Here is a 112,744-nt window from a genome sequence, read left to right as displayed (position 1 = left end):
GGCGCGCCGCCAGCGGCACGGCCGCGGCGGTGCCGAGGACCAGGATCGCCGCCGTCGGCCCATGTCCGGAACCGCGGAGCAGGACCGGGAGAGTGAACAGTCCGAACGACCCGACGGCCAGAGCGATGTCGAGCAGATCGGGCGATGGCAGATCGGTCCGGCCCAGTCGCATGTGGATCACGCTAGCGAAACGTATCGACGAAGGCGTCATGCGCGAGAATGACCGTGCCGCCTCCGAGGGAGGCCCCGGATCATGCCGGAGAGCGACGCCCGGGCCGGTCGGTGTGGCGCAATGTTCCAGTCATGACAAACCACCGGCTGCAGTTGTCCCGTCCCGCCGTTTTCACCGCGACCGTTTCCGTGATAGCCGGACTGGCCAGCGGAGTCGCGAGGTACCTCCACCGATCCGACACGCTCGAACCACAGATCGCGGGCACTGAGGCGTGGCTGCCGCATCTCGGCGTCCTCGTGGTCGTGACCGTCTGGTTCGCGGTGGCATCCCGCCGTAGCCCGCTCGGCTGGAAAGTGATCTTCGTGCCGCTCGGACGTCCGATGGCAGCACGGATCGGAGCCACATTCCGGTCCGGGGCCGGCGTTCCGGCTTTGCTGCGCTGCCTGGCCGTCGCCTTCCTCGTACTGCTGGAGGTGTACATGGCCTGGCGCATCGGACTGCAGGTCTTCGCCGGGCTGGACCCGAACTTCACCCGCAACGCCTGGGGCGGCCCGTCGTACCCCGGCGCGATGTTCTGCCACTACCTCGACGGTGCCCTGCTGTACCCGATCTGCCACGTCCTGCTCCGGCGAGTCACTGTCCCCGCCACCCGGGAAGAAGGCGTCGCCGCGTGATCGGACGAGGTGAACCCGGGCCACCTACCGAATGCCGATTCGGATAGAGCGGAATTCGGCAATGCAATACGCCGACGGCTTGTCCTCCGTCGACTGATGCGCGACAGCCGTCCACCAACTGTTCTGCGACGCCATGCCGATCGCGCCCTGGCCGTGCGCGACGCGGCGGCGGGAGTTGCCTGGGGAGTACCAGGGTGCTCCGGCCCCTTTCCGCCTGGCGGACGGTCGGTGGCGCGTGGGACGCTCCCGTCATGCGCATCGCCGAGCACATTGCCGCGCTGGACGAGGAAGGCGTCCGACTGGCAGAGGCGGCGGACCGGGCGGGCCTGGACGCACCCGTGCCCACCTGCCCCGGCTGGCAGGTCCGTGATCTGCTGCGCCATGTCAGCGGTGTCCATCGCTGGGCCACGGGTCACGTGATCACGGGACGCCGTCAGCCTTACTCCACTCGCGAGGAGGCGGAGTTCTTCGCCGCAGTCGAGGACGACGAGCTGCTGGACTGGTTTCGCGAGGGCCACCGCGCACTCGTGGACACGCTGGCAGCGGCGGACGAGAGCGTTGAATGTTGGGCGTTTCTGCCCGCGCCCTCGCCGCTGGCGTTCTGGGCACGTCGCCAGGCTCACGAGACCGCAGTACACCGCGCCGATGCCGAGTCGGCTGTCTCCACGGTTCCCTCCTGGGACCCCGCCTTCGCCGCTGACGGCGTCGACGAACTGCTCAGCGGCTTCTTCGGCCGGCCCGGTGGGCGTCTGGTGGCCGATCCACCCCTCAGCATGGCCCTGGCGCCCACTGACATCGACGCCGGATGGACCTTCTACATCGAGCCGGCCGGGCGCCGCCTGGTCGCCGCTGAGATGCCGGCCCAGCTGACCATCGTGGGACCCGCATCCGAGCTCTACCTCCTGCTGTGGAACCGGAACGGGACTGAACGCCTCGAACTACGCGGGGACGCGGCCGTCCTGGACCTCTGGCGGGCACGGGCCACGATCACCTGGCAATGACGCCGTCATCCCGGCGAGGTCAGCCCGTTGCCGCCCACCGTGGTTCCCATCCGCTCGTCGACAGGCCCGGATGGGCGAGACAGGCGGTTCGGAAAGCTGGATGCGACCGGCTTTCGTTCGACCTCTGCATTACAGACGCAGTGGGTTCAGCCAAACCATCGGGCAGGTAGGAGCCGCCTCGACGTCAATACGAGAGCTGTGAGCCACTCCGCCATCGCTCCAACTTCCCGGCCATGGCCCAGATGCTGCCCGGCCTGCTGCTGGAGGCAGCCGCAGTCGGTGGCCTGCGCTCGCCCAGGTGGCGCGGCCTGCCTGCGACACGTCTGGTACCGCCGCCTGGCGTTGGGCGCGGGCGCGGGTGGCGGTGACGGCGGCCGAGGACGTGGAGCAGGCGGCGTGGCTGAGGGCGACCCGCTTCGCGTACGCGCAGAGCTCCGGACGGGGCCGAGGGGGAGTTCCTGGCGGGTAAGCGGCAGGCGGCGCGGTACTTCTACCGGTGTGAGCTGCCGAAGATGGGGGCGCAGTTGGTGCGCCACACAGACAACTCTGTCGCCGTGTCGTGCCGGGCCCGGTGACAATGCTTGCCGGACGGTGATACGACGAGGGTCGAAGGGCGTTGCTGAAGTGGGTCGACGGTTGGGCGGACACGAATGGCCGGTGATGGTCAGTACCGTTCACCTCGGGCGCGGTCGGTACCGGGTCATGCGGCCGGCAAAGCCGCCGGGGTTCGCCGGTCTGTACGAGGGCCGTCTTGGAGCCCAGTTCTGCCTCGACAAGGAAACAGCGATGCTGCTCGCGCTGGCGTGGGGGCTGGCTGCCCGGTCGCCGCACACGATCGTCTATCTTCCCCTACGTCGCGCGACAGTTCCTGACCATCACGGTTGGGGGCGCCCGCTCGACCTGGTGTTGCTGCATCACCGCCTCGCGTTCCCGCCGTCGCGGTGGAAGCAGGTCCGTTCCCGGTTGGGGACGGGTCGGCCACACACCGTCGTCCTACCTGGCGAGGCGTGGCCGGCGCGGTCGACCGATGATCACCGGCGAGTCCGGTATCAAGAGTTCCGCGATCATCTGCGGTGGGACATCGCCGCCGACACGTTGGTGCTCACCGGCAGCCGCGAAGCGTTCGAGTTGGAAGCCGACCAGGTCCGTGCCCTGGCCGAGGAGTGCCCCGCCCATCGCGCTCGCATGCCAGGCACGCACTGTTGCGCCGAGATCGGCATGGGCAGAACCCGCCGCCACCCCGACCGACGCCGGCCGTACGCCGAACTTCATGCCGAATACGCGCAGTGACGTTACTGGATACTGCTTCGATGATCAGGTTCCGGTTCGAGCTGTACCCACTCGACGAGGTGTCGCCGTGGGGCAGGGGCCACCCGGGGCTCCACTGGTTCGGGCTCACCGAGGGCTGGTACTGGCTCGAAGCAGGCGGGCAGAAGCTGCTGCGCGGCGCCCGGGAGGTTCATCCGCATCCCTACGTCGAGTATTACCTGGCCCGGCTCTGGGAAGACGTCATTGCCCTTACACCCGAGGTGCTGGAGCCGGTGCCCGACGATCTGCAGTCGTTCATCGCCTCCCACCCCGAGCAGTGGACGTGTGACCCTCTCGAGTTCGTGGCCGAACCGGATGAGGGACAGACCGACGACGGGAACGCGGACGTGCCCGACCATCCAGTCGTCACGGCCGCGATCTGGCACGGCGAGCATCGCCTGGATTTCGGTTACCTGCGCAATCCTCCCGAGCTCCGATTCTGGCGTACCATCCGTGGCGATCGCGACGAGATCACCATGGATTGGCGGCACGAGGACGACGGCGAGATCGGTTTCACCGCCGACCCCGCAGTCCGACGCAGCGTCCCGACCACCGCTTACCTTGAGGCCGTGCACATCCTCAACCGCGAGCTGATGGACGCCATGGGGCAGCGGGTCGAGGAGCTGGAACGCCGTGGCGGGCTACCTGGCGTGGACCTTGACGTCGTCCATCTGCGGCGGGAACACGAAGACCGGCGGCACTGGTTTGCCAAGAACCTCGATCGCTCCCCGAAGACCGACTGGAACGTTGTCCGCCAAGGTGCCCGCCTGCTGCTCGGCGACGTTCAACGGGCCGACGCCCCGGCGGGCTAGGCATTCCTTCGAGCACCCGACCGGGACATCATCCGCTTATCGGCTAGATGCGGATATCCGATCATGGGAGGTTGGTGGCGTCGTTCCTGCCTCGCTCGAGGTCTTCGGGGGGTACGCGGGACATCAGTAGGTGGACCTAGACTGCGGCTCGTGACGACACCCCCCACTGCGGTCGAGGTGGCCTTCGCGCTGTTGCGGGAGGGCCGTATGGGTGATGCCGAGAACCTCATGACGCGCGAGCTGCAGGCCGTTACTGACAAACACGGTCACGGCAGCCCGGAATGGGCCTCGGCCCAGTGCGACCTCGGCAATGTGCTGCTCAACGCCGATCAGCTCGACCGCGCGATCGAGTGCTACCGGCGTGCCGTCTCCGCGACGCCGCGGGATCACGAGTCCCGCAAGGAGCAGTTGACCTGCCGACTCAATCTGGGCTTGGCGCTGCGCATGGCCGGACGGTTCGACGAGGCCGAGACGGAGTTGCGCCTGGGGGTGCAGGAGCGGCTCGCCTTCTACGGCCGCGAGCACGCCGGGTACGCGTTCGGTCTTGAGCCACTGGCAGACCTGCTGCGGCAGCGTGGCGACGTCGCAGGTGCCCGGCAGGTCGTCGAGGAGGCGGTGGCCAACCTGTGGCGTAACGGGCACGAGCGGGTGGCCTCCGCGTTGGCGCTGCGAGCAGCGATTGTGCACGCCGGTGGCACCGGCGAGCCGCTCTTCGTGGGCCTGGACCAGCTGCCGGACCAGGTCGTCGAGGAGATCGGACGAGTCGTCATTCAGATGCTGGACCACGACGACCCGGCAACCAGGCCCCTGCTCACCTCCCTGGTCGCCGCGTTGGAGGAGCGGCTCGGCATCGACCACCAGGCGACGCTCAATGCCTTGTCCGCACTGGCGAACCTCGGCCGTGATCTCGGTGACCAGGTGGGGCGGGTCGACGCGATCGAGCGCGTGCTCGCTTCGTACGACCGGCAGGGCCGGCAGGAGGAGGCGCTGATGGCGGCGCTCGGCTTGGCTGTGGCGCAGGGCGAAGTCGGCGACGCCCAGGCGGCGCTGGGCACGTACGCGTCGTCGTACGCGAGGGCGGAGCGCATCGGTCGTCCGGAGCTGCGGAGTCAGGTGCTGCGCAACTGGGGTCTGGCGCTGAAGGAGGCCGGCCAGGTGGACCTGGCGGAGCAACGGCTGATCGAGGCAGTGAACCAGGCGCGCCGCGGCGCCGACCATGAGATGGTCGGGCGGGCCTGCATCGCCCTCGGACTGTTCCTTCAGCATGAGGCACGGCTGTCGGAGGCCCGCACGGTCCTGGAGGAGGGCCTGACCGTCATGGATCCCGTACACCCGGACGCGATCATCGGCCGCAGCCACCTCGGTGCGGTTCTGGATGGCCGCACCTGCGGATGCGGCGACATGGCGGGCACGATCGCCGACGCGTTCCGTGGGTTCGTCATCACCAGGCTCCCTGCGGACCTGCTCGACCGCCTCGACGTGGCGATCGTCGACGGCGACTTCAAAATCGACGTGGCACTGCGGCGAGAACCCACCGAGTCCGAACTCGAACGGCTCAACGACGTCTTCCAGACCGCCCACGCGGAGTTCCGCCGCCGGATCAGCGAGCCCCGCTACGCCGGTTGACCGCACGACAGCCGCCGCAGGACCAGGCCGTGCCGGTCGAGGTCCGGACGGGATGCGAGGCTGGACGCGTGGCTTCCCGATCGATGTACGCGTGGACGGCCCTCGGCTGCCCGTCGGCCACCCGGTAGGCACCGTGGACGCGTCGGTGTGTCTGACGACCGGCGAGAGTGCGGTGGAGTGTCACGGAACCGTGCTCACCCTGCGGCAGGCCCATGACAGCCTCGCCCAGGTGGAGATCGTCGCCCGGCTCCTCGGCTCGTACGCTCCGGACGCTCGCCGGCCCCTGACATGGCGCGACGCATGAGCCTGGTGGCAGCGTTCGTACCGATCTGGATCCTCACCGCGGTGGGTTACGCGGCCTGCCGCTGGGGCCTGCTGGGCGAGGCGGCGACGTCGGTGCTCGGCCGGTTCGTGTTCCAGCTCGCGATGCCGGCCGCCCTGTTCCTGGCCCTGGCCCGGATGCCGCTGTCCGGGTTCGCCGGCCGCTCGCTGCTCGCCTTCGGGGTGAGCACCGTCGCGGTCGTCGGGTTCGGGTGGGCCGGCGCGAGCCGGCTGTTCGGTCGCGAGCCCGGGGAACGGCCGATCTGGGGCATGGCCGCCGGGTACGTGAACTCGGCGAACCTCGGCATCCCGATCGCCACGCAGGTTCTCGGCGACGTGTCGTTCCTGGCGGTGGTGGTGCTGCTGCAGGTGCTGGTGGTGGCGCCCGTGATCGTGGTCGCCCTGGACCGGCGCAGCGACCCGGCCGGGCGGGTGCGGGTTCGCCGGGTCGCCTCCCTGCCCGTACGCAATCCGGTGATCCTGGCGTCGCTGCTCGGTGTCGCGTGCTCCGCGGCCGGCCTGCGTCTGCCGTCGGCGGCCGACGCGTCGCTGACGCTGCTTGCGGGCGCCGCGGCGCCCGCCGCCCTGGTCGCGCTCGGCGCGTCGCTGCACCCCACGGCGCCGTCGCGGGCCGAACCGACCGGGCCCGCCGAGCTGGCCGCGATCAGCGCGCTGAAGCTGGTCGCACAACCGGTCATCGCGTACGCGGCCGGGCTGGCCCTGAATCTGTCCGCGCCGCAGTTGCTCGCCGTGGTGGTGTGCGCGGGCCTGCCGACGGCGCAGAACACGTTCATCTTCGCCCAGGAGTACGGCGTCGGTGAGGCGGTGGCCAACCGGGCGGTGGTGGTGACCACGACGCTGTCGCTGGCCACCCTGGCCGCAGCGGCGGCGCTCCTCGGGTAGCCCGGCCATACAGTTCTGCCATGTCCGACGGCCCGTGCCACCGCCCCGATCGACACCTGTCAGCACCTGTCACTCTCGGATCTCCATTTCCGTCACCAGGCCGTTGTCGAGGCGGTAGACGTGCGTGACGGTGTGATCGGCGAGCTTCGCTCCCGCTTTGTCATGGACCACTTGGTGAACGGTGACGGCGATGCGGCCGTCGGCCTCGGTGCGGAACGCGGTCGGTGTGACGGTCGGATCGAGCTGGTCCCACTGCCGGCGCCAGTAGGCACCCACCTGGTCCCGGCCGTGAATGACGCCTCCCTCCCAGCCGTTGGGCCACGACACGTCCGGCGTCATGGCGGCCAGCAGCGTGGGGATTTCGCGCCGGTTGAAGGCCGCGTAGAGGTTCGTGAGCAGGGCCTGGGGAGTGAGGCGTCTCGGCGAATCCATCGAGTCAGCATGGCCCGTGGGCACGACCGCATGAAGTCCTCTTTGCGCTCAGCAGAACGCGCGATCCTCGCCGGAGGCGGACGGTAGGGAGCCGGATCGTCCGAGCGCGCCCGGCAGCTCGACGGATGGAAGCGGGTCGGTGACTGCGCCGACACGGGTGAGCGGCGGGTGCAGTGTTCCTGGTCGGATGACGGCGATCAGGTCAGGGCGAGGTGCGCCCCGGTCACGGTCGTCGCCGGTACGTCTCGGTCGGCGCGGTCGCCTCGGCGGCCTGCCGGCGCAGCGTCTCGATCCACGGGTACGACCCCGGGCTGTCGAGCAGGTGGTCCCAGATCACGCCGAGGGCGAAGGCGTCCCGGCCCCGTACCCCCTCGTGCCGCAGCGTGAAGCCGTCCGGGCCGGAGGTCAGCCGGACCGTACTCGGCTCATCGTCCGGCAGGGTGACGAGCGGATCAGGGAACACCGGCTCGTCGGCCGTGGTCCACGTCCATCGCAGAGTCTCGTCGTCGGCCCGGTCCAGCCGGATCGCCAGGTCACCGGCCGGTAGCACCACCGCCGGGATCTCGACTGGCGTGGGCCGGTGACGGACCACCGTCACCCGGTCCAGGTCGGCGTCGTCATCGTCATCGTCATCGTCCGGCTCGTACGGCGGCGGCAGCATCGCCGCCCGGCCGGACGGACGCGGCACCAGGGACAGCAGGGCCCACTCGGCGGCCGTCGCCGGCTTCTGCTCCCAAACGCGACCACCCGGGCCGGCCAGCACGGTGCGCCGGCGCGACTCCTCGGTCACCGCCCAGATGTGCAGCTCGTGCCGCTCGGGCGGGTCGTCGTCGGTGCGTACCGTCTCGTGCAACCGGTCGCGGGCGTGCACCCGCACACGGATCAGCCCGCGCGGGACGGCGACGTCGGTGAGCGCGTTCGGAGGCCCGCCCATCAGGCCGACGAGCGACAGCAGGCCACTGGGACTCCAGATGGTCGCCTCACTGATGGCGTCCCACCCGCCCTCGACCTCCGCCGGCGGGCCGGGCAGGACCCGCACACGTGCCTCGATCCGGCCCGTGTGGGTGCCGCAGAAACCGGTGAACTGGTACGGCCCGCCGAGGTGCAGAAGACTGTCACCGACCGTGTAGATCGGCATGCCGGTTTCCCCCGGCACTGTCGACACGTCGTACTGGCAGTAGCTGACGGCGATCCGCGTCCAGTCGGACACCGGGCCCTCACCGCGCTGCCCTCCACTGCCCGCATCGGCCATCGCCGGATCGTAGCGCCGTCCTGACCGCACGGTGGGGGCGCCCGGACGGCGGTCCCCACCCGTCGCGGACGATGGCCGGCCCGGCGGGGCGTCGGCCGTGACGGCGCGGCGTCCGCGATGCTGTGGGCGTGAGGTACGTGTCCAGAGTGCCGCGACCGCCGCTGGACGGGCTGATCGACGACCTCTACTACCTGGCGGGTACGCCCCCGTACCCCCGGCTGACGCTGCCGCCGATGCCCGCGGCGCTGCTCATCGTCAACCTCGGGGCGCCGTTCCGCATCCGCGGCGGCACCGACATCGAGACCACCGAGTACGCCGACGGCTGCGTGATCACCACTCCCACCCGCGCCTTCGAGTTCGGCTATCCGTGCCCGACCCGCTCGGTTGGCGTACACGTCAAGCCGTGGGGTCTGGCGCCGTTCCTGCCGATGCCCGCGGCCGAGCTGCGCGACCGGCCGGTGACGCTGGAGCAGGTCTGGGGCCGGCCCGCCGTTGCTGAGCTGCGCGACCGGCTGGCCACGGCGGACGGGCCGCACGAGATGCTGACGCTGCTGGAGGAGGAGCTGACGCGACGGCTGTCCGAGACCACCGGCCTGGGCCTCGTCCGGCATGCGAGCGGCGTCATCGCGGCGACCAGCGGCGCGGTGCCGATCGGCGACCTGAGAACGGCGGCCGGTGTCAGCAGCACCCACCTGGCGCAGCGGTTCAAGGAACTCGTCGGCGTCACACCGAAGCGGCTGGCCCGCACCTACCGCTTCGCCGCCGCCGTGTTCGCGATCGACCCCGCCCGGCCCGTCGACTGGGGCGAGCTGGCAAGCGGCGCGGGCTACTTCGACCAGGCCCACTTCGGCCACGAGTTCCGCGCGTTCACCGGGCTCACACCGACCCGGTACATCGAGGTGCGGCGGCGGTTCCTGCGCGAACACCCCGGCCACGCGATCGACGGCTGGTCGCTGCCGGCCGATTGATTTCCTACAAGAACCGCGGCTCACGGCCCGCTAGCGTGGGGGCACCCGAGGCAGAGGAGAGCCGGCGTGGGCACTGTGGTCCTGTACAGCTCGGTGTCGGTGGACGGCTTCGTCGCGGACGAGAACGACCAGCCCGGCCCGCTGTTCGACTGGTTGACAAGCGGTGACGTCCCGCTGGACGACAGCGGCGCGCTGAAGGTGTCACAGACGTCCCACGACTACGTCCGGCCGTACTGGGACCGGATCGGGGTGACTGTCGTCGGCCGGCACGTCTTCGACCTGACCGACGGCTGGGACGGGACGCCGCCGAGCGGGATCGACCACGTGGTCGTCGTGACCCACCGGCCCGCGCCCGACGGCTGGGACCCTGCGGCGCCGTTCCACTTCGTCGACGGCGTCGAGTCAGCCGTGGCAAGGGCGCAGGAACTCGCGGGGGACCGCATCGTCGAGGTCGCCGCCGGTGACGTCGGAGGCCAGGCGCTCGCCGCGGGCCTGGTCGACGAGGTACGCATGGACGTCGTACCCGTGGTGTTCGGCTCCGGCAAGCGCTACTTCGGGTCGGTGGACGCGCAGCACCTGCTGGAGGATCCGGACGTGGTGATTCAGGGCGATCGGGTGCTGCACCTGCGCTACCGGGTGCGCCGCTGACCGATCCGGGATGATGTCGCCGTGGACTTCCCGCCGCCGCGACTCCGCCCCGCTCGTCTCACCGCGGCCCGAGCCCGGTGCGACCGTCGATCAGCTCGCGGACGACGTCCAGGTGGCCGGCGTGCCGGGCGGTCTCCTCGATGACGTGCAGAACGATCCGCCGCAGGTCGGTGGTCTGCGACGCCAGCGTCTCGTCCAGGTGCCGGCCGGCGGGTGCCGCCGTCAACGGGGCCGCGGCGATGATCCCGTCGGAGACGTCGCACTGGTCGCGGTAGAAGCCGAAGACCTGGGACGGCGATCGAGTCGTGCGCAGTGGTGTGTTCTCGTCCGGCCAGGGCAACGGCTCCACCGAACCACGAAAGACCTCCTGGAACCAGTGGCGCTCCGCATGCCCGAGATGCTCCACCAGCCCGAGCGGCGACCAGCCGGAGGGCAGGACCGGCTTGCGCAGCGAGGCCAGGTCCAGATCGGCCAGGATGGCTCGGACACTGGCACGCTGATACTCGAGGAACTCACACAGCGCGGCCTTCTCCATATCGACCTTTGTCACGCCGGCAGGCTAGCGGCCGGCACCGACAGTTTCGCGGCCCCTTGCAGATGGCGGACAAGGCGCGTACCGATGTTCCCCGGGTGAGGCGCACCGTCAGGTCGTCCGTCCATTGCACCCGACGAGGGCCCTCGCCCCGATCTTGATCCACAAGCGAGATGCTTCTCGACGTCCGGCCGTACGCGGTTGACACGTCCAGGTCGGGAGGGGCAAGGTTGTGGTCGGCCACGCGCACCGCGTGGGCACTCTGCATGAGGGAATGACGCCTGTGATCCGGGTAGGCCGAGCGGCCGCCTGAGTGTCGGCCACGCGACGGATGACCGCCGCGTGCCTGCGACACGGCGGGGCGGCCCGACGTTTCTTCCGCCCGTCGCAGCTTCTCTCATGCATCGAGGTTCCCGTTGAGCATGGATGCCCGCATCCAACAATCAGTCGTCGTCAACCTGTCGCGCCGGCCCGCGCCGGTCGAGGTGGGGCCGTTCGTGATCGGGCTGGACCCGACAACGGCCAGCCCGTACGTCAACTACGCGACGCCGCGTCCCGGCGCCGCCGTCACCGCGGCCGACGTCGCCGCCCTGGTCGCGGCGTTCCACGCCGCCGACCGCAAACCCCGCCTGGAGTACGTCACCAGCTGCGCCCCCGATCTGGAGGCGCTGCTGACCGCCGCCGGCTTCACCGTGGAGGCCCGGCACACCTACCTGGTCTGCGTGCCGGACACGCTGGCGTCCCCACCCGTGCCGGACCACCTGAGGCTGTGCGAACCGAGTGCCGACTCCCAGCGCGCCGCGCTGATCAGCGTGCAGAACGAGGCGTTCGGCGACGATCCGGTCGCCTCCGAGGCCGACGTGGCTCGCCTGCGGCGTCAGCAGGACGCCGGCGGCGTGGTCGTCACGGCCGTCACCGAGGACGGTGACTGCGCGGGCGGCGGCGGTGCGGCGGCGCCCGTCGGCGCGGTCAGCGAGGTGGCCGGCATCGCCGTCCGCGCGTCCTACCGCCGCCGGGGACTGGCGTCCGCCATCACCGCCGACGTCACCCGGCGGCTGTTCGGCGCCGGTGCGGAGGTCGCCTGGCTGGAGGCCGGTGGCGGGGATTCGTGGCGGGTCTACGAGCGCGTCGGCTACCGGCCCGGCGGGCAACGGCTCTACACAGCGGTGAACTGAGCCCCGGCGAGGCGGCCCGGGCTGAGGTTCGACAACCGAGGCCCGGGCCGCGCGCTCCGGGTACACCTGGGCGGTGATCCTCATTCAGCGGGTCCGCGTCCGGTGGACCGCCGCCGCCCGCGGTTCGCCGGCGGCGATCGCCCGCCCCGGCCGCTTCCGGACGCCGAGCTGGTCGTCCACGACGTGCTCGCCGACCAGGAGGTCGGCTACGAACACCGGGAAGGGGTACGCGCCGGAGGCGTCGCGCTGGCCCGCGAGGTCGGACTGTGGCTCGGGCACGACCGGGCGTCGGGCGCCTTTCGGGTACGGCGAGCCGGACCGCGACGTCGACCACCGTGTCCGGCTGTACGGGGGAGTACGCGCGCGGCGATGAGTGAGAAGCCTCCTGACCGCGCGGGGCGCCGCTAGCTGTCGAACCAGACGACGAGCCGTACGTCGTCGTCGCCGTACCGCTCGGCAAGCTCGCGCATGCGGTCGAGCAGCGCGCGTAGCTGCGGGTCGGCGCGCAGCACATCACCGTGGGTCAGGCGCTCCACCCGCCACATCCGGTCGCCCGCCCGCCATTCGGTTCCCTCCGGGTAGCTGCTGCCCCGGTGGTCCGCGTGCTCGCCGGCCACCTCGCGCCAGGCTCGTCCGTGGTGTCCGGCCTTGCCCACGAAGCGCGGCCCCTGGCTCGTCAGCTCGTACTCATGGATCCGGTCGTCCACACGGGGCGCCTGCGCGCTCCAGTCGACGGATGCCAACTGCGCCCACGTCGCCCAGGTGTGGTCGGTTTCGCCGTCCGCGAGGAGAGCGCGCAGGTCGGTGCCGGCGTCGTCCGGCACGCCACGGCCGGGCGCGACCGGCTCGAAGCCGGCGTAGTTGCGCACACCGAACAGCAGCCCGAAGGCGTCGTAATGGCGAGGTAGCGCATCCAGGCCGACGTCGGCCAGCCTCCAGGGCGAACCCGGACCGTGCGGCCGGATCTCCACCCCACCGGCGATGTCGGTACCCACGTCACCCACCTTGCAGCCGAGATGGTGCCCGCCACCGGACCATTCGGAACGACGGCGCGGTGTCACGAACGCGGCGTCCGATCCCCGCCGGACATGCGACCCATTGTCGACCAGGCTCTCCACCATGAACAACGCACTTGACGGCAAGGTAGCTCTCGTCACCGGTGGTGGCCGTGGCATCGGCGCGGCGGACGGATCGTCAACATCGGCAGCAACACGGCCGAGCGGGCGGTCTTCCCGGGCTTCTCGCTCTACGCGATGAGCAAGACCGCCCTGATCGGCCTGACCAAGGCGCTCGGGCGCGAACTCGGCGGTCGAGCGATCACGGTGAACCTGGTGAACCCCGGTGCCACGGACACCGAGCTGAACCCGGCCGACGGCCCGAACGCGGACACGATCAACGGGTTCACCGCCCTCTGCCACTTCGCGCAGCCGGTCGACGTGGCCGCCGCCGTGGCGTTCCTGGCCGGCCCGGACGGGCGTTACGTCACCGGCGCGACGGTGAACGTCGACGGCGGATTCACCATCTGACCATCGTGACGGCCCCGAAGGACGTCGACGGCCTGCCACCGGACGGCGGCGCGGCGGCTAGGCTGTGCCGGTGCAGAAGGCGGTGTGCCGGGGTGACCGTCGTGGCTGATGCGGACGATGTCCGTCGGGTGGCGCTGTCGCTGCCGCACGTGGTCGAGATCGACAGTGACGGCTTCGACTTCCGGGTCGCCGGCAAGGGGTTCGTCTGGTCGTATCCCGAGCGCACGTCCGGTAGGCCGCGGCGCATCCGCACCGACATCGCCGTGCTGTACGTGGGCGACGAGGCGGAGAAGCAGGCCCTGCTCCTCGGCGAGCCCGACCTGTTCTTCACCACCCCCGCGTATGACGGGCTACCCCTGGTCATGCTGCGGCTGGCGCACGTCGGCGTCGAGCGCCTGACGGAACTGGTCACCGACGCGTGGCGGATGCGTGCCCCCGACTTGTCGACCGGTGACCCCGACGAGGGCGCCGGCGCGTGACGCCGGCCGTTACGACGACGAACCACCGCCGGCCGCCCGCTGTCCGTCGAGGATCTGCTCCCGGAGGATGTCCGCGTGCCCGCAGTGCTGGGCGAGTTCGCGCAGGACGTGGAGGTACACCCAGCGCAGCGGAAGCGGGCCCCGCCGGTGCCCGGTGAGGACGTCGTCCAGGCCCCGCGTGGAGGTCGCCCGGCGTGACGCGTCGCGGGCGTCGCGGTATGCCCGCCGGACGCCGGCGATCGTGTCGCCGTCGTCGAGGAGGAACGAGTCCTCCGACCGCTCCGGGATGCCGATCTCGGCTCGCGACCGGCCCGTGACGGCCTCGTCGAACCAGACCTTCTCGACGAAGGCCGCGTGCTTCACCAGACCCAGCAGCGTGGTCCGGGAGGACACCAGCGATCGGCGCGCCTGTTCCTCGGTCAGTCCGTCCAGGCAGCGGTCGAGCGCGTCGCGCTGCTCGTCGAGGAACGCCTCGAACTGGGCCTGCGCCGGCTGTGCGACGACCTCGGCGGAGAAGGTGGGCGGGAAGGACGGCATGGACGAAGCATCCCAGATCGACGCCCGCCGCCCGGCGGACAATCGCCGGACCGGTGTCGCGGGTGTCCACGTGCGGCCGGATGAGCGCGGGTGTCTTAGGCGGGTCGCTGACGTGCCGCGACGATCTCGGCATGGTGGGCGACCGCCCAGTCGGCCAGCGCGGAGAGCGGCTCCAGCAGGCTGACCCCGAGTGGCGTCAGCCGGTACTCGACGCTCGGCGGCACCGTCGGAAACACCTCACGTTCGACCAGGCCGTCGCTTTCCAGCGCGCGCAGTGTCCGGGTGAGCATGCGTGGGCTGATGCCCTCCACGGCGCGGTGCAACTCGTTGAACCGGTGCGGATGCCGGCCGAGCAGGGTGATCAGCAACAGCGTCCACTTGTCGCTCACCCGCCGCAGCAGGTCGGTGACCGGGCAGCGATCGTAATCGCCGGCCGGAACCGGCATCGGCAGTCGATAATCGCGCAGCGAGGCACTCACATCAATGTTACCTGTGGACATGAAAGTGCCTTCTTTCGCCTCCGCCGGCCTGCTGCCCAGGATGAGGCAGGCCGATGAGCAAACGATAGAGGGGGCGACGTGGGCGTCGTGGTGGTCAGTGGCGGGACGAACGGGATGGGGCGTGCGTTCGCCCTGGGGCGGGCCGAACGTGGCGACCGCGTCCTGGTGCTCGGCCGCAGCCGTGAACGTGGCGGAGCGATGGCCGGCGGCCTGATCGCCTTCCTTCCCGTCGATCTGTCCAGCACGGCCGAGACGCGGCAGGTCATCGAGCACATCCTCGGCGAGTACCAGGTCGTGGACGCGTTGGCGTTGTTCGCCAATGCTGTGGCGCCCCGTCGCATCGAGACGGTGGAGGGACTGGAGCGCACGTTCGCGCTCTACTACGTCAGTCGCTACCTGCTCAGTTTCGGTCTGCGTCCGGCCCTGGACCGGGCGACCGCGCCGGTGATCGTGAACGTCGCCGGTGTCGGCGTCACGAAAGGCGCGGTGCGCTGGACGGATCCACAGATGACGGCGGGCTACTCGGCCGTCGCCGCGCAGTTGCAGGCCGGGCGGGCCAACGATCTGCTCGGCGTGGGCTTCGCCCAGCGGTCCGGCAGCCGGGCCCGATACGTGCTCTACCATCCCGGGTTCACCAGGAGCGGTGACCGTAGCGCGCTCCCGTTCGTGGTACGGGGGCTGCTCGCGGTGGCGGCGGCGGTCGCCGCCCGGTCCGTCGCGGACGCGGTGGCGCCGATTCACCAGTTCCTGGACGCGCCGCCGACCGCGCCGGTGACCGCCGTCGACCGGGGGAAGCGACTTCCGCCCGGTTTCCCGACCCTCGACCCCCATGACGCCGAGCGGTTGATGGACCTCACGGAGAGGCTGCTGCGGTGAGGTGCCGCGCCGACGCTACGGCCGGAAGTAGTCGGACATCATGCCGCTGACCCACTCCGGCTGCCTGACGTCGGCGGGGACGAACTCCTTCAGCACCGGCTTCAGGTCGATCACGGGCGTGCCCGACACCGCGTCGAGCCCCACCACCGTCAGTTCCCGGCCGTCGACGGACTCGATCCGGCAGCACGTCACGCCGATCCGGTTCGGCCGGCGCGGCCCACGACCGGCGAACACGCCCATCGGCGGCAGGTCGGCCCGGCCCCGGTAGGGGCGGGGCTCGCGGTGGTCGCCGCCGTCCGGGAAACCGTCGAAGACGAACAGCACCTCCACATGGGAGAACCCGTCCAGGCCCTGTAGACACGCCTCGCCGAAGCGCTCGTCGACGACGACGGTGCTGCGGACCGCACCCCAGTTGTCGCTGTGCTGGATGTCCGTCCGGTCGTTGCGGACCGTACCGATGGGGGTGATCTCGAAACTGGGCATGCCCGGAGAGTAGTTCCGCGTGGCTCGCCTCGGGGCCCACGAGCCGGACCGCCGCCGCTAGGCTCGTGATCATGGACATTCTCCGATACGCCGCGTTCACCGCCGACCCCGCCGGTGGCAACCCGGCCGGTGTCGTGCTGGACGCCACCGGAGCGGGCGACGCGGAGATGCAGCAGGTGGCGGCCGAGGTCGGCTACTCCGAGACGGCGTTCCTCGTGCCCGCCGGCGGGGGCGGGCGGTTCACCGTCCGCTACTTCAGCCCCAAGGCGGAGGTGCCGTTCTGCGGACACGCCACGATCGCGTCGGCGGTCGCGTACGCGCAGCGGCACGGCCCCGGTGTGCTCCACCTGGACACCCGCGCCGGGCTGGTCGAGGTCGCCACGAGCGTGCAGGCCGACGGCGCCACCACCGCCACGCTGACGAGCGTCGCGCCGCGTACCGTACCCCTTGCCGCGGACGACCTGGCGGCGCTGCTCGCCGCGTTGCGCTGGTCGCCGGACGATCTCGACGCGACGCTGCCGCCGCGTGTCGCGTACGCCGGGGCCTGGCATCCGATCGTGGCCGGCGCGACCCGGCAGCGCCTGGCGGACCTGGACTACGACATGGCGGCGTTGAGCGCGCTGATGGCCGAACGGGACTGGACGACGATCGACCTCGTGCACCGCGAGTCCCCGCTGGTGTTCCACGCGCGCAACCCGTTCCCGCCCGGCGGCGTGGTCGAGGACGCCGCGACCGGCGCGGCGGCGGCCGCGTTCGGCGGTTACCTGCGCGAGCTGGGCCTGGTGCGGCCGCCCGCGACGGTGACCGTGCGGCAGGGCGAGGACATGGGCCGCCCGAGCCTGCTCACCGTCGGCATCCCCGCCGGGGACGGCGCCGGGATCGCGGTGACCGGCACCGCCGTGCCCATCCCGGAGGACGCCGGATGAGGCCGGACCACGACGACGGCTTCGCCGAGCAGCTTCGGCAGGGGGCACACAGCGTCGCATCCGGGGCGGCTCATTCGTAGTACGGGTGAGAGGCGGCCGCACCGGGCCGCCCGGACAAGGGAGTCATGGCATGCCGCGGTACCTGATCTCGTTCAACGACGGCGCGATGGACCACATCCCCGCCGAGGAGATCCCCCAGGTGGGCAAGGAGACGCACGCCGTCGTCCAGGAGGCCGTGAACGCCGGTGTGTTCGTGTACGGCACCGGGCTCGAACGCCAGCAGGCGACCATCGTGGGTACGGACGGTGCGGTCACCGACGGACCGTTTCCCGAGACCAAGGAGGTCATCGGTGGGTTCGTGATCGTGGACGTGGCCTCCCATGAGGACGCGCTGAAGTGGGCCGCCAAGTTCGCCGCATCGTGCCGCTGCGCGCAGGAGGTCCGCGAGATCATGCCCGACCCCGAGACGGAGGCGATTCTCCGCGCGGCCGGTAAGTGACAGGTCCGAAGCCGACGCGATGACGGGGTGGGCGTGGCACCCGGACGGAGGCCACGCCCACCATGATCGATAGCCTCGTGCGGTGAAACGTGAACTCGCCGCACTCTCCCTGCTGTTCGTCGTCTCCGCGTGCGCGCCCGCGGACCCCGCGCCGTCGTCGTCCGCCACCTCGTCGTCGTCCGCCGCGGCGTCCTCGGCCGCTCCTCAGGCCGGCTCGACCGCGCCCGCGGACAAGGTCGCGGCCGGTGCGTGCAACATGGTGGCCCGGGTGGTCGAGCAGCAGGACGTCCGTTTCACCTCGAACTCGCCGATCGCCATGCGTGCCCGCAAGGCGGCCGACCCGGGCGTCCGGGACGCCGGCGAACGACTGGCGGTGGCGGCGAAGGAATCCGGGGACATGTTCGTCCGTAACGACCCGAACGCGGACACCGGCCCGGTCGACGCGCGCATGGCCGAGGCGCAGCGCGGGCTCCTCACCGCGTGCACGGAGCTGTTCGGCCCGCAGCCGTGGCCGTTCGCCCCGTCGCCGACACCGTCCTCCTGAGCGGGGCGGCGCGCGGCGCTCCTGTGGTGGTCCAGCCTCATGCCTGGCCGGCGGCCTGAGCGATGGCGAGCGTGTGCTGGTACTCGCGCCAGTGGGCCAGCTTACCGTCCCGGGTCCGCAACACCCCGATGAATGGCGCGGATCCGGTCGCCCCGGTCACCGTGTGCGTGCCGACGAGTTCGTACTCGACCACGATCACCTCGGGATCCGCCGTCTCGTGTACGACCACGCCGCGGCAGTCGTCGAACCGCACCGGGAACACCGCCCGGCCCGCCCGCGTGTAGTCGAGAACGGGTTGCTTCCCCTCGGTGCGCGTCGGCTGGCCGGGCGCGGCGAAGGGCGTCTCGACCACCACGTCGTCGGCCAGCGAATCCGCGTCGAAGGCGGGCAGACCGGCCAGCCATCTGGCGCGCATGCTCTCGAAGATCTCCTGTGGTGTCATGCCGGCCTCCGAGATAATGAGTCGTCACTCGACTTGTGTTCGTGAGAATAATGAGTGGAGGCTCATTTTGGTAGAGGGTCCGCCGCTGCGCGCCGACGCGCAACGCAACAGGGCACGCATCCTGGACGCCGCCGAGGCGGTCTTCGCCGAGTTCGGCACCCGTACCTCCACCGAGCAGGTGGCCCGCAGGGCGGGCGTTGCCATCGGCACGGTATTCCGTCATTTCCCCACCAAGGAGGACCTGCTCGTCGCGCTCATGAAGCGACTGCTCGCACAGCTCGCCGACGAGGCGGGACGACACGACCTCTTCGGGTTCTTCAGATACACGGTGGCGCAGGCCGCCGCTAAGAAGACCGTAGTCGAACTGCTTGCCGGATCCGGGGTGGACATCCGGCTTCCGGACGCCGTGGGTCACCTGGAGGAGGCGGTGGGCAGGCTGCTGGAACAGGCCCAGGCCGCCGGAACCGTCGCCGGCTCGGTACGGCTACCCGAAGTGATGGCGCTGCTCACCGGCATGTGCCAGGGCGCACTGCACGGGGGCTGGGACGAGCATCTGCAAGCCCGGACGCTGGCTGTCGTCTTCGCCGGCTTCGAGCGCGGCTGACGGTCCGGCGTGGACACGCCGCGGTGAACCGCGATAAACCGGTTGGTCCGCCCCGGCGAGCGCTGCTAGCTTGCCGGTGGCCGTGCCGGAGAACGAGGGAGGTGGTACCCGTGACCGCAGTATCGACATGGGTGCTCCCCTCGGGGGTCACGGCCGGGCGATAGGTCGTCCGGGAGCGCCGTCGCACTCCCGAGAGGCACGACCATGCGCTTCACCTCCGAACAACGCCTCGCCGGCGACGTCCGCGAACGCGAGTTCACCCTCGGCGGGATCCCCGGCCTCCTGTGGACACCAGCGTCCGCGTCCGCGCCGGTCCCGCTGATCCTGCTCGGCCACCCCGGCGGACTGCGCCGGATGTATCCCCGCCTGCTTGCTCGGGCGGAGGGCTGCGTCGCGCAGGGCTTCGCGGCCGCCACCGTCGAACTGCCCGGCAGCGGCGACCGGCCCGCGTCCGCCGCCGCCGAGCAGGCCCGCGCCGACCTGCGCCGGGCACTCGCGGCGGGGGAGCCGGTCGCCGGCGAGGTCGTCGACCGGCTCGTCCTGCCGCTCGTGGAGAAGGCGGTCCCGGAGTGGCGGGCCACCCTCGACGCCCTGCTCGCGCTGCCCGGGATCGGCGGCCCGGTCGGCTACGCCGGCGGCGTGATCTCGATCGGCGTACGGCTGGCGCTCGTCGAACCCCGCATCGTGGCGGCGCTCCTGTTCGCCGGGAGCTTCGTGCCGCGCGCCATCGTCGAGGAGGCCCGGCGGGTCACCATCCCGCTGCACGTCCTGCTCCAGTGGGACGACGAGGGCAACGACCGGCAGATGGCACTGGACCTGTTCGACGCCTTCGGCTCGGCGGAGAAGACGCTGCACGCCAACATGGGCGGCCACACCGGCGTGCCGTGGTTCGAGGGGGAGCCCGCGAACCGGTTCTTCGCCCGGCACCTGAGGTAGGGCAGGGACGTCGGTTGTTCGCCTACCAGCTCGCGGTCCAGCTGTACCAGGGACCACCGAGGTGCGTGAAGCGCGGAGCTTCGAAGTCCTCGTTCGCGAGGTCCGCGGTGGGGCCCTGCGGCAGGTAGGCGAACCCGGCGTCGTCCAGCATGTACCCGTTGCTCTCGTAGAGCACCACTCCGCCGGGCACCGTGTAGGCCGAGGTGATGATGTAGGCGCCGATCCGGTGCGGCACCCGCACCGTCGACCACTCGGTGTCCTGCGGGCTCGTCGCGGGCAGCGTGGCGACCACCCGGTCGAACGCACCACGGCTCACCGCCCAGCGGGCCTGGAACGGCGCTCCGGCGACGACCAGCGCCGCCGTGAGCACGACGATCACCGGGGCGACCAGGAACCGCCAGGACCAGCGGCGGCGCTCCACCACGAAGAAGCCCACCAGGACGGCCCAGCTCAGACCGGCCACGGCGAACAGGAAGACCACGCCGAGCATCACGAAGAAGACGAAGCCGGGGACACTGACGGCCCAGAGCAGACAGACCCCGGTGATCGCCACCCCGATGTGCAGGGTCCGCCAGGCGTTCGGTGTCCAGCGGTCGGCCGGCGGGCCGCCGCGCGCGCCGGTCATGCGGATCCGTCCACCGGCGACGCCCAGATGGGGCGCCTGATCAGGCAGAACGGGTGATCGGCCGGGTCGGCGTACACGTGGTCGCCCGGCAACCGCCGCGCGCCCAGCGCGAGCACCGCCTCACCCGCCGCGTCCTGGTCGTCGACCATCACGTCGAGGTGCATCTGCTGCGGCACCGCCGGATCCGGCCACGTCGACGGCGTCAGCCCGGGGGCGCGCTGGAACGCCAGCCCGGACGCCGCCGTGCTCGCCGACACCACGGTGAAGTCGTCGTCCGCGTACGTGATCGGGTCGCCGAGGACCGCGCTCCAGAACCGGGCCTCGACCATCGGATCCGGGCAGTCGACGATCAGATGGTGGAGCCTGCCGACCGGCATCGCGATCACCCCGTTTCCGACCGGTGCTGCGGACGTCAGCTCAGCCGCAGATCGTGCTCGGCGAGGGCGGCCTCGATGACGCCCAGCGCCTTCGGCCCCATGCCGTGCAGCCGCGCCAGCTCCGCGCGCGGCACCCCGGCGAGCTGGCGCAGCGTGGTGTAGCCGGCGGCGGTCAGCGCCCGCGTGGCCGGTGCGCCGATCTTCGGCAGGCGATCCAGGGGCGAGGTCATCGCCCGATGCTAGACCGCCACCGGTACGGCTCGCCTGCCGTACCTCGGCGTCAGGGACGGAATGGGGGAAAGACCCGACGGACATATCGGGGCGTTTCCGTATAGGACTCGGGTGGGACACCGCTGAAGAATCGACGAGCATCCAGACACCGGGAGGTGCCGTGTTCCGACGTACCATGGCCGTCGCTCTGGCCGCGTTCACCGTCCTGGCGGGACTGCCCGGCGCGGCGCGCGCCGGCCTTCCGTCGCAGCGCCTCGCCTGGGGCGAGTGCGCCGACGACCTGCCGGACGTCCCGCCGGATCCGCGCGTGCGGTGCGCCCGGCTCCGGCTGCCGGTGGACTGGGCCCGGCCGAACGGCCCGACGTTCGAGCTCGCCGTGGCACGCCGGTCCGCGCGCCTGCCGGAGCAGCGGGTGGGCACGCTGGTGTTCGGGCCGGGCGGCCCCGGCGACTCGGGGGTGGAACGCATCCGCCGGGGCGACCGGTTCAGCGGCGAGTTGCTGGACCGGTTCGACCTGGTCAGCTTCGACCCGCGCACCGTGGCCCGTACCGCCGCGCCCGTCTGTACCGCGGATCCGGCGTTGCGCAGGCCGCCCGTCCCACTTGCCGGTCAGGCGGACTTCGACGCCGCGGTGGCCTACAACCAGGCCTTGTGGAGCAGGTGTCGCCCGACCAGCCCGGTGTTCGACCGCGCCGACACGCTCAGCACCGTCCGTGACCTCGAGGCGTTGCGGCGTGCGCTGGGGGAGCGGCGGCTGTCCTTCCACGGCAGCTCGTACGGCACGCTGCTGGGCCAGCAGTACGCCGAGCGGTACCCCCGCCGCGTGCGGGCGGTGGTGCTGGAGGGCGTGTTCGACCACAGCCTCGACGTGCGGTCCTTCGTGCGGACCCAGGCCGCCACGTTGCAGGACTCGTTCGACGAGTTCGTGTCCTGGTGCGACAGCTCGGCGGACTGTGTGCTCCACGGACGGGACGTGCGATCGGTGTGGGCGCGGACGCTGGCCCGCGCGGACCGTGGGGAATATGCCCCCCGTACCGCCTTCGACGTCACCGCCGTGGCACTCGGCACGCTCGCCGGCCCGCGCTGGCCGCAACTCGCCGCGGTCGTGCGGGACATGGACGCCGGTACGCCGCCACCGGCTGTGAATCTCTCGATCTCGGTCGCGGCGTTCTGCGCGGACTGGCCCGCCGAGGTGCGCGACTACGCCGAGTACGCCGGCCTGGTCCGGGAAGCCAGGGCGGCCGCCCCGGACGTCCGGTACGGCGCCGGTCTGCTGGCCGTGCAGACCTGCCTGGGCTGGCCGTCCCCGGTCCGTAATCCGCCGCACGAGCTGAACGTGCACACCCGCACGCCGCTGTTGCTGCTCAACTCCCGGCACGATCCCCGTACCGGCTACGCCTGGGCGGTGAACGTCGCCCGGCAACTCGGCCGGCACGGGCGTCTGGTCACCTACGAGGGCTGGGGCCACGGCACCTACCAGCGCAACGACTGCACGACTGCCGTGGTGGACAGGTACCTCGTCGATCTGACGGTGCCCGCCCCCGGCACGCGATGCCCGGCGAGCTGACCCGGCGCCGCTAGACCGCCGGTCCCGGCGCCCCGGCGAGCGTACGGCCGGCCGGGCGCCGGTGCGGCAGCGCCGCCAGTCCCAGCGCGACGATCAGCAGGACCGCGCCGAGCAGGAACGGCAGCGACAGGGCGGGCTGGCCGAGCCACTCCCACGGCACGTGCCAGCGCGGATGCGGCTCGCTCAGGTGGTGCGTGAGCATCATCGGAGCGCCGAGCAGGACCGGCGCGGCCCAGAACACCATCGCGACGCCGTAGAGGACCTTCGCCGGGCCCTGCACCAGCGGGCGTCGTCCCTCGGTGCGGCGGCTGGCCCAGCCGAACAGCACCCAGCCGCCCAGCGTGCCCAGCGCGAAGCCGAGCAGACCGGCGGGATACGCGGCGCCGGGGGTGGCGCGGCTGAGGGTGACGTTCGTCGAGCCGTCGGCGGTGAGCTCCACGGCGAGGATGTGGTCGCCGCGTTCGGCGTACACGGTGATGTCGGAGGGGATGGACGCGGGGTCGCACTGCGGACTGCCGGGGACGCAGTCGTAAGCGTTGGCGTAGAGCGGCTCGTGGTGTTCCCACCCGGCGGCGTCCAAGCGCTGCCGCAGGTCGGTGAGGCCGCCGGCCGGGGTCTGGTCGAACGACGCGGTCAGCTCGGCCAGCGCGTACTCGCCGCCGTCACCGAGGAGCAGCTCGGACAGGAGGCCCTCGTTCAGCGGGTGGCCGTAGATGAGGAACACGGCGGGCGGGTCGTCCTGGTCGATGTGGCTGGCCTGCCGGTCCGGGTAGAGCTGCCCGACCACGGCGGCCAGGTCCCGGTGGTCGAGCGGGCGGGAGCCGAGCCACGCGAGCCAGGTGCCGAACGACGCGGCGAACAAACCGCAGACCACCGCGAAGACCGCCGCCCAGGCCACCACGGTACGGCTCGCCGGCCGCCCCAGCCGGGCACGCAGACCATGACGTACGAGATTCGCCGCGACCCGGGTACGCCGATGGGTCGCGCCGACGTCCCGTACCGTCTCCAGGATCTCGGCCCCGCGCGCCCGGCGGTAGTCGCGGGGGTAGGCCAGCAGCAGCCAGCGATGCATGGATGTCTCCCTCGGGAGCCGCGACGGTGGGGTCAGGCGGTGCGGGGCCGTAGGGCGCGCAGCCGGGACTCGGCGGCGGACGCGAGCTGTCGCAGCCGCTCGGTCTGGCGTGCCAGCTCGGCCCGGCCGTCGGCGCGCAGCCGGTAGTAGCGGCGCAGCCGGCCGTCGACGACCTCTTCGTGACTGAGTTCGGCGAGGCCCTGCGCGACGAGGCGGTCCAGGGCGGCGTAGAGGGTGCCCGGCAGCAGGTTGACACGACCGCCGGACAGGCCGTTGACCTCCTGGATGATCCCGTAGCCGTGGCGCGGCTCGTCGGCCAGCGCGGTCAGGATCAGGAAGGTCGCCTCGCGCATCTCACTCACCGAGGCAACATATACAGCCGATCAATACATGGTCAACGGTCGCCGAGAAGGTGCCGCTCGGCCATGAAGGCACGCAACGTCCCGGCGTCCTCGGCGGACATCAGCCACCGGGGGATCACCGTGGCCGGCATGCGTCCCACGTACACGATCCAGAAATCAGGGGTCTCGGTGACCCGCGTGACGCCGTCCCAGGCGATGCCGCCGGACTCCGAACCGCTGCGCATCATGATGTTGCGGTCGTCGATGTCGTAGCCGCCCTCGACGGCGTACCCGCCGGAGCGGCGCCGGGCCCGCCACCGCACCCACGGCGCGTACAGCATCGACAGCACGCCGGCCACGATCAACGCGGTCCACAGCGACGCGAACCGCGCCGACGCCTGGGAGGCGATCCAGCCGATCACCCCGATCGCGGCGAGGACCGCGCCGATGTAGCCGAACCGGCGCAGCCGGGCGGCGGCGAGCGCGGCGGCCACGCGGGCCGGATAGGCGGGATCGGCCGGTACGGCGAAACGGATCTGCACGCCCGAACGATAGTGCCCCGCCCGCCTGTCCCGGGTCGGACCCGCACCGCCCGCCGCTCAGATCCGGCGCAGCACGAACGTCACGAAGCCCAGCATGTTCCGGTACCCCCGCAGCCACTGGTCACGGTGCTCGCGGGCGGCCGTCAGCGCCCCGGCGGCGTCCGGGTGACCGGGGTTGTCCAGCGCCCACTCGGTGAGCGAGCCGGTCCACGACCACTCGTAGTCGTCCCACTCGGCGGTGTCGCTGACGTGCGCGTACACCGGGGCCCAGCCCGCCTGCTCGGCGGCGTCGACCAGACCGGCGAGGTCGGCGTGGTCGTCCGGTTTCGCCCCCAGCGCCGCCAGCGCCCCCGGCGACGGCGGCACCTGCCAGAACCCCTCGCCGACCATCAGGATGCCGTCGGCCTTCACGTGCCGGCCGGCCAGCCTCAGCGTCTCGCCGAAGCCGCCGAGTGCGTGCGTCGACCCGACGCACAGCACCAGGTCGTAGTCGCCGTCCGGCACGTACGCGCGGGCGTCGCGCTCGTGCAGGGTGAGCCGGTCGGCGAGGCCGCGTTCGGCGGCGGCCTCGGCGGCGCGTTCGAGCGCGTACGGGCTGAGGTCCACGCCGTCGGCGTGCCCGTCCGGGTAATGCGCGAGAGCCTGCAACGCCCAGGCGGCCTCACCGCAGCCGAGATCGAGGATCCGGGCCGCCGGCCGCCGGCCCGCTCGGCGCAGCAGCCGGTTGAGGCTGAGGCCGGAGATCGGGGCCGCGATCGGGTGGTGCGAGTGCGCGATGCTGCTCAGGCGTTGACGGTCCATCGCCGCAGTCAACACGAGGACGGCGGGCCCGCGCACGCGGGTGGCCGCGCCGGTCAGTGCCGGCAGACGATCGTGGCGTCATCGGTGGCGACGCCCCCGCGTGCCTCGGCCTCGCGGACCCGGCGGATGACGTCCGCCGGGCCGTCGGTCTCCAGCAGGCGCAGCAGCCCTGCCCAGTCGGAGAGCCCGAACGTGTCCACGAGCCGGCTCGCGCCGTTGCTGAGCAGCGCCGCAGTGCCCACCTCGCCGGCCCGGCACGCGCCGGTGACCGCCTCGGCAACCACCGCCGGGTCGTCCTTCGCGACCCAGAAGCCACCAGGGCTGTTGCGGCGGGAGCGCAGTTCCATCAGCAGCCGCCGGTACTCGTCGCCGCCCTCCGGCACGTCCCTCAGCCGCTCCTCGAAGGACCGGGCGATCACCACCTCACGCGGATCGTGGGCGACGAGCGGCTCACCGTCCGCACGGCCGACGACAGCCACCGCGTCGCCGAGGACCAGGTGCTCGACGCTGTCGCCGGAGAACCGCAGCATCGCCACCGCCGCGAACGGGCTGATCGGATGGGCGACGTCGCACGTGTCGCGGTGCGCGTCGGTGACCCGCTCGATGCCCTCGGCCAGCACGTCGCGCAGGCTCCGCCCCTGCGCCAGCGCGCCGAGCAACGCGCCGCCGAGCCGGGTCGCGTACCAGGCGATGCCGTGATGGCAGACCTCGGCCGCGCCGGCGATGCCGCCGGCACCGTCGACCAGGACCAGGCCGGACGGTACGGCGCCCGCGAAGTCCTCATTGGTACGGCCGGGATGCCCCGCGTCGGTCGCCATCGCTACCCGCATCGGCCCATCATGCCGGGGCCGGCCGGAACGCGATGTCCCGCGCGGCTTGATCTGAAGCCTGGTTGAGGTCCTAGCGTCGTGCTCACCCGACCACCGCCGGAGGTAGAGCACCATGACGACACCGCACCTGTCCGACGCCGAACTCGCGGGCCAGCCGGCCGCCTACTGGACCGGCGTCGCGTACGAGTCGCTCATCGCCTTCACCCGGGCCCAGCAGGCCGCGCACGGCTTCACCCAGCCCCAGTTCTGGCTCCTGCGCAACCTGTCCCCGAACGACCTCCTGCCCGGTGGCGGCGGCCTGACCGTGCCCGAGCTGCGGCACGCGATGCGCTCGTACCTGCGGGCCGAGGACGACCTGGACGCCGAGGCGGAGGTGCTGCGCGAACGCGGCTGGCTGACCCGCGACGCGGACGGCCGGCTACGGATCACCGAGGCGGGGGAGGCCGCCCGGCTCCGCCTCAAGCAGCACGCGCCCGCGATCCGGGCCCGCATCCACGACGGCGTCGACGACGCCGACTACGTCACCACTCTCAAGGTGCTCCGGCAGATGATCCGGAACACCGGAGGCACCGGGTAGCGCACGGACCCGGCTCAGGGCGCCCGAAGCGTCCGGATCGCCAGGCGGGCTCCCTGGTGGAGCAGCACGCCGACGCCGGTGTTCGCGACGGCGAGCCCGGCCGCGCCGAGCAGCCCCGCGCCGACGTCCGCCACGCCGGTCGCGACCAGCAGGACCGGCCAGCCCAGCGCGGCGGCGACCAGCGACGACCGCCACCAGCGCCCGAGGAGAAGCCCGAACAGGATCAGCACCGGGATCATCGCGGGCGACCTCCTGCCGTCGGCTGGTTCGAGCGTACGCCCGGCTCACCCCGCCGGTCGCCGGGCGCGGGTCGTCGGGGCTGCCGGAATCGGCCGTACGGGCGCGGCCGGGCCGCCAGGATGAGGTGATGCGCGCCAGTCAGAAGATCCGCCACCGGCACGCCGACGTCGACGGCCTGGCGGTGTTCTTCCGCGAGGCCGGACGCCCCGGTGACCCGGCGGTGCTGCTGCTGCACGGCTTCCCCAGCTCGTCGCACACGTTCCGCGAGGTCATGCCCACCCTCGCCGAGGTCGCGTACGTGCTTGCGCCCGACCTGCCGGGCTTCGGCATGTCCTCGTCGCCCACCGTCGACGAGTACGACTACACGTTCGAGAACCTGTCGTGGACCGTCGAGCGGCTCCTCGCCCTGCTCCGCGTGGACCGCTACTTCGTCTACCTGCACGACTTCGGCGCGCCGGTCGGCTACCACCTGGCCACCCGTGCCCCGGAACGGGTCCGCGGCCTCATCGTGCAGAACGGCAACGCGCACGCCGACGGGCTCGGCGCGCAGTGGGACACCGCGCGGGCGTACTGGGCCGACCTCGGCGAGGCCACCCGCGCCGCGCTGCCGGACTGGCTGACCTTCGACGGCACCCGGGACCAGTACCTCGCCGGACTGCCCGAGCACCTACGCCCGTTGCAGGCACCCGAGGCGTGGCACCTGGACTGGGAGCGGATGACCCGGCCCGGCAACGTCGAGGCGCAGTTCGCGCTGTTCACCGACTACGCCACCCACGTCGCCCGGTTCGGCGAGATCGCCGCGTACCACAGCGCGCACCAGCCGCCGGCGCTCGTGCTGTGGGGCCGGCACGACGCCTACTTCGACGTGGCCGAGGTGCTCGCTTACCACCGTGCGCTGGACCGGATGGACGCACACCTCCTCGACGGCGGCCACCTGCTGCTGGAGACCCACGCGGCCGAGTGCGCCGCACTCATGCGCGCGTTCGTCCGGGACCACGCGTGAGCCGGGAGGCCGCCGACCTGGGGCCGCGGCTGAAACACGAGCTGTATCACCGGCTGCGGCCGATGACCGGCCGTGACCCCGGCGAGAAGGGCCGGTCCACCACGCCGCTGGAGCTGCTGTACGACCTGACGTACGTCGTCGCGTTCGGGGCCGCCGCCGACCAGCTCGCCCACGGCATCGGCGACGGGTACGTGGGAGCGGCGCTCGGCGCCTACGCGTTCGCGATCTTCGCGGTGACGTGGGCGTGGATCAACTTCACCTGGTTCTCCTCGGCGTACGACAACGACGACGCGTTGTTCCGCGGCGCGACGCTCGTCCAGATGCTCGGCGTCGTCATCCTGATCTTCGGGCTGCCGGTGAGCCTCGACGCCACCGCCGAGGGCGGCAGCCCGAACAACCTGCTGCTGGTCGTCGGCTACGTCGTCATGCGCGTACCCATCATCGGGCTGTGGCTGCGCGCCGCCCGCCAGGACCCGGCGCACCGCCGGATCACAGTCGCGTACGCGGTCACCATCGCCGTCGCGCAGGTCGGGTGGCTGCTGTCCGCGATCCTCCCGCTGCCGGTCGGCGTCGTCGTCGCCGCGCTCGTGCTGCTGGCCCTGGCCGAGATGGTCCTGCCGGTGGTGACGGAACGACGGCTCGGCAGCCCGCCGTGGAACGCCGGTCACCTGGCCGAAAGGTTCAGCCTCCTGACGCTGATCACGCTCGGGGAGGTGGTCGCCGCCACGACCGCCGCCGTCGGGGCGCTGATCCGGGAACAGGGATGGAGCGTCGCCGCTGTCGTGATCATCGCGTCCGGGCTCGTCCTCGCGGCCACGCTCTGGTGGGCGTACTTCCTCGTGCCCTCCCGGCCCGTCCTGCAACGGTGGCCGGCTCGCGCGTTCGCGTGGCGGTACGCGCACCTGCCCGTCTTCGGCGCCATCGCCGCGGTGGGCGCCGGACTGCGCGTCGCCACCAGCGCGGTCGAGGAGGAGAAACTCTCCGTTGTTCAGGTGGCGCTCTCGCTCGCCGTGCCGATGGCCGTGCTGCTCGTCATGATCTTCGTGACGTGGAGCGTGCTCCTGCACTCCTACGACCTGACGCACGTGCCGCTGCTGGTGGCGTCGCTCGTGCCGCTTGGGGCCGCCGTCGCCGTCCCGTCCGTGCTGGGCGCCACCGGGCCGGTCCATCCGGACGACCGGACCAGCCTGACCGCGCTCGTCGTCGCCATCGCCCTGGTCGCGCTGTCAGGGATCGTCGAGGTGGTCGGGCACGAGACCGTCGGCTACCGGCACACGATGCGGGCGCTCGACCGGAGCTGACGTCATGGAGCGGCCGGCGGCTTCGCCTTCTGCGGATGGAACGTCTCGTGGCGGGCCAGCATGGCGACGAACTCGCCGATCTTGCGCGCCCGGGTCTCCGCACGTTTGACCGCGTTGAGCCGGTGGATGAGCGCGAACCGGTTGGCGCTGGTCAGGACGTCGAACATGGCCTGGGCGGCGGGCTCGGTCGCGATGGCGGCGAGCAGGTCGGCGGGCACCTCGGCCTCCGACGGCGGCGCGTAGGCCGCCGCCCACCGGCCGTCCGCCTTCGCCGCCTCCACCGCGGCCCGGCCCGCGGGCGTCATCCGCCCCTCCGACTCCAGCCGGGCCACGTGCGCGACGTTGCGCTGCGACCAGGAGCTGCGCGCCCGGCGCGGGGTGTACCGGATCCAGGAACTCTCGTGGTCGCGCTTGCGGCCCTGCCCGTCGATCCAGCCGAAGCACAGTGCCTCGTCGACCGCCTGCTGCCAGGTCAGTGTGGTGATCGTGCCGCCCTTGCGGCCCAGCGCCAGCCAGACACCCGGCGACGTGTCGTGGTTGGCGGACAGCCACTCGCGCAGCGCGTCCGCGTCGGGCACGATCAGCTCGTCCAGCTCCTCGCTCGCCATGGCCGGAAGGCTATGCCAGGGGTACGACGCTACGGCCGGGCCCGCGGGTCGGCCGCCCGCTGGTCGCGGTCGGGCGACGGGTCGGCCGCCCGTCGCAGCCGCCGTCCGGCCACCAGCATCGCCACGCCTGCGCCGGCGAGCCCCGCGCCGATCAGCCCGCCCACGATCCCCGCCGCCGGATCGCTTTCCCGGAACGCGTACACCACGGTCGAGGTGAGGATCGGCGTACCGAGCGCGACCGCCATCCACCCGCCGAGGATGTCCTCCTTGCCGGCGAAGGCGTTCGTGGTGATGAGGAAGAGCAGCACCATGGCAGCGGCGAGGCTGATGAGGATCAGCGCCGAGAGGATCAGCGCGGGATCGCGGGGGAGCAGCCCGGCGGCCGCGGCGAGCACGTAGATGATCGCCGCCGCGATGAGGTTCGCGAGGACGTTCGTCATCACGTTCGCCACGAACCTTCGCAGGCCGCCGCGCCCGGTGTCGTCGCCGCTGATGGCGTCCCCCGATCGCCGTCGATGCCGTCAACGGGAGGTTAGGGCGACCGGGCGGCCGGCACAACGCCCGGCGCCGGTCGGTGTCGTCACGACGTCCGCGAATCGTGCGACCGGCGGGCGGCCAGCAACTCGTCCAGGTGCCGCTCGCTCCACGACCGGGCCGCCGCGACGAGCGTCAGCAGGCTGCGGCCAAGCGGCGTCAGCGCGTACTCCACACGCGGCGGGTTCTCGTCGTAGGCCGTGCGTGTGACCAGCCCGTCGCGTTCCATCGCCCGCAACGTCTCGGCCAGCACCTTCGGCGTGATCGTGCGCAGCGGCACCCGCAGCTCGGTGAACCGGCGCGGCCCGTGCTCCAGGCACAGCACCACCATCGCGGTCCACTTGTCGCCGATCTGCAACGGCACCATCCGCGACGGACAGGCGGGGTGGAACATGTCCGGATCGAGCGGCGTCACCGCCCGAGCGTAACGCCGGTACCGTTGCGGTAACCGGCACCCCGCGGCCTAGCGTCGCGCCATGACCAGCATCGTCGTCTTCGGCGCCGGCGGCCGGGCCGGCCGCGCGATCACCGCCGAGGCCCACCGCCGCGGCCACCACGTCACCGCCGTCGTCCGTGACCCCGCGCGCCATCCCGGCCTCACCTCCGCGGTACGCGGCGACGTCACCGACCCGGAGGCCGTCACCTCGATCGGGTACGGGCACGACGCCGTCGTCCACGCGGTCAGCCCGGCCTCCGGGCCGGAGGCGCTCGCCGCGGCCGGCCCCGACCCGGAGTTCTTCGTCCGGGCGGCAGACGCGCTGCTGCACGGCCTGGCTCGCGCAGGCGTACCGCGGCTCGTGGCGATCGGCCTGTTCGCCACACTGAGCGACGCGCACGGCCGACCCCTCCACGACGACCCGGCCGTCCTGCCCGCCGAGCTGCGGCCGTTCGCGCTCAGCCACGCCGCCGGCCTGGACCGGCTCCGCGCGGCGGACACCACTGTCGACTGGCTGGTGCTCACCCCGCCCGCCGCGCTGGACGTGGACGGTCCCCGCACCGGCCGGTACCGCCTCGGCGGCGAGCAGGCCCCGGTGCTCGCGTACCTGTCGTACGCCGATCTGGCGGTCGCGGTGGTCGACGAGATCGAGTCACCGCGCCACCACCGCACCCGGCTCTCGGTCTTCGGGGACGGGAAGGTCTAGCCGCCCGCCGCGTTGTGCCGGGCGACCAGGGCCGGCAGCTCGTCCAGCGAACCGATTCGGAACAGGCACCGCTCGGCCACGTCCGGCATGTCGAGGATGTGACCCCACGGTCCGCGCCGGATCAGGCACGCCGTCATGCCGGCGGCCATCGCCGGGGCGGCGTCGTTGTCCGGCCGGTCGCCGACGTACAGGATCGCCGACGCGTCGCCGCCGCCCTCGCGAACCACCCGGGCGAAGAACTCCGGCGCCGGCTTCGCCACGCCCCAGGCCGCCGACGTGCCGATCACGTCCACCGCCAGGTCCAGCGCCCGCAGCGTCGCCTCGGCGTGCTTCGGTTGGTTGCCGGCAAGGCCGACGCGCAGGCCCTGCTCCCGCAGGGCGGCCAGGCAGGCCCGCGCGTCCGGGTACAGGTCCTCCGCGCCGAACGACTCCGGGTCACCTGCCGCGACCCGGCGCGCGAGTTCGGCGGTGAGGTCGAAGTCCGGCCGGAACGCCCGGAACACCTCCTGGTAGTCCAGCCCTCTGGCGATCACCGCGCCGAAGACCGCGGAGAACGTGTGCCTCGGTACGCCCAGCCAGTCCGCCCAGGTCGCGAACTCGCGCGTCTCGTCGAGGATCGTCCCGCCCACGTCGAAGAAGACCGCCCGGATCATCAGCGGATCGTACTGTCGTTGATCAGCCAGTGGGGGGCCGCCCGGGTGGCGCAGACTGCCCGCATGAATCCCGCCTTCCTCCCCGAACCGCCGCAGAGCCCGGCGGCGAAAGCCGCGTACGAGGACGATCTCGCCTCCGACGGCTACGTCAACAACCTCACCCGCGTCTGGTGCTGGCGGCCCGACGTGCTGATGTCCTTCCAGAACACCCGCACCGAGCTGTTGTCCGAGTCCACGCTGTCCGCGCGTGAGGTGGCGGTGCTGGTCGCCGCCACGGCCGCCGCGCGGGGCGACTCGTACTGCTGGCTGGCCTGGGGCGCGCGGCTGGCCGGGATGAGCGACGAGGAGACCGCCGCCGCGGTGCTGCGCGGCGACGAGGCGGACCTGTCGGAGCGGGAGACGGCGCTTGCGGACTGGTCCCGCCGGGTCGTGACGGACCCGAACGCCACCATCGAGGCCGACACGCGACGCCTGCGCGAGGCCGGCCTGAGCGACCGGGAGATCTTCGAGGCGACCACTCTGATCGCGTTCCGGCTGGCCTTCTCCACGGTGAACGACGCGCTCGGCGCGCGACCGGACGCGCAACTGGCGGAGAAGGCGCCACGGCTCGTCCGGGAGGCGGTCACGTTCGGCCGCCCGGTCTGAACGAGCGGGGCCGCTTCCGTACGGCCACGGCATGTCGTACCGGTGTGGGAGGGTCCGGGCATGACGACGTTCGTGCTCATCCACGGCGGCGGGGGCAGCGCGTGGGACTGGCATCTGCTGGTTCCCGAGCTGGCCGCCCGCGGTCACGACGCGGTGGTGCCGGAGCTGCCGATCGGTGACCGGTCGGCGGGGTTCGCCGAGTTCCGCCAGGCGGTGATCGACGCCGCCGGCGACCGCGACGACCTCGTGGTGGTCGGGCACTCGTACGGCGCGTTCACCGCCCCGCTGGTCGCCGACCGGCTGCCGGTGCGCCTGCTGGTCCTGCTCACGCCGATGATCCCGCGGCCGGGCGAGAAGCCGGGGGACTGGTGGGGCGACACCGGCTACCGCGAGCCGGAAGGGCTCAGCGAGGAGCAGCAGTTCTACAACGGAGTGCCGGCCGAGATCGTCGCCGAGGCGCCCGCGCACGGCCGGGAGCAGGTGAGCGCGGAGTGGGACGAGCCGTGGCCGCTGGCCACCTGGCCGGCCGTGCCGACGACGGTGCTGATCGGCCGCGACGACCGGTTCTTCCCCGCCGACTTCCAGCGCCGGGTGGCCGCCGACCGGCTCGGCGTGGTGCCGGACGAGATCGACGGCGGTCACGCGGTGGCGCTCAGCCGCCCGGGCCCGCTCGCCGACCGGCTGACCGCCTACCTGGCGTCCTGACCGTCGGCCGCCGGGTTCAGGAGACGGCGGCGGCCGGGCGCCGGCTTCAGACGACCGCGGCGGCCGGGCGCGCGGGTTCGGGGTCGCGCGTGTGCCGGCGCGTCGGCAGCAGCAGCGGCGTGGCGAGCAGCAGCACCCCGGACACGGTGATCGCGGCGAGCGGGCCGACGACTGTGGCGAGGACGCCCCACCCGGCCATCAGCGCGGCCTGGGTGAGCCGGCCGGTGACACTCCACGCGGTCAGGACCTGCGCGGTGTGCGCCTGCGGGGTGCGGCGCAGGCGCTCGGTCGCGTAGATCGGGTTGAACACGCCCATGCACGTGATGAGCACCGACTCGACGGCGATCACGGTCAGCAGCCCGGTGGTCCCCGGATGGGTGAACGCGAGGCCGAGCGGGACGATCGACCGCAGCCAGCCGGACGCCGTCATGACCCGCTGCCGCCCGTACCGCCGCACCAGGCGCGGGCTCAGCCGTGCGCCGAGCACGCCGCCGAGCGCGGAGACCCCGAAGACCAGCCCGTACTGCCACGCAGCCACCTGGTACTCACCCAGCAGGAGCACGGCGAGCAGCGGCGCGGTCGCCATGATCAGGCCGCCGACCAGCACCGAGTTGAGGAACAGCCGCCACAGCACCGGGTCGCGGCGCACGAACCGCCAGCCGGTGCCCAGGTCGGCGACGCGTGAGGCGCCCGCCGGGTCGCGGGGCGCGGCCGTGTCGGCGGCCCGGATCCGCCGGACCGCGAGTGCCGAGAGCAGGTGGCTCACCGCGTCGGCGGTGATGGTGACGACCGGGCCGAGCAGCCCGACGAGCGCACCGCCGAGCGGCGGCCCGGCCGCCGTCGCAGCCCAGCTCGTCGCCTCGAGCCGTCCGTTCGCCGCCAGCAGCCGATCACCCCGGACCAGGCTCTTCAGGTACGCCCCGGACGCGGCGGTGAACGTGATGCCGGCCGTCCCGCAGACCACCGCGACGACGAGCAACTGGCCGTACGACAACATCCCGAGCGCGTACGCGGCCGGCACGCTCGCCAGCGCCGCGAACCGGACCAGATCCGTCGCGATCATCACCGGCAGCTTCCGCCGGTAGGCCACCCACGGCCCGAGCGGGACCGCCAGCACCGCCGCCACCGCCGGCCCCGCCGCCTCCAGGAGCGACACGGCGAACGCCGACGAGTCCAGCACCCGCACCGCGATCAGCGGGAACGCGCCGAACGCCAGCCAGGTGCCGTACGTGCTCACCGCGTACGCCGACCACAGCCACCCGAAATCCGAACCCAGCCTCCGCACGCCCCGCCCCCGTCACCGATGCCCCGCGCATCAGACCGGCCGCTTGGACGCCGGAGCAAACAACCGCCGCCCGGCGCGTCACAACCATCGGCTGGACCCGCCTACTGTGGGCCGGTGGACAGCGAGGCGGTGCGGTCGTTCGTGCGGGCTGCCGAACTCGGGCAGTTCCGGCACGCCGCCGACGAACTGGGCGTCACCCAGCAGGCCGTGTCGAAGCGGATCGCCGCGCTGGAGCGGGAGCTGGGGGTGCGCCTGTTCACCCGTATATCGCGAGGGGTCGAGCTGACACACGACGGCCGGGCGTTCCTCCCGCACGCCCGGGGCGTCGTCGCCGGCGCGGACCGCGCGGTCGCCGCGGTCCGGCCCGGCGCTCGGGCGCCGCGCATCGACGTGCTCGGCCTGCGCAGCGCGCAGGCCGTCCTGTTGCACGACTACTGGCGCGCCCACCCGGGCGTCGACCTCGACGTGGTGACGCTGCGGGTCGACGACCCCCGGCAGGTCGCCGCCGCGGTCCGGGCCGGCGACGTCGACGCCGCGTTCCGCACCGTCACCGACCCGGCCGCGCTGCCGCCCGAGGTACGGATGGTCCGCGCCTTCGACTCGCCGCTGCAACTGCTCGCCGGTCCCCGGCACCCGCTCGCGTCCGCGCCCACGCTCACGCCGTCCGAGCTGCGCGGACACCGGCTGCGGGTGCCGGGCATCGTGCCCGGAAGCGAGTGGGGCGAGTTCTACGGGCAACTCGCCGACGCCTTCGACCTGTGGGTGGACGCGACCGGGCCGAACTTCGGCACCGAGGTGCTCCTCGACGAGCTCGCGGACTCCGCGGACGTGGCGACGCTCGTCGGCGCCCGGGACCGCTACCTCTGGCCCGCCGGCCACGACCTGCGCCGCATCCCGATCACGGATCCGGTGCTCGCGTACCCGATCAACCTCATGCTGCCCCGGACCGGTCCGCACCCGGGGCTGCGGCCGGTCATCCGCCACTTCGCGGGCCTGCCGCCGCTGCCCGGGCCGGTCTGGCGGCCCGCCTGGCCCGGGTGATCAGGGCTGCGAGGTTCGCCGCGCCAGGTGGACCGTGACGCCGGCGGTGACCTCGACCGTGCCGGGCAGCACGTCCCGGACGCGGCGGAACACCTGCTCACGGACATGCGGCGGCAGTTCGAGATAGGCCGAGACGGTCGACAGGAGACCGACGTAGTCGTCGGCACTCATCGTGATCCGCCGCGCGATCTCCGACTGGCGTACGTCGGTGAACCACTCGGACGCGCGCAGCTCCGTGCCGGGCCACTGCATGCCGGCCTCCGGCGGCGTCCCGTCCGGCGACGGGATCTCGTCGTCGGCGAGGAACTCGGACCGGGCCGCGGCCACCGCGTCGCGCACCGCCGGGTCGGCCGGCCGCAGCGGCCCGCCGAACGACGCGAACACCCCACCGGGCGCGAGCAGCCCGGCGATCCGCTCCCACCGCCGGTCCGGGTCGGTCCAGTGCAGCGCCGCCGCCGCGTACACCAGGTCGTGGCGCTCGCCGGCGCGCAACTGCTCGAACGCGGCCTGCCGGACCCGCACGTCGGCCGGGACGTGCCGGCGCAGTTCGGCGAGCATCGCGGAATCCGGGTCGGTGGCGGTGACCGCGATGCCGCGCCGCGCGAACAGCCGGGTGGCCTTGCCGGTCCCGGCGCCGATCTCCAGTGCGGTCCGGACCGGCCGGTCCGCGTACGCCAGCACCAGGTCGGCCAGCTCCTCGGGGTAGCCGGGCCGGAACCGTTCGTACGCCAGCGCTGCCGCCCCGAAGCTCAACGCGCGACCCGGCATGCCGAGCATCCTCCCACGATCGGTCCTTCGTCCGCGGCTATCGTGCACGGTGTGGGCGAACCCGGCTGGCTGGACGACACCCGCACCTCCTACGACACGGTGGCGTCCAGTTACGCCGACCTGCTGCGCGACGCCCTGGCGAACGAGCCGTTCCAGCGCGGCATCCTCGCGCTCTTCGCCGAACTGGTCCGGGCGCGAGGGAGCGGGCCGGTCGCGGACATCGGCTGCGGACCGGGCCGGATCACCCGGCATCTCCACGATCTGGGCTTGAGCGCGTTCGGCATCGACCTGTCACCGGCGATGATCGACCTGGCGCGGCGCGACCACCCGGGCCTCCGCTTCGAGGTGGGTTCGATGACCCGCCTCGACCTCACCGACGGGTGCCTGACCGGTTTGCTCGCCTGGTTCTCGCTGATCCACGTCCCGGACGGTGAGATGCCCGCCGTCCTCGCCGGATTCCACCGGGTGCTGCGGCCCGGCGGCGTCGTGCTGCTCGGATTCCACGCCGGTGACGGCAGCCGGCTCAAGACACAGGGGTACGGCGGGCACCCGATGCGCGTCCACGTGCACCGCCGTCCACCGGGGCGGGTCGCGGCCTGGCTGACCGACGCCGGCTTCACCGTCGAGGCCGAGATGACGCATCGCCCCGCCCCGGACGTCGAAGGCGGCTTCGTCTTCGCCCACCGGTGAGATCAGGCCCTCGCCCTACGCTTCCGGATCCCCGGTCACGTGCGCGGCGACGGCGTCGGCCACCTGCTCGGGCGGGACGGTGGCGTCGATCAGGTGGGCGTCGGTCACCGACGCGAACGTGTCCAGCGCCCGGGCGACGTGGTCGTGCCGCCAGCCGCGCGCGCCGGCCTCGATCTGGTCGGCGTCGATGCGGGCACGCAGCCGGTCCTCGGGCAGCGTGAGCACGACCTCGCGGACGTCGATGCCGCAGGCGCGGATGCCGCCGAGGATCTCCGCCCGGTACGCCGGAAGGAGAAGGCTCATCGGCACGATCCAGACGCCCGCGTGGTGCCGGTCCAGCCCGGTGACCGTCTGCACGACGAGGTGACGCCACAGGGGCAGGTCCTGGAAGTCGCCGGTCGGCGGGGTGACGAACGCGGTGAGCATCGTGCCGAGGAACTCCGGGTCGAACAGCCGCGCGTCCGGAAGCGACTCCGTGAGCAGCCGCGCGGTGGTCGTCTTGCCGACACCGAACGCGCCGTTGATCCAGACAATCATGACGGTGATCGTGCCAGTGGGCGGCTAGCCTGGCGCGGTGGGATTCGACGTCGGCGCGGACGCGTACGGCCGTTTCATGGGCCGATTCGCCGAGCCACTGGCGGTGCGCTTCGCCGGCGCCGCGGGTGTCACGCGAGGGCAGCGGGCGCTTGATGTCGGCTGCGGCACCGGCGCGCTGACCGCGGAGCTGGTGGCACGGCTGGGGCCGGAGGCGGTATCGGCTGTCGACCCGTCGGCGCCGTTCGTCGAGGCGGCCCGGGTACGCCTGCCCGGGGTCGAGATCCGGCGGGCGTCGGCCGAGCTGTTGCCGTTCGCCGATGGCGGCTTCGACGTCACCCTCGCCCAGCTCGTCGTGCACTTCATGACGGACCCGGTTGCCGGCCTGCGGGAGATGGCCCGCGTGACCCGTTCCGGGGGTGTGGTGGCGGCCTGCGTGTGGGACCACGCCGGTGGGCGTGGACCGCTGACCGTGTTCTGGCAGGCGGTCCGGTCGCTCGACCCGGACGCGTACGACGAGTCGGGGCTCGCCGGGGCGCGGGAGGGCGACCTCGCTGACCTGTTCGCCGCGGCCGGCCTGCGGGACGTGCGGTCGTCGCTGCTAACCGTCCGGACGAGTTTCGCGAGCTTCGAGCAGTGGTGGGAGCCGTACACGCTCGGGGTGGGCCCGGCCGGGGACCACGTCCAGCGGCTCGACGCGGCGGGCCGCGCGGCGTTGCGCGACAGGTGCGCGTCACTGCTCGGCGACCGGTGGCCGGTGGAGGTCCCGGCCTCGGCCTGGACGGCGATCGGCCGGACGCGGTAGGCGGTCAGTCGGCGAAGTCGACGCCGGCGAGCGGCACGCCCCGGTACGCGGCGAGGCGCTCGGCCTCCGCGACGACCGCGTCGCGGGTGCTGCCGGTGAGCTTTCGCCACGGCTGGACCGCGACGGTGAACGACCGGCCGGACTTGCGGGGCCGCCACGTGCCGGCCAGCTCACCGTCGGCCAGCACGGCGCCGGGGCGGCCCAGCACCGGCCACAGTTCCTTCGCGCGGGCCGCGTCGGGCACGAGCGTCGCCCGGTCCTTCGCCTGGAGGAACAGGTCGAACGGGCCGAGCAGGCGGGTCGCCTTGGCGTCCGCCGACGCCAGCGCCGCCTCGTCGGCGGCCAGGATCCAGCGCGTCTCGCCGTCGACGCTCACCTCGACCGCGTCGTGCGGCCAGCGGGCCTTGACCTCCTTGACCGGGGCGTCGAGGTAGTCGGCGACATGCTTGGGCGTGGCCGGGCCGAGCAGCCGCAGGTAGGCGCGGATGAGCTCGAACCGGTCGCCGGGCGCGGCGGCCGGACGGAAGCCGCGGATGCGTTCCAGGATCGGCGGTGACGTGTCGAGTCGCAGCTCCAGCCCGGCGCGTACGGCGGCGAGCCGGAACGGCATCTCGTAGAGGTGGATCGCGTCGCACGGCCGGCAGTGCCGCAGGTAGGGCTCGGGCATCACCTCGGCGAGCCGCCCGGAGACCTCGCCCTTGACCGTCGGCGTGCGGACGATCTCCCGCATCCGCGCGGCCACCTCGTCGAGCGCGGCGACGATGCCGATGCCCGCGGCCTTCAACGGCTTCGCCGCGTCGTAGATGCGCTTGCCCGCGTCGGCGTCGGAGAACGGCTCGACCGCGGCGGCCACCGCGCCCACGTCGGCGCGGCGGTAGAGGTGCGGGGCGCCGCGAACCGTCCAGAGCAGGGCCACGTCGTCGCCGGTCAGCGGGGTGACATCGACCCCGCGCGTCGCCAGTGCCCAGCGGCCGCCGTCGGGGCCGGTGTCCTGCACGCCGATGTCGAGCACCGCGGTGTCGGCGAGCGAGCCCTCGGCCCGGTCGAGCTGCTGGGCGCGGACGCGGAAGGCCAGCACCTGACGCCTGTCGGTCATCGACACAGCGTAGGCGGCGGCACCGACACTTCCGCGACAGCGCGGCCCGTTCGCCACGGCGCGGTCAGCCGTCGGTGGAACGCTGTGGGTGTCTCCGGCCCCGTTTGACACCCATGGCGTTCCACTCGCCGTCCGCGGGCCGTGGGGGACTGCGTCAGCGGGCGGCGAGCAGCCGTTCGCGGACCTCGCGGCGCAGGATCTTTCCGATCTGGGAGTACGGCAGTTCGTCGACCACAACGACCCGGCGGGGCACCTTGTAGCCGGCCAGGTGGGTGCGGCACGAGGTCCGGATCGTCTCCGGGGTGACGGCCACCGCCGGGTCGACAACCACCGCGGCGACGACCTCCTCGCCGTCGTCGGTGGGCATGCCCACGGCGGCGGCCTCGCGTACGCCGGGGACGCGGCGCAGCGCCTCCTCCACCTCGGACGGGTAGACGTTGAAGCCGCCGGTGATGATCAGCTCCTTGATCCGGTCGACCACCGTCACGAAGCCGTCGGCGTCCATGGTGACGATGTCTCCGGTACGCATCCAGCCGCCCGGCAGCAGCACCTTGGCCGTCTCCTCGGGCCGGTGCCAGTAGCCGGAGAACACCTGCGGCCCGCGGACCAGCAGCTCACCGGCCTCGCCCGGGGCGCGGTCCCGGGACGGGTCCTCCGGGTCGACGATGCGCACGTCGGTGGAGGGGAACGGCACGCCCACGGTGCCCGGCCGGCGGCTCGGCGCGACCGGGTTGCCCACGGTGATCGGGGAGGTCTCGGTCATCCCGTACCCCTCGACCAGCAGGCCGCCGGTCACCTGCTCCCACAGCTCCACGGTGGCCGGTGGCAGCGACATCGCGCCGGAGATCGCGTACCGGATGGAGGTGAGGTCGACGCCGCGCTCGCGGGCGACGGTGGCCAGCTTCGCGTAGACCGGCGGTACCGCGGGCAGGAACGTCGGCGGGCGGCGGCGGACCGCGTCGAGCACCTGGTCGGCGTCGAAACGGGGGAACAGCACCAGTGTGGCCCCGATGCTGACGGCGAAGGTCAGGCAGAGCGTCAGCCCGTAGGCGTGGAACAGCGGCAGCACCGCGTACACCGTCTCCGCGCCGTCGCGCAGGCCCGGCACCCAGGCCCGGCCCTGCGCGGCGTTGGCGCGCAGGTTGCGGTGGGTCAGCACCGCGCCCTTCGGCTCGCCGGTGGTGCCACCTGTGTACTGGAGCAGCGCCACGTCCCCGGCCTCGGGCGCGGGATGCCCGGCGGGCAGCGGCCCGGCGGCGGCGACCAGCTCCGACCAGGGCAGCGCGCCGGGCGCGGGGGCGGTCATCGCGGCCCGCGCGGCGCGGACCTTCGGCAGCGGCACCCGCAGCGCCCACCGCTTGAGCCGCGGCAGCGCCGCGGTCAGGTCGACCGACACCACGGTACGCACGGCGCCGCGTCCCGCCACCAGCGGCGCGACCTTGTCCCACACGATCGCGACCGTCGCGCCGTGGTCGGTGAGCTGGCGGTCCAGTTCGTCGGCGGTGTAGAGCGGGTTGTGCTCGACGACCACCGCGCCGAGGCGCAGCACGGCGTAGAACGCGACCACGTGCTGCGGGCAGTTCGGCAGCACCAGCGCCACCCGGTCGCCCGGGCCGACGCCGAGCCGGCGCAGCGCCTCGGCGGCGCGGGCCACCTGGTCGGCCAGCTCGGTGAACGTGGTGGTGGCGCCGTAGAAGTCGAGCGCGACCCGGGGCCCGAACCGTCCGGCCGCCTCGGTGAGCAGGTCGACGAGCGAGCCGTCCGGCTCGGCGATCTCGGCCGGGACCCCGGGTGCGTAGCTGCGGGTCCAGGGTCGCTGAGCGGTCGCGTCCATCGCCGTTACTCCTCGTCGCGCGGATGACGACCCCAGCCTAACGTGACCGGGCGGTAACCTACGCTGACGTAGGTTGCCGGGTAGGTCACACCCGCGCAGGTCAGCGACGGCGGGTCGAATGCTGGTGCACCACCCGCCGGCCCTTCACGATCCCGAAGACGATGACCGCGGCGAGCGCGATCACGCCGATGACGACGAGCCAGCGGACCGCCTCCAGCAGCAGCCCGAGCAGGATGAGCACACCGGCGACCACGCCGACCACCCAGAGCAACGCGCGCATGTCCCAGCCTCCCGTCGTACGGTGGGCAGTGCGCTTTCCCGCTGCTCGTGCGGCCATGCGCCGCCCGGTGGATCAGTGCCGGGCCACGTACACGGTGTTCGCCGCCTCCCGGCCCTGCAACGGGTTCGGGAACCGGACGACGTGCGCCACCGAGGTCGGGAACACCTCGGTGAGCGTGCGCTGGAACGCCGGATCCGGTGGGTCGTTCGACCACAGCGCGAAGACGCCCTCCGGGTGCAGCAGCGCGGCCAGCCGCCGCAGCCCGTCGACCGTGTAGAACGGGGCGTGGCTGGGGTGCAGCACCTGGCGGGGGGAGTGGTCCACGTCCAGCAGCACCGCGTGGAAGCGGCGGCCGGGCTCGTCCGGGTCGAGACCGTCGCCGGCCACAGCGGCGAAGAAGTCCGCCCGGACGAACCGGGTACGCGGATCGGTGGCCAGGCCGGCGGCGAACGGCAGCAGATCCCGCCGGTGCCAGTCGATCACGTCCTCGATCGCCTCGACCACCACCAGTGAGCGCACCCGGGGATCCTCCAGCGCGGTACGCGCGGTGTAGCCGAGGCCGAGCCCGCCGACCACCACGTCCAGCGCGTCACCGGTGAGCGGGGCCAGTCCGAGCCGGGCCAGTTCGATCTCCGCGACCGGGAAGGCGCTGGACATGAGGTACTCGTCGTCGAGCTTCACCTCGTACACCTCGGAGTCCAGTGCCGGGTCACGGCGCCGCCGCAGGCTGATCTCGCCGATCGGCGTCTCCCGCCAGGCCAGTTCCTCGAAACGCGCGCCCACCCGGTGTCCTCTCCGCTGATCCGTCCCCGGATGCTACCGGCCGGTCCCGGCCCGGCCCGGCGGAACGGCGGCGGACGGCGGTCAGTCGGCGGGGCGGGTGGCGACCACTACGGTGTCCAGCGCGTCGACGGTCCCGCCGTCGGTGGCCGGGACCGGCCGGCGGGTCGTTTCGGCCCGCTGCACGCGCAGCCCGGCCAGCCCGTCGACCACCGACTCCGGCGTGAGCAGCACGTCCGGGTCCTGCGGGCCGCCGATGCCACCGGCGAGGTTGGCCAGGTCGTGGCCCACCACCACGAGCGTGCCGCCGGGGCGCAGCGCGGACTTCGCCGCGGCGAGCACCCCGGCGAACTCCGGCGCAGGCAGGTGCAGGTAGCTGATCAGCACCAGGTCGTAGCTGTTCGGCACCGGCCGGTACGCGGTCACGTCCGCGACCCGCCAGTCGACCGTGACGCCCCGCGCGGCGGCCAGCTCCCGCCCCCGGTCGACGGCCACCGCGGAGAAGTCCACCGCGTTGACCCGCCAGCCCTGACCGGCCAGCCAGACCGCGTTGCGGCCCTCGCCGGCGGCGATGTCCAGCGCTGACCCGGGAGTCAGCCCGGTGACCGACTCGACCACGAAACGGTTGGGCTCAGCGCTCCACACCAGTCCGGGCGTGTCGGCGTACCGGCTGTCCCAGGCGCTGCTGTCCACTGTGTTCCCTCCTCCGGCGGCCCCACACCGCCATGGTGACCGTACCGGCCACGGCAAGCGCTCCCACGGTGAGTCCCCACACCGGCGGCAACTGCTGCGCGAGCACGAACACGCCCATCACCACGACGAACCAGCCGAACACCCGGCGCAGCAGGTCGGCCGGGATCCGGCCGGTGAGCCGGCCACCGAGCAGGCTGCCGACGACGGCGGCGGCGGTGACCCCGGCGGCCAGACCCCAGTGGATCTGCACGCTGGACAGGTAGCCGGCCAGGCCGGCGAACGACTTCATCGCGATGACGACCAGCGAGGTGCCGACCGCTACCGGCATCGGCAACCCGCCCAGCAGGGCCAGGGCCGGTACGACCAGGAAGCCGCCGCCGGCGCCGACCAGGCCGGTGACCAGGCCGACGACCACACCGTCCCCGACCACCCGCAGCATCGGCAGCTCGTGCGGCACCGGGCGGCCCTCGGCGGACCGGCGGCCCCGGATCATCGCGACCGCGGTGGCGAGCATCATCAGCGCGAACGCGGTCAGCAGGACGCTGGCCGGGACGAACTCGGCCAGCCGGCCGCCCGCGTACGCGCCGGTCATCCCGGCCACACCGAAGATGAGCCCGGTACGCCAGCGGACCCGGTTCGCCCTGGCGTGCGGCAGCACGGCGACGGCGCTGGTCACGCCGACGACGAGCAGCGAGGTGGCGATTGCCTCCTTGGCGGGCAGATCGGCGACGTAGACCAGTAGCGGCACGGCGAGGATCGACCCGCCGCCGCCGAGCAGGCCCAACGTCACGCCGATCAGCACCGCGCCGGCCAGCGTCAGGACGAGAGTCGTCACTTGCGGCTCCCGTCCCGCAACTGCCCGACGATCGTGTCCAGGTCGCAGCTCGCGCCGCGGTTGTACGGCAGCTTGCTCAGCAGCATGCCCATGGCGCAGGTGTTGGTGAGCGCGGCGAACGTGAGGCCCGCGCCGATGAACGCGGCGACCCACTTCAGGCCGGGGACGAACACCGAACCGACGATCGCGGCGAGCACGATCGAGCCGGCGACGAGGCGTACCTGGCGCTCCAGGTCCCAGCGCGGCCGGCCCTGGTTGACCGGGGCGTTCGTGGCCTGCCAGGCCAGCATGCCGCCGTCGAGCACCTTCACGTTGGGCAGGCCGACGGTGCCGAGCGCCTGACCGGCCTGGCCGGCCCGGACGCCGGAGCGGCAGATCAGCACCACGTCCTCGTCCAGGTGGCTGCGCAGCTCCGCGCGGTGCTCCCGGAGCAGGTCCAGCGGCACGTTGTACGCGCCGGGGATGTGCGCCGCCTCGAACTCACCGGGCGTGCGCACGTCGAGCATCCGGGGCGTACGGCCGGCGGCGATCAGCTCGCGCAGGGTCGCCGCGTCGATGGTGGTGGGGGTGGTCGTGGTCATGCTTCGGTCTCCTTCAGCGGGTGTTCTCGGGCAGGGGCGGGCGCCGGCCGGCGTAGGGACACGCCGGCCGGGCGCTCGGAGAGAGGTCAGGCGGTGGGCGCCATGCGTACGCCGGCCGCCTCGGCCCGGCCGTACGAGTCGTCGATCAGCACCACGTCACGGCCGGCGTTGGCGAGCAGGGACGCGGCGGCGGTGGCCCGGTAGCCGGAGCCGCAGTGCACCCAGACGGTCCCGGCGGGGATGTCGGCGAGCCGCTTCGGCACGTCCGGCAGCGGCACGTGCACCGCACCGTCGATGTGTCCGGCCTTCCACTCGTTCGTCATCCGCACGTCGAGGACGACCTGCGGCGCGGGCAGCCCGGCCGGGGTCTTCCCGGCCTGCGCGGCGGCGAGCGCGGCGAAGTCGGCCACCGCCGTCTCCCGCAGCTGCGACGGGTCCGTGGTCCACTGCTCGGGCTCGCCGGTGGCCTGGGCGGCCGGGCGGTCGATGCCGATGCGGACCAGTTCCCGCTGGGCGTCGGCGACCTGCTCCGGGGTCTGCGCCAGGAACGTGATCGGCACGCCCCAGTCGATCAGCCAGCCGAGCCACGTCGACATCGGCCCGTCCAGGCCGAGGCTGACGGTGCCGGCCAGGTGCGAGGCCGCGTACGCCTTGCGGTGGCGCAGGTCGACCACCCACTCGCCGGCGGCGATACGACGGCGCAGCTCGTCGGCGTCGGCGCGGGCCACCGGCGTGAGGTCGACCGGGGCGGGACCGGCGGCGTTGGCGACGCCCATGTGGGCGTAGTACGCCGGGTAGGCGTCCAGCCCGGCCAGCGTCTCGGTGACGAACTGGTCGGCGGCCAGCCGCAGCACCGGGTTGGCCTCCTTCTCCCGGCCGATCGTCGACTCGGGCGCGTCGGCCTGGCTGGCCGAGCAGAAGCTGCCGAAGCCGTGCGTGGGCCAGACCTGGGCGCCGTCGGGCAGCAGGTCGGCCAGCTTGCGCGCGGAGGCGTACTGGTGGTGCGCCAGCTCGTGCGCGTACTGCTGGCCGAGCAGGTCGGTGCGGCCGGTGGTGCCGAACAGCAGCGAGCCGCCGGTGAACACGCCGGCCGCCGTCCAGCCGCCGTCGGTGGCCTCGTCGAGTGCGTACGACAGGTGGTGGAACGTGTGACCAGGGGTGCCGATCACCCGCAGCCGCATGGTGTCCGACACCGGCACGGTGTCGCCGTCGGCGGCCGGGGTCCGGTCGAACTCGACCGTGTCGGCGGCGGCCACCAGGTACTGCGCGCCGGTGATCCGGGCCAGCTCCAGGCCGCCGGAGACGTAGTCGTTGTGGATGTGCGTCTCGACCACGTGGGTGATGCGTACGCCCTTGGCGCCGGCCAGGTACAGGACGCGGTCGATGTCGCGCTGCGGGTCGACCACGATCGCCACCCGGCCGTCGGAGGCGAGGTAGCTGCGGTCGCCGAGCGAGGAGGTCGCGATGACGGACACGTCGAGAGTCATGCCGTTTCCTCTCATTGCCTATATACCCCGGGGGGTATGCATGGGACAGTCTGCGGCCTGGGTCAACCAGGCAGGTGTTTACCCGCCCGCGTCGTGGTCACACGGCGCGGGCGGGGCTCAGCCGGTCAGGCGGACGCCGTCAGGCAGGGGGCCGTCAGGCCAGGGACAGGAAGAGCTTCTCCAGCTCCTCCTCGGTCATCTCCGGCTCCTCGCCCGCCTGGCGGGCGGCGTCGCAGTAGCGCATGCCGGAGGCGATGATCTTGAAACCGGCCCGGTCGATGGCCTTGGAGACCGCGGCGAGCTGGGTCAGCGCGGCGCGGCAGTCCTCGCCGTTCTCCATCATCTCGATGACGGCGTTGAGCTGCCCCCGGGCCCGCTTGAGCCGGGTCAGCGCCTCGCCTGTCATCTCCGGTCGAAGATTCACGTCATACCTCCTGCGCTCGAAGATACCCCAGGGGGTACCCGTGCCGCCACCCGTCAGGCGGTCTTGGCCCGGACCTCGTCCATGTCGAGGTCACGCACGGCCCGGATCAGCTCCTCCAGCCCGGCCGTCGGCAGGGCGCCCGGCTGGGCGAACACCAGCACGCCGTCCCGGAACGCCATCAGTGTCGGGATCGACCGGATCTGGGCGGCGGCCGCCAGGGCCGGCTCGGCCTCGGTGTCGACCTTGCCGAAGACGATGTCCGGGTGCTGCTCGCTGGACTTCTCGTAGACCGGCGCGAACGCCCGGCAGGGGCCGCACCAGCCGGCCCAGAAGTCGACCAGGACGATGCCGTCCCGGTTGACCGTCCCTGCGAAGTCAGTGGTGGTCAACGCCACGCTGGCCATCAGTACCTCCGTCGGTTCGGGTTCCGCCATGTCTAACACACCCCCGGGGGTATCCATTCCGGGGGTGGTGGCCGGCTTGATCCACTCCACCTCGGGGAGGTGGACGGGTCTGGGCCGGTGTGATGCGGCCACCTCGGCGTACTGGCGGGGCGAACCGACGACGGAGGGCCCGTGAGGGACACGCAGGGTCGCCGGGGCATCGACGGAGCGCTTATCCTGTGCGCCGACCATCCCGGCGGGAAGGGACACGATGGCGTCGCGGCAGGACCAGCTGCACTCGTACCAGTTCACCGTCCAGCGGGCGGTCGCCGCGCTCGTCATGCGGGAGACGGACCCGCCGCAGTCCCCGTTCCGCCGGCTGGCCGGCGCCGGTCTGGCCAGCGTCCTGGTCGCGGCGATCGCGCTCGGCGGCGTCGCCCTCTACGGCCTGTTCACCGGCGGCGGTGACTCGTGGCGCGAGACGGGCGCGGTGATCGTGGAGAAGGAGTCGGGCGCGCGATTCGTCTACCGCGACGAGAAGCTGCACCCGGTGTCGAACTACGCCTCCGCGCTGCTGATCATCGGGGCGGAGCGGCCGAAGACGGTGCTGGTCAGCCGCCGCGCCATCGAGGGGGTGCCGCGCGGTCTGCCGCTCGGCATCGCCGACGCGCCGGACTCGCTGCCCGCGCCGAACCGGCTCGTCCGCGACGCGTGGACGCTCTGCTCCGTGGAGGGGGACGAGCCCGGGCGCGACGAGGCCCGGTCGGTGCTGCTGATCGGGCGGCAGGCCACCGGCGGCCGGGTGCTCGGCGACCAGGGGCTGCTGGCCCGGCACCCGGACGGCGGCCTGCACCTGCTCTGGCACGACCGGCGCTACCTGCTGCGCGACACCGACCGGGTGCTCGCCGCGCTCGCCGCCACCCGGGAACGGGCGGTGCCGGTGGCGGCGGCGCTGCTCAACACGCTGCCGGCCGGCGCCGACCTGGCCCCGCCGCCCGTCGGCGACCTCGGCGAGCCGTCCGAGCGGGTCACCGGCGCCACAGTGGGTGACGTCTACCTGGTGCGCAACTCCGGCGGCGGACGGCAGTACGCGGTCGCGCAGCGCGCCGGGCTGGCCGGCATCACCGAGTTGCAGGCGGCGCTGCTGCTGGCCCGCACCGGCCAGCGGGAGCCGGAGCCGATCACGCTCGGCCGGTTCGCCGCGCTGCCGAAACTGCCCGGTCTGGTGCCCGGCGGGGCGAGCGCGCCACCCGCCGTACCGCCCCGGCTGGCCGCCGCCGAGAGCGGTGCGATCTGCGCGCGGGCCGGGGACGACGCCGGCGTTCGCGAGATCCGTCTCGGAGTCACCGCGCCGGACCTCGCCGCCGCCACCCGGACACAGGGCGGGCGGGCCGGGCTCGCCGACGAGGTGGTGGTGGAGCCGGGACGCGGCGCGCTGGTGGAGGCGGTGTCCGCGCCGGGCGCCACCGGCGGCGCGGTCTGCGTGATCACCGACCTCGGACGACGGTATGCGCTGACCGGCGCGGACGTGCCGGGCTCGCTCGGCTATGCCGGGGTGCGCCCGGCGCGGCTGCCGGCGGCCCTGGTGGACCTCCTGCCGGCTGGCAGCCCGCTCGACCCGGAGGCCGCCCGCGCCGTCGCCGCGCCCGCCTGAGCGCCGGGCGCGATCCGCCGGGGAGGACGAGCAGCGGTCAGCCGGCGGGGCGGCGCAGCACGCTCACCGCGAAGTCGGCGTCGTCGCGCCACGGCCGCAGGTCCCAGGTGGCGAAGCGGTGCTCGGGGCGCAGCCCGGCGGCGACCGCGTCGGCGTCCAGGTCGGCCACCGGGTAGCCGCGGTCGGTGGCGAAGCCGACCACGACCAGGCCGTCCGGGCGTACGTGCGCGGCGACGCGGGCCAGCACGTCGCGTTCGGTGCCGGGGGCGACGAAGACCATCACGTTGCCGGCCAGCACGGCGGCGTCGAACGGCTCGGCCTCGCCCTGGGCGGCCAGGTCCAGCTCGGCCAGGTCGGCGACCAGGAAGCGGGGGCCGGGGTGGTCGGCGCGGGCCGCCTCGACCAGCGTCGGGTCGGCGTCCACGCCCACGGCGTCGTGCCCGCGCGCGGCGAGCGCGGCGGCGACCCGGCCGGTGCCGCACCCGGCGTCCAGGACGCGCGCGCCGGGCGGCACGAGCGCGTCGAGCAGCCGCGCCTCACCGGACAGGTCGGCGCCCTCGGCGGCGAGCTGGCGGAACCGGTCCACGTACCACTGCGAGTGGCCGGGTTTCGTGTCGGTCACCCAGCGGGTCGGCTTGCCCATGAGGCCACCGTAGCTGATCTTGTGGCGGCGGGTCAGGCGAGCGCCAGGAACGTGCCGGCGGCGAGCGGCCCGCCGAGCGCGACGCCGGCCAGCACCTGCGGCCAGGTGTGGTCGCCCAGCCGTACCCGGGACCAGCCGACGGCCGCGACGAGCACCCAGCCGAGGTTCGCGCCCGGGCCGGCCAGCGGCACCAGCACGGCGACGGTGGCGGCGGCGACCGCCGCGTGGATGCTCAGCTTCCACCAGTGGTTCACCAGCGCGCAGGCCGCGCCGACCACGAAGACCACCACGATCACGGCGAACAGTTCGGCCGGCGCGCGCACCGCCGCCAGCAGCAGCAACCCGGCCGCGACCGAGGCCAGCCCGATCGACAGCGGCCGGGCCCGCTGGGCGCGGTCGCCGACGTGCCGGTCGGTGAGGCGCCCCCGGCGGACGCCGTGCACGAGCACACCGATCGGGATGACGGCGCAGAACGTGAGCGCGATGCCGCCCCAGAGCAGGAACTGGCCCGCCGAGCGGCTGACCCGGGCGGCGGCGATCAGCGGCAGCGCCGTGACCAGGACGGTCGGGGCGAGCGCCTCGGTGAGCAGCCGGGCCGCCCGCGCGCCGGCCCGGCGCTCCCGTGATGCTCGCACCCGATCATCCTGGCACGGACGCTCAGCCCTTCTCGGCCCCGCTGGTGAGTCCCTCGGTGAGCAGGCGTTCCCCGGCGAAGAACAGCACCACGATCGGCAGCGTGAGGATGACCGAGCCGGCCATCAGCACGGTCTTGGGCACCTCGACGCCGTCGGCGAGCAGCGACAGGCCCAGCGACACGGTCCACCGGTCCGGCCGGTCGACCAGGAACAGCAGCGCGAACAAATACTCGTTCCAGGCGATCATGAAGTCGTACAGCGCGACGGCCATCACCGACGGGGCCGCGAGGGGCAGGCTGACCCGGCGGATGATGCCGAGCCGGCCGGCGCCGTCGATCGCCGCGGACTCCTCCAGGCTGATCGGGATCGTCTCGAAGTAGTTCTTCAGCATGTAGACCGACACCGGCAGCGTCTGCGAGATGTAGACGAGCACCAGGCCGGTCAGCGACCCGCGCAGCCCGGCCCGGGTGAAGACCACGAACAGCGGGATCGCGATGACGATGGACGGGAACAGGTAGACCGCCAGGAACAGCGCGCTGACCTGCCGGCGGCCGAAGAACCGCAGGCGGGACACCGCGTACGCCCCGGGGATGGCGATCACCAGGGTGAGCGCGGTGGCTGCCAGCGCCACCAGGCCGCTGTTGCGGATGAACGTGAGGAAGCCCTGGCCGCCGTCGGAGACGGACTTCAGCACCTCGGCGTACGTGGCGACGGTCAGCTCGCCGAACGGTACCCAGAGCGAGCCGGGTTCGAGCAGCAGGCGTTCGATCGGACGTACCGACAGCACCAGCATGTACCAGAACGGCAGCAGCGTGACCACCAGGAACCCGGCGATCACCAGCCGCCGCAGCCAGCGCAGGCTGACCGTCTCGATCCGGTCCCGGTCCATCACGCCTCCCGTCGCGCGCCGAAGAAGCGCAGGTAGATCGCCACGAACACGAGCAGCACGACGGCCAGGACGACCGCCTGGGCGGCGGCCGCGCCGATGTCGGTACGGGCGGTGAGGAACTGGTAGACCCGCACGCTCACCACCTCGGTGCCTGCGGCGCCGCCGGTGAGCAGGTAGACGTCGTCGAACTTGTTGAACGTCATGATGAACCGCAGCACGCCGATCAGCGCGATCACCGGCATGAGCTGCGGCAGCAGGATGTGCCGGAACCGCTGCGTGGGTGTCGCCCCGTCGACCCGGGCGGCCTCCTCCAGCTCACCGGGCACCGCCTGGAGCCGGGCCAGCAGGAACAGGAACGCGAACGGGAAGTAGCGCCACGCCTCGAACGCGATCACCGTCCACAGCGCGGTGGACTCCTGGGACAGGAACGGCACCGGGGAGTCCCAGCCGAGGAAGCGCCGCCCCCAGTCGTTGACGATGCCGAGCTGCGGGTCGAGCATCACCTGCCAGACGAACGTCATGGCGACCACCGGCGCCACGTACGGCAGCAGCATCGACGCGCGTACCAGCGTGCGGCCGCGGAACGGCCCGCGTACGGCCAGCGCCGCCGCGAGCCCCACCACGATCGAGCCGGCGGTGCCGCCGACGCTGTAGAGCACAGTGGTCCAGAGCGTGTCGGCGAACCCGGGCGTGTGCAGCACCCGGTCGATGTTGTCCAGGGTCAGCTCGCCGAACAGGCCGGTCTTGCGCAGGGTCGCCAGGCGTACCCGCTGGAAGGCCAGCACCACCGTCCAGACGATGGGTATGCCGATCACCGCGACCACGACGAGCAGGGTCGGGGTGACCAGCGCGAGCCCGGCGCGGGCTTCGCGGCGGCGCAGCGTCAGCGGGCGTCGGCCGGGTCGGCGGGGTCGCTCCGGCGCGGGGGAGCGGCCGGCCTCCGGCGCGGTGGTGGTCAATTGACGCCCTTGGCTATCGCCTCGACGTCCTTGCGGGCGCGTTCGGCGGCGGCGCGGGCGTCGGACTTGCCGCCGACGACGTCGGCGAGCGCCTTGGGTACGGGCAGCTCACCGAGGATGGCGCCGACGAGCTTGCCCTGGTTCTCGGTCAGGCCCCAGCGCTGGAAGGTGTCGGGGCTGCGCCGCAGGGTGGCGAGCACGTCCTCGCCGTAGACCTCGGACAGCGGCTTCTTGGTGTCCACGCCGGCCGGGCTGGTGTTCCAGGCGGTCCGGAACTTCTGCTTGTCCTCTCGCGTGCCGGTGCGCACCGGGAAGCGGCCCTCGGGGGACATGCCGAACCAGCGCGGGTAGCCGTCGGAGAGCATGTACTCCACGAACGACTTCGCCGGGTCGGCCGCGCCGTCGAGCACGGCCCAGGAGCTGACCTCGCCGTACTGGGCCGGTTCGGTGCCGTTCGGGCCCTTGATCGCGGTGACGAACCCGCTGTTCTTCGCGAGCCAGGCCGGGTCGGACTGGCACTGCGGGCAGGTCGGCCGGGCGTCGGCGCGCAGCCCGGCCAGCTCGTCGAGGATGAAGGGCGACCAGATCAGCATGGCCGCCTTGCCGGCGAAGTAGGTGGCCCGGGTGGTGTCGACGTCCTGGGCGCCCTTGACCGAGTTGTTGCGCATCAGGTCGCCGTAGAAGCGGAACGCCTCGACGCACTCGGGGGAGTCGAGCGTGACAGTGCCGGAGTCGTCGGTGAGCCGGCAGTTGTTCGCCAGCGCCAGGTGCTCGAACGTCTGCTGGGTGAACACGTCGCCGGGGGAGGTGGCCGCGGTGATACCGGCGACGCCGCCGGTGTTCAGCTTCGCCGCCGCGGCGGCGATCTTCTCGTACGTGTCGGGCGCCGGCAGGCCGGCGGCGGCGAACAGGTCCTTGCGGTAGACGAGTAGCTGGCCCCACCCGTCGCTCGGTACGGCGAGCTGTGCGCCGCCGTCGCTGGTGAGTTCCAGCGCGCGGGGCGTGAACGTGTCCCGGCCGAGCCGGTCGACGACGGCGGCGTTGGCGTCAGCGTCGAGGAGTTCGTTCGCGGACAGCGTGCGCACCCCGGCCAGCGAGACCGAGCCGACCACGTCGGGCAGGTCGCCGGCGGCGGCGCTGGAGGCGATCAGGGACGGGAACTGGTCCTCGTTGACGGTGACCAGGTTGACCTTGACGCCGGTCTTGGCGGTGTAGTCGGCGATGATCGTCTTGGTGGCGGCGACGCGGTCCGCCACGTCTTCCAGGCTCCAGACGGTGATCTGCGAACTGTCGGATTTCTGCCCGTCGTCGCTGCATGCGGCCATGCCGGTCCCGGCCAGTGCCAGGATCAGGCTGATTGCGAGCCGCCGCGTGGAGGGTGATGACATCGGTGGCACTCCTCTCGAAAGAGTACGGCCTGCCGCTAATACCCATCGATTCATCAATCGAATCACATATGCCCATTTTTTGGGTTAGAATCGGGGTCGGCACTTCCCTCGGAGCGACGCCATGAGCAACTGGGTTGTCTCTCTGGCCGGGCCCCGGCACGTACGCCTGGAGCCCTGCCCCACGGACCGGCTCGGTCCGGGCCAGGTCCGCGTCCGCACCCGCTACTCGGGCATCTCCGCCGGCACCGAGCTGACGCTCTACCGGGGCAGCAACCCGCGACTGCGCAAGGACTGGGACGCCGGCTCCCGCATGTTCGTGCCCCGCCAGGCCGCGCCCGCGTACCCGGTGGTGGGTTTCGGTTACGAGGAGGTCGGCGAGATCGTCGAGGTCGCGCCCGACGTGGCCGGGCGGCGGCCCGGCCAGCTCGTCTGGGGCATCTGGGGGCACCGCGCCGACGCCGTGCTCCCCGCGACGGCCGCGCATCCGCTGCCACCGGGCCTCGACCCGCTCGCCGCCGTGTTCGCCCGGCCCGGCGCCATCGCGCTGACCGCGGTGCTCGCCGGTGACCTGCATCTGGGCGACTGGGTGGGCGTGTTCGGGCAGGGTGTGATCGGGCTGCTCGGCACGCGTCTGGCCGCGCTCTCCGGCGCCCGGGTGGTCGCCGTCGACCGGATGCCGGGCCGGCTCGCGCACGCCGTGCGGCTCGGCGCGCGCCGGGTGGTCGACGCCGCCGCCGACTCGCCCGCCGCCGCGCTGCGGGCCGCCACCGACGGCCGGGGCGCCGACGTCTGCCTGGAGCTGTCCGGGTCGTACCCGGCGCTGCACGAAGCGATCCGCGCCACCGCGCACGCCGGGCGCGTCGTCGCGGCCGGCTTCTACCAGGGGTACGCCCACGGGCTGGAACTCGGCGAGGAGTTCCACCACAACCGGATCCAGCTCGTGGCCGCCCAGGTCTCCGGGCCCGATCCGGTACCCGGCACGGCCGGCCGGTGGTCCGGGACGCGGATCGCACACACCTTCATGGACCTGGTGGCCGAGGGCAGCGTCGACCCGCTGCCGCTGGTGAGCCACGTCGTCGACGCGGGCGCGGTGGCCGACGCCCTGGCGTTGCTCGACCGCGGTGACGGTGACGTCCTCCAAGTGGTGCTGAGGTTCTGATGGACATTCCGCTTGCCTGCCAGGAGCAGCTGCTTCCCGGCACCGACCTGACCCGGAAGTACGCCCTCGCCGTCTCCCTCGGCTACCAGGGCATCGAGCTGCGCGGGCGGGGCGACCTCGCGCTGGCCCGGCGGCTGCCGGAGCTGCGCCGCGCCCGCGCCGCCGGCGTGGTCGTGCCGACCGTCTGCGTCGAGATGGACCACTTCATCGGCGACTTCGACCCGGGCCGCTCCCGCGACGCGGTGGACAACCTGCGCTCCCAGCTCTCGGTGATCGCCGAGCTGGGCGGCGTCGGTGCGATGACCCCTGCCGCGTGGGGCATGTTCTCCCGCCGGCTGCCCCCGTTCGACCCGCCACGCTCGGCCGACGACGACCGGCGGGTCCTCGTCGACGCCCTGGGCGAGCTGGCCGCGCACGCCCGCGCCGAGGGGGTCACTGTGTTCCTGGAACCGCTCAACCGGTACGAGGACCACATGGTCAACCGGCTCGACCAGGCGGTCGAGCTGTGCCGCGCGGTCGGGTCACCGGCGCTGCGGGTCGCCGCCGACACGTACCACATGAACATCGAGGAGGACGACCCGCACGCCGCGCTGCGCGCCGCCGCGCCGTACCTCGGGCACGTCCAGGTCAGCGACTCCAACCGGCACCAGCCCGGCGCCGGGCACCTGGACTGGGGCGCGCTGCTGGCCACGCTCGACGCGATCGGCTACACCGGCTGGCTGGCGCTGGAGTGCCGGCTGCGCGGCGAGCCGGTCGCCGCGCTGCGCCAGGCCGCCACCGCGCTGGCCCAGGCCCGTCCCCGGCGGGCCGCCGCATGACGCTGACCACCGGGGTACGCGCCGACGCCGACCGCCACGCCCGGCTGCGCCGCCTCGCGCTGGCCACCCTGGACGCCAACTGGGAACACGACCACACCGTCCCCTCCCGCACGCTCTACCCGCACCAGTGGAGCTGGGACTCGGCGTTCATCGCGATCGGCCTGGCCCACGTCCGCCCGGACCGGGCCTGGCGGGAACTGCGCACGCTGTTCGCCGCGCAGTGGGTCGACGGGCGGGTGCCGCACATCGTGTTCAACCCGGCCTCGCGCGCCGGGCCGTACTTCCCCGGGCCGCAGTTCTGGGACTCGGCCCGCGCCGACGGCTCGCCGGCCCGGGCCACCTCCGGGATCGTCCAGCCGCCGGTGCACGCTCCGGCCGCCTGGCTGGTGCACCGCCGCGCGCCCGGCGAGGCGTCGGTGGCCGCGCTGCGGCGGCTCTACCCGAGGCTGGTCGCGCAGCAGCGCTACCTGACCGGTCGGCGCGACGCCGGGGGCGGCGGGCTGGCGTCGATCGTGCACCCGTGGGAGTCCGGGCTGGACAACAGCCCGGCCTGGGACGCGCCGCTCGCAGGGGTGCCCGCCGACGAGGCGGTGATGCGCGCGTACCGCCGGCACGACACCGCGCACGCCGACGCGGCGCAGCGCCCCACCGACCTGGACTACGCGCGCTACGTCGCGCTGGTGGAGAGCTACCGGGCCGGCCGCTACCGGGACGAGGGACTGCTCGGCCGGCACCCGTTCCTGGTGGAGTGCCCGCTGGTCAACGCCGCGCTCGGCGTCTCCGAGTACGCCCTCGCGCGCATCGCCGCGGTGATCGGCGCCGACCCGGGACCGCACCGCGACCGGGGTGCCCGGATCACCGAGGCGCTCGTCACCCGCCTCTGGGATCCGGTCGCCGGCACGTTCCGTCCCCGCGACGTGCGCGCGGACCGGCTCGTGCCGGCCCGGACCGTGCTCGGGCTGATGCCGCTGGCGCTGCCCGAACTGCCCGCCGCGCAGGTGTCGGCGCTGCTGGCCGAGGCGTGCTCGCCGCGCTTCGGGCTGGCCGCCCGGATGGACCGGCCGCTGCCCACGTACGACCGCACCGCGCAAGACTTCGAGCCGCTGCGCTACTGGCGCGGCCCGAGCTGGATCAACACCGGCTGGCTGCTCTGGCAGGGACTGCGTACCCACCGCCGGGCCGACCTGGCCGCCGGGCTGCGCGAGTCGCTGCTCGACCTGGTCGACCGGGCCGGCTGCCACGAGTACTTCCACCCGGACACCGGCGCCGGTCTCGGCTCACCGGCGTTCAGCTGGACCGCCGCGCTGGTGCTGGACGCGCTCGCCCAGGAGTGACGGCGGTGGGCGCCGGGTACGCCGGCGCCCACCGGGCCGTCCAGGGCTCAGGCGATGCCGGCCGGGGTGCCGCCGCCGATGCGCAGCGCCGCCATCGGCGAATCGTCGATCGCGTAGCCGAGCGCGTCGACCACCTCGACCACGCCGCTGACCTGCCGGGCCAGCCGCACCGCGAGCTGCGCGGTGGACCGGCGCTCCACCTGGCCGGTGAGCGTCACCACGCCCCGGTCCACTGTCACGTCCACCACGCCGTCGCGGACGCCGAGGCTGCGCCACAGCACCTCCTCGACCACGTCCCGCCGGATGCCGGCGTCCGGGCGCAGGTGCACCTTGAGCAGGTCACCGCGGGTGACGATGCCGACCAGCCGGCCGAGGTCGTTCACCACCGGCAGCCGCTTCACGCCGCGCGCGTCCATCAGCCGGGCCGCCTCCACGATCGTGGCGTCCGGGGTGATCGTGACCGGGGGAGCGGTCATCAGGTCGGCGGCGAGCGTCGCGCCGGCCTTCGCCCGCGCCTCGCGGCGGTGCCGGTCCGGCAGGATCCGCCGCTCCCGGGGCCGGCCCAGGAACTCCACCTTGTACATCAGGTCCGCCTCGGACACCACGCCCAGCACCCGGCGGGTCTCGTCCACCACCGGCGCCGCCGTGACGTGCCGTTCGGTCAGCACGTCGACGATCTCCCGGTACTCCGTGCCCTCCCGTACCGACGCCACGTCCCTGGTCATCACGTCCTGCACCTGCCACGTACGCATGGCGAACCTCCCTGTTGTCCGCCTCCGACGCTAGGCGGCGGCGACGGGCCGGAGCAGGGGCGCAAAGACCAGGTCAGGGGGCCGGAGGTCCCGAATCACCCAGCCGCGACGGGCTCCGCGACCTCGTCGAGGGGCGGCTCGGCGGTCAGCAGGGCGGCCGGCACCGGCTCGATCTCCACCCGGCAGTCGTGGAACGTGGGTGCCTCGCCCAGGTCGGTGTCCCGGACGCCGGTGACCGCGTTGACAGTGGACCGCCCCGGGCTGCGCCGCGCCCAGTACGCCTTGTACGTGAACGCCAGCCCGGGCCGGGCCGCCTCGTCCACCGCCACCGCGGCGAGGAACGCGCCCCTGTCGTTGTGCACGCGCACCGCGTCGCCGTCGGCGAGCCCGCGCGCCGCCGCGTCGGCCGGGTGCAGGTGCACCCGGGGCGGCCCGGCGCGGCGGGTGTGCCACGGCAGCGACGCGAACGTGGAGTTCATCAAATAGCGGTTGGCCGGGGTGAGCAGCGTCAGCGGGAACCGGCGGGCCAGCTCCGGGTCGGCCGCCTCGGCCGGTGGCGTGTACCCGGGCAGCGGGTCCACCCCGAGCGCGGTCAGCGCCGGGTCGTGCAGCCGGGCCCGCCCGTCCGCTGTGGGGAAACCACCATCGGCGTACGGCGCGGAGCCCACCGGCACGCCGGTGAGCCGGGCGTACGTGCGCTCGCGCAGTTCCTCGTACGTGATCGGGGCGCCGGCCAGCAACTGCCGGGCCAGGTCCTCGTCGCTGTCCCGGAACGCCGGATGGTCGATCCCGAGCGCGGCGGCGATCCGCCGGAAGATCTCGGTGTTCGGCAGCGCCTCACCCGGCGCGCGGGTGACCGGCAGGTTCAGCGTCGTGTAGTGGTGCCCGTAGGACGTCTGGAGGTCCAGGTGCTCGGGCTGCATGGTGGCCGGGAGCACCACGTCGGCGTAGTCGCAGGTGTCGGTCCAGCGCTGCTCCAGCACCACTGTGAACAGGTCGGCGCGGCCGAGCCCGGTCAGCAGCCGGGCCTGGTCCGGGGCGGTCGCCGCCGGGTTGGCGTCGAACACCACGAGCGAGGTGACGGGCGGGTCGGCCTCCCCGGTGAGCACGGCGGCCAGCCGGCTCATGTTCAGCGACCGGGCCGGCGGGGCGGGCATGCCGGCCGGCCGGATCACCGGGCCGTTGTCGACCCGGTGGTGACCGCTGGTGGTCACCAGCGCCCCGCCGCCGGGGTACCGGAAGTCGCCGGTGACCAGCGGCAACGCGCAGATGGCCCGGATCGCCTGCCCGGCGCCGTGGTGGCGTTGCAGGCCCAGCCCGACCCGTACCGCCGTCGGCCGGGTGGTGGCGATCCGGTCGCCGAGGCGGTGGATCGTCCCGGCGGGCAGGCCGCACGCGGCGGCGGCGCGTTCCACCGGCCAGTCGTCGAGCCGGGCGCGCAGTTCCGGCCAGCCGGTGGTGTGCGCGGCCAGCCACTCCTCGTCGGCCGCCCCGGCGTCGCGGACGTGCCGCATCAGCCCGAGCGCGAGCGCCGCGTCGGTGCCGGGTAGCGGCGCGACGTGCTCGTCGCTGCGGGCCGCCGTCTCGGTGCGCAGCGGGTCGATCGTCACCACGTACGCGCCGCGCTCGCGGGCCTGCTGCACGAACGGCCACAGGTGCAGGTTGGTGACGAGCGGGTTGGCGCCCCAGAGGACGATCAGGTTCGCCTCGACGATCGACTCCGGTTCGAAGCCGACCGAGGCGCCGTAGAGCGAGCGCAGCGCCGCCCGTGCCGCCGCCGTGCAGATGGTGGTGTCCAGCCGGGACGCGCCCAGGTGGGCGAAGAGCCGTGGCCCCATGGTCCAGCCCTGGATCAGGCCCATCGTGCCGGCGAAGTAGTAGGGCAGCACCGACTCCGGGCCGTGGAGTTCGATGCTCGTCCGCAGCCCGGCGGCCACCCGGTCGACTGCTTCGTCCCAGCTCGCCGGCCGGTACGCGACCCGGCCGGCGCCCTTCGGGCCGGTGCGGACCCAGGGCGTGGTGAGCCGGTCCGGCCCGTTCACCGCGTCCAGGTAGCGGTTCACCTTGCCGCAGAGCGCGCCCCTGGTGAAGGGGTGGTCGCGGTCGCCGCGCAGCGCGACCGCCCGGCCGTCGTCGACGGTGAGCTGCCAGACGCAGGTGTCCGGGCAGTCCAGCGGGCAGGCGCCGGGGTGGGTGACGGGTGCCATGGCGCGGATGTTACCCCCCGGTTCGTGACGTGGCGGCCGTTCGTCGTGGCCGGGGGCGTTTGGCCGGGGCGGGGGCGGGTACCCGCCGGGGCCGAGCGGGGTGGGCGTGGTGCCCGCCGGCGGCGAGGGGAGGGGTGGGATGCGGTTCCCCCTGTTCGTCGAGGCGGTGGCGCGGCGGGCGGAGTTGCCCGCCGACGAGGCTGCGACGGTCTCCCGTGCCGTGTTGCAGACCCTCGCCGACCGGATCACCGCGGACGAGGCGACGGACCTGGCCGCGCAGCTGCCGGACGACGTGGGCGGCTATCTGGAGCCCGCCGGCACCGCCACCACGGGTGGCGCTGTCGACTTCCTGTACCGCGTGGCCGAACGCGCGGCGGTGGACCCGGCGGTCGCGGAGGTGGGTGCCGTCGCGGTGCTCGCCACCCTGCGTGACACGGTGACGGTGGGGGAGTTCCACGACCTCGTCGCGCAGCTCCCGAAGGGCTTCGACGCCATGGTGGACCCCATCCCGCGACCGCCGTACGATGTCTGAGCAGGCTCCCCGCGACCCGGGTTGAGCTGCGGCACCGAGGCCGTCTGCGGCGAAGATTCCACGGCCTGGAAGTATTTTCACCGTAAAATAACTTGTTGCCGGTCACCTACGCTGTAAATCGTCTACGCGCTAGAGGGATGATCGGACGAATTCCTCCGTCCGAGGTTCCAAGGTGCCGTCCCCTCTTCGGCTCAAGCCTCATCGCCGCTCTTCCGGCGCAGGAATCGAGCCATATTCTGCTTCCAATGTGAAGTCCTGGGGGGGATCAATGATCACATTCGTCGATTGCTGCCTGCCTGCCCTCTGTGGAGCGCGACCCGCATCCTGACATGGCAGAGACGATGATCATCAATCGTTTCGGCGCGATCACGGCGGTACACGGCGGACGTCCGGCACTTCTCGGTGAGACCCACGAGGTCACCTACACCGAGCTGGCCGGGGCGGCCGGCGGGCACGCTGCCGTGTTCGCCGCCGCAGGCCTGCGCGCCGGAGACCGGATCGCGCTGCTCACCGCACACGGTGCACCGACCGTGGCGGCGATGCTCGGCGCCCTCGCGACCGGATGCGCGTACGTGCCGCTGGATCCGGGCTTCCCGGTCGCCCGGCTGCGCCACATGGTCGACGCCGCCGGCGTCACCGCAGTGGCCTGCGCCGCCGAGCACCGCGACCTGGCATCCACACTGGCCGGCGAGCGGCCGGTCGTCCCGCTGGACGAGGTGCCGCCGGCGCCGCTGCACCCGGTCGCGGCCGACCCGGACGCGCTCGCGTACGTGCTGTTCACCTCCGGCTCCACCGGCGTGCCCAAGGCGGTCGGGCAGACCCACCGCAACCTGGCCCACGTCGTCGACAACCAGATCGCCGCGCTCGGTGTCGGGCCCGACGACCGGCTCAGCCTGCTCGCGTCGTTCAGCTTCGACGCCGCCATCCCCGACCTCTACCCGGCGCTGCTCACCGGCGCCGCCGTGGTCCCGGTCGACCTGCGCCGTCAGGGGCTCGCGTACGCCGTCGAGCAGCTCGACCGGCACCGCGCCACGGTGCTGCACTGCACGCCCACCGTCTACCGCTTCCTGCTCGACACGCTCGGCGCGCGCCGGCTGCCCACCGTGCGGGCGGTGCTGCTCGGCGGCGAGCAGGCCACCTGGGCCGACGCGGCCCGCGGCCGGGACCGGTTCGCCCCCGAGTGCGTGCTCGTGAACGGCTACGGCGCGACCGAGATGACGTTCGCCGCCCGGCACGTGCAGCCGCTGTCCGAGGTGGACCCGGATGCCCGCGGGCCGCTGCCGGTCGGCGTCGCGTTCCCCGGCTACCGGCTGGACCTCACCCCGGACACCGGCGAGATCGTGGTCCGCAGCCGCCACCTCGCCCCCGGCTACCTCAACCAGGACAGCGACCGGTTCGGCGTCGACGCCGACGGGCTGCGGTCGTACCGCACCGGTGACCTGGGCCGGCTGCTGCCCGGCGGGGAACTGGTCTGCCTCGGCCGGCTCGACCGGCAGGTCAAGGTGCGCGGCCACCGGGTCGAGCTGACCGAGATCGAAGCCGTGCTGTCCGCCCAGCCCGGCGTCGCGGGCGTCCGCGCCATCGTGCGCGACGGCGAACTGCTCGCGTACGCCCGGCCGGCCGGTGCCCGCCCGGACCCGGTGGCGCTGCGCGCGGCGCTGACCGCCATGCTGCCCGACTACGCCGTGCCCCGAGCGGTGGTGGTGGTCGACGAGTTCCCTCTCACCGTCACCGGCAAGGTCGACGAGCGGGCGCTGCCCGACCCGGTGACCGAGGTGCCGGCCGAGGAGGCACCGGCCACCGACACCGAACGCGCCGTGCACGACATCTGGTGCGCCGTGCTCGGCCGCGACGCGGTCGCCCGCACCGCCAGCTTCTTCGACGTCGGCGGGCAGTCGCTGCTGCTGGGCCAGGTGCAGCAGCGCCTCGCCGAGCGGTTCGGCGTACGCCTGCCGATGCTGCGCCTGTTCGACCACCCGACCGTCGCCGCTCAGGCGGCGCTGCTGGACGCCCCGCCCGAGGCGGTCCGCGCCCCGGTGCTGCCCGCGCCCGCCGCGCCGGTGCGCGCCGCCCGCGAGTACACCGGCGACGAGATCGCCGTGGTCGGCGTCGCCGGGCGGTTCCCCGGCGCGCCCGACGTGGCGACGTTCTGGTGGAACCTGTGCACCGGCGTCGACTCGGTGCACGACCACACCGACGAGGAGCTGGCCGCGCTCGGCGTCGGCCCCGGCCTGCGCGCCGACCCCCGGCACGTCCGCGCCGCCGGCCGGCTCGACGGGGTGGCCGACTTCGACGCCGAGTTCTTCGGCTTCGCCGCCGACGAGGCCGCCCGTACCGACCCGCAGCACCGGCTGTTCCTGGAGACCGCCTGGGAGGCACTGGAGGACGCCGGGCACGACCCGGAGCGCTTCCCCGGGCTGGTCGGCGTCTACGCCGCCACCTCGGCCAACCGCTACTTCCTGTTCCACCTCATGGACAACCCGGCCGTGGTCGGCGACGTCGACCCGGACGACTGGGAGGCCCGGCTCGTCGGCCGCCAGTTCACCGACCACCTGCCCGGTCAGGTGGCCTACCGGCTCGGCCTGACCGGCCCGGCGATGGCCGTGCAGAGCGCCTGTTCCAGCTCGCTCGTCGCGGTGTGCGTGGCCGCGCAGAGCCTCGCCGACTACCAGTGCGACCTGGCGCTGGCCGGCGGGTCCACGGTGATGTGGCCCCGGCACCGGGCCACGCCGGGCGGGCTCGCCTCGCCCGACGGCCGGTGCCGCGCCTACGACGAGGGCGCCGCCGGTTCCGGGTTCGGCTCCGGCGCGGGCGTGGTGGCGTTGCGCCGGCTCGCCGACGCGCAGGCCGACGGCGACCGCATCTACGCGATCCTGCCCGGCTGGGCGGTCACCAACGACGGCCCGGACCGGGCCGGCTTCGCGGTGCCCGGCCCGGCCGGACAGGCCGCCGCCGTCGCGGGCGCGCTCGCCACCGCCGAGGTCGCGCCCGGCGAGGTCCGCTTCGTCGAGGGTCACGGCAGCGGTACGCCACTGGGCGACGCCATCGAGGTGGCCGCGCTGCACGAGGTGTACGGGGGCGCCGCGCCCGCCGAGTCCACGGCGCTCGGCTCGGTGAAGACCAACATCGGTCACCTCGACGCCGCCGCCGGCATCGCCGGGCTGATCAAGACGGTGCTCGCCGTCCGGCACGGGGTGATCCCGCCGAACCTGCACTTCACCCGCCCGCACCCGGAGATCGACCTGGCCGCCGGGCCGTTCTACGTGCCCACCAAGGCGCGGGACTGGCCGGACGACGCGCGCCGGGTCGCCGGGGTCAGCGCGTTCGGCCTGGGCGGCACCAACGCGCACGTCGTGGTGGAACAGCCGCCGCCCGCCGAACCGGCCGACCCGCCCGGCGAGGGGCCGTGGCTGCTGCCGGTCTCCGCGCGTACCCCGGCGGCGCTGCGGGCCGCGCTGGCCCGCCTGCGCGGCCACCTGGCCGGGGTCGCCCCGGCGCTGTCCGACGTGGCCGCCACGCTGGCGCTGGGCCGGCGGGCGTTCGCCCACCGGGCTGCCGTGGTCGCCGCCGACCTGCCGGCCGCGCTGTCCGCGCTGGACGTGCTGCTGGACACCGGCGCCCGCATCGCCGGTGACGGCGGCCCGCTGGGCGAGACGGCAGCCGACTGGGTCGCCGGGCGCGACGTCGACTGGCACGCGCTGCACCCCGAGGGCACGGTCCGGCGCACCGGACTGCCCACCTACCCGTTCCAGCGCCGCCGGCACTGGATCGACCCCGTGCAGAAAGGTCCGCGGTGAACTGGTTCGTCTCCGCCGGAAGCCGACCCGAGGCGCCGGTGCGGTTGTTCTGCCTGCCCTACGCCGGAGCGGGCGCCAGCGCGTTCCGGCGCTGGGCGGCCGAGTTCGGTGCGGGCGTCGACGTGGTGCCGGTGCAACTGCCCGGCCGGGAGAACCGGATCACCGAGGACCCGCGCTTCAGCGTCGCCGAGGTGGCCGACGCCATCGCCTCCCGCGCCGACCGCCCGTACGCGATCTACGGCCACTCGATGGGCGGACGGCTCGGCTTCGACGTGGTCCGCGAGCTTCGCCGTACCGGCCGCCCGCTGCCGCTGCGGCTCTACGTCGGCGGCGCCCGCGCCCCGCACGTCGCCACGCCCGGCCCGTTCGACGGGCTGTCCCGGGCCGGCGACGACGAGCTGCTGCGCCGCCTCGGCGAGGGCGGCGGACTCCCCGCCGAGCTGCTCGACCACCCGGAGCTGGTGGAGCTGCTGCTGCCGCTGCTGCGCGCCGACTTCGGCCGGGTCGACGACTACCGCCACATCCCCGGCGAGCCGCTGCCGATGCCGATCGTCGTGTTCGCCGGCCGCACCGACCGGGCGGTCAGCCGGGAGCAGAGCGCCGCCTGGGCCGAGCACACCGCGGCCGGCTTCACCCTGCACGAGCTGGACGGCGGGCACTTCTTCCTGCACGACCGGCTGACCGAGCTGGCCGCGCTGATCCGGGCCGACCTGACCGCCGCGCCCACCGACACCCGCCCCGGCACGCCGGACGCGGGTCCGGACCCGGTGCGCGCCGCCGGCCGCGGGACCGCCGGCGCCGCGCACCGGGTTCCGCTCGGCGACACCGGCTGGTCGGTGTGGCGCGACGCGGTGCTGCGGACCACCGGCTTCCCGGCCGACGGGCTGGATCTGTTCGCCGCGCCCCGGGCCGCCGCGGCGGCCGACGAGCTGCTGACCACCGGCGCCGGTGAGGACCGGTTCGCCAAGGAGTTCGAGGAGGCGCTGCGCGCCGGCGCGCAGCGGTTCAGCGAGCTGGCCGCCGACCCGCTGCTGCGCGAGGCGGTCACCTGGCAGAACCGGGGCGCCCTCGTCGCGTTCGACGGGCTGGTGCGCGGCGGCGCCGACGCGGCCCGCAACGTGCGCCGACGCGACCGGGAACGGGCGCTGCTGAAGTACTGGCAGCGCTACTGCGGCAAGAACGAGACCGTCGGCTTCTTCGGCCCCAGCTGCTGGGTCACTGTCGATCCCGCGCAGCCGGAGGTTGCCCGGGTCAACCCCGGCGAGAGCCTGACCCGGCGGCGCTGGGTGTGGTTCGAGTCGTGGGCTCTGTCCGCGTACGCCGAACGGATCGGCGCGGACCTGGCGGTGCGCCGGTGGTGGCCGCCGATGCTGCGGGCCCACCTGGCGGTCCGGGACCGCGACGTGCTGCGGCCCGGCAGGCCGGCGCTGACGCTGACCCCGGTGGAGGCCGCGCTGCTGCGCGCGGCCGACGGCCGGCGCGCCGCCGCCGACCTGGTCACCGACCCGGCGATCGGGCTGCGCCGCCCGGAGGACGGCTACGCGCTGCTCGACCGGCTGGTCGAGCGGGAACTGATCACCTGGGACGCGGCCCTGCCGGTGAGCCCGGACGCCGAGCGGGTGCTGGCCGACCGGATCGACGCGATCGGCGACGAGCCGGCCCGCGCCGCCGCCCGCGCCGGGTTCGACCGGCTGCGTGCCGCCCGCGACGACGTCGCCGCCGCGGCCGGTGACGCGGACCGGCTGCGGACCGCCCTGGACGCGCTCGACGCCACGTTCACCGAGCTGACCGGTGTGCCCGCGGTACGCCGGGCCGGGCAGATGTACGCCGGCCGCACGGTCTGCTACGAGGACAGCGCCCGCGACCTCGACGTGGTGTTCGGCGCGCCGCTGCTGTCCGAACTGGCCGCCCCGCTGGACGTGCTGCTGCGCGCCGCCCGCTGGCTGGCCAACGCGCTCGCCCGCGCCTACCTGGACGTGCTGCGCGGCCTGTACGAGGAGCTGCGCGCCGAGTCCGGCGCCCCGGTGCCGCTGGCCGACCTGTGGTTCCTGGCCCAGGGGATGTTCTGGGGTGACGGGGAACGACCGGTCGACGCGGTGGCGGCGGACTTCGCCGCCCGCTGGGCCGGACTGTTCGGCCTGGACACGCTGCCCGCCGGCACCACCGACGTACGGCTGCGCGCGGCCGACCTCGCCGGCCGGATCGACGCGGTGTTCCCCGGCGACGGGCCCGAGTGGTCGAACGCCGCCATGCACAGCCCCGACCTGCAGATCTGCGCCACCGACGCGGAAGCGCTGCGGCGCGGCGACTACACGGTGGTGCTCGGCGAACTGCACGCCGCCTGGTCGTCGTTCGACTGCGCGGTGTTCACCCCGTCGCACCCGGACGTGGAGCGGCTGCGCGACGCGCTCGCGGTGGACATGGGGCAGCGGCGGGTCCGGCTGCTGTTCCCGGCCGACTGGCCGCGGCGGACCAGCCGTACCGCCGAGTCGCTGACCGGCCCGGCCGACCGGCACCTGGCGTTCCTCGACGCGCCGGGCGCCGACCCGGCACGCGTGCTGCCCACCGTCGACCTGGTCGTCGACGAGGTGGACGGCGAACTGGTCGCCACCGCCTCGGACGGTCAGCGCTGGCCGCTCGTCGAGATCTTCGCCGAGCCGCTCAGCGCGCACGCCGTGGACGGGTTCAAGCTGGTCGCCGCCGCGCCGTACACGCCCCGGATCACCGTGGACCGGCTGGTGCTGGCCCGCCAGACGTGGCGGACCACAGTGGGCGAGAGCGGCCTCGCGGTCCCGAACGGCGAGCGGGACCGGTTCCTCGCCGTCCGGGACTGGCGCCGCCGCCTCGGTCTGCCCGAGCAGGTGTACGTCAAGTTCGGCACCGAGACCAAGCCGTGCTTCGTGGACCTGTCCGCGCCGGCGTTCGCCACCACGCTGTGCGCGATGGTGCGCGCCGCCCGGGTCGACGGCGGCGACGACGTGTCGTTCACGGTCAGCGAGATGCTGCCCGCGCCGGAGCAGGCGTGGGTGCCGGACGGGGCGGGCCGCCGCTACTTCAGCGAGCTGCGCCTGCACATCACCGACGCCGGGCGGGAGGACCACCGGTGAGCCACCTGCTGCCCCTGGGCGACACCGGCTGGTCGGTGTGGCGGGACGTGGTGCTGCGTACCGCCGGGTTCCCGGCCGCCGGGCTGGACCGGTTCGCCGCGCCGGACTGCGCCGCCGCCGCGGACGCGCTGCTCGCCGGCGACACCGGCCCCGAGGTGTTCGGCAAGGCGCTGGCCGAGGCGTTCGCCGAGTCCTCCGCGGTGGCCGGTGAGCTGGCCGCCGACCCGCTGCTGCGCGAGGCGGTGACCTGGCAGAACCCGGACATGCTGATCGCGCTGGACGGGCTGCTGCGCACCGACCCGCGGGTCCGCAACGTTCGCCGCCGCAAGCGCGAGCTGAGCCTGCTGCGCTACTGGCAGCGCTACTGCGGCAAGGCCGAGACCATCGGCTTCTTCGGCCCGGTCTGCTGGGGCACGTTCGAGACCTCCCTCCGCGGGGTGCACACCGTGCCCGGCGACGCGCTCGTGCACCGGCGGCGGGTGTACTTCGAGGCGTGGGCGCTCATCGCGTACGCCGATCGGCTCGCCGACGACCTCGCGGTGCGGCGCTGGTGGGCGCCCGCCCTGCAGCCGCATTTGACCGTCGCCGGGCGGGAGCTGCGCTGGCCGCTGCACCCGCCGATCGCGCTGACCCCGGTCGAGGCGCTGGTGCTCGGCGCCTGCGACGGGCGGACGCCCGCTGTGGAACTGGCGCAGCGGCTGTGCGACGCCGGTGAGGTGCACGGCGCCGACGACGTCTACCTGCTGCTCGACCGCTGGGTCGAGCGCGGCCGGCTCAGCTGGGGCGCGAACCTGCCGATCGCACCGGACGCCGAGCGGGTGCTCGAAGCGCGGATCGCCGCGATCGGCGACGAGCCGGTCCGCGCCGCCACGGCGGCCGAGTTCGGCCGGCTGCGCGCCGCCCGCGACGAGGTGGCCGCCGCGGCCGGCGACCCGGACCGGCTCGGCGCCGCGCTCGCCGCGCTCAACGCCGGGTTCACCGCCGTCACCGGGCGCCCGGCCACCCGGCACAGCGGGCAGATGTACGCCGCCCGCACCGTCTGCTACGAGGAGACCGCCCGCGACCTGGAGTTCCGGATCGGGTCGGCGGTCATCGACGCGCTCGCCGAGCCGATGGCGGTGGTGCTGCGTACCGCCCGCTGGTTCACAGGCGAGGTGGCCGCCCGCTGCGGCGAGCTCTTCACCGAGCTGCACGAGGAACTGGCCGCCGACGGCCCGGTGGGGCTGGCCGACCTTTGGCTGCTGGCCCAGGGCACGCTCGTCGCCCCGGACGGCCCGATCGGCCGGGCCGGCGCCACGCTCACTTCACGCTGGGCCGAGCTGTTCGGCCTGGCCGACCTGCCCGAGGGGCAGGCGGAGCTGCGGCTGCGCGCCGCGGACCTGACCGAGCGGGCCCGGGAGCTGTTCCCGGCGGCGCGGCCCGGCTGGCCGTCGGCCCGGCTGCACAACCCCGACGTGCAGCTCAGCGCCGCCTCGCCGGAGGCCGTCGAACGCGGCGACTTCCTGCTGGTGCTCGGCGAGCTGCACCCCGCCTCGGTGGCGTTCGACAGCGCGGTGCTCAGCCCGTTCCACCCGGACCCGGCCGCGCTGCGCGCCGACCTCGACACCGACCTTGGCCCGGTCCGGCTGCGGGTGCTCTGGCCGGACAGCTTCCCCCGCCGCACCACTCGCACCACGTACGCGCTGACCGGCCCGGCGGACCGCCAGCTCGGCATCGACACCGCGCACGGCGCCGACGTGGACCGCCTGGTCCCGGCCACCGCAGTGGTGGTCGAGCGGACCGGCGACCAGCTCACCGCGGTCTTCCCCGACGGCGCCCGCTGGCCGCTGATGGAGGTGTTCGCCACGCTGCTCGGCTCGCTGCTGCTCGATGCGTTCAAGCTGCTCGGCGCCGCCGCGTACACGCCCCGCATCACCATCGACCGGCTGGTCGTGGCCCGGCGTACCTGGCGCACCACGGCCGGGGCGTGCGGGCTGGGCGGCCACGCCGACGAGACCGCCCGCTACCTGGCGGTACGCCGCTGGCGCGCCGAGACCGGTCTGCCCGAGCGGGTGTTCGTCAAGGTCGGCACCGAGATCAAGCCCTGCTACGTGGACCTGACCGGCCCGCTGTACGCGCAGTCGCTGTGCGCGATGGTCGACGCCGCGCTGCGCACCGGCCCGGACGTGCCGGTGGTGGTCTCCGAACTGCTGCCCGCACCCACCGAGGCGTGGGTGCCCGACGCCCGGGGCCGCGGTTACGTCAGCGAACTGCGCCTCCAGATCACCGACCCGGCCGAGCACCTTGGAGCACTCCGGTGACCGACACCCTGACCGTCAGCGCCGTCCACGGCCCGGACCTGCCGTGGCCGGACGCCACCCTGGCCGACCTGATCACCGCGCAGGCGGCCCGCACCCCGGACGCGGTGGCGGTGCGCCAGTGGGACACCCGGCTCACCTACCGGCAGCTCGTCGACCGGGCCGCCGGGGTGGCCGCCGCGCTGCGTGAGCACGGCGTCGGCCGGGGCGACCGGGTCGGCGTGTGCGGCGCGCGTACCCCCGACCTGGTGGTGACAGTGGTCGGCGTGCTGCTCGCCGGCGCCGCGTACGTGCCGCTGGAGCCGGGCGGCCCCCGGGCCCGGCTGCGCGGGATCGCCCGCGACGCGGGCGTCCGCGTGGTGGTCGGCGACGCGGCGGCGGCCGAGTTCGGCGACGAACCCGGCGTGACGGCGCTCGGCCTGCCCGGCCCGGCCCCGCTCGCGCCCTGCCCCGCCCGCCCCGGCGACCCGGCGTACGTGCTCTTCACCTCCGGCTCCACCGGCCGCCCGAAGGGCGTGCTGACCACCCACCGCAACGCGGTCGAGTTCGTCACCGGTGTGAGCGCGCTGACCGGCGCCGACGCCTCGGTGCGCAGCCTCGGCATCGCCTCGCTCGGCTTCGACGCGGCCACGATGGACCTGTTCGTGCCGCTCACGCTCGGCGGCGCGGTGCAGCTGCTCGGCGCCGACGACCGGGCCGACCCGGTACGGCTGGCCCGGTTCGTCGCCGCGCACGAGGTCACCTGGGGCTTCATCACCCCGACCGTGCTGGCGCTGCTGGACCCGGCCGGGTTCCCGTCGTGGCGGGTGCTGCTCTGCGGCGGCGAGGCGGTCCCCGCCGAACTGGTCGCCCGCTGGGCGCCGGGCCGGCGGTTCCTCAACGGCTACGGCCCGACCGAGACCACGGTGCTGGCGGTCGCCTGCGACCTCAGCCCGGCCGACACCGACCCGATGCCGATCGGCCGGCCGCTGCCCAACCACCGGGCGTACGTGGTCGACGCCGACCTGCGTCCGGTGCCGCCGGGGGAGACCGGCGAGCTGCTGATCGGCGGGCCCGGCCTGGCCGACGGGTACCTGAACCGGCCCGGCCTGACCGCCGAGCGGTTCGTGCCCGACCCGTTCGGCGAGGCACCCGGCGAGCGGCTCTACCGCACCGGCGACCTGGTCCGGCAGGGCCCGGACGGCCGGATCGTCTACCTCGGCCGCGCCGACCGGCAGGTGAAGGTGCGCGGCCAGCGCATCGAGCTGGGCGAGATCGAGGCGGTGCTGGCCGCCCACCCGGGCGTCGAGCGTGTCGCGGTGGAGGCGGTGCCCGGCCCGGCCGGCGCCGAGCTGGTCGCGTTCCTCACCCCGGCCGGCGCGCCGGACGACGACGAGCTGCGGGCGTACGCGACGACGCGGCTGACCACCGCGATGCTTCCGGCCCGGACGGTGCGGCTGGACGCGCTGCCGGTCAGCGCGACCACCGGCAAGCTGGACCGGCCGGCGCTGCGCGAACTGGCCGCGGCCGCCCCGGCCGCCGTGGCCGACGCGTCCGCCGACGACGACCCGGTGACGGCGGCGGTCCGGCGCGCCTGGACCCGGCTGCTCGGCGCCGTGCCCGCCCCGGACAGCGACTTCCTCGCCGCCGGCGGCAACTCCATCGCCGCGATGCGGCTGGTCGCCGCGCTGCGCGCGGAACTGGGCCGGCAGGTGGACACGCGGGTGCTGTTCGCCGACCGCACGTTCGCCGCGCTCGTGGAGCGGGTCCGCGCCGCCGACCCCGCCGACGCCGACGGGCTCACCACCGGCAACCCGCCGACGCTGTCCCCGCCGCAGCGGCGGCTGTGGTTCATGGACCAGCTCGCCCCGTCCAGCGCGCCCTACAACATCGCCGTCGCGCACCGGCTGCGCGGGCCGCTGGACGTCACCGCGCTCGGCGCCGCGCTGCGGGCCGTCGCGGAACGGCACGACGTGCTGCGCTGGCGCATCCCGTGCAACGGCGGCGTGCCGTACGCGGTCCGCGAGGAACCCACCGACGTGGCGGTGCCGGTGGTCGACCTGACCGGCGCCGCCGACCCGGACGCCGAACTGGCCGGCATGCTCGCGGCCGGTGCCGGGCACGCGTTCGACCTGGCCACCGGGCCGCCCTGGCAGGTGACCGTGTACCGGCTCGCCGCCGAGGAGCACGTGCTCGCGGTCACCGTGCACCACGCGGTCTTCGACGGCTGGTCGGAGGCGCTGCTCTACGACGAGCTGGCGCTCGCGTACGCCCGCGCGCTCGGCCGGCCCGTGCCGGGCCGTCCGCCGCTGCCGGCCACGTACGCCGACTACGCGGTGTGGCGCGCCGACCGGGACCGGCGCCGGGGCGAGACGGACCTGGCCTGGTGGGCCGCGCACCTGGCCGGCGCGCCCACGGTGCTGGACCTGCCCCGCGACCGTCCCCGCCCGGCCGTGCAGACGTACGCCGGCGCGGAGGCCGCGGTCCGGCTGGACGAGACCGCCGACCGGGCCGTGCGGGACCTGGCCGCCCGGCGCGGCACCACTGTCGCGGCGGTGCTGCTTGCCGCGTTCGGCGAACTGCTGCGGCGGGTCACCGGCGGCGACGAGCACGTGCTCGGCGCGATCGTCGCGGACCGGCGGCTGGCCGCGTTCGACGAGGTGATCGGGTTCTTCATCGACACCGTGCCGGTGCGGGTCCGCTCCGGCGGCGCGAGCTTCGCCGAGCAGGTCGACCGGGCCGCCGCCGAACTGCACGAGGTCACCACCCACCCGGGCGCGCCACTGGAACGCATCGTCGAGGCGCTCGGCGTGGGCCGGGACACCTCCCGCGCCCCGCTGGTGCAGGTGCTGTTCAACGTGCTCAACTTCGTCGCGCCGCGGCTGACGCTGACCGGCCTGGCCGTCGAGCCGGTGTCGGTGCCGAAGCCGGGGTCACCGTTCGACCTGACCGTCTACGTGGTGGAGCGCGACGGCCGGGCCGGCGTCGAGGTGGTGCACAACCCGGACCTGTTCACCGGCGACCGGATCGACGCGCTCCTGACCGACCTGGCCGCCCTGGTCGGCGCGCTCGCCGCCGACCCGGACGCCCCGGCCGCCGAGGTCGCGCCCGAGCTGCCCCGCCCGGCGGTACGGGTCGCGGCGCTCGGCGCGATGAGCGTCGCCACCGCCGACCCGGCCCGCGCGCCGCTGCCCGCCGGGTCGGACGCGCTCACCGCGACCGAGGAGCTGATCGCCGGGATCTGGCGGGACGTGCTCGGCCGCGACGCGGTCGGCGTGAGCGACAACTTCTTCGACATCGGTGGCCACTCGATGGCCCTGGCCGCCGTGCACGCCCGCCTCACCGAGGCCACCGGCCGCTCGATCACCATGCTCGACCTGTTCCGCCACCCGACCGTGCGGGCGCTCGCCGCCAGCCTCGACGGGGCCGCCGACCGGCCGGAACTGGCCCGCGCCGCGATGCGCGCCGCCGCCCGGCGGGGCCGCGCCCGCCGCACCCCGCCACCACGCCGACCTCACCTGTGACGCGATCCCTTGTGAATGAAGGAACCCCCATGCAGAACGACATTCCCGCCGACGACGGCGTCGAGCCCATCGCCATCGTCGGGCTCGCCGCCCGCCTCCCCGGCGCGGCCGACGTCGACGAGTTCTGGCGCAACCTGGTCGACGGCGTGGAGTCGACGACCGAACTGACCCGCGAGGAGCAGCTCGCCCGCGGCGCCCAGCCGCAGGAGGTCGACGACCCGGGCTGGGTCAACCGTGCCCCGCTGGTGGACGGCTACGACGAGTTCGACGCCGGCCTGTTCGGGATGACCGCCCGCGAGGCCGAGATCACCGACCCGCAGCACCGGCTGTTCCTGGAGACCTGCTACACCGCCCTGCAGAACGCCGGCTACGACCCGGGCCGCTACGACGGCGCGGTGGGCGTGTACGCCGGCACCGGCGGCAACACGTACCTGCACCGCAACGTGTACCGCAACAAGCGCGTCGGCGGGAACCCGCACGGCGCGGTCTCGCTCGCCACCGGCAACTCGCCGAACTACGTGGCCACCAACGTGTCGTACCGGCTGGACCTGCGCGGGCCCAGCATGACCGTGCACACCGCCTGCTCCACCTCGCTCGTCGCGTTCCACCTGGCCTGTGAGGCGCTGCGCAACGGCGAGTGCGACATGGCCCTGGCCGGCGGCGTCAACATCGAGCTGCCGCACGTCGGCTACCTCGGCATGGACGGCTTCACCTCGCCCGACGGGCGGTGCCGGCCGTTCGACGCCGGAGCGAACGGCACGGTGTGGGGCAGCGGCGTCGGCGTGACGCTGCTCAAGCGGCTGTCCGACGCGATCGCCGACGGCGACACCATCCGCGCGGTAGTGCTCGGCAACGCCATCAACAACGACGGCGCCGGGAAGGTCGGCTTCACCGCCCCCAGCATCGACGGGCAGATGGAGGCCGTCGCCCAGGCCGTCGAGCTGGCCGGCGTCGACCCGCGCAGCATCAGCTACGTCGAGGCGCACGGCACCGGCACCGCGCTCGGCGACCCGATCGAGGTCGCCGCGCTCTCCGCCGTCTACACCAAGGACACCGACGAGCGCGGCTGGTGCGGCATCGGCTCGGTGAAGTCGAACATCGGCCACCTCAGCCAGCCCTCCGGCATCGTCAGCGTGATCAAGACGGTGCTGGCGATGGAGCACGGGCTGATCCCGCCGACCATCAACTACGAGTCGCCGAACCCGGCCATCGACTTCGCCGACACCCCGTTCTACGTGGCGAACACGCTGACCAAGTGGGACACCGACGGCGGACCGCGCCGCGCCGGCGTCAGCTCCTTCGGCATCGGCGGCACCAACGCGCACGTGGTGCTGGAGGAGGCCCCGGCCGCCGGCCGGCCCGAGCCGCCGTCCCGCCCGGCGCAGCTGCTCCAGGTGTCGGCGAAGACCCCGACCGCGCTGGACACCGCCGTACGGCGGCTCGCCGACCACCTCGAGAGCGGCAGCGACGTGGCGCTCGCCGACGTGGCGCACACGCTGCGCGTCGGCCGCCAGGTGTACGCCCACCGAGCCGCCGTCGTCGCCGGTGACCCGGCGTCCGCCGCCGCCGCGCTGCGCGAGCGGCGCAAGGGCCACCGGGGTGCCGCCGAGGGCGCCGCGCCGCGGGTGGCGTTCCTGTTCAGCGGCCAGGGCTCGCAGTACGCGGGGATGGGCGCCGAGCTGTACGCGCAGGACACCGCGTACGCCGCCGCCGTCGACGAGTGCGCCGAGCTGCTCCGCCCCGAGCTGGGCCTGGACATCCGCGACCTGATCCTGGGCCGCGACCCGGAGGCGGCGGACAAGCTCACGCAGACCCGCTACACCCAGCCCGCCCTGTTCACCGTCGAGTACGCCCTCGCCGCCGCCTGGCGGGCCGCCGGGGTCACCCCGGCCGCGATGATCGGCCACTCCATCGGCGAGTACGTGGCCGCGACGGTCGCCGGGGTGCTCGACCTCGCCGACGCGCTGCGCGTGGTGGCCGCCCGGGGCCGGCTCATGCACTCCCTGCCCGCCGGTTCGATGCTGGCGGTCACGCTCGACGAGTCGGAGGTGACCGGCAAGCTGCCCGAGGGCCTGTCGGTGGCCACCGTCAACGGCCCCGGCACCTGCGTGGTCGCCGGTGAGACGGCGCTCGTGGAGGAGTTCGCGGCGAGCCTCGGCGGCAAGAACAAGTCGAAGGTGCTGCGCACCTCGCACGCGTTCCACTCGCCGATGATGGACCCGATCCTGGACGAGTTCACCGCGCTGATGGCCACCGTGCCGCTGCGCGCCCCGGCGGTGCCGTTCGTCTCCAACGTGACCGGCACCTGGATCACCGAGGCGCAGGCCACCGACCCGGCGTACTGGGCCGCGCACCTGCGCCGCCCGGTCCGCTTCGGCGCGTGCGTGGCGACGCTGCTCGTCGAGGGCACCTGGGCGCTCGTCGAGTGCGGCCCCGGCCGGCAGCTGGCCAACCTGGCCCGGATGCAGGTCGCCAAGGCCGGTGAGGCGCAGCGCGCGCTGACCCCGCTGGGCAGCCTGCCCGGCCCGGGCGAGCAGACCGGTGACCTGGCCGCGCTGCTCGGCACGGCCGGCGCGCTGTGGTGCGCCGGGGTGCCGGTGAGCGTCCCGGCCGACCCGCACGCGCGGCGGGTGCCGCTGCCCACGTACCCGTTCGAGCGGCGCCGCTACTGGATCGACCCGGACCCGGAGCAGGAGCTGGCGGCGGCGCCCGTCGAGACCGGCCCGCGCCCGCTGCCGGAGTGGTTCGCGGTACCGGTGTGGCGGCAGGCCGCGCCGGCCCGCACGGCCGAGCCGCTGGGCCGCTGCCTGGTGCTGGCCGACGGTCCGCGCGGCGACGCGCTCGTGGCCGCGTTGCGCGCCGCCGGCGACGACCCGGTCGAGGTACGCGCCGGCGAGGCGTTCACCGCCACCGCCAACGGCTTCCGGCTGCGCCCCGGCGTACGCGCCGACGCCGAGGAACTGGTCGCCGCGCTCGGCGCCGACCTGCCCCGGCGGATCGTGCACGCGTTCGCGCTCGACGGTGACCCGGCCGGCACCGACGCGGCGGCCGCCTGGGCGGCGCAGGAGCGCGGCTTCTTCGGCGCGCTGCACCTGGTGCAGGCCCTGGCCGGCGCGGGTGTGACGGCCGACGAGGCGGGCGTCCGCCTGGACCTGGTCACCGCCGGCATCGGCGACGTCCGCGGCGACGACCTGACCCGCCCGGAGCACGCCACGCTGGCCGGCCTGGCCCGGGTGCTCCCGGCCGAGCTGCCCGGCCTGACCGTGCGGCTGCTCGACACCGACCCGGCCGCGCGCGGCGTGGCCGCCCTGGTGGCCGAGCTGCGCAGCCCCGTCGACGCCGAGCACCCGGAGGTGGCGCTGCGCGGCGACCGCCGCTGGCTGGCCGGCTACGAGCAGGTCACAGTGGCCGCCGAGGACGAGCCGGGCGTGCTGCGCGAGGAGGGCCGCTACCTGATCACCGGCGGTCTCGGCGGCATCGGCGTCACCCTCGCCGAGGACTTCGCCCGCCGGGCCCGTGCCAAGCTGGTGCTGCTGGCCCGCTCCGGGCTGCCCGAGCGGGACGAGTGGGACGCGCACCTGGCGGTGCACGGCGGCGCCGACCGGGCCGGGCGGGCCATCGCGGCGATCCGCCGGATGGAGGCCGCCGGCGCCGAGGTGCTGGTGCTCGCCGCCGACGTCACCGACGCGGACGACCTGCGCCGGGTCCGCGACGAGGCGGAGCGCCGGTTCGGCGGGCTGGACGGCATCGTGCACGCCGCCGGTCTGCCCGGCGGCGGCATGGCCGAGGTGAAGGACCGCGACGAGGCGCGGCGCGTGCTGGCCCCGAAGCTGGCCGGCACCCTGGCGCTGGCCCGGGTCTTCGGTGACCTGCCGCTGGACTTCGTCGTGCTCTGCTCCTCGATCACCGCGGTGATCGGCGGGTTCGGCCAGGTCGACTACTGCGCCGCGAACAACTTCCTGGACGCGTTCGCGCGCTCCGGCACCGGGTTCCGCGCGCCTGTGGTGTCGCAGAACTGGGGCGGCTGGGCGGAGGTCGGCATGGCGGTGGAGACCGCCGCGCCGGCCGCGTTCCGGGCCGCCGGGCGGGACACCGTGACCACGGCGGTCGCCCACCCGGTGCTCACCACGATGGTGGCCGGCCCGGACGGGACGGTGCTGCACGGCCTGGTCTCGGCGGACACCCACTGGCTGCTCGACGAGCACCGGATCGGCGGGGTGCCGGTGGTGCCGGGCACCGCCCACCTGGAGTCGGTGCGCGCCGCGGTGGTCGCCGCGCTGCCCGCGCCGGGGCCCGACGCCGCGGTGGAGCTGCGGGACGTGGTGTTCCTGGAGCCGTTCTCGGTGCCGGACGGCACCGTGGCCCAGTACCGGGTCGAGCTGACCCCGGCCGAGGACGGCACCGACTTCACAGTCGCCAGCCTCGCCGCCGGCCAGGCGCGCACCCACGTCCGCGGCACCGCCGGGTGGACCACCGACGCGGCCCCGCCGGCCGCCGTGCCCGCGGTGGCCGGGCGGCGGGTCGACGACGACGCCTCGTTCGGCCGGGGACGCACCAGCATGCTCACGTTCGGGCCGCGCTGGGCGGCACTGGCCGAGCACCACCTCGCCGACGGCGAGGAGCTGGCCCGGGTGCAGGCACCCGCCGCCGCGGTCGGTGACCTGCCCTCCTGGGGCATGCACCCGGCGCTGCTGGACGTGGCCACCGCGTTCGGCCGGGGCCAGGGCTCCGGCACCTACCTGCCGCTGTCGTACGGCCGGATCGTGGTGCGTGGCGCGCTGCCGGCGACGTTCCACAGTCACCTGCGGCACCGGCCCGCCGCCACCGACGAGGTGGTCGCCGCCGACCTGTCGCTGCGCGACCCCGACGGACGGGAGCTGGTCTCGATCAGTGACTTCGTGCTGCGCCGGGTCGACCAGGACGCGGTCACCGGCAACCTGGGCGAGGCCCCGGCGGCGGACGCGGACGCCGCGGCGCCGGTCACCGAGGACATCCGGCCGGTCGACGGCGCGGAGGCGTTCCGCCGCAGCCTCGCCGCCGGTCTCGGCGCGCAGGTGGTGATCACCACCCGCACCGTCGCCGACATCCGGCGCCGCGCGGCCCGGGTCACCACCGACAGCCTCGCCGAGGAGACCGACGCGCCGGCCGGCTCGGCCGGGGTCACCGGCGGCGGCTCGGCGGCGCCCGGCACCGAGCTGGAGAAGACGATCGCCCAGGTGTGGCGCGACGGCCTCGGCGTCACCGACGTCGGCGTGGACGACGACTTCTTCGCCCTCGGCGGCAATTCGCTGGTGGCCGTGCAGCTCATCGCCGCCATGCGCAAGGCGACAGGCGTACGGCTGCCGATGCGCAGCCTCTTCGAGACCCCCACGGTGGCCGGCCTGGCCGCCCGGATCGAGGAGCTGCGCGCCGAGGCGCCCGCCGACGCACCGGCCGCTCCGGCGGCGATCCCGGCCATCCCGCGGCTGCCCCGCGGCTGACACCCCCGACGCAGAACCAGGAGACACCGCACCATGAGCGAGACAACCACGACGCTGCCGGTGGTCGTCGAGAGCGACGGCCGGGCGCTGACCGACCTGATCGCGGCCCGGCGCGCCGAGCTGCGGGACACCCTCGTCACCAGCGGCGGGCTGCTGTTCCGCGGCTTCGACGTGGGCGGCGTGGACGGCTTCGACCAGGCCGTCCGCGCACTCGCCGGCGAGCCGCTGACCTACACCGAGCGCTCCTCGCCCCGGCACTCCATCAAGGGCCGGGTCTACACCTCGACCGACTACCCGCCGGACGAGGAGATCTTCCTGCACAACGAGAACTCGTACCAGGCGCGCTGGCCGCTGACGCTGTTCTTCTACTGCGTCACGCCGCCGGACAGCCAGGGCGCCACGCCGCTGGCCGACGTGCGCCGGGTGTTCGAGCTGATCGACCCGGCGGTCCGTGAGGAGTTCATCCGCCGCCGGTGGATGCTGGTGCGCAACTTCCACGGCGACTTCGGCACCCGCTGGCAGGAGGTGTTCAACACCGAGAGCCGCGCCGAGGTCGAGGCGTACGCGGCGGACAACGGGATCACCGTGGAGTGGGTCGGCAAGGACGGCCTGCGTACCCGCGCGGTCCGCGACGTGGTGCACCACCGGCCCGGGTCGGACACCCCGCGCTGGTTCAACCACGCCACCTTCTTCCACCTCAGCACCCTGCCCAAGGATTACCAGGAGGGGCTGCTGGCCATGTTCGGCGCCGACGGGCTGCCGTCGAACACCTACTACGGCGACGGCGGCGAGATCCCCGCCGACGTCATGGACCACCTGCGCGCCGCCTACCGGGCCGCCACCGTCCGCTTCGACTACCAGCGCGACGACGTGCTGGTGGTGGACAACATGACCGCCGCGCACGGCCGGGAACCGTTCACCGGTCCCCGCAAGATCGCCGTCGCGATGGCCGAGCCGTACACCCCCGAGACCGCAGGAGCGAACTGACATGGCCGAACCCCGATTCCTGGTCGTGCGCAACGACGAGGAGCAGTACTCGATCTGGTCGGCCGACCGGGACCTGCCCGCCGGCTGGCACGACACCGGCTTCGCCGGCACGCGCGAGGAGTGCCTGGCCCACGTCGACGAGGTGTGGACCGACATGCGTCCCCGCTCCGTGCGCGAGGCCCTCTCATGAGCACGAGCCAGGAGTGGACCTTCCCGGCCTCGTACGCCCAGGAGCGGGTGTGGATGGCCAACCAGCTCGACGCCGGGTCGCCGGTGTTCAACGTGTCCTTCCCGTGGCTGTTCCCGGCCGGCGTGGACGCCGATACGGCCGGTGACGTGGTCAACCGGGTGATCGCCCGGCACGAGGCGCTGCGTACCCACCTGCGGACCGACGACGGCGCGCTGGTGCAGGTCGTGCGCGCCCACGAGCCGGCGTCGCTGCCCGTCACCGACATCACCCACCTGCCGGCCGGTGAGCAGCGGGCCGAGTTCGAGCGCATCCGCGGCGAGATGGCCCGCACGCCGATCCCGCTGGACGCGGCGCCGCTGTGGCGGGCCCGGCTGATCCGCATGGAGGAGGGGCTGGCGCTGGCGTTCGTGGTGCACCACGCCGTCTTCGACAGCCACTCGGCGGTGCTGTTCCACGCCGAGCTGGTCGCGTTCTGCGAGGCCGCGCGTACCGGCGCCGAGCCCGCCGTGCCCGAGCTGCCCATCCAGTACGCCGACTTCGCGGTCTGGCAGCGTCAGCAGCTCACCGGTGCGGAGCTGGACCGGCAGCTCGCGTTCTGGACCGGTCACCTGGCCGGCGCGCCGCCGGTCACCGGGCTGCCGCTGGACCGGCCCCGCCCGGCCCAGCTCGGCTTCGCCGGTGACGAGGTGCGCTTCACGCTGCCCGACGGGCTGCTGGACCGCGTCGGCGCGCTGGCCACCGGCGCGCAGGCCACGCCGTACATGGTGCTGCTGGCCGGTTTCGCGGCGCTGCTGTCGCGGATCTCCGGCGACGCCGACGTGGTGGTCGGCGTCTCCACCGCGGGCCGGGACAATCCGGAGCTGACGCCGCTGATCGGCATGTTCGTCAACCCGGTGGCGCTGCGCTGCGACGTCTCCGGTGACCCGACGTTCGCGGCGCTGCTCGGCCGGGTCCGCAACGGCCTGATCGACGCGATGGAGCACGGGCAGACGCCGTTCCAGAAGATCGTCGAGGCGGTCGACCCGCAGCGTGACCCGTCGGTGCAGCCGATCTTCCAGACCGCGCTGAACTGGATCCCGGACTCCGGCCTCGACCCGGTGGAGCTGGGCACCACGAAGGACGACCTGGCCTTCGACATCACCACCGGCGACTGCCGCCTGGTCTACCGCACCGAGTTGTTCGACCGGGCCACGGCCGAGACGGTGGTCCGCCGCTACGTACGGCTGCTCGCCGCCGCGGTCGCCGAGCCGGAGCGTACGGTCGGCGCGCTGCCGCTGCTCACCGACACCGAGCGGGATCGGGTGCTCGGCACCTGGAACGACACCGTCCACGACGTGCCGGTGACCACTGTGGTCGACGAGGTGCAGCGGCAGGCCGCCGCCACCCCGGACGCGGCGGCGCTGGTCTGCGACGGCGTGACGCTCGGCTACGGCGAGCTGAACACCGCCGCGAACCGGCTGGCCCGGCTGCTGGTGGCGCGCGGCGCCGGCCCGGAGACCCGGGTCGCGCTGGCGCTGCCCCGCTCCTGCGACCTGGTCGTGGCGATGCTGGCGGTGCTCAAGGCCGGTGCCGCGTACGTGCCGGTGGACACCGCGTACCCGGCCGGCCGGATCGCCTACCTCCTGGCCGACGCCGCGCCCGCGCTGGTGGTGACCGCGCCGGACACCGCCGCTCTGGTGCCCGATGACGCGCTGGTGCTCGACGGCGAGGTCGGCTCGGACCAGTCCGGCGACGACCTCACCGACGCCGACCGGGTCGCGCCGCTGCGCCCGGAGCACCCGGCGTACGTGCTCTACACCTCCGGCTCCACCGGCCGCCCGAAGGGCGTGGTGGTCGAGCACCGGGCGGTGACCGCGTACCTGGCCTGGGCCCGCGCCACCTACCCGGGGCTGGCCGGGGTGGCGCTGCTGCACTCGCCGGTGTCGTTCGACCTGACCGTGACCGGCCTGCTCGGCACGCTCACCGCCGGCGGCACGGTACGGCTCGCCGCGATCGACGAGCCCGCCGCCCGCGCCGGTGGCCGGCCCGCGTTCCTCAAGGTCACGCCGAGCCACCTGCCGCTGCTCGACGGCGAGCTGTCGCCGACGGCCGACCTGGTGATCGGCGGCGAGGCGCTGACCGGGGAGCAGCTCGCCGCCTGGCGGGCCGCGCACCCCGACGTGGCAGTCATCAACGAGTACGGCCCGACGGAGGCCACTGTGGGCTGCGTCGCGGCCCGGATCGCCCCCGGCGAACCGGTCCCGGCCGGCCCGGTGCCGATCGGCACGCCCACCTGGAACACCCGGGCGCTGCTGCTCGACGCCGCCCTGCGGCCGGTGCCCCCGGGCGTGGTGGGGGAGCTGTACGTCACCGGCACCCAGCTCGCGCGCGGCTACCACGACCGGCCCGCCCTGACCGCCGAGCGCTTCCTGCCCTGCCCGTACGGCCCGCCCGGCGCGCGGATGTACGCGACCGGCGACCTGGCCCGCTGGCGTGCCGACGGCACGCTGGACTACCTGGGCCGCCGCGACGACCAGGTCAAGGTGCGCGGCATGCGGATCGAGCTGGGCGAGGTGGAGGCCGCGCTGCTGGCCCACCCGGACGTGCGCGCCGCCGCCGCGGCGGTCCGCACCGACGGCGGCGAGCCGACGCTCGTCGGCTACCTGGTGGGCCCGGCCCACGAGGACTCGGTCCGCGCCGAGCTGGCCCGTGAGCTGCCCGTGCACCTGGTGCCGGCCGCCCTGGTCCGGCTGGACGCGCTGCCGCTGACGCCGAACGGCAAGCTGGACCGTGCCGCGCTGCCCGCCCCGGCGGCGGCCGAACCGGCCGAGGACAGCTACGTCGCGCCCCGCACCGAGGCCGAGGCCCTGGTCGCCGAGGTGTACGCCGAGATCCTCCAGGTGGAGAAGGTCGGCGCCCACGACGACTTCTTCGCCCTCGGCGGCAACTCGCTGCGCGGCATGCGGGCGATGGCCCGGATCCGCGCCGAGGTGGACGTCGACCTGCCCATGCGGGCGCTGTTCAGCAGCCCCGTGGTGGCGGACCTGGCCGCCCAGATCGAACAGCGGATCGCCGCCGAACTCGACGGGCTCTCCGACACCGAGGTCGCCGCGCTGCTCGCGGCGGAAGAGGGAACCAACTGATGACGGACCTGAAGGATCCGGCCCGCGAGGCGGCCCGGCAGGCGCTGATCGCCCGACGGCTGCGCGCCCGCCAGACCGCCCCCGCGGCCCGGATCACCCCCCGCCCGTCCGGCGCCGAGGTGCCGCTGTCCTACGCCCAGGAGCGGGTCTGGTTCATGGACCAGCTCGCCCCGGGCGAGGCGGCGTACCACATCGCGGTGCCGCTGCGGGTTCGCGGACCACTCGATGTGGACGCGCTGCGCGCCGCCCTGACCGGGCTCGCGGACCGGCACGAGTCGCAGCGCACCCGCTTCCCGGCCGATGCCGACGGCCGCCCCACTGTGGTCGTCGCGGACACCGCCGACGTGCCGCTGACGGTGGTGGAGGCGCCCGACGAGGCCGCCGCGCAGGCGCTCGTCGACGCGGCGGCGGCCGAGCCGTTCGACCTGGCGAACGGGCCGCTGCTGCGGGCCCTGCTGATCCGGCTCGCCGCCGACGACCACGTGCTGTTCCTCGCCCAGCACCACATCGTCGGCGACGGCTGGTCGGTGGACGTGCTGCTGCGCGACCTGATCACGCTCTACCGGGGCGGCGAGCCGCCCGCCCTGCCGATCCAGTACGGCGACTTCGCCGTCTGGGAGGCCCAGGAGCTGGACGGCCCGCAGGCGCGGGCGCACGTCGACTACTGGAAGCAGCGGCTGGCCGGCATCACCCCGCTGGAACTGCCGCTGGACCGGCCGCGCCCGGCCACCCAGACCTACCGGGGCGACTTCGTCGAGTTCCAGCTCGACCCGGCCGCCACGGAGGCGCTCAACACGCTCACCCGCGACAGCGGCGGCACGCTGTTCATGACGCTGCTCGCCGCGTACCAGGTGCTGCTGGCCCGGCACGCCGGCCAGGACGACTTCGCCATCGGCGCGTCGGTGGCCGGCCGGTCCGCGCCGGAGCTGGAGAACGTCGTCGGCATGTTCATCAACATGCTGCCGCTGCGCGCCGACCTGGCCGGCGACCCGACGTTCGCCGAGCTGCTGGAACGCACCCGCCGTACGGTGCTCGACGGTTTCGAGCACGCCGAGGTGCCGTTCGCCAAGGTGGTCCACGAGCTGGGCCTGCCGCGCGACGTCAGCCGCTCCCCGGTGTTCCAGACCATGTTCGTGCTGCAGAACTACGAGATGGGCCGCTTCCGCGGCGTGTCCCGCACCGACGAGGTCACGTTCTCCTGGACCCCGATGGAGTTGCAGGCCACCCGGTTCGACTTCGAGCTGCACGCGGTGGAGACCGTCGACGGTCTCTGGGGCAAGCTGGTCTTCAACACCGACCTGTTCGACCGGGTGAGTGTGGAGCGGATGGCGCAGCGCTGGACCGCGCTGCTGGACGCGGTCGTCGCCGCGCCGGACACCCCGGTGTCCCGGCTGCCGCTGCTGCCCGCCGCCGAGCGGGACCTGCTGGCCGCCTGGAACGACACCACCGCCGACTTCCCGCGCGCCGAGACGCTGCACGGCCCGATCGAGGAGCGCGCCGCGGCCACCCCGGACGCGGTGGCGGTCACCATCGACGGGCACAGCCGCACGTACGCCGAGCTGAACGCGCAGGCCAACCGCGTCGCGCACCGGCTGCGCGCGGCGGGCGTCGGCCCGGAGACCCTGGTCGGGGTGTGCGCGGAACGGTCGGTGGAACTGGTCGCCGGCCTGCTCGGCGTGCTGAAGGCGGGCGGCGCGTACCTGCCGCTGGACCCGGAGTACCCGGCCGACCGGCTCGCGTTCATGGTCGGCGACGCGGACGCGCCGGTGGTGCTGGTCCAGTCGCACCTGCGCGACGTGCTGCCCGACACCGGCGCCACGGTGCTCGAACTGGACGACGCCACGGTCTGGGCCGGTCAGCCCGAGACCGACCCCACGCCGGCCGCCGGGCCGGAGAACCTGGCGTACGTCATCTACACCTCCGGCTCCACCGGTCGCCCGAAGGGCGTGCCGAACACGCACCGGGGCATCGTCAACCGGCTCGACTGGATGCAGAAGACGTACGGCCTCGGCGCCGACGACGCGGTGCTCCAGAAGACCCCGGCGAGCTTCGACGTGTCGGTGTGGGAGTTCTTCTGGCCGCTGCGCACCGGCGCCCGCCTGGTGCTGGCGAAGCCCGGCGGTCACAAGGACGCCGGCTACCTGCGCGACCTGCTGGTGTCCGAGCGGATCACCACCGCCCACTTCGTCCCGTCGATGCTGACCGTCTTCCTCGCCGAGGACGGCGTGGAGGCGGCCACCGCGCTGCGCCGGGTGATCTGCTCCGGTGAGGAGCTGCCGCTGGCCTCGGCGGCCGACTTCACCGCCCGGCTGCCCTGGTGCGGCCTGCACAACCTGTACGGCCCGACCGAGGCGGCCATCGACGTGACCGCCTGGGCGTGCGAGCCGGACCGGCTCGCCGAGGTGACCAGCGTGCCGATCGGCGCGCCGATCGCCAACCTGCGGCTGCACGTGCTCGACCCGTCCGGCGCGCAGTGCCCGGTCGGGGTGGCCGGCGAACTGCACATCGGCGGTGTCGGGCTGGCCCGCGGCTACCACCGCCGGTCGGCGCTGACGGCGGAGAAGTTCGTCCCCGACCCGTTCTCCGGCGAGCCGGGCGCCCGCCTCTACCGCACCGGTGACCTGGCCCGCTGGGTCGTCGGCCCGGACGGCGCCGGGGTGATCGAGTTCCTGGGCCGCATCGACCACCAGGTCAAGCTGCGTGGTCTGCGCATCGAGCTGGGCGAGATCGAGAGCGCGCTGCGCGACCAGCCGGGCGTCACCGAGGCCACGGTGATCGTCCGCGAGGACAGCCCGGGCGACAAGCGGCTCACCGCGTACCTGGTGGGGGAGGCGGAGCACGCCGCGCTGAAGGCGGCGCTGAAGGACACGCTGCCCGAATACATGGTGCCGGCCGCGTTCGTCACGCTCGACGCGCTGCCGCTGACCCCGAACGGCAAGCTGGACCGCAAGGCGCTGCCCGCGCCGGTGGTCACCCGCGAGGCGTCGGTGGCGCTCGTCGAGCCGCGCGACGACACCGAGCGGGCGCTGGCCGCGATCTGGTCCGAGGTGCTGGGCGTGGACACGCTCGGCATCGACGACGACTTCTTCGACCTGGGCGGGCACTCGATGCTCGCCACCCAGGTGGTCGCGAAGATCCGCAAGGCGGAGCTGGGCGGCCGGGCGGTCGGCGTGATGGACCTGTTCCAGCAGCGCACCATCCGGGATCTCGCCGCGTTCATCTCCGGTGACGCCGCGCAGGAGGGGCCGCGCCGGCTGCTCTACGAGCTGACCAAGCCGATCCCGGCGGGCAAGCGGGTGCTGACGTACGTCTGCGTTCCGTACGGCGGCGGCAGCGCCATCGTCTACCAGCCGCTTGCCGACGCGCTGCCGGCCGGGTACGGGCTGTGGTCGCTGGCGATCCCCGGCCACGACGTGGGTCTCAGCGAGGACGCGCTGCCGTTCGACGAGCTGACCAGCCGGGTCGCCGACGAGATCCTGGAGCGGGTCGAGGGGCCGATCGCCCTGTACGGCCACTGCGGCGTGGGCAGCGCCATCCTCGCCGACGTGGCCCGCAAGGTCGAGGCGGCCGGCCGGGACCTGGAGGCCGTCTACATCGGCGCCATGTTCCCGTTCGCCCGTCCGAAGGGCGTGATCGCGGCGCTTCGCGACCGCCTCGAGCGGCTCAGCAGCAACAGGCACTCGGCGAGCTGGCTCAAGTCGATGGGTGTGGACACCGACGAGCTGGACCCGGAGCAGGCCGACCGGATCATCAGCAACATGCGGGCCGACTCCCGCGCCTCGGAGGAGTACTTCACCCGGCTGCTGGACCAGCAGGCGGCGAAGCTCCGGACGCCGATCATCTCGGTGGTCGGCTCCGAGGATCCGGTGACCGACTACTACCGCGAGCGGTACGCCGAGTGGCAGTTCCTCAGCGACACGCTCGGCCTCGTGGTCCTCGACCAGGCCGGGCACTTCTTCCTCAAGTACCGCGCCGAGGAACTGGCCGAGATCGTCACGCAGGTGCACCCGGCGGTGGTCGCCGGTGACGTCAGCGCGCTGACGCCGGAGGCCCGGGGTGAGGACGCCGGCTGGGTGGTGGCCGACACGCTGCGGGTGGGGGAGGACCGTAAGCCCACCAAGACGGTCAAGCCGAGCATGGGCCGGTTCATGGCCATCACGACCGGTCAGCTCATCTCCAGCACCGGTTCCGCGCTGACCGCGTTCGCGCTGCCGATCTGGCTGTTCAACCGCACCGGCTCGGTGGCGAACCTCGGTCTGCTCTGGGCGCTCGCGCTGATCTGCGGCGTGCTCATGCTGCCGGTGGCCGGCGCCCTGGTCGACCGGGTCAGCCGGCGGCGGATCATGATGACCGCGAGCTGCTTCGCCGGGTCCGTCCAGCTCGTGCTGGCGGCCCTGTTGTGGACCGACAACCTGGTGCTCTGGCACATCTACATGCTGGTGGCGCTCAGTTCGGTGGCCGGTTCGTTCCAGCGGATCGCGTTCCAGTCGGCGGTGCCGCAGCTGGTGCCCAAGCGCTACCTCGGGCACGCCATGGGCATCACCCAGCTCTCTACCGGTGTGGCCACGCTGCTCATGCCGGCGTTCGCGGCCGGCCTGCTCGCCACCATCGAGCTGAAGGGCATCCTGCTGGTCGACGTGGCCAGCTACGTGTTCGCGGTGCTCACCCTCGCCGTGGTCCGTTTCCCGGACGCGCTGGGCTGGCGGCCCCGGGAACGACTGCTGGTGGCCATCGCCAACGGTATGCGCTACTCGTGGCGGCACCGCGGGTTCCGGCTGATGCTCGGCTACTTCGCGCTGGGCAACATCTTCCTGGCGCCCGCGCTGGTGCTCATCACGCCGCTGGTGCTGTCGTTCGGCAGCCCGACCCAGGTGGCGCAGGTGGCGCTGGCCGAGGCGGTCGGCGCGGTGCTCGGCGGCGTGCTCATGTCGCTGTGGGGCGGTCCGCGCAAGCGCCGCATGATCGGCGTGCTCATCGGCAACCTGGGCACCGCGATCGGCTGCGTGCTGATCGGCCTGGACGCGTCGGTGGCGATGATCTGCGTCGGCTTCTGCTGGCTGGCCATGTCGATGACCACCGCGCAGTCGATCTACGCGACGATCGTCCAGGTGAAGGTGCCGCAGCGCTTCCACGGCCGGGTGTTCAGCCTGAACCAGACCATCTCCTGGTCGACGCTGCCGATCGGGTTCGCACTGCTCGCGCCGGGCGCCACCGCGTTGTTCGAGCCGATGCTCGCACCCGGCGGGGCGCTCGCCGGCTCGGTGGGCGCGGTGATCGGCACCGGCCCGGGCCGGGGCATCGGTTTCGCGTACATCTGCTTCGGCGCGGCGCTGATCCTCATCACGCTGGGCGGTTTCGCGATCCGGCTGCTGCGCCGGTTCGACCTGGAGGTGGAGGACTCCCTGCCGGACGACCTCATCGGTGCCCAGGAACGGGAGAAGCGCCTGGCCGCCAAGGCCGAGAAGAAGGAACTCGTCTCGGTCTGACCGTGTCGATCACGGAGTTCGCGTCGGTTCCGGGCACCCGGCCGACGCGAACTCCGTGGTCACCGGGCGGGGGCCCGGTCGGCCATCCCGTGCGAACGCCGGGGCTGCACGATGAGCAGCGCCACCAGCAGATGGGCAACTGCTACCGGCATTGCCGCCTTCGCACCGGCCACGCCGAACGCGAGCAGCGGGAACGGCGCGGCGAGGAGCAGGACCGCGGCCAGCCGGAACCAGTACCACCGGGCGTCGGCCAGCAGGCGCAGCAGTCCCAGGCTGCCGGCGGCCAGGGCGCTCACGATCAGCCCGCCCCGGCTGAAGATCACGGACGACACCTCGGTGAGGGCCCGGCCGGAGACCTCGACGAGTCCGCCGGCCGGGGTCAGCTGCCACAGCACCGGGACCGCGATGGCGATGCCGAGGTAGAGCAGCAGGTGGATGCTCAACCAGGGCAGGGCGGGCAGGGCCGCGACAGCCTGGATCGGGTGCCGGCGAGGCACATCGACGTTCACGGCGGGAGCGTATCGGGAGCTCGCCAGCGTGCGACTAGCCTCGACGCCATGATCGACGAGTTCACCGACGCGCTGCTGCGGGAGATGGGGCGCCTCGATCCGTGCGCCGCCGTGGTCGAGGCCGGTGAGCCGGACGTCGACGGCCTCACCGACTACAGCCCGGACGGTCACCAGGCCCGCGCCGACCTCGCCGCCCGCGCCCTGCGCCGGATCGAGACGCTGCCCGCGACCCCGCTGCACGCCCACCTCGCCGAACGGCTGCGCGCCCGGATCGCCTTCCACGACGCCGGGGAGGACCTGCGGGAACTGCACGTCGCGGCCACCGGCCCGCTCCAGCTCATCCGCCAGTGCGTCGAATCAGCGGTGCCGGGCCGCGACGCCGGGCGCGCGGCCTCCGAGGACGGCTGGGCCCGCGTCGGCGCGCGCCAGGCCGCCATCCCGGCCGCACTCGACGGGTACGCCCGGAGCCTGCTGCTCGCCGCCGCGCGCGGTCACCTGCCGGCCCGGCGTCAGGTGGACCTGGTGACGCGGCGCTGCCGCACCTGGCTCGACGACGACCTCGCCCTGGTGCAGCGGTACGGCGACGGCCCGCAGCGCGCCTCGTTGCAGGCGGCGGCGCAGGGCGCGCGGGAGGCGTACCGGCGGTTCGCCGCGACGCTCACCGCGGACCTGACGCCCCGGGCGCACGACGACGAGGCGTTCGGCCCACAGCGGTACGCCCTCTGGGTGCGGGCCTTCCTCGGCGCGGAACCGGACCTGCGCGAGCTGTACGCGTGGGGCTGGGACGAGTTCACCGCCATCGAGGCGGAACTGGCCGCCGAGGCGAAGTCCCTGGGCGGCACCGTGCCCGAGGTACGGGAACGGCTCGACCGTCCCGACGCGCCGGGCGTCCTGCGCAGCCGGGACGAGTTCGCCGCCTGGCTCCAGGAGCTGCTGGAGGCCACCACCGAGCGGATGCACGGCGTCCACTTCGACATTCCCGCGCCGCTGCGCCGCGTCGAGTCACGGGTCACCACGTCGGGCGGCACCGCCTACATCGCGCCGTCGCGGGACCTGACCCGGCCGGGCCGGGTCTCGTGGCTGCTGCCCGCGGGGCAGGAGTACTTCTCCACCTGGTGGGCGTACAGCACCGCGTACCACGAGGGCGTCCCCGGCCACCACCTGCACCTCGGCTCGGAGGCGTGCCGGGGCGGGCCCGGGCAGCGGCTGAACCTGCTCGGCGGGCTCTCCGGAGCCCAGGAGGGCTGGGCCCTGTACGCCGAGCGGTTCATGGACGAACTCGGGCTCTACGAGCAGCCGGGCGCCCGGCTGGGCCACCTGTTCATGCAACTGCTGCGGGCGGCCCGGGTGGTGCTCGACATCGGCCTGCACCTGAAGCTGCCGATGCCCTCCGGCGGCGGCGCGCCGTGGACGCCGGACGCCGCGCTGGACCTGCTGCGCGGCCGCTGCCACCAAGGTCCGTACGCACCACTGGAACTGGCCCGCTATTTGGGCCGGCCCGGGCAGGCGCTCACCTACAAGGTGGGGGAGCGGGTGTGGCGGGACGGCCGCGCGGCGTTCCCCGGCGACCGGCGCGCGTTCCACAACCGGGCGCTGGAACTCGGCTCGCTGGGGCTGGACCAGCTCAGCAGCGCGCTCGCCGCCTACCCGGCGTCGTCGGCGGGCAACTCCTCCGGGTCGGCCACCCAGGCGGAGTAGACAGGCAGCGCGTGCCACGGGCCGCCGGCCGGGTCGGTGGTCACCGCGACCACCGCGTACGGGTGACCGAACCGCAGCTCGGCGACGCGCGCGATCCCCTCCGGCGGTAGCGCTGTCGCCCGGCCGAACGCGGTCACCGCGGCGGCCTCGAAGCCGTAGCGGCCGAACCGGGCCACCGCCGACTGCGCGGCGTCGAACCTCGGCCCGGCCAGGCCCAGCAGCTCACCGAGCGCCCGGGCCGCCGCGTCGAAGCCGAACCCGCGCGCGGTCAGGTCGTGCCGGCTGCGCGCCGACCAGCAGGGCAGCACCGCCGTGGCGCGTTCCTCCCGGCCGTCCGCCGCGAACGTGTTCACCGGCTCCTCCCGCAGCGTCCACAGTGCCGTCTCGCCCAGCGGCAGGTCGAACAGCGACCGGTGACCCGGTACGGCGTCCGGGGCGAACGCGGCGGCGCTCGCCAGTTCCTGCGCGGCGGCCAGCACGTCGGCCGCCGGTACCTCGGGCGCGGCGGCCACCGACACCACGAGCATCCCCGCGCCGTCGTCGCCGGCCGGCACCGCGTGCGCCGCCACGTCACCGGCCCGGTCGGTGGCCGCCACCCAGCAGCGGTGCCCGGACGGCGGAGTACGCAGCACCCGGCTCAGCCGGCCGGACCAGGCGCTGCCCGCGCCCAGCTCCGCACCCGCGGTGGTGTCGAACGGGTCGGCCCACGACACCCGGGTCGCGAGCGCGCTGGCCAGCATCAGCAGGGTGTCCGGGGTGACGTCGACCGGGAAGCGGTCGATCAGCCCGCCGGTACGCTCCCGGGCCCAGGCGTCCAGCGCCGCCTGGTCCGGCAGCGGACCACGTTGGGTGGCCTCCGGCAGGGCGGCCCGCCACGCGGCCAGCTCGGCGGCCGGGGTGCGTTCCCACAGCGCGGTGGCGGCGGCGACCATCGGGTGCGGCGCGGCGAGCAGCGCCCGGGCCTCGGCGGCGGCGTCGTCCGGGTCGGCGCCGAGCGCCTCGGCCAGCGCCGCGCGGGCGTCGCCGGTGGCGGCCGGGCCGGTCAGCGCCAGCAGCAGCCAGGCGCCCAGCGGCGAGGCGACGTGGTGGGTGTCACCGGCGGCGCGGTGCAGCCGCTCGGCGTAACGGGCCAGGGGTGCGCGCAGAGGAGTCACGGCTCCACTCTGCCCGCCGGCGCGCCCGGCGGCACGCCCCGCGTCAGGACCACAGCTCGAACGGCTCGTCGATCTCCGTACCGGCCAGGAACGCGGGCAGCAGTTCCGGCAGTCGCCCGGGATAGCAGCGCGGCCGCTCGGCGAGCACCTCGGCCAGCGGCCACCAGCGGAACCCGAAGTAGTCCTCCACCTCGTAGTCCAGCCGCAGCGCCTCGTCCACGTCCGGTCCGGGGCCGGGCAGCCGTACCGTCACCACCACCTCGTCCTGGAGGTGACGGCGCTGGCGGTGCCGGAAGCTGGCCCGCCGCCGCCAGGTGGGAGCGCCCACCTCGTCCGGGCCGATCGCGATGCCGGTCTCCTCGCGCAGTTCGCGGACCGCCGCCTCCCGGTACGTCTCGCCCGGGTCCAGCCCGCCGCCGGGTAGCTCCCACCACACGCCGAGGTCCCGGTGGTCCGGGTCGCGGGTGTGGAACAGCAGCAGGCGGTCGGCGGCGTCGAGCACCACCAGCCGCACCGCGCTGCGCTCGAACAGCGGCAGATCGTCGGGCAACTCCACGCCCCCAGCGTAAGGAATGGCCCCCTGTTAACGCCTCCGGTAGTAGAAGGGCACCTTATTAACAGCGCGCCTCGCGGCGCCCGCCCGGTGCCGGGGTCGCTCAGCCGGCGTCGACGATCCGGGCCACCTCGACCGGCAGCGGGTACGGCCGCTCCACCGGCAGCAGCGCCGCGGCCCCGGCCTCGTCGCCGTCGGTGAGACGACCGTGCACCGACCGGGCCAGCCCGGTGACGTCGGTGAGCCCGACCACCCAGTCGTCGACGTACCGGCGTACCGCGTCACCGGTCAGCCCGACCTGCAGCGAGCGGTACGGCAGCGGCGCCAGCCGCAGCGAGCGTTCCGGGTCCCACTGCACCCGCACCGGGCTGACCCGCAGGCTGTGCCGCCAGGCGTCCCGGCCCGGGTGCAGACGCGGGTCGTAGCTGCTGAGGCAGGCGTGGCGCAGGGCCCACTCGAAGCCGGCCCGGCTGATGTCGACCGCCAGCACCCGTTCCTGGCCCGGCTTGAGCGCCCAGCCGCAGCGGTACATCATCCAGCGGAACGAGGGCTTGATCCAGGTCATCCGCTCCCGCTTGAACGGCGGCACGAACCGCCCCGCGCGCAGCGCCGCGTCGGCGATCTCCGGCGGGTACGCCTGGTAGACGGTGACGGCGGTGCCGGTGTACGCGGCGCGGATCTGGTGGCGGGGCACTGTCACCGGGGCATGATGGCACCGCGTACCCGCTCCGGCGACCCGATTCCGGGCCCGGCGCGCCCCGACCGATAGGCTGCCCGCCGTGGCAGGTCTGTTGAGGAACGTGGCGTCGAAGCTCGGCCGGATCACCCGGGGCGTACCCGTGCCCACCCGCCCCGGCGGGCCGATCCCGGCTCAGGTCGCGCGCCGCCGCCAGGTCAGCGCGTTGCAGCGTCGCGAGCTGTCGTACGCCCCGGAGCCGGACGGGCAGGCCGACCCGGGCGAGATCGTCTGGACCTGGGTGCCGTACGAGGACGATCCGCGTCAGGGCAAGGACCGCCCGGTGCTGGTGGTGGGCCGGCACAGCCGCACGCTGTTCGGGCTGATGCTGTCAAGCCAGAGCGACCGGGACGGCCAGCGGCACTGGCTGGCGCTCGGCCCGGGGGAGTGGGACCGGGACGAGCGGCCGAGCTGGGTTCGCCTGGACCGGGTGCTCACCATGCGCGAGGACAGCATCCGCCGCGAGGGCGCGGTGCTGGACCGGCCCCGGTTCGACCGGGTCGGGCAGGCGTTGCGCGTCGGCTACGGCTGGCGCTGACCCACCGGACAGAGCCGCCCCGGCACCCCGCGACGAGCTAGCGGACGAGTCGCTCAGCACTCCGCGACGAGCTGGCGGGTCGGGCGGGACGCGCCGAGCGTCTTCGCCTCGTACATGGCCGCGTCGGCGCGGCAGAGCGCGTCGGTGAGCTGGTTGGGGCAGTGCACCGGCGCCAGCCCGACGGAGGCGGTGACCTGGATGCTGCGCGCACCGAGCGGGATCGGCGCGGCGAGCGCCTCGCAGAGCCGCCGGGTGGCGTGCTCGATCCACCGGCGGTCCGGCGTCGGGCTGGCCAGCAGTCCGGCGAACTCGTCGCCGCCGAGCCGGGCGACCAGGTTGGGGCCGGCGAACGCGGCGAGCCGCTGCGCGACGCTGACCAGCACCTGGTCCCCGGCGGCGTGCCCGTAGCGGTCGTTCACCTGCTTGAAGTTGTCGAGGTCGAGCACGACCGCGACGAGCGGCTGGCCGGCGGGGTCGGTGAGCAGGGCGGCGGCCAGCCGGAAGAACGCGCGGCGGTTGGGCAGCCCGGTGAGCGGGTCGTGGCTGGCGGCGTGCCGCTCGGCGGCCAGCTCGGCCTGGAGCAGCTCGATCTCGGCTTCGGCGCGCAGCGCGCGGCGGCGTAACTGCCAGGCGGAGACGAGCGCGCCCGCCGCGGAGATGCCGGAGGCGATGGTCATCGGATCCGCCAACGCGTCCTCCTCACCGCAGTCCCGTAGCCGCGCGGAGCGGCGTCCCCGGGGCCGGGTTCAGGTCACCGTACGTGAGCGAACCGGCACACCGTATTTCGAGTATCATCCTCTCCGTCCATTGCAGATGCAATAGCAGATGCACGTGCATCTCACTCCTCAGTCGACAGACGTCGCCACCCACCGCTCCTCCCCGCGGCCTCGGCTGGCTCATCCCGAAGGACGCCCATGCAGCAACCCCCGAACGGCGTGCCCGTGACCGAGTTGCCACCGATGCGCTGGCTGAAGAGCCGCCGCAGCAACCCCAGCGGCAACTGCGTCGAACTGGCCGAGCTGCCCGACGGCGGCGGCATCGCGGTCCGCAACTCGCGGCACCCGGAGGGCCCGGCGCTCATCTACACAGTGGACGAGATCGCGGCCTTCGTGCTCGGCGCGCGGGACGGCGACTTCGACCACCTGATCCCGCCGTCCCGTACACGGGACTGACTTCGTCCGTCCGGAGGAGTTCACCTCACTGTCGGTTCATGGCATGCTTACTCGTCGGTCCGGGAGGGTGCCCGGCCGGGCGGTCGGGATGCGAGGGCGGTCAGGTGGCGACGGTGCCCGTCGAGGGTGGTCCGACAAGCGGTCCGACAGTGCTGCGCATGCTGCTCGGCGGGCAGCTGCGCCGGCTGCGGGAGAGTGCCGGGGTCAGCCGGGAGACCGCCGGCTGGGAGATCCGCTCGTCGGAGTCGAAGATCAGCCGGATGGAGCTGGGCCGGGTCGGCTTCAAGGAGCGCGACGTGGCCGACCTGCTCACGCTCTACGGCGTCACCGCTCCGGAGGACCGCGACGCGCTGCTCAAGCTGGCCCGCGACGCGAACAGCCCGGGCTGGTGGCACCGCTACGGCGACGTGCTCCCCGCCTGGTTCCAGTCGTACCTGGGCCTGGAGGCGGCCGCCGCGCTGATCCGCACGTACGAGGTGCAGTTCGTACCCGGCCTGTTGCAGACCGCCGCGTACGCCCGGCAGGTGATCCTGCTCGGCCACCGCGGCGCGTCGGCGGCGGAGCTGGACCGGCGGGTGGAGCTGCGGATGCAGCGCAAGGAGCTGCTGCGGCGGCCCAACCCGCCGCAGCTGTGGGCGGTGCTCGACGAGGCGGTGCTGCGCCGACCGATCGGCGGCGCCGCGGTGATGCGCGAGCAGATGGACGCGCTGATCGAGGCGACCTCGGGACCGCACGTGCGGTTGCAGATCGTCCCGTTCGCCGCCGGCGGGCACGCCGCGGCCAGCGGCGCGTTCAGCATCCTGCGCTTCGGTGACGCCGACCTGCCCGACATCGTCTACATCGAGCAGCTCACCAGCGCCATCTACCTGGACAAGCGCGACGACCTCGACTTCTACGCCGAGGCGATGGAACGGTTGTGCGTGGAGGCCGCGCCGCCGGAGCGGACCCCGGAACTGCTGGCCCGCCTGCGCGACGAGCTCTACCCGGCCTGACCGGCGCGGTGGCGGGCAGTAGCATGACCGCCGACCGAAGACAGTGGACGGTGGCACCCGAGTCGTGGAGGCGGCCTTGACCAGCGACGCACCAGGTACGGCACCCGAGTCGGGCCGGATCGACACCACGGTGGCGCATCCCGCCCGCCGGTACAACTACTGGCTCGGCGGAAAGGACAACTTCCAGGCCGACCGCGACTCCGGCGACGCGATGGCCGCGCGGTTCCCGACCATCCGGATCAGCGCGCTGGAGAACCGGCGGTTCCTGCGCCGCGCGGTGCGCCACCTGGCCGGTGAGGCGGGCATCCGGCAGTTCCTGGACATCGGCACCGGCATCCCCACCGCCGACAACACGCACGAGGTGGCGCAGGCGACCGACCCGCGCGCCCGGGTGGTCTACGTCGACAACGACCCGATCGTGCTGGCCCACGCCCGAGCGCTGCTCACCAGCTCCGCCGAGGGCGCCACCGCCTACCTCGACGCGGACCTGCGCGACCCGGAGCGCATCCTCGCCCACCCCGACCTGCGCCGCACGCTGGACTTCTCCCAGCCGGTGGCGTTGATGCTGCTGGCGGTGCTGCACTTCGTGCCCGACGGCGAGGACCCGTACTCGATCGTCGGCCGCCTGCTGGACGCCCTGCCCGCCGGCAGCTACCTGGCCGCCTCACACGCCACCCACGACTACCTGCCGGCCGAGGTGGCCGCCGAGGCGAAGGCGGCGGCTCGCGGCGGCGGTCCGCACGGTGTGATCAACCTGCGCAGCCGGGAGGAGGTCGTGCGCTTCTTCGACGGCCTGGAACTGGTCGAGCCGGGCATCTGCTCGGTCGCCGAGTGGCGCGCCGACGGCGAGCCCGAACCGCGCCCGTCGGTGATCGACGTCAGCATGTACGGCGGGGTCGCCCGCAAGCCCTGACGCCGGGCTCCGGGCCGGGCGGTTGACGGGCACGGGGACCGGACGGGCACACTGGAGGCATCATGTCGCCGTTCACGCCCGCCCTGCGCCTGCACGACCGGTACGTCCTGCGCGAACGCATCGGTCTCGGCGGGATGTCCGAGGTGTGGCGCGCCGACGACGAGGTGCTGCACCGGCCCGTCGCGGTCAAGGCCCTCGCCGGGCAGCTCGCCGCCGACCCGCAACTGCGCGCGGTCATCCAGCGCGAGGCCCGCGCGGCGGCGCGGCTCACCCACCCGCACGTGACCCAGGTGTACGACTACGGCGAGGCGACGCTGGACAGCGGCGTCGTCGTCCCGTACCTGGTGATGGAGCTGGTGGAGGGTCAGACGCTCGCCGACCGGCTGAACGGCGGGCCGCTGGCCTGGCCGGACGCGGTCCGCACGGCCGGGCAGGTCGCCGGCGCGCTGGCCGCGGCGCACCGGATCGGCGTGGTGCACCGCGACATCAAGCCGGCGAACGTGATGCTCACCGAGACCGGCGCGAAGGTGCTCGACTTCGGCATCGCCGCGCCCGCCGGCCCGCACCCGGTCACCGGGCAGACCGGCGCGCTGCTGATGGGCACCCCCGCCTACTTCGCCCCGGAACGTCTCGATCCCGGCCCGGCGAACCCGGCCGGCGACGTGTACGCGCTCGGCGTGCTGTTGTACCGCAGTCTCACCGGCCGGGCACCGTTGCCGGTGCGCAGCTGGGACGACGTGCTGGACGTGCGGCGCAACCGGCCGCCGGTGCCGCCGCTGCGGGTGCCCGGTCTGCCGCCGGAGATCGCCGATCTGGTCCTGACCTGCCTGGACGTGGACCCGGAGCGGCGGCCCACAGCGGCCCGGCTCGCCGACCGGCTCGGCGCGGGCCGCCCGGTGGACCCGCCGACCGCGATCCTGCCCACAGTGGCGCCGGCGGCGCACCCGCCGACCCTGATCGAGCGGTCCCCGGCCGCCGCGTCCCGCCCGGTCCCGCCGGCACGTCCCGTCGCGCCGCCGCGCCCGGCGGTCTCGTCGAACCGGCTGCTCGGGCTGCTCGTCGCCGGTGCCCTGGTGCTGCTGCTCGCGGTGGTGGGCTCGCTGGTGTGGGGCGACGGCTCCGGCACGCCACCGGCCGCCGCGCCCACCGCGGGCCCGTCGACCGGTGCCGCCGAGCCGCCCGCCCCGGAGCCCAGCAGTGCCGCGCCGCCGTCGACGGTGCCCGAGCCGGTGACGCTGCGTCAGCTCGGCGACCGGTTCGGTGAGCTGATCGACCGGGCCGAGTCGATCGGGCTGGTCGACCGCAAGACCGCCGACGACCTGCGCAAGAAGGCCGCCGAGCTGGACCGGGGCAAGCCGAAGGACCGGAGCAAGCGGGTCGAGGACCTGCGCGAGAAGATCGACGACGCGGCCGAGGACGAGAAGATCGACCCGGTCACCGCCACCGCGCTGCGCAAGCTGCTCGACGGCTACGAGCGGCTGCGCGGCGGCGCCGACGAGGGCTGACCGTCACCGCAGCGTGGCGGCGACCACCTCGCCGGTGCCCGTACCGGCCCGGGCCACCGGATCACCCGCCGGTGACCAGATACCGGAACCGCCCGCGGCCCGCGCGTACCCGCCCCCGGTCGAGCCGGCGAAACTCGCCGTGACCACCCACACGCCGTGCGCGGCGGCGACCCGGCGGGCGCGTTCCTCGGGCACCGCCGCGTCGTCCGCCGACTCCAGCACCCCGGCCAGGTAGGCGTCCGCGCCGAGCGCCACCGTCGCCGCCGCGTGCTCGGGCGTGCCGGTGTCCTTGCACACCGCCAGCCCAAGCCGCCAGCCGTCCACATCGAGCACCGCCGGCTCCCGGCCCGGTCGCATGTGCCGCGGCTCCGCGCCACCCAGGAACATCTTCCGGTACGCGACCCGCACGCCCTCGGCGTCGACCGCGAGCACCCCGATGTGCGGGCCGGGCACCGGCGCCCCGGCCAGCGCCAGTGTGCCGGTCTCGGCGCAGGCCGCCCGCAGCGCCGCGAGCCTCGGGTCGGCCGGGTCCAGCGGCGCGGCGGTCAGCTCGTACCCGGTCAGGGACATCTCCGGGAAGACCACCACGCGGGCTCCGGCGGCGCGCACCGCGTCGGCGTGCCGGGCGGCGTTGCCCTCGACGTCGTAAGAGCGGGTCAACGGCTGGACGACGGCGATCCGCAGCGGCGTACGCATGGCGTACACGATAATGGTTTCCATCACGCGTGGTCGTCCGCGGCTTCGCCCCGTAACGTTGGTCCGATGATCGGAAACGCACAGCTGCTCGCCGTCCCCCGGGTGAGCACCGCGCGGGCCGCGGAACCGTCCGGCGACGGGGTGACCGGATGGGTCACCGGCCTGATGGAACGGCTCGGTGGCCCGGGCGCCGGCCTCGCGGTGGCGCTGGAGAACCTGTTCCCGCCCATCCCCAGCGAGGTGATCCTGCCGTTGGCCGGCTTCACCGCGAGCCAGGGCAAGATGAGCCTGGTCGGCGCGATCGTCTGGACCACGATCGGGTCGATCGTGGGCGCGCTGGCGCTGTACTACATCGGCGCGGCCCTCGGGCGGGACCGGATGCGCGCGCTGGCCGCGCGGCTGCCGCTGATCAAGCTGGAGGACGTGGACCGCACCGAGGCGTGGTTCCTGCGCCACGGCGTCAAGGCGGTGTTCTTCGGCCGGATGATTCCGATCTTCCGCAGTCTCATCTCCATCCCGGCCGGGGTGGAACGGATGCCGGTGCCGGTGTTCCTGCTCTACACCGCGCTGGGCAGTCTGATCTGGAACACCACTTTCGTGCTCGCCGGTTACCTGCTGGGCGAGCAGTGGCACGTGGTCGAGGCGTACGCGGGCACGTTCCAGAAGGTCGTCATCGTGGCCGTGCTGGCCGGTGCCTGCTGGTTCGTGGTCAGCCGGGTCCGCCGCTCCCGCCGCACCGCCGGGGCCGCGCCGCAGGAGGCGGAGGCGCCGCCGGAGCCGCAGCCGACCCCGCAGGGCACCGTCTACCGGGGCGGCTGGTACTCCCGGGCGGAGGACTGAGGCAGGCTCAGCACGGCGGGGAGAGCAGGCGGGTGCCGGTGCCGGCGGCCCGGGCGGCCCGGTCGCTGAACCGGCAGCCGAAGTCCGGCGCCGCCACCGCGCGCCGGTCGGTGACCGCGTCACCGGCCGGCCGCTTGCCGGTACGCACCCAGCGGACCAGGTCGTCCCACGCGGCGCCGGCCTCGGCCGGGCTGAACTCGCAGTGCTGCGCGGTGCGCACGGCCCGCTGCACCAGCAGCCGGGACCGGCCGTGCCGGGCCACGTCCCGGGCGTACGCCTGCTCCATGCCGAACGGCACGAACAGGTCACCGAGCCCGTGCAGGCTGAGCACCGGCGCGGTGGGCCGCCCGGCGATCCGGGGCACCTCGGTCAGACCGGGCGAGAGCCGCTGGCGCAGGTTCTCCGGCGCGACCCGCTGCACCGTCGCGTCGAGGTTCACCGGCTGGTTCGGCGCGTACCTGGTGAACAGGTTCGTGGCGAGCTGACCGGGCCGCCGGGCGGGGGAGCCGTCCGCCTCGCTGACCGCGATGCCGAACAGGAAGTCCTTCCACACCGCGAACGCGGCGTCGGCGCCGGGCCGCGGCCCGCCGGAGCGTTCCACGGTGACCGCGCGCAGCTGCTTGCCGAGCGCGTTCGTGGTGTCCGGGCCGCCCGGGGTCAGCCCGGCCAGGCCGAGCGTGACCTGGATCCGGGGCACCGCCGAGGTCAGGTAGTCGGGCGGCGTCGGGTACGCGCGCACCCCGGCCAGCGCCTGCGCCACCAGGTTGTAGTCCAGGAAGAAGTCGAACAGCTCCTGGTCGCCGAGCACCCCGCACATCGGCAGCGCCCCGGCGTAGAAGCCCGGGTACTGCTCCAGCGACCGGCCGATGACGTGACCGCCCATCGACACCCCGGCGATCAGTACCCGGTGCGGGCGCCGGACGGTACGGCTGAACAGGTCGGCCAGGGCGCGGGTGCCGCGTACGCCGGAGCGCACGTCGTAGCCGTTGCGGTCGTACGACGACGACGCCCACGCGTACCCCTGTGCCACCAGGCGCTGCCGCAGGTCGAAGCCGGGCGGCTCGGGCGACAGCTCGGTGCCCTGGCCGCGGTAGCCGTGCGCCCACATCACCAGCTCGCCGTTCCAGCGCGCCGGGATCTCGATGACGTACCCGGCGTTGGCGTGCACGCCCTGCCGCACGGTGGTGGCGGCGCCGTTCACGACCAGTGGCGGCAGCGGCGGGTTGACGACGGTGTAGCCGGGCAGCGGGCCGCTGCCGTCGTCGCGGCCGGTGGCGGCGGCGGGGGCAGCGCCGGTGAGGCCGAGCGTCAGCGCGAGGGCCGCGCCGAGGGCGAGCAGCCGGCGGCGGACGGGTGAGGGCTGCATCGCTGCTCCCCGGGGACGGGTGCCACCCCGGGACGGGGGTGACGACGCGGGACGGATGCCTACCGGCCGGTAGCGTCCTGAACCTAGGCCGGGCGTCGAGGGCTGTCAATGACTGACTGACCACGCCGTCAGCGTCCGTCCCGCCGCCCGCTCACACCAGGCCGTGCGCCAGCATCGCCTCGGCCACCCGCCGGAACCCCTGGATGTTCGCCCCGGCCACGTAGTCGCCGGGCAGGCCGAACTCCTCGGCGGTCGCCCAGCACCTGTCGTGCACGTCCCGCATGATCTCGCGCAGCCGCTGCTCCGACTCGCCGAACGTCCACGTGTCGCGGCTGGCGTTCTGCTGCATCTCCAGCCCGCTCACCGCCACGCCGCCGGCGTTTGCGGCCTTACCCGGGGCGAACCGCACCCCGGCCCGGCCGAGGATCCGCACCGCCTCCGGCGTGGTGGGCATGTTCGCCCCCTCCACCACCGCGACGCAGCCGCCGGCGACCAGCGCGGCCGCCTCCGCGCCGCCGATCTCGTTCTGCGTGGCGCAGGGCAGCGCCAGGTCGCAGGGCACCTCCCACACGTTGCGGTCAGCGACCGCCACGGCGTTGCGCGCGTGCTCCGCGTACTCGGCCAGCCGGCCCCGGCGCTGCTCCTTCAGCTCGCGCAGCAACGCCAGGTCGATGCCCTTCTCGTCGACCACGTAGCCGCCGGAGTCCGAGCACGCCACCACCGTGCCGCCGAGCTGGTGCACCTTCTCGATCGCATAGATGGCCACGTTGCCGGAGCCGGACACCACCACCCGCTTGCCCTCCAGGCTGTCCCCGGCCTGGCGGAGCATCTCGTCGGCGAAGAACACCGCCCCGTACCCGGTCGCCTCCCGGCGCACCTGCGCGCCCCCGTACGCCAGGCCCTTGCCGGTGAGCACTCCCGCGTCGTACCGGTTGGTGATCCGCTTGTACTGCCCGAACAGGTAGCCGATCTCCCGGCCGCCCACCCCGATGTCACCGGCCGGCACGTCGGTCTGCGGGCCGATGTGCCGGTACAGCTCGGTCATGAAGCTCTGGCAGAACCGCATCACCTCGCGGTCGGAGCGGCCCTTCGGGTCGAAGTCCGCGCCGCCCTTGCCGCCACCGATGGACAGCCCGGTCAGCGCGTTCTTGAAGATCTGCTCGAACCCGAGGAACTTCACGATGCCCAGGTAGACCGACGGGTGGAACCGCAGACCGCCCTTGAACGGGCCGAGCGCGCTGTTGAACTCCACCCGGAAGCCGCGGTTGACCCGTACCCGGCCCCGGTCGTCCTCCCACGGCACGCGGAAGATGACCTGCCGTTCCGGCTCGCAGACGCGTTCGACCACCTCGGCGTACTCCGGATGCCGGGCCAGGGCCGGACCGATGCTCTCCAGCACCTCGCGGACCGCCTGGTGGAACTCGGGCTCTCCCGGGTTCCGGGCGACCACGCCGGCGAACACCGACTCGACGGTCTCCGGCATCACGGGCACCTCCTCTCGCCTGGGACGCGGGCCCCCTGGCCTGCGTCGCCCCAGGATACGAACGGTGCGCGGGGTGGGGTTCACTGGTCGGCGTGGACGCCACCATCTGGACGACGGCGCGGGACGCGCGCGCCTGGCTCGACGCCGCGAACGGCCGCGGCGACACCGAACTGACCTGTCGCATCCTCAAGATCGGCGAGGAGGCCGGCGAGGTCGCGGCGGCCTGGATAGGGCTGCTCGGGCAGAACCCGCGCAAGGGGGTGACGCACACCCGCGAGGAGGTCGCCGCCGAACTCGCCGACGTGGCGTTCACCGCGCTCGTCGCGATCGAGAGCCTCGGCCTGGACGCGCAGGCCGTGCTGGCCGCCTGCGCCGGCAAGGTGCGGGAACGGACCGCAGGGGGAATGAACCGGGACGCCGACACGGACGTATGACCCGATGGGGACCGGCGAGAGGGGACGACCATGACCGCATCCGAGGACGACCCCGGCCTGGCCCGGCCCCGCTGGTCCGGCGGAGCCCGGCTGCTCGCGGCGGCGGCGGTGCTCGTGGTGGTGCTCGGCGCGGTGGCGGTGGCGGTGACGCTGTCCAACCCGGCCCGGCTCGGCGTGGTCTTCTCCGGCGGCGCCCCGCCGTCGCCCGCTCCCGGTGGCGGCTCCGGCGGGGCCGGTGCCGCCGAGGTGGCCGGCGCTGAGACGCTCGCCGCGCCCCGCGGCGACCGGCAGCGCGCCCAGTTCGAGCTGGTCGACGGGCTGACCCGGTTCACGCTGCGGGCCGACGACCTCGGCGACGACCTGTACCGGATCGGCGCGCCGGACGGCTCGGGTGTGACCCCGCGCCCGCAGCTCGTGGGCGACCGGGTCCGGCTGCGGATCGAGGAGAACGGCCGTCCCGGCCCGGCCGCCGTGGAGGTGGTGCTCAACTCCCGGGTCACCTGGCGGCTGCGGCTGATCGGCGGCGTCAGCGAGCAGCGGCTCGACCTGGGTGAGACCCGCCTCGCCGGGGTCGACCTGGTCGGCGGCGCGTCGCGTACCCGGCTGCTGCTGCCCCGGCTCGACGGCTCGCTCATCGTCCGGATGACCGGCGGGGTCAGCGAACTGACAGTCACCGTGCCCGGCGGGCCGCCGGCCCGGGTGCGGGTGGCGTCCGGCGCCGGCTCCCTGACCCTGTACGACGAGCGTCGCGGCGGGATCGCCGCCGGTGACCTGGTCAGCTCGCCGGGCTGGGACCGGGCCGCCGACCGGCTCTACCTCGACCTGGTGGGGGGCGCCAACGCGGTGAGCGTCACCGCGGAGTGAGCGTACAGTCGGGCGGTGGACCGCACCGAATCCCTGCCCGCGCAGACGCTCCCACCGGGCGTCGGCCCGACCGACCCGGGCAGCGTGCTGCTGCCCGGCCACGACGTCCCGCTCGGCCGCTACACCACTGTGCGCCGGCTGCTGCCGCAGCGGCAGCGCCGGATGGTCGGCGCCTGGTGCTTCGTCGACCACTTCGGGCCCGACGACGTGGCCGACCGGCCCGGCATGGAGGTGCCGCCGCACCCGCACACCGGGCTGCAGACCGTCACCTGGCTGCTCGACGGGGAGATCCTGCACCGCGACAGCCTCGGCAACGTCCAGCCCATCCGCCCGGGCCAGCTCAACGTGATGACCTCCGGGCGCGGCATCGCGCACTCCGAGCGCTCCCCGCTGGTCCACCCGCCCCTGATGCACGGCGTGCAGCTGTGGGTGGCGCTGCCCGACCCGGCCCGCGCCGGTGACCCGGACTTCGCCCACCACGCCGACCTGCCCCGCTTCCGCGACGGCGAGCTGGACGTCACGCTGCTCGTCGGCGACCTCGGCGGGGAACGCTCGCCCGCCGTCGTGCACACCCCGCTGGTCGGCGCGCAGATCGAGGTGCGCGGGCCGGCTCCGGCCACGCTGCCGCTGCGTCCGGACTTCGAGTACGGGCTGCTGGCCATGTCCGGCGCCGCCGAGTGCGACGGCACGGCGCTGGCCCCCGGCGCGCTGCTCTACCTGGGCCTCGGGCGGAACGCGCTGACGCTGCGCGCCGAGCCGGGCACCCGGCTGCTGCTGCTCGGCGGCACCCCGTTCGAGGAGCCGCTGGTGATGTGGTGGAACTTCGTCGGCCGCTCGCACGAGGAGGTGGTGGCCGCCCGGGAGGACTGGATGGCCGGCCGCCGCTTCGGCGTGGTCGCCGACGACGCGGCGCCGCCGCTGCCCGCGCCCGCGCTGCCCACCACCCGGCTCAAGGCCCGTGATCGCGGCGGCGACGTCCGCGGCTGACCGTCGTACCCGAATGCCGCGCCGTCGCCGGGGTAGTCGGCAGCATGCCGACAACCACCGTCCCGCGCGACGTCGCGGACAAGAAGCGGCTCGCCCGCCGGCTCGCCGCAGACGGCCGCGGGTTCGCCGAGTGCTTCGGGTTCCGGGTGACGAACAACCCGGCCCAGTTGTTCCAGGTGCTGTACCTGGCCGTCCTGCTGGCCCGCCGGGGCGACTTCCACCGCGCCGTCGACGCGGCCGGCGCGCTGCGCGACGCGGGCTGGGACACCGCGGCCCGGATGGCCCGCTCCCGCCACGAGGACCGGGTACGCGTGCTGCGCGCCGCCGGGCTGCGCGGTGACCTGCCCGCGATCGCCGACACCCTCGGCGACCTGGCCCGCACGATCGTCGAGACGTACCGGGGCGACCTGCGCCGGCTGCGGACCGCCGCGCACCAGGATCCGGGCGAGGAGCGCCGGCTGCTGACCGCGCTGCCCGGAGTGGACGACGAGGTGTGCGACCTGTTCCTGCGCGAGGCGCAGGCGCTGTGGCGTGAGGCGGCGCCGGTGGCCGACCGGCGGGCGCTCGCGGCGGCCCGGCGGCTCGGGCTGGGCCGTACCGCGCGCGACCTCGCCGGACTCACCGGCAGCGGGGAGTCGGAGCAACTGTCGTGGCTGGTCGGAGCGCTGGCGCGAGTGGACCTGGAGCGGCGGTACGCGGAGGTGACCGCCTGAGCGCACGCGTGCGCCCGGACACACTTCCGCGATTCTCACCCGTTCGGCTGATGTCGCGTCGTATGATGATCGTGGCAGCGATGCCCGCCCGGTTCGGGCGAACATCTCACCGCTGCGTGGTCGCGACCCGGTTCGGGCGTGAACCGCGCAGGACAGGTGCTGCGTGGCGCCCCAGGTCGCGGTTCGTGACCCGGGGCGCTCGCCTGTCCGGGGCGCGTCCACAGGGGAGCGCCCACGCGCGACAGTCGTACACCGGCCCTTGTCCGCACGCGCGGAGGCCGGCGGCCGTGTAGCCCGCCGGCCCGCCGCAGTGCTCAGATGCCGCGCAGGTGCTGCGACACGCGCGGGTGGTCGACCCGGGCCTGCGCCGCGCGCTGCGACGGGCTCACCTCGGGCGCCGCGTCGATGCCGGCCGAGCGGGCCACCTCGGTGCCGTTGGCGTAGTCCACCGGGGGCAGCGCACGCAGCGCCCGCAACACGTCCGGCGGCGCGCCCTCCCGTTCCGCCTCGCGGATGACGTCGTCCTTGCCGGCCGGGTAGTCAAGCGCGGACAGGTACTCAAGGACATCCGTGTAACTCGCCATGGGTCGGGCTCCTCGTGGCAGTAGTCGGGGTCATGACCGGGCGGCGGTTACCCGTCGCGCCGCCCCTCACGCCCGTAGGCGCGGAAAACCCGCAGTCGCCGCGCGCCGGTGGCCGGCGCCGTTTCCGGCGCGCCGTCGCGGGTAGCCGCGGTGGGCGCACCGAAGGGGGTACCACGGATGCACTACCTGACCTTCGTGAGCCGGGTCGCCCGGCTCACCGGCACGAGCGAGGACCGGGCCGCCGCACTCACCGGGGCCACGCTGGAGACGCTCGCCGAGCGGCTGACCGGCGGCGAGGTGCTGGACCTCGCCGCGCAGCTACCCAAGCCACTGCAGGGGCTGCTCCGGCCCTATCCGCGCGACGAGGCTGCCGAACGGTTCGGCGCGGCCGAGTTCGCCGCCCGGGTCGCCCGCCGGGCGGACTGCGACGAGAACACCGCCCGGGACGCCGTACGTGCGGTGTTCGTCACGCTGCGCGAGGCGATCCGGGGCGGGGAGTTCCAGGACGTCGTGGTGCAGTTCCCCCGCGACTACCGGGACATGGTGGAACCGGCCCTCGCCCCGGCCGCCGCGCGCCGCTGAACCGGCGGCCGGTCAGCCGATCACACCGGCGTCGCGCAGTGCGGCGATCCGGCCGGCGTCGATCCCGGCGCCGGCCAGCACCTCGTCGGTGTGCTCGCCCGGCGACGGCGGCGGCCGCCGGACCGACGTCGGGGTGGCCGAGAAGCGCGGCGCGGGAGCGGGCTGGGTGACGCCGTCCGGCGCCACGAAGACCTCCCGTGCCCGCAGGTGCGGGTGCTGCGGCGCCTCGGCCCAGTCGAGCACCGGTGCCACGCAGGCGTCCGTGCCGGCCAGCAGCTCCGTCCACTCGTCGCGGGTACGGGTGCGGAACAGCCGCGCCCAGGCCGCCCGCAGCGCCGGCCAGTTCGCCGGATCGTCCCGGTCCGGCGCGTCGTCGCCGTCGAGCGGGAAACCGGTGAGCCGGACCAGTTCGGCGTAGAACTGCGGCTCCAGCGCACCCACCGCGACGTAACGCCCGTCGGCGCACTCGTACGTGTCGTAGAACGGCGCGCCGCCGTCGAGCAGGTTCACCCCGCGCGGGTCCTGCCACAGACCGATGCCGCGCAGCGCGTGGATCTGGGTGGCGAGCACCGACACGCCGTCCACGATGGCCGCGTCGACCACCTGGCCGGGCGCGCCGCCGCGCACCGCGTACAGCGCCGCGACCACGCCGAGCGCGAGCATCATGCCCCCGCCGCCGTAGTCGCCGAGCAGGTTCATCGGCGGCACCGGGCGTTCCCCGGCGCGGCCCACGCCGTGCAGCGCGCCGGTCAGCGCCAGGTAGTCGATGTCGTGCCCGGCGCGCTGCGCCAGCGGCCCGTCCTGTCCCCAGCCGGTCATCCGCCCGTACACCAGGCGGGGGTTGGCGGCGAGGCAGGCGTCCGGGCCGAGGCCGAGTCGTTCGGTCACCCCGGGCCGGAAGCCCTCCACCAGCGCGTCCGACCCGGCGACCAGGTCGAGCACCAGGTCACGCCCCGCGGGCTGCTTCAGGTCGACGGCGATCGAGCGGCGGTTGCGGTTCAGCAGGTCGCCGGGGAAGGCGCCGAACCCGCCCCCGCCGGCCCGGTCGACGCGCACCACGTCGGCGCCGAGGTCGGCAAGCATCATCGCCGCGAACGGACCGGGGCCGATCCCGGCCAGCTCGATCACCCGTACGCCGGTCAGTGGTCCCTGGTTGGTCACCCGCGTCACCATAGGGGCAGGTGTGACCCGGTGCCACGCCCTCCGCCGGCGCCCAGTGGTTGACCAGGGCAATCATGCGTGTCCCGACTTGGCGTCCGGTCCGGCGGTGACCTAGCCTTGTGCAGGCGAGGGGAGTACTTCCCACGAATCATTCCGGTCAGTACGGCGAGCCGCCGAGGCGAGCCCCGGGTGGTTGCCCACGAAAACGTGGGTGAAGGAGACCTCGAACATGACACGGTGTTCGAGGAGGCTCCATGCCCGAATTGTCGCCCCTGGCCGCGGCCGGGTTGTCGTCTGTCGGCACGCCCACGCTGTGGGCCGTGACGATCGTCGGTGTGCTCGTTTTGCTGGTGCTCGACTTCCTGGTCACCAGGAAGCCGCACGAGGTCTCGATCCGTGAGGCGCTGGGCTGGTCGGCCTTCTACATCGCCCTGCCGCTGGCCTTCGGCGCCTGGATCTGGTCCCGGTACGGCAGCCAGCAGGGCGTCGAGTACCTCACCGGTTACCTGGTCGAGAAGTCCCTCTCGGTCGACAACCTGTTCGTCTTCATGCTGCTGCTGGCCGCGTTCGCGGTGCCCGCCGTGCTCGCCCAGCGGGTGCTGCTCTACGGCATCGCCGGCGCCCTGGTGCTGCGCGGTGTGTTCATCGCGCTCGGCGCCGCCGCGCTCCAGACGCTCGACTTCGCCTTCCTGCTGTTCGCGCTCATCCTGATCGCCACCGCGGTCAAGCTCCTGCGCGACGCCCTCTCCGGGCACGAGCAGGAGGTCGACATCAACAAGATGCGGTCGGTCCGGCTGCTCCGCAAGATCATGCCGGTGGTCGACGACTACCACGGCACCCGGATGACCATCCGGCAGGGCGGCCGGCGGGCGCTCACCCCGTTCGCGCTGGTCGTGGTCGCCGTGCTGGCCACGGACATCGTGTTCGCCGTCGACTCGGTGCCCGCCGTCTACGGCATCACCGAGGACCCGTACCTGGTCTTCGCCACCAACGCCTTCGCGCTGCTGGGGCTGCGGGCGCTGTACTTCGTGCTGCACGCCGCGCTCAGCCGCCTCGTGCACCTCAGCTACGGCCTGGCCGCCATCCTGGCGTTCATCGGCGTCAAGCTCGGCCTGCACTGGGCGCACGGCATCTGGAAGGGCGTACCGGAGATCCCCACGCTCGCCTCGCTCGGCGTGATCATCGGCGTCCTGGTGATCGTCACCATCACCAGCCTGCGGGCCACCCGCAACAGCGGCGACGGCAAGCGCACCGTCGTGCACGAGGTGCAGGGCGGAGGTTCCGCCTGACTCGGTGGGAACCCCTGCCCCGGCGGGAGCGGCGGTGGTACGACTGACGGGTGGGAATCGTCTCGCCCGGCTTCCAGGGCCGGCCCCGTACGTCCGCGCCCGACCTGCCGCCGGGGCAGTACCTCACCGAGGACTTCCCGGTGCTCTCGGCCGGCCCGACGCCACGCGTGCCGCTGGACACCTGGGAGTTCGTGCTGACCAGCGAGACCGGCGCGGAGTACCGCTGGTCCTGGGACGAGATGATGGGCCTGCCGCAGGACACCCCGACGGTGGACCTGCACTGCGTCACCCGCTGGTCCAAGCTCGGCACCACCTGGCAGGGCGTCTCCCTGGACACGCTGCTCGACGGCGTCGACACCGAGGCCCGGTACGCGCTCGCGCACTCGTACGGCGGCTACACCACCAACCTGCCGCTGGACGACCTGCGCGGCGGACGGGCGTGGGTGGTGCACACGTACGACGGGGGGCCGCTGCCGGCCGAACACGGCGGACCGGCGCGGCTGCTCGTACCGCACCTGTACCTGTGGAAGTCGGCGAAGTGGGTGCACGGCATCCGGCTGCTCGCCGACGACCGGCCCGGCTTCTGGGAGACCGCCGGCTACCACGACTACGGCGACCCGTGGCGCGAGCAGCGCTACCAGGGCGACTGAGGTGACGGCGCAGGCGCAGGGCCGCCGCGTCGCGCCGCTGATGTGGCGGGTCGCCCGGCTGGTCGAGCGGCGGATCGAGACACCCACCGCGCAGACGCTGGTGCTGGACGTGCCCGGCTGGCCCGGGCACCTGCCCGGGCAGCACGTCGACCTGCGCCTCACCGCCGAGGACGGCTACCAGGCCGCCCGGTCGTACTCGCTGGCCGGCCCCGCCGACGGCGAGCGGATCGAGGTGACCGTGCAGCGGGTGCCCGACGGTGAGGTGTCGCCGTACCTGACCGACACCTACGCCGAGGGCGACCCGGTGGAGGTCCGCGGCCCGGTCGGCGGCTGGTTCGTCTGGCGTAGCGACGACACCGCGCCGGTGCTGCTGGTCGGCGGCGGATCCGGCGTGGTGCCGCTGATGGCGATGATCCGCGCGCGCCGCGCCGCGGGCAGCCGCACGCCGTTCCGGCTCGTCTACTCGGTGCGCACCCCGGACGACGTCATCTACGCCGACGAGCTGCGCCGCCGCGCCCGCGACGACCAGGGCCTCGACGTCGCGTACGTCTACACCCGGTCCGCGCCCGAGGGCTGGCGCGGCGAGCCGCACCGGATCGGCCTGGCCGACGTGAACAGCCACGGCTGGCCGCCCGACCTGGAGCCGCTGTGCTACGTGTGCGGCCCCACCGGATTCGTGGAGACCGTGGCCGACCTGCTGGTGGGGCTGGGTCACCCGACCCGGCGCGTGCGGACCGAACGATTCGGCCCGACCGGCTGAGACCCGAGGAGGGCGTATGACCGACCTGTCCTACGTGGATGGCAACATGCTCGACGGGCCGCTGCGCGAGTTGTTCGCGGTCGACCTGAGCGCCACCACCGGGCGCTGCGACACCTGCGGGACGACCGGCCCGATGGCCGGGCTACACGTCTACTCGCACGCCCCGGGCCTGGTCGGGCGCTGCCCTGCCTGCTCCGGGGTGATGGTGCGGCTGGTCCGCGCGCCGCAGCGGGCCTGGCTGGACCTGCGCGGCACCACCTACCTCCAGGTGCCCATGCCGGCCGAGCAGGGTTTCCGCGCCGCGCCCTGACGTCTGCGCCGTGGCGGGGCCGCGTCCTGACGTCTGCGCCGTTACCGGTCCGCGCCTGCCGGGCCGGCGCAGCCGCCCGACGAGCTGACCCACAGTCACCGGCACCACGGAGAGCACGAGCTGACCGTTGCGCGGGTCGACAGTCGCCGCCACCCCGTACAGCCGGGCGCCGTGCCGCAGCAGCCGGGGCCGCCGGGCGGCGAGGCGAGGCGCGCGCACCGCGGCCCCGCCGCGCCCGTGACCGCCGTCCACCTCGGCGCGTACCGGATGGCGCTGACCGCTGGCGGCGCTGGCGGCCAGGAGCCGGTCCAGCGCGAAGTCCGTGCGCAGGGTGCGGCCGGTCGGATCACCGGCGTCCATCCGGGTGGCGCCCACGACCGGACCGGCCAGCATCCGCACCGGCCCGGCCTCCGTGGCGAACCGGGGGTACGGGCTGCGCGTGGTCACCGTCAGCGTGTGCCCGTCGACCCAGCTCACGTCGACGGTGTCCAGCCGCGCCAGCCAGTCGGCGCGCACGTCGGTGACGTCGGTCCACCGGGCCGGTGCGCCCGGGTAGCCCGCGTGCCAGCGGTCACCGGCGAGCACCGTCGCCGGCACGCCCCGGCCGCTGTCCTGCTCGATGACCGCCAGCAGGTCGTCCACCCCGCCCGCGGTCACCGCGCCCAGGCGCAGCCGGGCCTCGATGTCGAGCCGGTCCCGCAGGCGGTCGGTGACGTGCCGCCGTACCAGCCGCGCCACCGTGGCGTGCACCCGCTCCTGCGCGGCCCGGTCCAGGTGCCGGAAGTCGTCGCCGACCAGGTTCGCCAGCTCCAGCCCGGCGTGGCGGCGCAGCACCGCGTCCCGGCGCTCCCCGGCGGGGATCAGCTCGGCCACGTACGCGAACAGCCGCTCCACGCTGACCAGGCGCTGCTCCACCCGGCTGTGGTAGGTGATGTTGCGGGCGTCCAGCCGGCGTACCGCGTGGTAGTAGTCGTAGTCGGCGAGCACCGAGATCCGCCGGGCGTGGTAGCAGGCGGCGAGCGTGAACGGCTGGTCGCTGAGCACCGGCATGTCCTCCGGGAACCGCAGCCCGAGCCGGTCCACGAGGTCGCGCCGGAACAGCTTCGTGTTCGCCAGCGACCACGGCAGCGCCGAGTCGAACAGGCTCACGTCGACCGCGTTGCCGTCGGCGAACACGTCGGAGAACACGTGCCGGCCGTTGACGCCGACCACCTTGCCGAGCACCACGTCCGAGCCGTACCGGTCGGCGGCGGCGACCAGACGCTCCAGGGCCTCCGGGCCGAGCCGGTCGTCCGAGCCGAGGAAGAACACGTACCGGCCGGCGGCCAGGTCCAGTCCCCGGTTGCAGGGCGACGCCGGGCCACCGGAGTTGGACTGGTGGACCACCCGGATCGTGCCGGGGTGCCTGGCGGCGTACCGGTCGAGCAGGCGGCCGCTGCCGTCGGTGGACCCGTCGTCCACCGCCACGATCTCCATCCGGTCCGGCCCGATGGTCTGCCGCAGCACCGAGTCGAGGCAGGACCGCAGGTAGCGCAGCGTGTTGTAGACAGGCACGACGACACTCACGTCGGGGCGGCTCGTCGCCGGTGGGCGGGGCGTGGTCGGTGGGCGGTGCGTCGCCTCCTCGGCTGCCACGGCTGCTCCTTCTGGGTCGCCCGGACGATCCGGCGCGACCCAGCGTGGTGGAGCGAGCCGTCCGGGTGACGACACCGGCGTGACGGCGAGGTGACCGGAAGGCAGCCGTTGGACACGTGCGGAAGGGCCCGACCCCGTGGTGGGGGTCGGGCCCTTCCGGTGTGCGTGCTGTCGCTATTGCTCTGCAGCCATATG

The 112,744-nt window shown here is 73.9% G+C and carries 109 protein-coding genes and 2 pseudogenes (1 of these 111 cut by a window edge); 57 read left to right on the top strand and 54 right to left on the bottom strand.

What is annotated here, in order from left to right; genetic code table 11:
• A protein-coding gene (locus OC439_RS24585; protein WP_262015498.1) for a sensor histidine kinase crosses the window boundary here: on the bottom strand, positions 1-172 show its 5' end (the start). 1,061 nt of this gene lie to the left of the window's left edge; only the first 172 of its 1,233 coding nucleotides appear in the window; the start codon lies at positions 170-172; its stop codon lies off the left edge, out of view.
• A gap of 131 nt (positions 173-303) precedes the next feature.
• On the opposite strand from OC439_RS24585, the gene OC439_RS24580 reads away from it, so the two are divergent.
• The 6 genes from OC439_RS24580 to OC439_RS24555 all read left to right on the top strand — a co-directional run bounded on the left by OC439_RS24580 (position 304) and on the right by OC439_RS24555 (position 6,817).
• Positions 304-846 carry a hypothetical protein gene (locus OC439_RS24580; protein ID WP_262015497.1) on the top strand — a complete coding sequence of 181 codons (543 nt, stop codon included), beginning with the start codon at positions 304-306 and terminating at the stop codon, positions 844-846.
• A gap of 251 nt (positions 847-1,097) precedes the next feature.
• Positions 1,098-1,847, top strand: coding sequence for a maleylpyruvate isomerase family mycothiol-dependent enzyme (locus tag OC439_RS24575; RefSeq protein WP_262015496.1), 750 nt, complete (start codon positions 1,098-1,100; stop codon positions 1,845-1,847).
• Between the two features lie 786 nt (positions 1,848-2,633).
• Entirely contained in the window at positions 2,634-3,137 is a 504-nt protein-coding gene (locus tag OC439_RS24570) for a hypothetical protein (RefSeq protein ID WP_262015495.1), read from the top strand.
• Between the two features lie 20 nt (positions 3,138-3,157).
• Positions 3,158-3,967 (top strand): DUF5984 family protein, encoded by an 810-nt coding sequence (locus OC439_RS24565; protein WP_262015494.1) that lies wholly within the window; start codon positions 3,158-3,160, stop codon positions 3,965-3,967.
• 150 nt (positions 3,968-4,117) lie between these two features.
• Positions 4,118-5,593 carry a tetratricopeptide repeat protein gene (locus OC439_RS24560; RefSeq protein ID WP_262015493.1) on the top strand — a complete coding sequence of 492 codons (1,476 nt, stop codon included), beginning with the start codon at positions 4,118-4,120 and terminating at the stop codon, positions 5,591-5,593.
• Positions 5,594-5,893: 300 nt separating this feature from the next.
• Positions 5,894-6,817: an AEC family transporter gene (locus OC439_RS24555; protein WP_262015492.1), complete on the top strand. Its 924-nt coding sequence runs from the start codon at positions 5,894-5,896 to the stop codon at positions 6,815-6,817.
• Between the two features lie 69 nt (positions 6,818-6,886).
• Here OC439_RS24555 and OC439_RS24550 read toward each other — a convergent pair whose 3' ends face one another.
• A complete protein-coding gene (locus tag OC439_RS24550) occupies positions 6,887-7,249 on the bottom strand; it encodes a nuclear transport factor 2 family protein (protein WP_262015491.1) in 363 nt (120 codons plus the stop codon).
• Positions 7,250-7,472: 223 nt separating this feature from the next.
• Positions 7,473-8,501: a hypothetical protein gene (locus OC439_RS24545; RefSeq protein WP_262015490.1), complete on the bottom strand. Its 1,029-nt coding sequence runs from the start codon at positions 8,499-8,501 to the stop codon at positions 7,473-7,475.
• 128 nt (positions 8,502-8,629) lie between these two features.
• Between OC439_RS24545 and OC439_RS24540 the strand changes: the two genes are divergently transcribed.
• Both OC439_RS24540 and OC439_RS24535 read left to right on the top strand, forming a co-directional pair.
• Positions 8,630-9,469: an AraC family transcriptional regulator gene (locus OC439_RS24540; RefSeq protein WP_262015489.1), complete on the top strand. Its 840-nt coding sequence runs from the start codon at positions 8,630-8,632 to the stop codon at positions 9,467-9,469.
• Between the two features lie 66 nt (positions 9,470-9,535).
• Complete coding sequence (locus OC439_RS24535; RefSeq protein WP_262015488.1) at positions 9,536-10,117, top strand: dihydrofolate reductase family protein; 582 nt, start codon at positions 9,536-9,538, stop codon at positions 10,115-10,117.
• Positions 10,118-10,175: 58 nt separating this feature from the next.
• On the opposite strand, the gene OC439_RS24530 is transcribed toward OC439_RS24535, so the two are convergent.
• Positions 10,176-10,667, bottom strand: coding sequence for a DinB family protein (locus tag OC439_RS24530; RefSeq protein ID WP_262015487.1), 492 nt, complete (start codon positions 10,665-10,667; stop codon positions 10,176-10,178).
• A 404-nt stretch (positions 10,668-11,071) separates the two neighbouring features.
• Between OC439_RS24530 and OC439_RS24525 the strand changes: the two genes are divergently transcribed.
• Positions 11,072-11,824, top strand: coding sequence for a GNAT family N-acetyltransferase (locus OC439_RS24525; RefSeq protein WP_262015486.1), 753 nt, complete (start codon positions 11,072-11,074; stop codon positions 11,822-11,824).
• Positions 11,825-11,908: 84 nt separating this feature from the next.
• On the opposite strand, the gene OC439_RS24520 is transcribed toward OC439_RS24525, so the two are convergent.
• Both OC439_RS24520 and OC439_RS24515 read right to left on the bottom strand, forming a co-directional pair.
• A complete protein-coding gene (locus OC439_RS24520) occupies positions 11,909-12,103 on the bottom strand; it encodes a hypothetical protein (protein WP_262015485.1) in 195 nt (64 codons plus the stop codon).
• A 125-nt stretch (positions 12,104-12,228) separates the two neighbouring features.
• Positions 12,229-12,819: a hypothetical protein gene (locus OC439_RS24515; RefSeq protein WP_262015484.1), complete on the bottom strand. Its 591-nt coding sequence runs from the start codon at positions 12,817-12,819 to the stop codon at positions 12,229-12,231.
• A 180-nt stretch (positions 12,820-12,999) separates the two neighbouring features.
• Between OC439_RS24515 and OC439_RS24510 the strand changes: the two are divergent.
• A pseudogene (locus OC439_RS24510) lies at positions 13,000-13,350 on the top strand (SDR family oxidoreductase); the annotation flags it as partial.
• Between the two features lie 101 nt (positions 13,351-13,451).
• Positions 13,452-13,829 carry an MmcQ/YjbR family DNA-binding protein gene (locus OC439_RS24505; protein ID WP_262015483.1) on the top strand — a complete coding sequence of 126 codons (378 nt, stop codon included), beginning with the start codon at positions 13,452-13,454 and terminating at the stop codon, positions 13,827-13,829.
• A gap of 9 nt (positions 13,830-13,838) precedes the next feature.
• Here the strand turns inward: OC439_RS24505 and OC439_RS24500 are convergent, their stop codons facing one another.
• Positions 13,839-14,366, bottom strand: a complete 528-nt coding sequence (locus OC439_RS24500; protein WP_262015482.1) for a DinB family protein — start codon at positions 14,364-14,366, stop codon at positions 13,839-13,841.
• A 95-nt stretch (positions 14,367-14,461) separates the two neighbouring features.
• The gene (locus OC439_RS24495) at positions 14,462-14,866 is read right to left on the bottom strand and encodes a winged helix-turn-helix transcriptional regulator (protein ID WP_262015481.1); all 405 of its coding nucleotides are present in this window, start codon (positions 14,864-14,866) and stop codon (positions 14,462-14,464) included.
• A gap of 78 nt (positions 14,867-14,944) precedes the next feature.
• On the opposite strand from OC439_RS24495, the gene OC439_RS24490 reads away from it, so the two are divergent.
• A complete protein-coding gene (locus OC439_RS24490; protein ID WP_262015480.1) occupies positions 14,945-15,742 on the top strand; it encodes an SDR family NAD(P)-dependent oxidoreductase in 798 nt (265 codons plus the stop codon).
• 15 nt (positions 15,743-15,757) lie between these two features.
• Here OC439_RS24490 and OC439_RS24485 read toward each other — a convergent pair whose 3' ends face one another.
• Positions 15,758-16,225 carry an SAM-dependent methyltransferase gene (locus OC439_RS24485; protein WP_262015479.1) on the bottom strand — a complete coding sequence of 156 codons (468 nt, stop codon included), beginning with the start codon at positions 16,223-16,225 and terminating at the stop codon, positions 15,758-15,760.
• Positions 16,226-16,296: 71 nt separating this feature from the next.
• Between OC439_RS24485 and OC439_RS24480 the strand changes: the two genes are divergently transcribed.
• The 3 genes from OC439_RS24480 to OC439_RS24470 all read left to right on the top strand — a co-directional run bounded on the left by OC439_RS24480 (position 16,297) and on the right by OC439_RS24470 (position 18,194).
• Positions 16,297-17,151 (top strand): PhzF family phenazine biosynthesis protein, encoded by an 855-nt coding sequence (locus tag OC439_RS24480; RefSeq protein ID WP_262015478.1) that lies wholly within the window; start codon positions 16,297-16,299, stop codon positions 17,149-17,151.
• A gap of 130 nt (positions 17,152-17,281) precedes the next feature.
• The gene (locus tag OC439_RS24475) at positions 17,282-17,650 is read left to right on the top strand and encodes a YciI family protein (RefSeq protein WP_262015477.1); all 369 of its coding nucleotides are present in this window, start codon (positions 17,282-17,284) and stop codon (positions 17,648-17,650) included.
• Positions 17,651-17,732: 82 nt separating this feature from the next.
• Positions 17,733-18,194 carry a hypothetical protein gene (locus OC439_RS24470; RefSeq protein ID WP_262015476.1) on the top strand — a complete coding sequence of 154 codons (462 nt, stop codon included), beginning with the start codon at positions 17,733-17,735 and terminating at the stop codon, positions 18,192-18,194.
• Positions 18,195-18,231: 37 nt separating this feature from the next.
• Here the strand turns inward: OC439_RS24470 and OC439_RS24465 are convergent, their stop codons facing one another.
• A complete protein-coding gene (locus OC439_RS24465) occupies positions 18,232-18,636 on the bottom strand; it encodes a nuclear transport factor 2 family protein (RefSeq protein ID WP_262015475.1) in 405 nt (134 codons plus the stop codon).
• 67 nt (positions 18,637-18,703) lie between these two features.
• Between OC439_RS24465 and OC439_RS24460 the strand changes: the two genes are divergently transcribed.
• Both OC439_RS24460 and OC439_RS24455 read left to right on the top strand, forming a co-directional pair.
• On the top strand, positions 18,704-19,240 hold the full coding sequence (locus OC439_RS24460) for a TetR/AcrR family transcriptional regulator (RefSeq protein ID WP_262015474.1): 537 nt from the start codon (positions 18,704-18,706) through the stop codon (positions 19,238-19,240).
• Positions 19,241-19,444: 204 nt separating this feature from the next.
• Complete coding sequence (locus OC439_RS24455) at positions 19,445-20,176, top strand: alpha/beta hydrolase (protein ID WP_262015473.1); 732 nt, start codon at positions 19,445-19,447, stop codon at positions 20,174-20,176.
• 22 nt (positions 20,177-20,198) lie between these two features.
• On the opposite strand, the gene OC439_RS24450 is transcribed toward OC439_RS24455, so the two are convergent.
• Genes OC439_RS24450 through OC439_RS24440 form a run of 3 tightly spaced genes read right to left on the bottom strand, consistent with a single transcriptional unit; the run spans position 20,199 to position 21,408 of the window.
• Entirely contained in the window at positions 20,199-20,801 is a 603-nt protein-coding gene (locus OC439_RS24450) for a hypothetical protein (RefSeq protein ID WP_262015472.1), read from the bottom strand.
• Positions 20,798-21,178, bottom strand: a complete 381-nt coding sequence (locus OC439_RS24445) for a VOC family protein (RefSeq protein WP_262015471.1) — start codon at positions 21,176-21,178, stop codon at positions 20,798-20,800. The genes OC439_RS24450 and OC439_RS24445 overlap by 4 nt, the downstream gene beginning before the upstream one ends.
• A 35-nt stretch (positions 21,179-21,213) precedes the next feature.
• Complete coding sequence (locus OC439_RS24440; protein ID WP_135239786.1) at positions 21,214-21,408, bottom strand: helix-hairpin-helix domain-containing protein; 195 nt, start codon at positions 21,406-21,408, stop codon at positions 21,214-21,216.
• 176 nt (positions 21,409-21,584) lie between these two features.
• On the opposite strand from OC439_RS24440, the gene OC439_RS24435 reads away from it, so the two are divergent.
• Entirely contained in the window at positions 21,585-22,976 is a 1,392-nt protein-coding gene (locus OC439_RS24435) for an alpha/beta hydrolase (protein ID WP_410054953.1), read from the top strand.
• 10 nt (positions 22,977-22,986) lie between these two features.
• Here OC439_RS24435 and OC439_RS24430 read toward each other — a convergent pair whose 3' ends face one another.
• Genes OC439_RS24430 through OC439_RS24410 form a run of 5 tightly spaced genes read right to left on the bottom strand, consistent with a single transcriptional unit; the run spans position 22,987 to position 26,562 of the window.
• On the bottom strand, positions 22,987-24,048 hold the full coding sequence (locus tag OC439_RS24430; protein ID WP_262015469.1) for a hypothetical protein: 1,062 nt from the start codon (positions 24,046-24,048) through the stop codon (positions 22,987-22,989).
• Positions 24,049-24,080: 32 nt separating this feature from the next.
• The gene (locus OC439_RS24425; protein WP_262015504.1) at positions 24,081-24,401 is read right to left on the bottom strand and encodes a PadR family transcriptional regulator; all 321 of its coding nucleotides are present in this window, start codon (positions 24,399-24,401) and stop codon (positions 24,081-24,083) included.
• A gap of 41 nt (positions 24,402-24,442) precedes the next feature.
• A complete protein-coding gene (locus OC439_RS24420) occupies positions 24,443-24,931 on the bottom strand; it encodes a YcxB family protein (protein ID WP_262015468.1) in 489 nt (162 codons plus the stop codon).
• Between the two features lie 57 nt (positions 24,932-24,988).
• Positions 24,989-25,732 (bottom strand): SAM-dependent methyltransferase, encoded by a 744-nt coding sequence (locus tag OC439_RS24415; RefSeq protein ID WP_262015467.1) that lies wholly within the window; start codon positions 25,730-25,732, stop codon positions 24,989-24,991.
• A 53-nt stretch (positions 25,733-25,785) separates the two neighbouring features.
• On the bottom strand, positions 25,786-26,562 hold the full coding sequence (locus OC439_RS24410; RefSeq protein ID WP_262015466.1) for a hypothetical protein: 777 nt from the start codon (positions 26,560-26,562) through the stop codon (positions 25,786-25,788).
• A 112-nt stretch (positions 26,563-26,674) separates the two neighbouring features.
• On the opposite strand from OC439_RS24410, the gene OC439_RS24405 reads away from it, so the two are divergent.
• A complete protein-coding gene (locus tag OC439_RS24405) occupies positions 26,675-27,139 on the top strand; it encodes a MarR family winged helix-turn-helix transcriptional regulator (RefSeq protein WP_262015465.1) in 465 nt (154 codons plus the stop codon).
• A gap of 14 nt (positions 27,140-27,153) precedes the next feature.
• Here OC439_RS24405 and OC439_RS24400 read toward each other — a convergent pair whose 3' ends face one another.
• Complete coding sequence (locus OC439_RS24400) at positions 27,154-27,378, bottom strand: hypothetical protein (RefSeq protein ID WP_262015464.1); 225 nt, start codon at positions 27,376-27,378, stop codon at positions 27,154-27,156.
• A gap of 128 nt (positions 27,379-27,506) precedes the next feature.
• Between OC439_RS24400 and OC439_RS24395 the strand changes: the two genes are divergently transcribed.
• Together OC439_RS24395 and OC439_RS24390 are read left to right on the top strand one after the other, a co-directional pair.
• Complete coding sequence (locus OC439_RS24395) at positions 27,507-28,382, top strand: alpha/beta fold hydrolase (RefSeq protein ID WP_262015463.1); 876 nt, start codon at positions 27,507-27,509, stop codon at positions 28,380-28,382.
• 62 nt (positions 28,383-28,444) lie between these two features.
• Positions 28,445-29,683 (top strand): low temperature requirement protein A, encoded by a 1,239-nt coding sequence (locus tag OC439_RS24390; RefSeq protein WP_262015462.1) that lies wholly within the window; start codon positions 28,445-28,447, stop codon positions 29,681-29,683.
• Positions 29,684-29,685: 2 nt separating this feature from the next.
• On the opposite strand, the gene OC439_RS24385 is transcribed toward OC439_RS24390, so the two are convergent.
• The 3 genes from OC439_RS24385 to OC439_RS24375 form a co-directional block, all read right to left on the bottom strand.
• Positions 29,686-30,291 carry a YdeI/OmpD-associated family protein gene (locus OC439_RS24385; RefSeq protein ID WP_262015461.1) on the bottom strand — a complete coding sequence of 202 codons (606 nt, stop codon included), beginning with the start codon at positions 30,289-30,291 and terminating at the stop codon, positions 29,686-29,688.
• Positions 30,292-30,320: 29 nt separating this feature from the next.
• Entirely contained in the window at positions 30,321-30,731 is a 411-nt protein-coding gene (locus OC439_RS24380) for a diguanylate cyclase (protein WP_262015460.1), read from the bottom strand.
• Between the two features lie 140 nt (positions 30,732-30,871).
• Entirely contained in the window at positions 30,872-31,240 is a 369-nt protein-coding gene (locus tag OC439_RS24375; RefSeq protein ID WP_262015459.1) for a winged helix-turn-helix transcriptional regulator, read from the bottom strand.
• A 61-nt stretch (positions 31,241-31,301) separates the two neighbouring features.
• Here OC439_RS24375 and OC439_RS24370 point away from each other — a divergent pair, with 61 nt between their 5' ends.
• Positions 31,302-31,967, top strand: coding sequence for an NAD(P)-dependent oxidoreductase (locus OC439_RS24370; protein ID WP_262015458.1), 666 nt, complete (start codon positions 31,302-31,304; stop codon positions 31,965-31,967).
• Here OC439_RS24370 and OC439_RS24365 read toward each other — a convergent pair.
• A complete protein-coding gene (locus tag OC439_RS24365) occupies positions 31,964-32,620 on the bottom strand; it encodes an HAD family hydrolase (RefSeq protein ID WP_262015457.1) in 657 nt (218 codons plus the stop codon). The two genes, OC439_RS24370 and OC439_RS24365, sit on opposite strands and share 4 nt — an antisense overlap.
• A 63-nt stretch (positions 32,621-32,683) precedes the next feature.
• On the opposite strand from OC439_RS24365, the gene OC439_RS24360 reads away from it, so the two are divergent.
• Positions 32,684-33,265 carry a carboxymuconolactone decarboxylase family protein gene (locus OC439_RS24360; RefSeq protein ID WP_262015456.1) on the top strand — a complete coding sequence of 194 codons (582 nt, stop codon included), beginning with the start codon at positions 32,684-32,686 and terminating at the stop codon, positions 33,263-33,265.
• A 60-nt stretch (positions 33,266-33,325) separates the two neighbouring features.
• Positions 33,326-33,970: an alpha/beta fold hydrolase gene (locus tag OC439_RS24355; protein WP_262015455.1), complete on the top strand. Its 645-nt coding sequence runs from the start codon at positions 33,326-33,328 to the stop codon at positions 33,968-33,970.
• A 46-nt stretch (positions 33,971-34,016) separates the two neighbouring features.
• Here the strand turns inward: OC439_RS24355 and OC439_RS24350 are convergent, their stop codons facing one another.
• The gene (locus tag OC439_RS24350; RefSeq protein ID WP_262015454.1) at positions 34,017-35,255 is read right to left on the bottom strand and encodes an MFS transporter; all 1,239 of its coding nucleotides are present in this window, start codon (positions 35,253-35,255) and stop codon (positions 34,017-34,019) included.
• 114 nt (positions 35,256-35,369) lie between these two features.
• On the opposite strand from OC439_RS24350, the gene OC439_RS24345 reads away from it, so the two are divergent.
• Positions 35,370-36,296 (top strand): LysR family transcriptional regulator, encoded by a 927-nt coding sequence (locus OC439_RS24345; RefSeq protein WP_262015453.1) that lies wholly within the window; start codon positions 35,370-35,372, stop codon positions 36,294-36,296.
• Here the strand turns inward: OC439_RS24345 and OC439_RS24340 are convergent, their stop codons facing one another.
• On the bottom strand, positions 36,297-37,064 hold the full coding sequence (locus tag OC439_RS24340; protein WP_262015503.1) for a class I SAM-dependent methyltransferase: 768 nt from the start codon (positions 37,062-37,064) through the stop codon (positions 36,297-36,299).
• Positions 37,065-37,115: 51 nt separating this feature from the next.
• Here OC439_RS24340 and OC439_RS24335 point away from each other — a divergent pair, with 51 nt between their 5' ends.
• Positions 37,116-37,754 (top strand): class I SAM-dependent DNA methyltransferase, encoded by a 639-nt coding sequence (locus OC439_RS24335; RefSeq protein WP_410054952.1) that lies wholly within the window; start codon positions 37,116-37,118, stop codon positions 37,752-37,754.
• 15 nt (positions 37,755-37,769) lie between these two features.
• On the opposite strand, the gene OC439_RS24330 is transcribed toward OC439_RS24335, so the two are convergent.
• Positions 37,770-38,291 (bottom strand): AAA family ATPase, encoded by a 522-nt coding sequence (locus OC439_RS24330; RefSeq protein ID WP_262015451.1) that lies wholly within the window; start codon positions 38,289-38,291, stop codon positions 37,770-37,772.
• Positions 38,292-38,328: 37 nt separating this feature from the next.
• Here OC439_RS24330 and OC439_RS24325 point away from each other — a divergent pair, with 37 nt between their 5' ends.
• Complete coding sequence (locus tag OC439_RS24325; RefSeq protein WP_262015450.1) at positions 38,329-39,093, top strand: class I SAM-dependent methyltransferase; 765 nt, start codon at positions 38,329-38,331, stop codon at positions 39,091-39,093.
• A 4-nt stretch (positions 39,094-39,097) separates the two neighbouring features.
• Here the strand turns inward: OC439_RS24325 and OC439_RS24320 are convergent, their stop codons facing one another.
• The 10 genes from OC439_RS24320 to trxA form a co-directional block, all read right to left on the bottom strand.
• A complete protein-coding gene (locus OC439_RS24320; protein WP_262015449.1) occupies positions 39,098-40,189 on the bottom strand; it encodes a winged helix DNA-binding domain-containing protein in 1,092 nt (363 codons plus the stop codon).
• A 154-nt stretch (positions 40,190-40,343) separates the two neighbouring features.
• The gene (locus tag OC439_RS24315) at positions 40,344-42,023 is read right to left on the bottom strand and encodes a long-chain-fatty-acid--CoA ligase (protein WP_262015448.1); all 1,680 of its coding nucleotides are present in this window, start codon (positions 42,021-42,023) and stop codon (positions 40,344-40,346) included.
• A 100-nt stretch (positions 42,024-42,123) separates the two neighbouring features.
• Positions 42,124-42,303: a hypothetical protein gene (locus OC439_RS24310; RefSeq protein ID WP_262015447.1), complete on the bottom strand. Its 180-nt coding sequence runs from the start codon at positions 42,301-42,303 to the stop codon at positions 42,124-42,126.
• Between the two features lie 72 nt (positions 42,304-42,375).
• The gene (locus OC439_RS24305; RefSeq protein WP_194801741.1) at positions 42,376-43,086 is read right to left on the bottom strand and encodes a spermidine synthase; all 711 of its coding nucleotides are present in this window, start codon (positions 43,084-43,086) and stop codon (positions 42,376-42,378) included.
• Between the two features lie 81 nt (positions 43,087-43,167).
• Complete coding sequence (locus tag OC439_RS24300) at positions 43,168-43,776, bottom strand: class I SAM-dependent methyltransferase (protein WP_262015446.1); 609 nt, start codon at positions 43,774-43,776, stop codon at positions 43,168-43,170.
• Entirely contained in the window at positions 43,715-44,611 is an 897-nt protein-coding gene (locus OC439_RS24295) for a sulfite exporter TauE/SafE family protein (RefSeq protein ID WP_262015445.1), read from the bottom strand. Before OC439_RS24295 ends, OC439_RS24300 begins: the two co-directional genes overlap by 62 nt.
• Positions 44,608-45,192, bottom strand: a complete 585-nt coding sequence (locus tag OC439_RS24290; protein WP_114920221.1) for a rhodanese-like domain-containing protein — start codon at positions 45,190-45,192, stop codon at positions 44,608-44,610. The genes OC439_RS24295 and OC439_RS24290 overlap by 4 nt, the downstream gene beginning before the upstream one ends.
• A gap of 86 nt (positions 45,193-45,278) precedes the next feature.
• Entirely contained in the window at positions 45,279-46,679 is a 1,401-nt protein-coding gene (locus OC439_RS24285; protein ID WP_262015444.1) for an MBL fold metallo-hydrolase, read from the bottom strand.
• Positions 46,680-46,833: 154 nt separating this feature from the next.
• Complete coding sequence (locus tag OC439_RS24280) at positions 46,834-47,103, bottom strand: metal-sensitive transcriptional regulator (RefSeq protein WP_013285930.1); 270 nt, start codon at positions 47,101-47,103, stop codon at positions 46,834-46,836.
• A 53-nt stretch (positions 47,104-47,156) separates the two neighbouring features.
• Positions 47,157-47,507 (bottom strand): thioredoxin, encoded by a 351-nt coding sequence (gene trxA, locus OC439_RS24275; protein ID WP_262015502.1) that lies wholly within the window; start codon positions 47,505-47,507, stop codon positions 47,157-47,159.
• Positions 47,508-47,757: 250 nt separating this feature from the next.
• Here trxA and eccB point away from each other — a divergent pair, with 250 nt between their 5' ends.
• On the top strand, positions 47,758-49,140 hold the full coding sequence (gene eccB, locus OC439_RS24270) for a type VII secretion protein EccB (protein WP_262015443.1): 1,383 nt from the start codon (positions 47,758-47,760) through the stop codon (positions 49,138-49,140).
• Between the two features lie 37 nt (positions 49,141-49,177).
• Here eccB and OC439_RS24265 read toward each other — a convergent pair whose 3' ends face one another.
• Genes OC439_RS24265 through OC439_RS24245 form a run of 5 tightly spaced genes read right to left on the bottom strand, consistent with a single transcriptional unit; the run spans position 49,178 to position 53,654 of the window.
• On the bottom strand, positions 49,178-49,783 hold the full coding sequence (locus tag OC439_RS24265; protein ID WP_135239811.1) for a class I SAM-dependent methyltransferase: 606 nt from the start codon (positions 49,781-49,783) through the stop codon (positions 49,178-49,180).
• A gap of 32 nt (positions 49,784-49,815) precedes the next feature.
• Positions 49,816-50,418 (bottom strand): phosphatase PAP2 family protein, encoded by a 603-nt coding sequence (locus OC439_RS24260; RefSeq protein ID WP_135239812.1) that lies wholly within the window; start codon positions 50,416-50,418, stop codon positions 49,816-49,818.
• Between the two features lie 22 nt (positions 50,419-50,440).
• Positions 50,441-51,307, bottom strand: coding sequence for a carbohydrate ABC transporter permease (locus OC439_RS24255; protein WP_091427216.1), 867 nt, complete (start codon positions 51,305-51,307; stop codon positions 50,441-50,443).
• Positions 51,307-52,266 carry a carbohydrate ABC transporter permease gene (locus OC439_RS24250; protein ID WP_135239813.1) on the bottom strand — a complete coding sequence of 320 codons (960 nt, stop codon included), beginning with the start codon at positions 52,264-52,266 and terminating at the stop codon, positions 51,307-51,309. The genes OC439_RS24255 and OC439_RS24250 overlap by 1 nt, the downstream gene beginning before the upstream one ends.
• Positions 52,263-53,654: an ABC transporter substrate-binding protein gene (locus tag OC439_RS24245; RefSeq protein WP_262015442.1), complete on the bottom strand. Its 1,392-nt coding sequence runs from the start codon at positions 53,652-53,654 to the stop codon at positions 52,263-52,265. Before OC439_RS24245 ends, OC439_RS24250 begins: the two co-directional genes overlap by 4 nt.
• Positions 53,655-53,775: 121 nt before the next feature.
• On the opposite strand from OC439_RS24245, the gene OC439_RS24240 reads away from it, so the two are divergent.
• From OC439_RS24240 to OC439_RS24230, 3 genes are read left to right on the top strand one after another with little or no spacing between them, the layout of a single operon-like run.
• The gene (locus tag OC439_RS24240; protein ID WP_262015441.1) at positions 53,776-54,813 is read left to right on the top strand and encodes a zinc-binding dehydrogenase; all 1,038 of its coding nucleotides are present in this window, start codon (positions 53,776-53,778) and stop codon (positions 54,811-54,813) included.
• Positions 54,813-55,631: a sugar phosphate isomerase/epimerase family protein gene (locus OC439_RS24235; protein WP_262015440.1), complete on the top strand. Its 819-nt coding sequence runs from the start codon at positions 54,813-54,815 to the stop codon at positions 55,629-55,631. The genes OC439_RS24240 and OC439_RS24235 overlap by 1 nt, the downstream gene beginning before the upstream one ends.
• Positions 55,628-56,965 (top strand): MGH1-like glycoside hydrolase domain-containing protein, encoded by a 1,338-nt coding sequence (locus tag OC439_RS24230; protein WP_262015439.1) that lies wholly within the window; start codon positions 55,628-55,630, stop codon positions 56,963-56,965. The genes OC439_RS24235 and OC439_RS24230 overlap by 4 nt, the downstream gene beginning before the upstream one ends.
• A 47-nt stretch (positions 56,966-57,012) precedes the next feature.
• Here OC439_RS24230 and OC439_RS24225 read toward each other — a convergent pair whose 3' ends face one another.
• The gene (locus tag OC439_RS24225; protein ID WP_262015438.1) at positions 57,013-57,717 is read right to left on the bottom strand and encodes a CBS domain-containing protein; all 705 of its coding nucleotides are present in this window, start codon (positions 57,715-57,717) and stop codon (positions 57,013-57,015) included.
• Positions 57,718-57,812: 95 nt separating this feature from the next.
• On the bottom strand, positions 57,813-59,924 hold the full coding sequence (locus OC439_RS24220) for a molybdopterin-dependent oxidoreductase (RefSeq protein ID WP_262015437.1): 2,112 nt from the start codon (positions 59,922-59,924) through the stop codon (positions 57,813-57,815).
• A gap of 139 nt (positions 59,925-60,063) precedes the next feature.
• Between OC439_RS24220 and OC439_RS24215 the strand changes: the two genes are divergently transcribed.
• The 10 genes from OC439_RS24215 (at position 60,064) to OC439_RS24170 (ending at position 88,425) form a co-directional block, all read left to right on the top strand.
• A complete protein-coding gene (locus OC439_RS24215; protein ID WP_194801725.1) occupies positions 60,064-60,456 on the top strand; it encodes a DUF2267 domain-containing protein in 393 nt (130 codons plus the stop codon).
• Between the two features lie 329 nt (positions 60,457-60,785).
• Positions 60,786-64,253, top strand: a complete 3,468-nt coding sequence (locus OC439_RS24210; protein WP_262015436.1) for an AMP-binding protein — start codon at positions 60,786-60,788, stop codon at positions 64,251-64,253.
• Entirely contained in the window at positions 64,250-67,360 is a 3,111-nt protein-coding gene (locus OC439_RS24205; protein WP_262015435.1) for a thioesterase domain-containing protein, read from the top strand. The genes OC439_RS24210 and OC439_RS24205 overlap by 4 nt, the downstream gene beginning before the upstream one ends.
• Positions 67,357-69,660 carry a lantibiotic dehydratase family protein gene (locus OC439_RS24200; protein WP_262015434.1) on the top strand — a complete coding sequence of 768 codons (2,304 nt, stop codon included), beginning with the start codon at positions 67,357-67,359 and terminating at the stop codon, positions 69,658-69,660. The genes OC439_RS24205 and OC439_RS24200 overlap by 4 nt, the downstream gene beginning before the upstream one ends.
• Positions 69,657-73,160 carry an amino acid adenylation domain-containing protein gene (locus OC439_RS24195; protein ID WP_262015433.1) on the top strand — a complete coding sequence of 1,168 codons (3,504 nt, stop codon included), beginning with the start codon at positions 69,657-69,659 and terminating at the stop codon, positions 73,158-73,160. Before OC439_RS24200 ends, OC439_RS24195 begins: the two co-directional genes overlap by 4 nt.
• 29 nt (positions 73,161-73,189) lie before the next feature.
• Entirely contained in the window at positions 73,190-78,640 is a 5,451-nt protein-coding gene (locus tag OC439_RS24190) for a type I polyketide synthase (protein ID WP_262015432.1), read from the top strand.
• Positions 78,641-78,673: 33 nt separating this feature from the next.
• On the top strand, positions 78,674-79,627 hold the full coding sequence (locus OC439_RS24185; RefSeq protein ID WP_262015431.1) for a TauD/TfdA family dioxygenase: 954 nt from the start codon (positions 78,674-78,676) through the stop codon (positions 79,625-79,627).
• Position 79,628: 1 nt separating this feature from the next.
• A complete protein-coding gene (locus tag OC439_RS24180; protein ID WP_135239827.1) occupies positions 79,629-79,817 on the top strand; it encodes an MbtH family protein in 189 nt (62 codons plus the stop codon).
• On the top strand, positions 79,814-82,939 hold the full coding sequence (locus OC439_RS24175) for a non-ribosomal peptide synthetase (RefSeq protein WP_262015430.1): 3,126 nt from the start codon (positions 79,814-79,816) through the stop codon (positions 82,937-82,939). The genes OC439_RS24180 and OC439_RS24175 overlap by 4 nt, the downstream gene beginning before the upstream one ends.
• Positions 82,939-88,425: a non-ribosomal peptide synthetase/MFS transporter gene (locus OC439_RS24170; RefSeq protein WP_262015429.1), complete on the top strand. Its 5,487-nt coding sequence runs from the start codon at positions 82,939-82,941 to the stop codon at positions 88,423-88,425. Before OC439_RS24175 ends, OC439_RS24170 begins: the two co-directional genes overlap by 1 nt.
• A 59-nt stretch (positions 88,426-88,484) precedes the next feature.
• On the opposite strand, the gene OC439_RS24165 is transcribed toward OC439_RS24170, so the two are convergent.
• Complete coding sequence (locus OC439_RS24165; RefSeq protein ID WP_262015428.1) at positions 88,485-88,934, bottom strand: hypothetical protein; 450 nt, start codon at positions 88,932-88,934, stop codon at positions 88,485-88,487.
• Positions 88,935-88,982: 48 nt separating this feature from the next.
• Here OC439_RS24165 and OC439_RS24160 point away from each other — a divergent pair, with 48 nt between their 5' ends.
• Entirely contained in the window at positions 88,983-90,632 is a 1,650-nt protein-coding gene (locus OC439_RS24160) for a DUF885 domain-containing protein (protein ID WP_262015427.1), read from the top strand.
• Here OC439_RS24160 and OC439_RS24155 read toward each other — a convergent pair.
• The 3 genes from OC439_RS24155 to OC439_RS24145 form a co-directional block, all read right to left on the bottom strand.
• The gene (locus OC439_RS24155; protein WP_262015426.1) at positions 90,578-91,786 is read right to left on the bottom strand and encodes a serpin family protein; all 1,209 of its coding nucleotides are present in this window, start codon (positions 91,784-91,786) and stop codon (positions 90,578-90,580) included. The two genes, OC439_RS24160 and OC439_RS24155, sit on opposite strands and share 55 nt — an antisense overlap.
• A gap of 43 nt (positions 91,787-91,829) precedes the next feature.
• The gene (locus OC439_RS24150; protein ID WP_262015425.1) at positions 91,830-92,342 is read right to left on the bottom strand and encodes an NUDIX hydrolase; all 513 of its coding nucleotides are present in this window, start codon (positions 92,340-92,342) and stop codon (positions 91,830-91,832) included.
• Positions 92,343-92,442: 100 nt separating this feature from the next.
• Positions 92,443-93,039: a DUF4291 domain-containing protein gene (locus tag OC439_RS24145; RefSeq protein ID WP_262015424.1), complete on the bottom strand. Its 597-nt coding sequence runs from the start codon at positions 93,037-93,039 to the stop codon at positions 92,443-92,445.
• A 79-nt stretch (positions 93,040-93,118) separates the two neighbouring features.
• On the opposite strand from OC439_RS24145, the gene OC439_RS24140 reads away from it, so the two are divergent.
• Positions 93,119-93,613 carry a type II toxin-antitoxin system PemK/MazF family toxin gene (locus tag OC439_RS24140; protein WP_262015423.1) on the top strand — a complete coding sequence of 165 codons (495 nt, stop codon included), beginning with the start codon at positions 93,119-93,121 and terminating at the stop codon, positions 93,611-93,613.
• A 53-nt stretch (positions 93,614-93,666) separates the two neighbouring features.
• Here the strand turns inward: OC439_RS24140 and OC439_RS24135 are convergent, their stop codons facing one another.
• Entirely contained in the window at positions 93,667-94,302 is a 636-nt protein-coding gene (locus OC439_RS24135) for a GGDEF domain-containing protein (protein ID WP_262015422.1), read from the bottom strand.
• A 225-nt stretch (positions 94,303-94,527) separates the two neighbouring features.
• Here OC439_RS24135 and OC439_RS24130 point away from each other — a divergent pair, with 225 nt between their 5' ends.
• The 4 genes from OC439_RS24130 (at position 94,528) to OC439_RS24115 (ending at position 98,195) form a co-directional block, all read left to right on the top strand.
• Positions 94,528-94,785, top strand: a complete 258-nt coding sequence (locus OC439_RS24130; RefSeq protein ID WP_135239836.1) for a DUF397 domain-containing protein — start codon at positions 94,528-94,530, stop codon at positions 94,783-94,785.
• Positions 94,786-94,889: 104 nt separating this feature from the next.
• Positions 94,890-95,777: a helix-turn-helix domain-containing protein gene (locus OC439_RS24125; RefSeq protein ID WP_194801709.1), complete on the top strand. Its 888-nt coding sequence runs from the start codon at positions 94,890-94,892 to the stop codon at positions 95,775-95,777.
• 76 nt (positions 95,778-95,853) lie between these two features.
• On the top strand, positions 95,854-96,690 hold the full coding sequence (locus OC439_RS24120) for an SAM-dependent methyltransferase (RefSeq protein WP_262015421.1): 837 nt from the start codon (positions 95,854-95,856) through the stop codon (positions 96,688-96,690).
• Between the two features lie 62 nt (positions 96,691-96,752).
• On the top strand, positions 96,753-98,195 hold the full coding sequence (locus tag OC439_RS24115; protein ID WP_262015420.1) for a serine/threonine-protein kinase: 1,443 nt from the start codon (positions 96,753-96,755) through the stop codon (positions 98,193-98,195).
• 3 nt (positions 98,196-98,198) lie between these two features.
• Here the strand turns inward: OC439_RS24115 and OC439_RS24110 are convergent, their stop codons facing one another.
• The gene (locus OC439_RS24110) at positions 98,199-98,891 is read right to left on the bottom strand and encodes a carbon-nitrogen hydrolase family protein (RefSeq protein ID WP_262015501.1); all 693 of its coding nucleotides are present in this window, start codon (positions 98,889-98,891) and stop codon (positions 98,199-98,201) included.
• Positions 98,892-98,957: 66 nt separating this feature from the next.
• Between OC439_RS24110 and OC439_RS24105 the strand changes: the two genes are divergently transcribed.
• Entirely contained in the window at positions 98,958-99,731 is a 774-nt protein-coding gene (locus tag OC439_RS24105) for a DedA family protein (RefSeq protein WP_262015419.1), read from the top strand.
• 7 nt (positions 99,732-99,738) lie between these two features.
• Here the strand turns inward: OC439_RS24105 and OC439_RS24100 are convergent, their stop codons facing one another.
• Both OC439_RS24100 and gdhA read right to left on the bottom strand, forming a co-directional pair.
• Positions 99,739-101,097, bottom strand: coding sequence for an alpha/beta hydrolase family protein (locus OC439_RS24100; RefSeq protein WP_262015418.1), 1,359 nt, complete (start codon positions 101,095-101,097; stop codon positions 99,739-99,741).
• Positions 101,098-101,248: 151 nt separating this feature from the next.
• On the bottom strand, positions 101,249-102,580 hold the full coding sequence (gdhA, locus tag OC439_RS24095; RefSeq protein WP_262015417.1) for an NADP-specific glutamate dehydrogenase: 1,332 nt from the start codon (positions 102,578-102,580) through the stop codon (positions 101,249-101,251).
• A gap of 92 nt (positions 102,581-102,672) precedes the next feature.
• On the opposite strand from gdhA, the gene OC439_RS24090 reads away from it, so the two are divergent.
• Genes OC439_RS24090 through OC439_RS24075 form a run of 4 tightly spaced genes read left to right on the top strand, consistent with a single transcriptional unit; the run spans position 102,673 to position 105,578 of the window.
• The gene (locus OC439_RS24090) at positions 102,673-103,014 is read left to right on the top strand and encodes a MazG-like family protein (RefSeq protein ID WP_262015416.1); all 342 of its coding nucleotides are present in this window, start codon (positions 102,673-102,675) and stop codon (positions 103,012-103,014) included.
• Between the two features lie 30 nt (positions 103,015-103,044).
• The gene (locus OC439_RS24085; protein WP_262015415.1) at positions 103,045-103,878 is read left to right on the top strand and encodes a hypothetical protein; all 834 of its coding nucleotides are present in this window, start codon (positions 103,045-103,047) and stop codon (positions 103,876-103,878) included.
• 15 nt (positions 103,879-103,893) lie between these two features.
• Positions 103,894-104,865, top strand: a complete 972-nt coding sequence (locus tag OC439_RS24080) for a pirin family protein (RefSeq protein ID WP_262015414.1) — start codon at positions 103,894-103,896, stop codon at positions 104,863-104,865.
• A 44-nt stretch (positions 104,866-104,909) separates the two neighbouring features.
• The gene (locus tag OC439_RS24075) at positions 104,910-105,578 is read left to right on the top strand and encodes a hypothetical protein (protein ID WP_262015413.1); all 669 of its coding nucleotides are present in this window, start codon (positions 104,910-104,912) and stop codon (positions 105,576-105,578) included.
• 314 nt (positions 105,579-105,892) lie between these two features.
• On the opposite strand, the gene OC439_RS24070 is transcribed toward OC439_RS24075, so the two are convergent.
• Positions 105,893-106,162, bottom strand: a complete 270-nt coding sequence (locus OC439_RS24070; protein WP_091427162.1) for a DUF2795 domain-containing protein — start codon at positions 106,160-106,162, stop codon at positions 105,893-105,895.
• A 177-nt stretch (positions 106,163-106,339) separates the two neighbouring features.
• Between OC439_RS24070 and OC439_RS24065 the strand changes: the two genes are divergently transcribed.
• Positions 106,340-106,744, top strand: coding sequence for a DUF2267 domain-containing protein (locus OC439_RS24065; protein ID WP_262015412.1), 405 nt, complete (start codon positions 106,340-106,342; stop codon positions 106,742-106,744).
• Positions 106,745-106,756: 12 nt separating this feature from the next.
• Here OC439_RS24065 and OC439_RS24060 read toward each other — a convergent pair whose 3' ends face one another.
• Positions 106,757-107,917, bottom strand: coding sequence for a CaiB/BaiF CoA transferase family protein (locus OC439_RS24060; protein ID WP_262015411.1), 1,161 nt, complete (start codon positions 107,915-107,917; stop codon positions 106,757-106,759).
• A 242-nt stretch (positions 107,918-108,159) separates the two neighbouring features.
• Between OC439_RS24060 and OC439_RS24055 the strand changes: the two genes are divergently transcribed.
• From OC439_RS24055 to OC439_RS24040, 4 genes and pseudogenes are all read left to right on the top strand, one after another.
• Positions 108,160-109,194 carry a TerC/Alx family metal homeostasis membrane protein gene (locus tag OC439_RS24055; protein WP_262015410.1) on the top strand — a complete coding sequence of 345 codons (1,035 nt, stop codon included), beginning with the start codon at positions 108,160-108,162 and terminating at the stop codon, positions 109,192-109,194.
• 50 nt (positions 109,195-109,244) lie between these two features.
• Entirely contained in the window at positions 109,245-109,844 is a 600-nt protein-coding gene (locus tag OC439_RS24050) for a sulfite oxidase-like oxidoreductase (protein ID WP_013285974.1), read from the top strand.
• 40 nt (positions 109,845-109,884) lie between these two features.
• A complete protein-coding gene (locus tag OC439_RS24045; RefSeq protein WP_262015500.1) occupies positions 109,885-110,604 on the top strand; it encodes a ferredoxin reductase in 720 nt (239 codons plus the stop codon).
• Between the two features lie 16 nt (positions 110,605-110,620).
• A pseudogene (locus OC439_RS24040) lies at positions 110,621-110,821 on the top strand (DUF6510 family protein); the annotation flags it as partial.
• On the opposite strand, the gene OC439_RS24035 reads toward OC439_RS24040, so the two are convergent.
• Positions 110,747-112,549 carry a glycosyltransferase family 2 protein gene (locus OC439_RS24035; RefSeq protein ID WP_262015409.1) on the bottom strand — a complete coding sequence of 601 codons (1,803 nt, stop codon included), beginning with the start codon at positions 112,547-112,549 and terminating at the stop codon, positions 110,747-110,749. The pseudogene OC439_RS24040 and the gene OC439_RS24035 sit on opposite strands and share 75 nt — an antisense overlap.
• Positions 112,550-112,744: the final 195 nt, after the last annotated feature.

This window comes from Micromonospora sp. Mcm103 (assembly GCF_024519755.1).
Classification (GTDB): Bacteria; Actinomycetota; Actinomycetes; order Mycobacteriales; family Micromonosporaceae; genus Micromonospora; species Micromonospora aurantiaca.
The sequence above is the reverse complement of the archived record's forward strand: the minus strand, read 5'-3'. Positions and strand labels throughout refer to the sequence as shown.

Excerpts from the sequence above, each read along its gene's own strand:
- OC439_RS24580 (WP_262015497.1), top strand. The coding sequence starts at position 304 with ATGACAAACCACCGGCTGCAGTTGTCCCGTCCCGCCGTTTTCACCGCG.
- OC439_RS24575 (WP_262015496.1), top strand. The coding sequence starts at position 1,098 with ATGCGCATCGCCGAGCACATTGCCGCGCTGGACGAGGAAGGCGTCCGA.
- OC439_RS24570 (WP_262015495.1), top strand. The coding sequence starts at position 2,634 with ATGCTGCTCGCGCTGGCGTGGGGGCTGGCTGCCCGGTCGCCGCACACG.
- OC439_RS24565 (WP_262015494.1), top strand. The coding sequence starts at position 3,158 with ATGATCAGGTTCCGGTTCGAGCTGTACCCACTCGACGAGGTGTCGCCG.
- OC439_RS24555 (WP_262015492.1), top strand. The coding sequence starts at position 5,894 with ATGAGCCTGGTGGCAGCGTTCGTACCGATCTGGATCCTCACCGCGGTG.
- OC439_RS24550 (WP_262015491.1), bottom strand. The coding sequence starts at position 7,249 with ATGGATTCGCCGAGACGCCTCACTCCCCAGGCCCTGCTCACGAACCTC.
- OC439_RS24545 (WP_262015490.1), bottom strand. The coding sequence starts at position 8,501 with ATGGCCGATGCGGGCAGTGGAGGGCAGCGCGGTGAGGGCCCGGTGTCC.
- OC439_RS24525 (WP_262015486.1), top strand. The coding sequence starts at position 11,072 with ATGGATGCCCGCATCCAACAATCAGTCGTCGTCAACCTGTCGCGCCGG.
- OC439_RS24500 (WP_262015482.1), bottom strand. The coding sequence starts at position 14,366 with ATGCCGTCCTTCCCGCCCACCTTCTCCGCCGAGGTCGTCGCACAGCCG.
- OC439_RS24495 (WP_262015481.1), bottom strand. The coding sequence starts at position 14,866 with ATGTCCACAGGTAACATTGATGTGAGTGCCTCGCTGCGCGATTATCGA.
- OC439_RS24485 (WP_262015479.1), bottom strand. The coding sequence starts at position 16,225 with ATGCCCAGTTTCGAGATCACCCCCATCGGTACGGTCCGCAACGACCGG.
- OC439_RS24480 (WP_262015478.1), top strand. The coding sequence starts at position 16,297 with ATGGACATTCTCCGATACGCCGCGTTCACCGCCGACCCCGCCGGTGGC.
- OC439_RS24475 (WP_262015477.1), top strand. The coding sequence starts at position 17,282 with ATGCCGCGGTACCTGATCTCGTTCAACGACGGCGCGATGGACCACATC.
- OC439_RS24465 (WP_262015475.1), bottom strand. The coding sequence starts at position 18,636 with ATGACACCACAGGAGATCTTCGAGAGCATGCGCGCCAGATGGCTGGCC.
- OC439_RS24455 (WP_262015473.1), top strand. The coding sequence starts at position 19,445 with ATGCGCTTCACCTCCGAACAACGCCTCGCCGGCGACGTCCGCGAACGC.
- OC439_RS24450 (WP_262015472.1), bottom strand. The coding sequence starts at position 20,801 with ATGACCGGCGCGCGCGGCGGCCCGCCGGCCGACCGCTGGACACCGAAC.
- OC439_RS24445 (WP_262015471.1), bottom strand. The coding sequence starts at position 21,178 with ATGCCGGTCGGCAGGCTCCACCATCTGATCGTCGACTGCCCGGATCCG.
- OC439_RS24440 (WP_135239786.1), bottom strand. The coding sequence starts at position 21,408 with ATGACCTCGCCCCTGGATCGCCTGCCGAAGATCGGCGCACCGGCCACG.
- OC439_RS24435 (WP_410054953.1), top strand. The coding sequence starts at position 21,585 with ATGGCCGTCGCTCTGGCCGCGTTCACCGTCCTGGCGGGACTGCCCGGC.
- OC439_RS24430 (WP_262015469.1), bottom strand. The coding sequence starts at position 24,048 with ATGCATCGCTGGCTGCTGCTGGCCTACCCCCGCGACTACCGCCGGGCG.
- OC439_RS24425 (WP_262015504.1), bottom strand. The coding sequence starts at position 24,401 with ATGCGCGAGGCGACCTTCCTGATCCTGACCGCGCTGGCCGACGAGCCG.
- OC439_RS24415 (WP_262015467.1), bottom strand. The coding sequence starts at position 25,732 with ATGGACCGTCAACGCCTGAGCAGCATCGCGCACTCGCACCACCCGATC.
- OC439_RS24410 (WP_262015466.1), bottom strand. The coding sequence starts at position 26,562 with ATGCGGGTAGCGATGGCGACCGACGCGGGGCATCCCGGCCGTACCAAT.
- OC439_RS24405 (WP_262015465.1), top strand. The coding sequence starts at position 26,675 with ATGACGACACCGCACCTGTCCGACGCCGAACTCGCGGGCCAGCCGGCC.
- OC439_RS24400 (WP_262015464.1), bottom strand. The coding sequence starts at position 27,378 with ATGATCCCGGTGCTGATCCTGTTCGGGCTTCTCCTCGGGCGCTGGTGG.
- OC439_RS24395 (WP_262015463.1), top strand. The coding sequence starts at position 27,507 with ATGCGCGCCAGTCAGAAGATCCGCCACCGGCACGCCGACGTCGACGGC.
- OC439_RS24390 (WP_262015462.1), top strand. The coding sequence starts at position 28,445 with ATGACCGGCCGTGACCCCGGCGAGAAGGGCCGGTCCACCACGCCGCTG.
- OC439_RS24385 (WP_262015461.1), bottom strand. The coding sequence starts at position 30,291 with ATGGCGAGCGAGGAGCTGGACGAGCTGATCGTGCCCGACGCGGACGCG.
- OC439_RS24380 (WP_262015460.1), bottom strand. The coding sequence starts at position 30,731 with ATGACGAACGTCCTCGCGAACCTCATCGCGGCGGCGATCATCTACGTG.
- OC439_RS24370 (WP_262015458.1), top strand. The coding sequence starts at position 31,302 with ATGACCAGCATCGTCGTCTTCGGCGCCGGCGGCCGGGCCGGCCGCGCG.
- OC439_RS24365 (WP_262015457.1), bottom strand. The coding sequence starts at position 32,620 with ATGATCCGGGCGGTCTTCTTCGACGTGGGCGGGACGATCCTCGACGAG.
- OC439_RS24360 (WP_262015456.1), top strand. The coding sequence starts at position 32,684 with ATGAATCCCGCCTTCCTCCCCGAACCGCCGCAGAGCCCGGCGGCGAAA.
- OC439_RS24355 (WP_262015455.1), top strand. The coding sequence starts at position 33,326 with ATGACGACGTTCGTGCTCATCCACGGCGGCGGGGGCAGCGCGTGGGAC.
- OC439_RS24340 (WP_262015503.1), bottom strand. The coding sequence starts at position 37,064 with ATGCCGGGTCGCGCGTTGAGCTTCGGGGCGGCAGCGCTGGCGTACGAA.
- OC439_RS24330 (WP_262015451.1), bottom strand. The coding sequence starts at position 38,291 with ATGATTGTCTGGATCAACGGCGCGTTCGGTGTCGGCAAGACGACCACC.
- OC439_RS24320 (WP_262015449.1), bottom strand. The coding sequence starts at position 40,189 with ATGACCGACAGGCGTCAGGTGCTGGCCTTCCGCGTCCGCGCCCAGCAG.
- OC439_RS24315 (WP_262015448.1), bottom strand. The coding sequence starts at position 42,023 with ATGGACGCGACCGCTCAGCGACCCTGGACCCGCAGCTACGCACCCGGG.
- OC439_RS24310 (WP_262015447.1), bottom strand. The coding sequence starts at position 42,303 with ATGCGCGCGTTGCTCTGGGTGGTCGGCGTGGTCGCCGGTGTGCTCATC.
- OC439_RS24290 (WP_114920221.1), bottom strand. The coding sequence starts at position 45,192 with ATGACCACGACCACCCCCACCACCATCGACGCGGCGACCCTGCGCGAG.
- OC439_RS24285 (WP_262015444.1), bottom strand. The coding sequence starts at position 46,679 with ATGACTCTCGACGTGTCCGTCATCGCGACCTCCTCGCTCGGCGACCGC.
- trxA (WP_262015502.1), bottom strand. The coding sequence starts at position 47,507 with ATGGCCAGCGTGGCGTTGACCACCACTGACTTCGCAGGGACGGTCAAC.
- eccB (WP_262015443.1), top strand. The coding sequence starts at position 47,758 with ATGGCGTCGCGGCAGGACCAGCTGCACTCGTACCAGTTCACCGTCCAG.
- OC439_RS24265 (WP_135239811.1), bottom strand. The coding sequence starts at position 49,783 with ATGGGCAAGCCGACCCGCTGGGTGACCGACACGAAACCCGGCCACTCG.
- OC439_RS24255 (WP_091427216.1), bottom strand. The coding sequence starts at position 51,307 with ATGGACCGGGACCGGATCGAGACGGTCAGCCTGCGCTGGCTGCGGCGG.
- OC439_RS24245 (WP_262015442.1), bottom strand. The coding sequence starts at position 53,654 with ATGTCATCACCCTCCACGCGGCGGCTCGCAATCAGCCTGATCCTGGCA.
- OC439_RS24240 (WP_262015441.1), top strand. The coding sequence starts at position 53,776 with ATGAGCAACTGGGTTGTCTCTCTGGCCGGGCCCCGGCACGTACGCCTG.
- OC439_RS24235 (WP_262015440.1), top strand. The coding sequence starts at position 54,813 with ATGGACATTCCGCTTGCCTGCCAGGAGCAGCTGCTTCCCGGCACCGAC.
- OC439_RS24230 (WP_262015439.1), top strand. The coding sequence starts at position 55,628 with ATGACGCTGACCACCGGGGTACGCGCCGACGCCGACCGCCACGCCCGG.
- OC439_RS24225 (WP_262015438.1), bottom strand. The coding sequence starts at position 57,717 with ATGCGTACGTGGCAGGTGCAGGACGTGATGACCAGGGACGTGGCGTCG.
- OC439_RS24220 (WP_262015437.1), bottom strand. The coding sequence starts at position 59,924 with ATGGCACCCGTCACCCACCCCGGCGCCTGCCCGCTGGACTGCCCGGAC.
- OC439_RS24215 (WP_194801725.1), top strand. The coding sequence starts at position 60,064 with ATGCGGTTCCCCCTGTTCGTCGAGGCGGTGGCGCGGCGGGCGGAGTTG.
- OC439_RS24210 (WP_262015436.1), top strand. The coding sequence starts at position 60,786 with ATGGCAGAGACGATGATCATCAATCGTTTCGGCGCGATCACGGCGGTA.
- OC439_RS24190 (WP_262015432.1), top strand. The coding sequence starts at position 73,190 with ATGCAGAACGACATTCCCGCCGACGACGGCGTCGAGCCCATCGCCATC.
- OC439_RS24185 (WP_262015431.1), top strand. The coding sequence starts at position 78,674 with ATGAGCGAGACAACCACGACGCTGCCGGTGGTCGTCGAGAGCGACGGC.
- OC439_RS24180 (WP_135239827.1), top strand. The coding sequence starts at position 79,629 with ATGGCCGAACCCCGATTCCTGGTCGTGCGCAACGACGAGGAGCAGTAC.
- OC439_RS24175 (WP_262015430.1), top strand. The coding sequence starts at position 79,814 with ATGAGCACGAGCCAGGAGTGGACCTTCCCGGCCTCGTACGCCCAGGAG.
- OC439_RS24170 (WP_262015429.1), top strand. The coding sequence starts at position 82,939 with ATGACGGACCTGAAGGATCCGGCCCGCGAGGCGGCCCGGCAGGCGCTG.
- OC439_RS24160 (WP_262015427.1), top strand. The coding sequence starts at position 88,983 with ATGATCGACGAGTTCACCGACGCGCTGCTGCGGGAGATGGGGCGCCTC.
- OC439_RS24130 (WP_135239836.1), top strand. The coding sequence starts at position 94,528 with ATGCAGCAACCCCCGAACGGCGTGCCCGTGACCGAGTTGCCACCGATG.
- OC439_RS24115 (WP_262015420.1), top strand. The coding sequence starts at position 96,753 with ATGTCGCCGTTCACGCCCGCCCTGCGCCTGCACGACCGGTACGTCCTG.
- OC439_RS24110 (WP_262015501.1), bottom strand. The coding sequence starts at position 98,891 with ATGCGTACGCCGCTGCGGATCGCCGTCGTCCAGCCGTTGACCCGCTCT.
- OC439_RS24105 (WP_262015419.1), top strand. The coding sequence starts at position 98,958 with ATGATCGGAAACGCACAGCTGCTCGCCGTCCCCCGGGTGAGCACCGCG.
- OC439_RS24100 (WP_262015418.1), bottom strand. The coding sequence starts at position 101,097 with ATGCAGCCCTCACCCGTCCGCCGCCGGCTGCTCGCCCTCGGCGCGGCC.
- gdhA (WP_262015417.1), bottom strand. The coding sequence starts at position 102,580 with ATGCCGGAGACCGTCGAGTCGGTGTTCGCCGGCGTGGTCGCCCGGAAC.
- OC439_RS24085 (WP_262015415.1), top strand. The coding sequence starts at position 103,045 with ATGACCGCATCCGAGGACGACCCCGGCCTGGCCCGGCCCCGCTGGTCC.
- OC439_RS24075 (WP_262015413.1), top strand. The coding sequence starts at position 104,910 with ATGCCGACAACCACCGTCCCGCGCGACGTCGCGGACAAGAAGCGGCTC.
- OC439_RS24070 (WP_091427162.1), bottom strand. The coding sequence starts at position 106,162 with ATGGCGAGTTACACGGATGTCCTTGAGTACCTGTCCGCGCTTGACTAC.
- OC439_RS24065 (WP_262015412.1), top strand. The coding sequence starts at position 106,340 with ATGCACTACCTGACCTTCGTGAGCCGGGTCGCCCGGCTCACCGGCACG.
- OC439_RS24060 (WP_262015411.1), bottom strand. The coding sequence starts at position 107,917 with ATGGTGACGCGGGTGACCAACCAGGGACCACTGACCGGCGTACGGGTG.
- OC439_RS24055 (WP_262015410.1), top strand. The coding sequence starts at position 108,160 with ATGCCCGAATTGTCGCCCCTGGCCGCGGCCGGGTTGTCGTCTGTCGGC.
- OC439_RS24045 (WP_262015500.1), top strand. The coding sequence starts at position 109,885 with ATGTGGCGGGTCGCCCGGCTGGTCGAGCGGCGGATCGAGACACCCACC.